General features: G+C 61.1%; 99 protein-coding genes (1 of these 99 only partly in view). 62 read left to right on the forward strand and 37 right to left on the reverse strand.

Annotation, left to right across the window (positions count from 1 at the left end):
• The 3 genes from LMG28727_RS27370 to LMG28727_RS27380 form a co-directional block, all read right to left on the reverse strand.
• Positions 1-84, reverse strand: partial view of a HAMP domain-containing sensor histidine kinase gene (locus LMG28727_RS27370; RefSeq protein WP_201645452.1) — the start only. Its footprint begins 990 nt before the window's first position; the window shows 84 of its 1074 coding nt (coding positions 1-84); the start codon lies at positions 82-84; its stop codon lies beyond the left edge, outside the window.
• A gap of 513 nt (positions 85-597) precedes the next feature.
• Positions 598-1137: a flavin reductase gene (locus tag LMG28727_RS27375; RefSeq protein ID WP_201645453.1), complete on the reverse strand. Its 540-nt coding sequence runs from the start codon at positions 1135-1137 to the stop codon at positions 598-600.
• 35 nt (positions 1138-1172) lie between these two features.
• On the reverse strand, positions 1173-2552 hold the full coding sequence (locus LMG28727_RS27380; RefSeq protein ID WP_201645454.1) for an LLM class flavin-dependent oxidoreductase: 1380 nt from the start codon (positions 2550-2552) through the stop codon (positions 1173-1175).
• A gap of 224 nt (positions 2553-2776) precedes the next feature.
• Here LMG28727_RS27380 and LMG28727_RS27385 point away from each other — a divergent pair, with 224 nt between their 5' ends.
• Entirely contained in the window at positions 2777-3346 is a 570-nt protein-coding gene (locus tag LMG28727_RS27385) for a helix-turn-helix domain-containing protein (protein WP_201645455.1), read from the forward strand.
• A 132-nt stretch (positions 3347-3478) separates the two neighbouring features.
• Here the strand turns inward: LMG28727_RS27385 and LMG28727_RS27390 are convergent, their stop codons facing one another.
• Positions 3479-3847 carry a BON domain-containing protein gene (locus LMG28727_RS27390; RefSeq protein WP_201645456.1) on the reverse strand — a complete coding sequence of 123 codons (369 nt, stop codon included), beginning with the start codon at positions 3845-3847 and terminating at the stop codon, positions 3479-3481.
• Between the two features lie 495 nt (positions 3848-4342).
• On the opposite strand from LMG28727_RS27390, the gene LMG28727_RS27395 reads away from it, so the two are divergent.
• Entirely contained in the window at positions 4343-5077 is a 735-nt protein-coding gene (locus LMG28727_RS27395) for an IclR family transcriptional regulator (RefSeq protein WP_236592433.1), read from the forward strand.
• Between the two features lie 15 nt (positions 5078-5092).
• On the opposite strand, the gene LMG28727_RS27400 is transcribed toward LMG28727_RS27395, so the two are convergent.
• Entirely contained in the window at positions 5093-6898 is a 1806-nt protein-coding gene (locus tag LMG28727_RS27400) for an acyl-CoA dehydrogenase (RefSeq protein ID WP_201645457.1), read from the reverse strand.
• Between the two features lie 265 nt (positions 6899-7163).
• On the opposite strand from LMG28727_RS27400, the gene LMG28727_RS27405 reads away from it, so the two are divergent.
• The 5 genes from LMG28727_RS27405 to LMG28727_RS27425 all read left to right on the forward strand — a co-directional run bounded on the left by LMG28727_RS27405 (position 7164) and on the right by LMG28727_RS27425 (position 13526).
• Positions 7164-7937 (forward strand): SDR family oxidoreductase, encoded by a 774-nt coding sequence (locus tag LMG28727_RS27405; protein WP_201645458.1) that lies wholly within the window; start codon positions 7164-7166, stop codon positions 7935-7937.
• A 78-nt stretch (positions 7938-8015) separates the two neighbouring features.
• On the forward strand, positions 8016-9239 hold the full coding sequence (locus tag LMG28727_RS27410) for an acyl-CoA dehydrogenase family protein (protein ID WP_201645459.1): 1224 nt from the start codon (positions 8016-8018) through the stop codon (positions 9237-9239).
• Positions 9240-9317: 78 nt separating this feature from the next.
• The gene (locus LMG28727_RS27415; RefSeq protein WP_201645460.1) at positions 9318-11027 is read left to right on the forward strand and encodes a long-chain fatty acid--CoA ligase; all 1710 of its coding nucleotides are present in this window, start codon (positions 9318-9320) and stop codon (positions 11025-11027) included.
• Positions 11024-12580, forward strand: a complete 1557-nt coding sequence (locus LMG28727_RS27420; RefSeq protein ID WP_201645461.1) for a class I adenylate-forming enzyme family protein — start codon at positions 11024-11026, stop codon at positions 12578-12580. The genes LMG28727_RS27415 and LMG28727_RS27420 overlap by 4 nt, the downstream gene beginning before the upstream one ends.
• A gap of 40 nt (positions 12581-12620) precedes the next feature.
• Positions 12621-13526, forward strand: a complete 906-nt coding sequence (locus LMG28727_RS27425; RefSeq protein WP_201645462.1) for an SDR family oxidoreductase — start codon at positions 12621-12623, stop codon at positions 13524-13526.
• Positions 13527-13678: 152 nt separating this feature from the next.
• Here LMG28727_RS27425 and LMG28727_RS27430 read toward each other — a convergent pair whose 3' ends face one another.
• The 5 genes from LMG28727_RS27430 to LMG28727_RS27450 all read right to left on the reverse strand — a co-directional run bounded on the left by LMG28727_RS27430 (position 13679) and on the right by LMG28727_RS27450 (position 18281).
• Positions 13679-14863, reverse strand: coding sequence for an ABC transporter substrate-binding protein (locus LMG28727_RS27430; RefSeq protein WP_201645463.1), 1185 nt, complete (start codon positions 14861-14863; stop codon positions 13679-13681).
• Positions 14864-14950: 87 nt separating this feature from the next.
• Positions 14951-15658 carry an ABC transporter ATP-binding protein gene (locus LMG28727_RS27435; protein WP_201645464.1) on the reverse strand — a complete coding sequence of 236 codons (708 nt, stop codon included), beginning with the start codon at positions 15656-15658 and terminating at the stop codon, positions 14951-14953.
• Positions 15645-16409, reverse strand: coding sequence for an ABC transporter ATP-binding protein (locus LMG28727_RS27440; protein WP_201645465.1), 765 nt, complete (start codon positions 16407-16409; stop codon positions 15645-15647). Before LMG28727_RS27440 ends, LMG28727_RS27435 begins: the two co-directional genes overlap by 14 nt.
• The gene (locus tag LMG28727_RS27445) at positions 16402-17412 is read right to left on the reverse strand and encodes a branched-chain amino acid ABC transporter permease (protein ID WP_236592435.1); all 1011 of its coding nucleotides are present in this window, start codon (positions 17410-17412) and stop codon (positions 16402-16404) included. The genes LMG28727_RS27440 and LMG28727_RS27445 overlap by 8 nt, the downstream gene beginning before the upstream one ends.
• A 5-nt stretch (positions 17413-17417) precedes the next feature.
• Entirely contained in the window at positions 17418-18281 is an 864-nt protein-coding gene (locus LMG28727_RS27450) for a branched-chain amino acid ABC transporter permease (protein ID WP_407945876.1), read from the reverse strand.
• A 583-nt stretch (positions 18282-18864) separates the two neighbouring features.
• Between LMG28727_RS27450 and LMG28727_RS27455 the strand changes: the two genes are divergently transcribed.
• Positions 18865-19632 carry a class II aldolase/adducin family protein gene (locus LMG28727_RS27455; RefSeq protein ID WP_201645467.1) on the forward strand — a complete coding sequence of 256 codons (768 nt, stop codon included), beginning with the start codon at positions 18865-18867 and terminating at the stop codon, positions 19630-19632.
• Between the two features lie 116 nt (positions 19633-19748).
• Here the strand turns inward: LMG28727_RS27455 and LMG28727_RS27460 are convergent, their stop codons facing one another.
• Positions 19749-20840, reverse strand: a complete 1092-nt coding sequence (locus LMG28727_RS27460) for a porin (RefSeq protein ID WP_407945875.1) — start codon at positions 20838-20840, stop codon at positions 19749-19751.
• A gap of 713 nt (positions 20841-21553) precedes the next feature.
• On the opposite strand from LMG28727_RS27460, the gene LMG28727_RS27465 reads away from it, so the two are divergent.
• The 5 genes from LMG28727_RS27465 to LMG28727_RS27485 all read left to right on the forward strand — a co-directional run bounded on the left by LMG28727_RS27465 (position 21554) and on the right by LMG28727_RS27485 (position 26713).
• Positions 21554-21868, forward strand: a complete 315-nt coding sequence (locus LMG28727_RS27465; protein ID WP_201645468.1) for a hypothetical protein — start codon at positions 21554-21556, stop codon at positions 21866-21868.
• Between the two features lie 745 nt (positions 21869-22613).
• Positions 22614-23792, forward strand: a complete 1179-nt coding sequence (locus LMG28727_RS27470; RefSeq protein WP_201645469.1) for a quaternary amine ABC transporter ATP-binding protein — start codon at positions 22614-22616, stop codon at positions 23790-23792.
• Positions 23785-24687: a choline ABC transporter permease subunit gene (choW, locus tag LMG28727_RS27475; protein WP_201645470.1), complete on the forward strand. Its 903-nt coding sequence runs from the start codon at positions 23785-23787 to the stop codon at positions 24685-24687. Before LMG28727_RS27470 ends, choW begins: the two co-directional genes overlap by 8 nt.
• 7 nt (positions 24688-24694) lie before the next feature.
• Positions 24695-25693 carry a GlxA family transcriptional regulator gene (locus LMG28727_RS27480; protein ID WP_201645471.1) on the forward strand — a complete coding sequence of 333 codons (999 nt, stop codon included), beginning with the start codon at positions 24695-24697 and terminating at the stop codon, positions 25691-25693.
• 66 nt (positions 25694-25759) lie between these two features.
• Positions 25760-26713, forward strand: a complete 954-nt coding sequence (locus tag LMG28727_RS27485) for a choline ABC transporter substrate-binding protein (protein WP_201645472.1) — start codon at positions 25760-25762, stop codon at positions 26711-26713.
• Positions 26714-26812: 99 nt separating this feature from the next.
• On the opposite strand, the gene LMG28727_RS27490 is transcribed toward LMG28727_RS27485, so the two are convergent.
• The gene (locus LMG28727_RS27490; RefSeq protein ID WP_201645473.1) at positions 26813-27895 is read right to left on the reverse strand and encodes a GlxA family transcriptional regulator; all 1083 of its coding nucleotides are present in this window, start codon (positions 27893-27895) and stop codon (positions 26813-26815) included.
• A gap of 240 nt (positions 27896-28135) precedes the next feature.
• Here LMG28727_RS27490 and LMG28727_RS27495 point away from each other — a divergent pair, with 240 nt between their 5' ends.
• The 7 genes from LMG28727_RS27495 to LMG28727_RS27525 all read left to right on the forward strand — a co-directional run bounded on the left by LMG28727_RS27495 (position 28136) and on the right by LMG28727_RS27525 (position 36714).
• A complete protein-coding gene (locus LMG28727_RS27495; protein ID WP_201645474.1) occupies positions 28136-29530 on the forward strand; it encodes an L-serine ammonia-lyase in 1395 nt (464 codons plus the stop codon).
• Between the two features lie 54 nt (positions 29531-29584).
• Positions 29585-30829 (forward strand): sarcosine oxidase subunit beta family protein, encoded by a 1245-nt coding sequence (locus LMG28727_RS27500; protein WP_201645475.1) that lies wholly within the window; start codon positions 29585-29587, stop codon positions 30827-30829.
• A gap of 13 nt (positions 30830-30842) precedes the next feature.
• The gene (locus tag LMG28727_RS27505; RefSeq protein ID WP_201645476.1) at positions 30843-31157 is read left to right on the forward strand and encodes a sarcosine oxidase subunit delta; all 315 of its coding nucleotides are present in this window, start codon (positions 30843-30845) and stop codon (positions 31155-31157) included.
• Positions 31154-34156, forward strand: a complete 3003-nt coding sequence (locus tag LMG28727_RS27510) for a sarcosine oxidase subunit alpha family protein (protein ID WP_201645477.1) — start codon at positions 31154-31156, stop codon at positions 34154-34156. The genes LMG28727_RS27505 and LMG28727_RS27510 overlap by 4 nt, the downstream gene beginning before the upstream one ends.
• Positions 34146-34802, forward strand: a complete 657-nt coding sequence (locus tag LMG28727_RS27515) for a sarcosine oxidase subunit gamma (RefSeq protein ID WP_201645478.1) — start codon at positions 34146-34148, stop codon at positions 34800-34802. The genes LMG28727_RS27510 and LMG28727_RS27515 overlap by 11 nt, the downstream gene beginning before the upstream one ends.
• 69 nt (positions 34803-34871) lie before the next feature.
• Positions 34872-35135: a hypothetical protein gene (locus LMG28727_RS27520; protein ID WP_201645479.1), complete on the forward strand. Its 264-nt coding sequence runs from the start codon at positions 34872-34874 to the stop codon at positions 35133-35135.
• Positions 35136-35295: 160 nt separating this feature from the next.
• Entirely contained in the window at positions 35296-36714 is a 1419-nt protein-coding gene (locus tag LMG28727_RS27525) for an MFS transporter (RefSeq protein ID WP_201645480.1), read from the forward strand.
• Positions 36715-36791: 77 nt separating this feature from the next.
• Here LMG28727_RS27525 and ampC read toward each other — a convergent pair whose 3' ends face one another.
• From ampC to betI, 4 genes are all read right to left on the reverse strand, one after another.
• Positions 36792-37964, reverse strand: a complete 1173-nt coding sequence (gene ampC, locus LMG28727_RS27530) for a class C beta-lactamase (protein WP_201645481.1) — start codon at positions 37962-37964, stop codon at positions 36792-36794.
• A 223-nt stretch (positions 37965-38187) separates the two neighbouring features.
• Entirely contained in the window at positions 38188-39873 is a 1686-nt protein-coding gene (gene betA / locus LMG28727_RS27535; protein WP_201645482.1) for a choline dehydrogenase, read from the reverse strand.
• Between the two features lie 12 nt (positions 39874-39885).
• The gene (betB, locus tag LMG28727_RS27540; protein ID WP_201645483.1) at positions 39886-41355 is read right to left on the reverse strand and encodes a betaine-aldehyde dehydrogenase; all 1470 of its coding nucleotides are present in this window, start codon (positions 41353-41355) and stop codon (positions 39886-39888) included.
• A 12-nt stretch (positions 41356-41367) separates the two neighbouring features.
• Positions 41368-41973: a transcriptional regulator BetI gene (gene betI / locus LMG28727_RS27545; protein WP_201645484.1), complete on the reverse strand. Its 606-nt coding sequence runs from the start codon at positions 41971-41973 to the stop codon at positions 41368-41370.
• A gap of 274 nt (positions 41974-42247) precedes the next feature.
• Between betI and fdhA the strand changes: the two genes are divergently transcribed.
• Complete coding sequence (gene fdhA / locus LMG28727_RS27550; protein WP_201645485.1) at positions 42248-43447, forward strand: formaldehyde dehydrogenase, glutathione-independent; 1200 nt, start codon at positions 42248-42250, stop codon at positions 43445-43447.
• A 156-nt stretch (positions 43448-43603) separates the two neighbouring features.
• Here fdhA and LMG28727_RS27555 read toward each other — a convergent pair whose 3' ends face one another.
• Positions 43604-44599 (reverse strand): GlxA family transcriptional regulator, encoded by a 996-nt coding sequence (locus tag LMG28727_RS27555; protein WP_201645486.1) that lies wholly within the window; start codon positions 44597-44599, stop codon positions 43604-43606.
• A gap of 470 nt (positions 44600-45069) precedes the next feature.
• Between LMG28727_RS27555 and LMG28727_RS27560 the strand changes: the two genes are divergently transcribed.
• The 10 genes from LMG28727_RS27560 to LMG28727_RS27605 all read left to right on the forward strand — a co-directional run bounded on the left by LMG28727_RS27560 (position 45070) and on the right by LMG28727_RS27605 (position 57664).
• Positions 45070-46344, forward strand: a complete 1275-nt coding sequence (locus LMG28727_RS27560; RefSeq protein ID WP_201645487.1) for a serine hydroxymethyltransferase — start codon at positions 45070-45072, stop codon at positions 46342-46344.
• Between the two features lie 41 nt (positions 46345-46385).
• Positions 46386-47357 (forward strand): dipeptidase, encoded by a 972-nt coding sequence (locus tag LMG28727_RS27565; protein WP_201645488.1) that lies wholly within the window; start codon positions 46386-46388, stop codon positions 47355-47357.
• 41 nt (positions 47358-47398) lie between these two features.
• Positions 47399-47935 carry a DUF5943 domain-containing protein gene (locus LMG28727_RS27570; protein WP_201645489.1) on the forward strand — a complete coding sequence of 179 codons (537 nt, stop codon included), beginning with the start codon at positions 47399-47401 and terminating at the stop codon, positions 47933-47935.
• Positions 47936-48004: 69 nt separating this feature from the next.
• Positions 48005-50068: an NADH:flavin oxidoreductase gene (locus LMG28727_RS27575; protein ID WP_201645490.1), complete on the forward strand. Its 2064-nt coding sequence runs from the start codon at positions 48005-48007 to the stop codon at positions 50066-50068.
• Between the two features lie 2 nt (positions 50069-50070).
• Positions 50071-51984, forward strand: coding sequence for a (Fe-S)-binding protein (locus LMG28727_RS27580; protein ID WP_201645491.1), 1914 nt, complete (start codon positions 50071-50073; stop codon positions 51982-51984).
• A 4-nt stretch (positions 51985-51988) separates the two neighbouring features.
• Positions 51989-53164, forward strand: a complete 1176-nt coding sequence (locus LMG28727_RS27585) for an electron transfer flavoprotein subunit alpha/FixB family protein (RefSeq protein WP_201645492.1) — start codon at positions 51989-51991, stop codon at positions 53162-53164.
• A complete protein-coding gene (locus LMG28727_RS27590; RefSeq protein WP_201645493.1) occupies positions 53161-53979 on the forward strand; it encodes an electron transfer flavoprotein subunit beta/FixA family protein in 819 nt (272 codons plus the stop codon). The genes LMG28727_RS27585 and LMG28727_RS27590 overlap by 4 nt, the downstream gene beginning before the upstream one ends.
• Before the next feature lie 73 nt (positions 53980-54052).
• Complete coding sequence (locus LMG28727_RS27595; protein ID WP_201645494.1) at positions 54053-55366, forward strand: aromatic ring-hydroxylating oxygenase subunit alpha; 1314 nt, start codon at positions 54053-54055, stop codon at positions 55364-55366.
• Positions 55367-55399: 33 nt separating this feature from the next.
• The gene (locus LMG28727_RS27600) at positions 55400-56659 is read left to right on the forward strand and encodes a hybrid-cluster NAD(P)-dependent oxidoreductase (protein ID WP_201645495.1); all 1260 of its coding nucleotides are present in this window, start codon (positions 55400-55402) and stop codon (positions 56657-56659) included.
• A gap of 147 nt (positions 56660-56806) precedes the next feature.
• Positions 56807-57664: a glycine betaine ABC transporter substrate-binding protein gene (locus tag LMG28727_RS27605; RefSeq protein ID WP_201645496.1), complete on the forward strand. Its 858-nt coding sequence runs from the start codon at positions 56807-56809 to the stop codon at positions 57662-57664.
• Between the two features lie 88 nt (positions 57665-57752).
• On the opposite strand, the gene purU is transcribed toward LMG28727_RS27605, so the two are convergent.
• The gene (gene purU / locus LMG28727_RS27610) at positions 57753-58628 is read right to left on the reverse strand and encodes a formyltetrahydrofolate deformylase (RefSeq protein ID WP_201645497.1); all 876 of its coding nucleotides are present in this window, start codon (positions 58626-58628) and stop codon (positions 57753-57755) included.
• A 138-nt stretch (positions 58629-58766) separates the two neighbouring features.
• Positions 58767-59681 carry a choline sulfate utilization transcriptional regulator gene (locus tag LMG28727_RS27615; protein WP_201645498.1) on the reverse strand — a complete coding sequence of 305 codons (915 nt, stop codon included), beginning with the start codon at positions 59679-59681 and terminating at the stop codon, positions 58767-58769.
• Between the two features lie 150 nt (positions 59682-59831).
• Between LMG28727_RS27615 and betC the strand changes: the two genes are divergently transcribed.
• The 3 genes from betC (at position 59832) to LMG28727_RS27630 (ending at position 63749) form a co-directional block, all read left to right on the forward strand.
• A complete protein-coding gene (gene betC / locus LMG28727_RS27620) occupies positions 59832-61370 on the forward strand; it encodes a choline-sulfatase (protein WP_201645499.1) in 1539 nt (512 codons plus the stop codon).
• 40 nt (positions 61371-61410) lie between these two features.
• A complete protein-coding gene (locus tag LMG28727_RS27625; protein WP_201645500.1) occupies positions 61411-62364 on the forward strand; it encodes a choline ABC transporter substrate-binding protein in 954 nt (317 codons plus the stop codon).
• Between the two features lie 236 nt (positions 62365-62600).
• Positions 62601-63749, forward strand: coding sequence for a porin (locus LMG28727_RS27630; protein WP_201645501.1), 1149 nt, complete (start codon positions 62601-62603; stop codon positions 63747-63749).
• Positions 63750-63761: 12 nt separating this feature from the next.
• On the opposite strand, the gene LMG28727_RS27635 is transcribed toward LMG28727_RS27630, so the two are convergent.
• On the reverse strand, positions 63762-64679 hold the full coding sequence (locus LMG28727_RS27635) for a LysR family transcriptional regulator (RefSeq protein ID WP_201645502.1): 918 nt from the start codon (positions 64677-64679) through the stop codon (positions 63762-63764).
• A 109-nt stretch (positions 64680-64788) separates the two neighbouring features.
• Here LMG28727_RS27635 and LMG28727_RS27640 point away from each other — a divergent pair, with 109 nt between their 5' ends.
• From LMG28727_RS27640 to LMG28727_RS27650, 3 genes are all read left to right on the forward strand, one after another.
• The gene (locus LMG28727_RS27640) at positions 64789-65430 is read left to right on the forward strand and encodes a glutathione S-transferase family protein (RefSeq protein WP_201645503.1); all 642 of its coding nucleotides are present in this window, start codon (positions 64789-64791) and stop codon (positions 65428-65430) included.
• Between the two features lie 32 nt (positions 65431-65462).
• Positions 65463-67538 (forward strand): 2Fe-2S iron-sulfur cluster-binding protein, encoded by a 2076-nt coding sequence (locus LMG28727_RS27645; protein WP_201645504.1) that lies wholly within the window; start codon positions 65463-65465, stop codon positions 67536-67538.
• A gap of 119 nt (positions 67539-67657) precedes the next feature.
• On the forward strand, positions 67658-68524 hold the full coding sequence (locus LMG28727_RS27650) for an SDR family NAD(P)-dependent oxidoreductase (protein ID WP_201645505.1): 867 nt from the start codon (positions 67658-67660) through the stop codon (positions 68522-68524).
• Between the two features lie 22 nt (positions 68525-68546).
• Here LMG28727_RS27650 and LMG28727_RS27655 read toward each other — a convergent pair whose 3' ends face one another.
• The 7 genes from LMG28727_RS27655 to LMG28727_RS27685 all read right to left on the reverse strand — a co-directional run bounded on the left by LMG28727_RS27655 (position 68547) and on the right by LMG28727_RS27685 (position 77398).
• Positions 68547-69608, reverse strand: coding sequence for an SDR family oxidoreductase (locus LMG28727_RS27655; RefSeq protein ID WP_201645506.1), 1062 nt, complete (start codon positions 69606-69608; stop codon positions 68547-68549).
• Entirely contained in the window at positions 69605-72274 is a 2670-nt protein-coding gene (locus tag LMG28727_RS27660) for an excinuclease ABC subunit UvrA (RefSeq protein ID WP_201645507.1), read from the reverse strand. The genes LMG28727_RS27655 and LMG28727_RS27660 overlap by 4 nt, the downstream gene beginning before the upstream one ends.
• Positions 72275-72374: 100 nt before the next feature.
• The gene (locus LMG28727_RS27665; protein WP_201645508.1) at positions 72375-73091 is read right to left on the reverse strand and encodes an O-methyltransferase; all 717 of its coding nucleotides are present in this window, start codon (positions 73089-73091) and stop codon (positions 72375-72377) included.
• Positions 73092-73154: 63 nt separating this feature from the next.
• A complete protein-coding gene (locus tag LMG28727_RS27670; RefSeq protein WP_201645509.1) occupies positions 73155-73463 on the reverse strand; it encodes a hypothetical protein in 309 nt (102 codons plus the stop codon).
• A 12-nt stretch (positions 73464-73475) separates the two neighbouring features.
• Positions 73476-74060 carry an RNA polymerase sigma factor gene (locus LMG28727_RS27675; protein WP_201645510.1) on the reverse strand — a complete coding sequence of 195 codons (585 nt, stop codon included), beginning with the start codon at positions 74058-74060 and terminating at the stop codon, positions 73476-73478.
• Between the two features lie 179 nt (positions 74061-74239).
• Positions 74240-76384 carry a TonB-dependent siderophore receptor gene (locus LMG28727_RS27680; protein WP_201645511.1) on the reverse strand — a complete coding sequence of 715 codons (2145 nt, stop codon included), beginning with the start codon at positions 76382-76384 and terminating at the stop codon, positions 74240-74242.
• 420 nt (positions 76385-76804) lie between these two features.
• Positions 76805-77398 (reverse strand): ParB-like protein, encoded by a 594-nt coding sequence (locus LMG28727_RS27685; RefSeq protein ID WP_201645512.1) that lies wholly within the window; start codon positions 77396-77398, stop codon positions 76805-76807.
• A gap of 171 nt (positions 77399-77569) precedes the next feature.
• Between LMG28727_RS27685 and LMG28727_RS27690 the strand changes: the two genes are divergently transcribed.
• The 3 genes from LMG28727_RS27690 (at position 77570) to LMG28727_RS27700 (ending at position 79978) form a co-directional block, all read left to right on the forward strand.
• On the forward strand, positions 77570-77722 hold the full coding sequence (locus LMG28727_RS27690) for a DUF6496 domain-containing protein (RefSeq protein ID WP_201645513.1): 153 nt from the start codon (positions 77570-77572) through the stop codon (positions 77720-77722).
• Positions 77723-77852: 130 nt separating this feature from the next.
• Positions 77853-78260, forward strand: coding sequence for a GFA family protein (locus LMG28727_RS27695; protein ID WP_201645514.1), 408 nt, complete (start codon positions 77853-77855; stop codon positions 78258-78260).
• Positions 78261-78577: 317 nt separating this feature from the next.
• Positions 78578-79978, forward strand: a complete 1401-nt coding sequence (locus LMG28727_RS27700; protein WP_236592413.1) for a dihydrolipoyl dehydrogenase — start codon at positions 78578-78580, stop codon at positions 79976-79978.
• An 85-nt stretch (positions 79979-80063) separates the two neighbouring features.
• Here the strand turns inward: LMG28727_RS27700 and LMG28727_RS27705 are convergent, their stop codons facing one another.
• On the reverse strand, positions 80064-82193 hold the full coding sequence (locus tag LMG28727_RS27705) for a PAS domain-containing hybrid sensor histidine kinase/response regulator (protein ID WP_201645516.1): 2130 nt from the start codon (positions 82191-82193) through the stop codon (positions 80064-80066).
• A gap of 466 nt (positions 82194-82659) precedes the next feature.
• Between LMG28727_RS27705 and LMG28727_RS27710 the strand changes: the two genes are divergently transcribed.
• The 17 genes from LMG28727_RS27710 to LMG28727_RS27790 all read left to right on the forward strand — a co-directional run bounded on the left by LMG28727_RS27710 (position 82660) and on the right by LMG28727_RS27790 (position 98844).
• Entirely contained in the window at positions 82660-83322 is a 663-nt protein-coding gene (locus LMG28727_RS27710) for a MarC family protein (protein WP_236592415.1), read from the forward strand.
• Between the two features lie 244 nt (positions 83323-83566).
• Positions 83567-84385, forward strand: a complete 819-nt coding sequence (locus LMG28727_RS27715) for an ABC transporter substrate-binding protein (protein ID WP_201645517.1) — start codon at positions 83567-83569, stop codon at positions 84383-84385.
• 106 nt (positions 84386-84491) lie between these two features.
• The gene (locus LMG28727_RS27720; RefSeq protein ID WP_201645518.1) at positions 84492-85238 is read left to right on the forward strand and encodes an amino acid ABC transporter permease; all 747 of its coding nucleotides are present in this window, start codon (positions 84492-84494) and stop codon (positions 85236-85238) included.
• The gene (locus LMG28727_RS27725) at positions 85238-85933 is read left to right on the forward strand and encodes an amino acid ABC transporter permease (RefSeq protein ID WP_201645519.1); all 696 of its coding nucleotides are present in this window, start codon (positions 85238-85240) and stop codon (positions 85931-85933) included. Before LMG28727_RS27720 ends, LMG28727_RS27725 begins: the two co-directional genes overlap by 1 nt.
• 138 nt (positions 85934-86071) lie before the next feature.
• Positions 86072-86320 (forward strand): hypothetical protein, encoded by a 249-nt coding sequence (locus LMG28727_RS27730; RefSeq protein ID WP_201645612.1) that lies wholly within the window; start codon positions 86072-86074, stop codon positions 86318-86320.
• Positions 86321-86536: 216 nt separating this feature from the next.
• Entirely contained in the window at positions 86537-87013 is a 477-nt protein-coding gene (locus tag LMG28727_RS27735) for a rhodanese-like domain-containing protein (protein WP_201645520.1), read from the forward strand.
• A gap of 41 nt (positions 87014-87054) precedes the next feature.
• On the forward strand, positions 87055-88056 hold the full coding sequence (gene epsC / locus LMG28727_RS27740; protein WP_236592417.1) for a serine O-acetyltransferase EpsC: 1002 nt from the start codon (positions 87055-87057) through the stop codon (positions 88054-88056).
• The gene (locus tag LMG28727_RS27745; RefSeq protein ID WP_201645521.1) at positions 88053-88331 is read left to right on the forward strand and encodes a helix-turn-helix domain-containing protein; all 279 of its coding nucleotides are present in this window, start codon (positions 88053-88055) and stop codon (positions 88329-88331) included. The genes epsC and LMG28727_RS27745 overlap by 4 nt, the downstream gene beginning before the upstream one ends.
• A 112-nt stretch (positions 88332-88443) precedes the next feature.
• The gene (locus tag LMG28727_RS27750) at positions 88444-89376 is read left to right on the forward strand and encodes a family 2A encapsulin nanocompartment shell protein (protein ID WP_201645522.1); all 933 of its coding nucleotides are present in this window, start codon (positions 88444-88446) and stop codon (positions 89374-89376) included.
• The gene (locus tag LMG28727_RS27755) at positions 89351-91459 is read left to right on the forward strand and encodes a family 2A encapsulin nanocompartment cargo protein cysteine desulfurase (RefSeq protein WP_201645523.1); all 2109 of its coding nucleotides are present in this window, start codon (positions 89351-89353) and stop codon (positions 91457-91459) included. The genes LMG28727_RS27750 and LMG28727_RS27755 overlap by 26 nt, the downstream gene beginning before the upstream one ends.
• A 314-nt stretch (positions 91460-91773) precedes the next feature.
• Positions 91774-92613 carry a CmcJ/NvfI family oxidoreductase gene (locus LMG28727_RS27760; RefSeq protein WP_201645524.1) on the forward strand — a complete coding sequence of 280 codons (840 nt, stop codon included), beginning with the start codon at positions 91774-91776 and terminating at the stop codon, positions 92611-92613.
• Positions 92614-93152: 539 nt separating this feature from the next.
• The gene (locus tag LMG28727_RS27765) at positions 93153-94082 is read left to right on the forward strand and encodes a TauD/TfdA dioxygenase family protein (protein WP_201645525.1); all 930 of its coding nucleotides are present in this window, start codon (positions 93153-93155) and stop codon (positions 94080-94082) included.
• A 43-nt stretch (positions 94083-94125) separates the two neighbouring features.
• Positions 94126-95163 (forward strand): ABC transporter substrate-binding protein, encoded by a 1038-nt coding sequence (locus LMG28727_RS27770; RefSeq protein ID WP_201645526.1) that lies wholly within the window; start codon positions 94126-94128, stop codon positions 95161-95163.
• 34 nt (positions 95164-95197) lie between these two features.
• Positions 95198-95998, forward strand: coding sequence for an ABC transporter ATP-binding protein (locus LMG28727_RS27775; RefSeq protein WP_201645527.1), 801 nt, complete (start codon positions 95198-95200; stop codon positions 95996-95998).
• Positions 95999-96013: 15 nt separating this feature from the next.
• Positions 96014-96826, forward strand: coding sequence for an ABC transporter permease (locus tag LMG28727_RS27780; RefSeq protein ID WP_201645528.1), 813 nt, complete (start codon positions 96014-96016; stop codon positions 96824-96826).
• Between the two features lie 105 nt (positions 96827-96931).
• Positions 96932-98530 (forward strand): FAD-dependent oxidoreductase, encoded by a 1599-nt coding sequence (locus LMG28727_RS27785; RefSeq protein WP_201645604.1) that lies wholly within the window; start codon positions 96932-96934, stop codon positions 98528-98530.
• Entirely contained in the window at positions 98527-98844 is a 318-nt protein-coding gene (locus tag LMG28727_RS27790; protein WP_201645529.1) for a 4Fe-4S binding protein, read from the forward strand. Before LMG28727_RS27785 ends, LMG28727_RS27790 begins: the two co-directional genes overlap by 4 nt.
• Positions 98845-98889: 45 nt before the next feature.
• Here LMG28727_RS27790 and LMG28727_RS27795 read toward each other — a convergent pair whose 3' ends face one another.
• The 7 genes from LMG28727_RS27795 to LMG28727_RS27825 form a co-directional block, all read right to left on the reverse strand.
• Complete coding sequence (locus tag LMG28727_RS27795; protein WP_201645530.1) at positions 98890-100251, reverse strand: LLM class flavin-dependent oxidoreductase; 1362 nt, start codon at positions 100249-100251, stop codon at positions 98890-98892.
• Positions 100252-100307: 56 nt separating this feature from the next.
• Positions 100308-101192: an ABC transporter ATP-binding protein gene (locus tag LMG28727_RS27800; protein ID WP_201645531.1), complete on the reverse strand. Its 885-nt coding sequence runs from the start codon at positions 101190-101192 to the stop codon at positions 100308-100310.
• 51 nt (positions 101193-101243) lie between these two features.
• Positions 101244-102152 carry an ABC transporter permease gene (locus LMG28727_RS27805; RefSeq protein WP_201645532.1) on the reverse strand — a complete coding sequence of 303 codons (909 nt, stop codon included), beginning with the start codon at positions 102150-102152 and terminating at the stop codon, positions 101244-101246.
• Positions 102153-102178: 26 nt separating this feature from the next.
• Positions 102179-103030: an ABC transporter permease gene (locus LMG28727_RS27810; protein WP_201645533.1), complete on the reverse strand. Its 852-nt coding sequence runs from the start codon at positions 103028-103030 to the stop codon at positions 102179-102181.
• 33 nt (positions 103031-103063) lie between these two features.
• Positions 103064-104131, reverse strand: a complete 1068-nt coding sequence (locus tag LMG28727_RS27815; protein WP_201645534.1) for an ABC transporter substrate-binding protein — start codon at positions 104129-104131, stop codon at positions 103064-103066.
• A 78-nt stretch (positions 104132-104209) separates the two neighbouring features.
• Positions 104210-105850, reverse strand: a complete 1641-nt coding sequence (gene groL / locus LMG28727_RS27820; protein WP_201645535.1) for a chaperonin GroEL — start codon at positions 105848-105850, stop codon at positions 104210-104212.
• Positions 105851-105863: 13 nt separating this feature from the next.
• Positions 105864-106154 (reverse strand): co-chaperone GroES, encoded by a 291-nt coding sequence (locus LMG28727_RS27825; RefSeq protein WP_201645536.1) that lies wholly within the window; start codon positions 106152-106154, stop codon positions 105864-105866.
• A gap of 353 nt (positions 106155-106507) precedes the next feature.
• Between LMG28727_RS27825 and LMG28727_RS27830 the strand changes: the two genes are divergently transcribed.
• From LMG28727_RS27830 to LMG28727_RS27840, 3 genes are all read left to right on the forward strand, one after another.
• The gene (locus tag LMG28727_RS27830) at positions 106508-107725 is read left to right on the forward strand and encodes an acyl-CoA dehydrogenase family protein (RefSeq protein WP_201645537.1); all 1218 of its coding nucleotides are present in this window, start codon (positions 106508-106510) and stop codon (positions 107723-107725) included.
• Positions 107726-107949: 224 nt separating this feature from the next.
• Positions 107950-108963, forward strand: coding sequence for a sulfonate ABC transporter substrate-binding protein (locus LMG28727_RS27835; protein WP_201645538.1), 1014 nt, complete (start codon positions 107950-107952; stop codon positions 108961-108963).
• A gap of 114 nt (positions 108964-109077) precedes the next feature.
• Positions 109078-110427, forward strand: coding sequence for an LLM class flavin-dependent oxidoreductase (locus tag LMG28727_RS27840; protein WP_201645539.1), 1350 nt, complete (start codon positions 109078-109080; stop codon positions 110425-110427).
• A 110-nt stretch (positions 110428-110537) separates the two neighbouring features.
• Here the strand turns inward: LMG28727_RS27840 and LMG28727_RS27845 are convergent, their stop codons facing one another.
• Entirely contained in the window at positions 110538-111485 is a 948-nt protein-coding gene (locus LMG28727_RS27845) for a TauD/TfdA dioxygenase family protein (protein ID WP_201645540.1), read from the reverse strand.
• A gap of 219 nt (positions 111486-111704) precedes the next feature.
• Positions 111705-113060, reverse strand: a complete 1356-nt coding sequence (locus LMG28727_RS27850) for an LLM class flavin-dependent oxidoreductase (RefSeq protein WP_201645541.1) — start codon at positions 113058-113060, stop codon at positions 111705-111707.
• Between the two features lie 349 nt (positions 113061-113409).
• Between LMG28727_RS27850 and LMG28727_RS27855 the strand changes: the two genes are divergently transcribed.
• Positions 113410-114504 carry an ABC transporter substrate-binding protein gene (locus LMG28727_RS27855; protein WP_201645542.1) on the forward strand — a complete coding sequence of 365 codons (1095 nt, stop codon included), beginning with the start codon at positions 113410-113412 and terminating at the stop codon, positions 114502-114504.
• Positions 114501-115340 carry an ABC transporter ATP-binding protein gene (locus LMG28727_RS27860; protein ID WP_201645543.1) on the forward strand — a complete coding sequence of 280 codons (840 nt, stop codon included), beginning with the start codon at positions 114501-114503 and terminating at the stop codon, positions 115338-115340. Before LMG28727_RS27855 ends, LMG28727_RS27860 begins: the two co-directional genes overlap by 4 nt.
• Positions 115341-115343 lie beyond the last annotated feature (3 nt).

Below are 115343 nucleotides of genomic sequence, written 5' to 3' on the forward strand. Positions count from 1 at the left end.
GATATCGTCGCGCAGGCTGACCAGTCGCGCCCGGTCGACCAGCATGACGGCGGGCGGCGCGATCGAGAACGCAGAGGTTCGCATGGAAGGCGCGCGCTGCACCGCGTGGTCTCGTTGGAATGGCGACGGTCCGGGCGGGCGTGGCGAAGCCTGGCTCCGCGAGAAGCCCGCGAGGTTCGCGTGTTGCACAGACCCGGCCATGGCGTGCGAGTCGATGCTCAATATCAGCATCGCGGTCAATACGAAGGCTCGTTGAAGCACTCTGATCAATCGTTCCTCTTCGGCGCTAGTCGACAATGGGTGGGTCTGGCGCAATGCATGCACATGGCAAAGCGACGCCGGACCACGCGTTATCGGGTACGTAGGGTTCCGCTATTTTCCGTGAGACGGCAGACGGCAGGCGGCCGCCGGACAGACTTCATGCAACGATCCGTAAGCAACGGAAATGATCGTCGATTCTGATGGCGCAGGAATGTGCGAATACCGGGGGACATCGGCCAACTGCTTACCAGATGTTACGTATTCTATCGGCTCGATGCAGAGTGCATGAAGAAAGCGATGGGCGGCAGCGAACGCAAGCATCGCATGCCGCAGCTATCACCGTTGCGGTGCGGCGATCGCTGCGGCTTCGATCGCGTGCGTCGCATGCAACGAATCATCGCCGACGCGATGATAACGGCGACCGTAGTAAATCAGCGCGTCGCCAGCGACGTGCGTGTGCGCGGCCTTCACCGCGCAGAAGAACACCGTGTGCGTGCCAACTTCGGTGATCGATTCGATCTCGCAGTCAAGCGACGCAAGCGCATCGCGCAAGACGGGCGCGCCCGTCACGAGTTGTTCCCAGTGCGCGGCGGCGAAGCGTTCGGCCACGGGCAGCGCGCTATTGGCGAAATGCGCGGCCAGCGTTTGCTGTTCGGCATTGAGCACGTTCACGCAAAGCTTGCCGTTCGTGCGAAACGCCGCGTTGTTACGGCTGCTGCGGTTGATGCAGACCAGCAGGGTAGGCGGCTCGTCGGTGACGCCGCAGACCGCCGACGCGGTGCATCCCGCGAGACCCGCTGTGCCGTCGCTGGTGATGATGTTGACGGCCGTGCCGAGTCCGGCCATGGCGTCGCGGAACGTATTTTTCTCGAGCATGGGCATCTCCGCTGAATGACCTCAATCCGCCGCACTCATTGCGCACCCATTGCGCACTCAGGCGAACGAAACCGCGCAGCCGTATGCGTATCGGGCAGACGTGCGTGACCAAAGAGCTTTTCACGCAAGGTGCCGTCGCGATAGGCACGCTTATACGCGCCGCGTTCCTGAAGAATCGGCACGACCAGTTCGATGAAATCTTCAAAGCACTCGGGCGCGACGGTACGCGATAGATTGAAACCGTCCACGCCGGTTTCTTCGGTCCACGCGATCAGTTCATCGGCGATCCGTTCGGCCGAGCCGACCAGCGGCGCCTGACGGCTGCCCAATACCATCTGTTCGAGCAGCTTGCGCCGGGTCCATTGCGGACCGGCGGCGCGCGTCATCGCTTCGACGTTCGACACAATCGCCTGGCTCTTGCCGGTCTCGATCGGTTCGTCGAGGTCGTAGCGCGCAAAGTCGATACCGAGCGACGCCGCCGCATGCACGAGCGCGGCCTCGGAACTGACATAGCGGCGGTACTCGTCGTACTTCTCCTGCGCGTCGCGATCCGTGCGCGCTGTGATGACGGTCTGTCCGAGCAGCACCTTGATATCGTCCGCACGGCGCCCCCCGGCAACGGCATGAGCGCGAATGTCGTCGACGATGGTTTTTACCGCGGGCTTCGCCTGGCCATTGACGAACACGCACTCCGCATGCGCCGCCGCGAACTGCTTGCCGCGCGCCGACGAGCCAGCCTGATACAGCACCGGCGTACGCTGCGGCGACGGCTCGCTCAGATGCATCGCATCGACACGGTATTGCTTGCCGTGATGATGAATCACATGCACTTTCGACGCGTCCGCATAGATGCCGTGGGTTTTATCGCGTAGCACCGCATCGTCTTCCCAACTGCATTCCCACAGTTTGTAGACCAGTTCCATGTATTCGTCGGCGAGGTCGTAGCGGTCGTCGTGCGCCATCTGACCGGTCAGTCCGATCGCACGCGATGCGCTGTCGAGATAGCCGGTGACGATGTTCCAGCCGACCCGGCCGCGCGTCAGATGATCGAGCGTCGACATGCGCCGCGCGAACAGATACGGTTGCTCGACCGAAAGATTGGACGTGACGCCGAATGACAGATGGCGAGTGACCGCGGCCATGGCGGGAATCAGCAGCGTGGGATCGTTGACGGGCACCTGCACGGCGCCGCGAATCGCGGCGTCGGGATTGCCGCCGTAGACGTCGTAGACGCCCACGACATCGGCGAAGAAGATGCCGTCGAACAGGCCCGCTTCGAGCGTGCGGGCGTAGTCGGTCCAGTAATGCAGGTCGGTGTAGCGGGACGACTGGTCGCGTGGATGAGTCCACATACCTTGCTGGATGTGGCCGACGCAATTCATGTCAAATGCGTTGAGAACGATTTCCTTCGGCATGGTGTCTTCCGGCTGAGAGGGACGAATGCTTACGGTTTCCATTCAATGAGTGAACGCATGACGCATGCGCGCACCTGAACTCGTGCGTTTAATATAGTGGACGAAAAATGACTATGCAAGACATCGATTCTGACTTTTAATGCGAGCGAGGGCGCGCACGGCAGCGCAAGCCATGCGGTCCCGGTCGATATAATTTTGCGGTACTCACCATTCCGATCATGAACATGTCCGAATCCGCTGCCGTCGATCTGACCCACGCCATTTCGTCGCGCGTGAAGACCGAGCGCGAAGCACGTAACTGGTCGTTGAGTGAACTGGCGGAGCGTTCGGGTGTGTCGAAGGCCATGATCAGCAAGATCGAGCGCGGCGAGGCGAGCCCTACCGCGACGGTGCTGGGCCGTTTGTCCGGCGCCTTCGGGCTGACCTTGTCGACGTTGCTGGCACTGGCCGAACAGACCGGCGAGAGGCTCGCGCGCCGGTCCAGCCAGGCAATCTGGCAAGACCCCGAAACGGGCTATATCCGGCGGCGCATCTCGCCACCTACCGGCGGGGTGCTCGAATTACTCGAAATCGAATTGCCGGTGGGCGTGAGAGTGCCTTATCCGTCGGATGCCTTTGTGTTCCAGCATCAGCAGATCTGGGTTACGCACGGGGTGCTGAACTTTCGGGAGGGCCGGCAGGAATACCGGCTCGAAACAGGAGATTGCCTGCAACTCGGCGCGCCGGTCGAGTGCGAGTTTTTCAATGCGGGCGCTGAGGTTTGCCGTTACGTGATTGGCCTGGTGAGACGTTGATCGATGTTCATCGACGTTCATCTCGCCGCGGAGATTCCAAATACCAGGACATCCCGAACCATCAATCACCGGGTGACGCCACCTGCTCGTGATTCGCAGCAGGCGGCGCCATCCTGACAATTAGCCGGCTGATCAACCTCCGCCGCCTTGCACGCCAAGGGTGATCCGGTTATTCACCGATTTCACACCGGCCACACCCTTCGCCACATCCGCCGCCTGCTGGATCTGACCGCCTTCAGGCACTGAACCGGTCAACGTGACCGCGCCGGCACGAGCCCGCACGAACACGTTAGACACATTGAAGCCCTGTGCCCGCGACAACGCACGACGGACGTCCCGGCTCAGTTTCCGGTCGCCCGTGCGCATCGCTTTGCTGGGGTTGGTCGCCGGCGCGGCCGTGGTGTCCGCTGGCGCTGCATCGCTGGCCTGGGCATAGGCGCTGGAGGCGGTGGCCACGCACAATGCAAGTCCAAGCGCCTTCAAAAGATTCGATGTTTTCACGTTTTCTCCATCCTCGATAAGTTGGTGTCGCTTCGTTGCATGCAAAAACTGCGCGCTTGCGAGCGTGTCTCCGCCCACGAGGAACGCCCTGTCTTATAGAAGAGCGTTGCTACGGCGCTCCCGGCGCGCTTAAACAATACTCCAGCAAACGCGCTAATGCTGGAAAAACTGGTGCAGGTGTTGCATTGCGTGACAGCTTGCTGCTGTGGCTTGTACGGTTAAATGCCCGCATGATTTGCATTGCACATTTCAGACTATAATTTCGCAGCCCGGATTACCCCCCATCCAGATCGCGGTTTGTCCTTCAGATGCAGCCGTTTCGCGGGAGCGCGTTTCGTTTTGAGTAAAACTTATCACAGCCCGGTGGATCACCCCGTCGATCCGACGACCGGCGCTCCGGCGCAGACCCCTTCTTCCTCCGCGAAGGCGCCCGCCGTTCTCGCCACGCGAACCGCGCACGAGGCGCATAAAGACGACCGCCATTTTGTTACCGCCCTGGCGCGGGGGCTCGAAGTGCTGGCCTGTTTTCGTTCCGGCGACAAATCGCTGAGTAACCAGGAGCTGGCGGCGCGCTGCCGCTTGCCGAAGTCAACGGTATCGCGGCTAACGCATACGCTGACTTTGCTCGGCTATCTGATCCATTTGAAAGAGAGCGGTAAGTACCGGCTCGGCACGGCCTCGCTTGCGCTGGGCAGCGCGATGCTGGCGCGGCTCGACGTGCGCAAGATCGCGCGGCCCGTCATGCAGGAGCTTGCCGATATTTCCGGCGCAACGGTTTCATTGGGCACACGCGACCGGCTTTCGATGATCTACGTAGAGAACTGCCGGGGCTCGGTGGCGCTCACGTTGACGCTCGAAGTCGGCTCGCGCATTCCGGTCGCGACATCCGCGATTGGCCGTGCGTGGCTCGCAGCCATTCCCGAACATGACCGCCTCAGTTTCATGGAGCAGGTGAGAGAGCTGGACCATGTTGCATGGCCCAAAACGCGTCGTGGGATCGAGAAAGCACTCGATGAATACCAGACGCTCGGCGTGACGACGTCATTCGGCGACTGGCAAAAAGATGTGAACGGCATTGCGCGCGCGTTTCAGCCGGGCGGCGAATTGCCCATTATGGCGATCAACGTTGGCGGTCCGTCGTTCAAGCTTTCAAAAGAATTCCTGCTTGAAGAAGTCAGGCCACGGCTGATCGACGTCGTGACCCAACTCGAAACCGCTTTGTCGCATTGAGCGGCGTGGTTCTGGCTAGAACCACTGCGGCGCCATGGTGAGCGTGGTGTCGTCGAGACTGCGCAGCGTCGCGAGCATCAACGCGACGCGCGGCAATTCCCAGCGGAAGAACCACTGGCACGCGTGCAGCTTGCCGTGATAGAAGTCCCGGTCCGCGTCGCTTGTCGCGCCGGGTAGCGCTGCGCTCGCCACCACCGCCTGTTTCAACCACGTCCACGCGAGCACGACATGACCGAATGCTTCGAGAAACGCATTGGCGTTGGCGAGCGCGCGTTCGGTGTCGCCGCCGATTGTGGGCAGTAACGCTTCGACGGTGGCGGTCGCGTCGCGCCACGCGGCGCCCAGTGCGTCCGCGTACGCTTGCAATGCCGGGTGAGGGCGCGCGGCTTCAATGGTGTTTCGTACTTCACGCCCGAGCAATTCAAGCGCGGCCCCCTGTTTCATCACGACCTTGCGGCCCAGCAGATCGATTGCCTGAATGCCGTGGGTGCCTTCGTGAATCATGTTCAGGCGATTGTCGCGATAGAACTGTTCGACCGGGTATTCACGCGTATAGCCATAGCCGCCGTGAATCTGGATCGCGAGGCTATTCGCTTCGAGACACCATTGCGACGGCCACGATTTCACCACCGGCGTCAACAGGTCCAGCAGCAGGCCCGCTTCCGCGCGGGCGGTGTCGTTTTCGGCCGTCTTCTGCTCGTCGACGAGCCGCGCCGCATACAGACACAACGCATAAGCCCCTTCAACATAGGCCTTTTGTGCGAGCAGCATGCGGCGCACGTCAGCGTGTTCGATCAGCGGCAATTGCGGATCGAGTGGATTCTTGTTGGTGGGATGACGTCCTTGCGGCCGCTCGCGCGCGTAATCGAGCGAGGCCAGATAGCCGCGATAGCCGAGCATCACCGCGCCGAGGCCCACGCCGATACGCGCCTCGTTCATCATATGGAACATGTAGGCGAGACCCTGATGCGGTTCTCCGATCAACTCGCCAATGCATTCGCCATGTTCTCCAAACGACAGCATCGTCGAGGTCGTGCCGCGCCAACCCATCTTGTGAATCAGCCCCGCGAGCGCGACGTCGTTACGCGCGCCGCGGCTGCCGTCGTCGTTGACGTGATACTTCGGCACGGTGAACAGCGAGATGCCTTTGACTCCCGGCGGCCCGCCCGGAATACGCGCGAGTACCAGGTGAACGATGTTCTCGCTCAACTCGTGATCGCCCGCTGAAATGAATATCTTGTTGCCGCGAATCGAATAGGTGCCGTCGGCGTTCGGTGTCGCGCTCGTCACGAGATCGGACAGGCTCGAACCCGCCTGCGGTTCGGTCAGCGCCATCGTACCGAACGAGCGGCCTTCAAAAAGCGCCTGCAAATACTTGCGCTTTTGCGATGCGCTGCCAAAGCGTTCGATCACGTTCGCGTTGGCCGTGGTCAGCATCGCATAAGAAGAAGTCGCGATGTTCGCGCTCTTGAACAGCGACAGGCACGCAAACGAAATGACCGATGGCAACTGCATGCCGCCGTAGTCGTAATCCTTGCCGGCGGCGAGAAAGCCGGTCGCGCGCAACGCGTCGAGTGCCTGTTTCACTTCGGGCGGCAACGTGACCCGCTGGCCGTCGAACTGCGGTTCATGCTCGTCCAGCAAACGGTTGTGCGTCGCGAATTTTTCGACGGCTACCGCGTGCGCGGTGTCGAGCGCCGCGCTGAAGGTCTCCCGGCTGTGGTCGGCATGACGCGCGCGCTGCGTGAGCGCCTCGGCGTCGAGTACTTCGAACAGCTGGAAATCCAGATCACGCGGGTTGATGATCAGCGCATCTTGCATGGAAAAAATCCGTCCAAAAGTAAGCCGCTATGCAGAACAGTTGAGCCATCCGCAGCGGGAAAGCCCGTTGAAATTCTGTCACAGCCCGTTTGAAAAGCGCGGTATCCGGGTAAGTCCCGATGACCATTCCGCCCAATGATGCGTGCCAGTTTATAACGAAAACGAATGAGCGTGCTTTTATTTACACGCCGAATTCCGGCACGTATGATGGTTGAAAAATATGGAATCCAAAACTGCATTGCAGAACACACTGGAGGAGCGTCGCATGTCTGTGAAAGATCTGTTTCAACTGGATGGCAAGGTTGCGTTGATCACCGGAGGCTCGCGTGGACTCGGCCTGCAAATGGCCGAAGCGCTCGGCGAAATGGGCTGCCGGGTGGCCATCACCGCGCGCAAGGCCGGTGAGTTAGCCGAAGCAAAGGCGCATCTGCAAGGTCGTGGCATCGAAGTGCAGACGGTGGTCAACGATCTGCAACGCTTCGAGGGTATTCCCGGTCTCGTCGATGAAGTATTGGGCGTGCATGGCCGCATCGACATTCTGGTGAATAACGCCGGCGCGACCTGGGGTTCACCAGCCGAAGAGTATCCCGATGAAGCGTGGCACAAGGTGATGAACCTGAATGTCAACGCGCCGTTTTTCCTCGCGCGCGAAGTGGGTAAGCGCAGCATGATTCCGCGGCGCGCGGGCAAGATCATCAACGTCGCTTCTGTCGCCGGATTGAAAGGCTCGCCGCCCGGTATGAATACGATTGCGTATAACACGTCGAAGGCGGCTGCGATCAATTTCACGCGCGCACTGGCCGCGGAATGGGGCAAGTACAACATCAACGTCAATGCAATTTGCCCGGGCTTTTTCCCGTCGAAAATGTCGGAAGGCCTGCTCGACAAACTCGGCGATACGATTATTCAGCGCACGCCATTGCAGCGTCTTGGCGGCGATGAAGATCTGAAAGGGCCGGTCGTATTTCTCGCCAGCGAAGCGTCGCGTCACGTCACGGGCCAGTACGTCGCGGTCGATGGAGGCGCGATCATCGTCTGAGTGAGTGCGTGAGTGCGATACCGAAGCGCAGCGCGGCCCACGCGCTGCGTTCATCGATAAAAAACAAGGAGACGCCGCGTGAATTTCGAGCACTCGGACAAGGTCAAGAGTTTGCAGAAGCGCCTGAACGCTTTCATGGACGAAGACGTCTATCCGGCTGAGGCGGTTTTCGAAGCACAGATGGATGCGGCGCGAGAATCCGGCAACCGTTGGCAGCCCGCGCCGATCATCGAGGAATTGAAACAGAAGGCGAAAGCCGCCGAATTGTGGAACCTGTTCCTGCCCGAATCGAAATACGGCGCGGGTCTGACGAACCTCGAATACGCGCCGTTGTGCGAAATCATGGGGCGCTCGCATATCGGCGCGGAGCCGTTCAACTGCTCCGCGCCGGACACCGGCAACATGGAAACGCTGGTGCGTTACGCGACGCCTGAGCAACAGCAGCAATGGCTATTGCCGCTTCTCGACGGCACGATTCGTTCCGCGTTCGCGATGACGGAGCCTGAGGTGGCTTCTTCCGATGCGACCAATATCGAAGCACGCATCGAGCGCGACGGTGACGACTACGTGCTGAACGGCCGCAAATGGTGGACCTCGGGTGCGAACGATCCGCGCTGCCAGATTCTGATCTTCATGGGCAAGTCCAATCCGGATCATCCGAACCGGCATCAGCAGCAGTCGATGATTCTGGTGCCGAGGGACACGCCCGGCGTCAAGGTACTGCGTCATCTGCCGGTATTCGGTTACGACGACGCGCCGCATGGTCACGCCGAAATCCTGTTTGAAAACGTGCGTGTGCCCGCGAGCAACATGTTGCTCGGTGAGGGACGTGGCTTCGAAATCGCACAGGGACGTCTTGGACCCGGGCGTATTCATCACTGCATGCGCTTGATCGGACGCGCCGAGCGTGCGCTGGAAGCGATGTGCCGCCGCTCGCTGGATCGGGTGGCGTTCGGCAAGCCGATTGCGGATCAGGGTGTGACGCGTGAGCGGATCGCCAATGCGCGGATCATGATCGACCAGACCCGTTTTCTGGTGCTCAACGCCGCGTACAAGATGGATACGGTAGGCAATAAGGATGCGCGGCAGGAGATTGCGATGATCAAGGTGGCTGCGCCGACCATGGCTTGCCAGGTGATCGACTGGGCGATGCAGGCACATGGCGGCGGCGCGGTCAGCGACGATTTCGGCCTCGCTCGCGCGTATGCGAGTTCGCGCACGCTGCGGTTTGCCGACGGTCCTGATGAAGTGCATCGCAATGCGATTGCGAGCATGGAACTTGGGCGGTATCTCGGGCGTTGACGTGACGCCGGAAGTATTAGGGACGAGAGTAAGTGCTAAACGCCAACTCCGACCGACAGCTTTGCATGGGAGACACTGATGAATGAACGCCATCATCCGCATTGGCCGCCGCAAGTGCCGCTGCATCTGACTCTGCCTGAAACCAATATTTTCTATAACGCCGAAGTCTCGGCGGCACGCTTCCCCAATAAGCCGTTTATCGTTTTCTACGACACCCCGATCACGTTCGCAGAATTCAAGGACGAAGCCGAACGGGTCGCAGGCTTCCTGCAGCAGGAATGCCACGTCAAGGCAGGCGACCGCGTGCTGCTGTATATGCAGAACAGTCCGCAATGGATCATCGCTTACTACGGCATTCTGCGAGCCAATGCCGTCGTGGTGCCGGTCAACCCGATGAACATGAAGGACGAACTCGCGCACTATGTCGAGGATAGCGGCGCAACGACGATCATCGCGCCGCAATGCCTGTTCCACAACGTCGAACCGCTGATCGGCAACGGGCCAGGCCAAGGGCTCGAACATGCGATCGTCGCCACGTATAGCGATTATCTGAAGCGGCCATCGACCATTCCGGTCTCCGAACTCGTGTCGGCCCGGCGTAAAAACTTCGACCTGCCCGGCGTCACGTCGTGGCAAGCCGTACTCGACCGGCGTATCGCACCAGGCCCGCTGACTGCCGGTCCCGACGATCTGTGCGTGATGCCCTATACGTCCGGCACGACCGGTAAGCCGAAGGGCTGCATGCATACGCACCGTAGCGTGATGAGCACCGCGCTCGGCGGATGCGTGTGGTTCTCGGTGTCGTCCGACGGCGTGCATCTGTCGATACTGCCGTTTTTTCACGTCACTGGCATGCAGGGCGGCATGAATAGCGCGGTCTATTGTGGCTCGACCATCGTCGTGTTGCCGCGCTGGGATCGCGACGCCGCAGCGCTATGCATGCAGAAATATCGCGTGAGCGCATGGCAATCGATCTCGACGATGATGGTCGATTTTCTATCGAACCCGAAACTCGCCGAATACGATCTGTCGAGTCTGACCGGTGCACGCGGCGGCGGCGCGGCTATGCCGGATGCGATTGCGAAAAAACTCAAGTCGCTGACCGGGCTCGACTATGTCGAGGGCTACGGAATGTCCGAGACGATCGCGGGCACGCACATCAATCCGCCGCATCGTCCGAAGCCGCAGTGCCTGGGTATTCCGGTGTTCGACGTGGACTCGCGCGTGATCGACCCGGTCACGCTGCAGGAACTTCCGCAAGGTGAGACGGGTGAGATCGTCGTCAACGCGCCGCAGGTGATGCAAGGCTATTGGCGTAATCCCAAGGCGACTGCAGAGGCTTTTATCGAACTCGACGGCAAACGGTTTCTACGTACCGGCGATCTCGGACATATCGACGAAGACGGCTATTTCTTCATGACGGACCGCCTCAAACGCATGATCAATGCGTCTGGGTACAAGGTATGGCCCGCCGAAGTCGAAGCGCTGATGTACCGGCATCCGGCGATTCATGAAGTGTGTGTGATCGGCGTGAAAGACGACAAACGCGGTGAGACAGTCAAGGCGCTGGTGGTGCCGAACGCGGCGCATGCTGCGGAGCTCACCGAACAGCAGATTATCGACTGGGCACATGAACAGATGGCGTCGTACAAGGCACCGCGCATCGTCGAATTCGTCACGTCGCTGCCGAAGTCCGGCAGCGGCAAGATTCTATGGCGCAAGTTGCAGGAAGAGGATGCGGCACGCACGGCGTCGGCTGAACATGGCAACGGAGGCGCGTCGCGATGAGTTGGATCGAAGCGTTACTGGATGAACCATTCGTTTGTATCACCGACATGCTGCGCCGTTTTGCCAGCGAGCGCGGCGACCATGCAGCACTGATCTGCGATGGCGAAGTCGTGACTTACGCCGAACTGGACGCACGGGTCGATCGCTTCGCCGCCGCGTTGCAGCGCGACGGCATTCAAGCTTGCGATGCTATCGCGCTGTGTGCAACCGCGTCGGTCGATTACACCGTCGCCTTTCTCGGCGGCTTGAGAGCGGGCGCGGCAGTGGCGCCGCTTGCGCCTTCATCGAGTGCGGCGAGTCTCGTTAGCATGATCGGCAACTCGGGCGCGCGATTGCTGTTTCTCGACGCCGACGTCAGGCGTCTGCTCGACCCCGTCGCCGCTGACATCCGCGCCGTGCCGATCGCACTCGACGCACACGCGGGGAGCACCGCGCTGAACACATGGCTCGCGCCAGGCGGCGCTGTGCCGCAAGCGGTCAAAATCGATCCCGCGTGGCCTTTCAACATCATCTATTCGTCCGGCACCACCGGTACGCCAAAGGGCATCGTGCAATCGCACGGCATGCGTTGGGCGTATGCGGTGCGCAGCATTCAGCGCGGCTATGGACCCGATGCGACCACGCTGATTTCGACGCCGCTCTATTCGAATACGACGCTGGTCAGTTTCATGCCGACGCTCACTTTCGGCGGAACGGTTGTGTTGATGCCGAAATTCGACGCCACGCGTTATCTGGAACTCGCGCAACAGTACCGCGTCACGCACACGATGCTGGTGCCTGTGCAATATCAACGTCTGATGGCGCATCCGGAATTCGACCGTTACGACCTCTCCAGTTTTCAGGCGAAGTTCTGTACCAGCGCGCCGTTCGCGGCGAGCATCAAGGCCGACGTGGTACGCCGCTGGCCCGGTCGTCTCACCGAGTACTACGGGATGACCGAAGGCGGCGGCTCGTGCCAGCTCGAAGCCAACGACTGGCCGACCAAGCTGCATTCAGTCGGCAAGCCAATGGAAGGTCATGACATCCGTTTGATTGACGAGCTCGGCAATGAAGTGGCGGCGGGCGAGGTCGGTGAAGTCGTCGGCCATTCGCCGGCAATGATGACCGGCTACTACCGGCAGCCCGACAAGACCGCGGAAGCGCAATGGTACGACCCGAGCGGCAAGCGTTTCATTCGTACCGGCGATATGGGACGTTTCGATGAAGACGGTTTTCTGACGCTGCTCGACCGCAAGAAAGACATGATCATTTCCGGCGGCTTCAACGTGTATCCGAGCGATCTCGAAGCGGAAGTCCGTCAACATCCGGACGTCGCGGAGGTGGCCGTGGTCGGCGCGCAATCCGAGCAATGGGGCGAGACGCCGGTGGCCTTCGTGGTGCTTCGTCCGCGTGTGCAAATCGGCGAGGCGACGTTGCTCGCGTGGGTCAACGCAAGAGTTGGCAAGATGCAACGGCTGTCGGCGCTGACCTTTGTCGACAGTTTGCCGCGCAGTCCGATTGGCAAGGTGCTCAAGCGCGAGTTGCGCGAACAGTTCTATCCCGTTGCGCGCTGATCGACGCGTGCAAAAACACAGACAGGTGACAGGACAACACATGAACAATTTCGCAGACAAGGTGGCGGTGATCACCGGCGCGGGCTCCGGCTTCGGCCGTGAGTTCGCAAGGCTCGGCGCGAAGCTCGGCATGCGGCTCGTGCTGGCCGACGTGCAGCAGGACGCACTCGAGGAAACCTTCGCCGAAGTGAGCGCGGCGGGCGCGCGGGCCGTCGCGCGTCGCGTGGATGTGGCGAAGGGCGACGAGATCGATGCGCTGGCGCGCACCACGCTCGATACATTCGGCAGCGTGCATCTGGTGTTTAACAACGCGGGCGTGGGCGGCAGCGGCGGACTCGTGTGGGAAAACACAGAGCGCGACTGGCAATGGCTGCTCGGCGTCAATCTGTGGGGCGTGATTCATGGCGTGCGCGCTTTCACGCCGTTGATGCTCGAGGCGGCGAAACGCGATGCGAATTATCGCGGGCATATCGTCAATACGGCGTCGATGGCGGGCTTGTTGAATCCGCCGCTGATGGGTCCGTACAACGTGTCCAAGCACGCCGTGGTGTCGCTGACGGAGTCGCTCTATCAGGATCTCTCGCTGGTGACGCAGCAGGTGGCGTGTTCGGTGTTGTGTCCGTATTTCGTGCCCACGGGGATTGCCAAAGCGCATCGCAATCGTCCCGCCGATCTTGCTAACGAAGCGCCGCCCACGTTGTCGCAAGGTGTGGCACGTGCGCTGAGCGAGAAGGCGGTGAGTTCAGGCAAAGTCAGTGCGGAAGAAGTCGCGGGCATGGTATTCGACGCCATCCGCGATGAGCAGTTTTATATCTTCTCGCATTCGCACGCATTGAGTGCGGTGAAAACGCGCGCAGAGGATATCGTGACGCCGCGTAATCCGACGGATCCGTTTGCTGAGCGGCCGCATGTGCGCGAGCGGATTGTGGAGGCGTTGAAGGGGTGAGGGCGAGGAGCCTGCGGGCTTCTCTCCAGCACTGACGAGTTACGACTCACGCTTCATGCTTCAGTTAAAAAGGCGCCGTGAACCTCACGGCGCCTTTCCATTGACCTCTTCATCAAACTCTATTCAGCACCTTTATCCGGCGCTGAAAACCGTCACTTCGCCGCCGTCAACGTACTCAAAGCCGCCGGCTTCAATTGTCCGTTCTGAACCACGGCCGCCAGCGGATTGCCAATCACAAAGCCACCGTGATCATCAACGGCCGTCACGCCGTGCGGATTGTTCTGCGGCGGCAGCATCTTCACGGCCTTATCGAAATTATTGCGGATCGCCGTCGCATCGCTGACACTGCCCGCGAGTTTCATCGCAATCGCCGTTGCGTAGACGGCGGTGTAGTTCAGCGACACTTCCTGGCTAGGATCGCGTCCGTCATGCGTCTTGCGGAATCGGTCGACGAAAGCCTTCGCGCTCGGCGTGGTGTCGTCGGCGAGAGGCAGTACGCCGATTGCACCGTTCAGCGCGGCATAACCGTTGGTGACCTTAGCCACTTCGTCGAGCTTGGCCTGATCCATCACGATGAAGCCGCCCTTGAAGCCCAGTTCGCGCGCCTGCTGCGCGACGAGGCCGGTCGGCTCCGACGGGCCGCCGATAAACATCACGTCCGGTTTCGCCGCGAGCACGCGGCTCACGCCGCTGTAGAAGTCGGTCGCGCGGTTATACGACATCGGGTTATCGGCGACGATCGTGCCGCCAGCCGCTTGCCACGCCGGTTTGAATGCGGCGACCCAGACCTTGCCGTAGTCGGTATCGGTAGCGGCGAGGGCGACCTTCTTGCCGTACGTCGCCATTTCATACTTGATAAACGAATCCAGATATGACGTGAACGCAGGCGGAATACGCACGGTCAGCTTGTTGCCCCGGTCGCTGATCTGCGGAACGCTGGTGTACGACAGCAACAGCAGCTTCTGCTGTTCGTTGCTGGTCTGCACCGCAAAGCCGCCGCCCGAATGCGGCACCAGCACGACAGCGGCCTGCTGTTCCTGCGCGAGACGCCGCGCGTTGATGGCGGTTTCGGCGGGGTTGTACTTGTCGTCGAGCGGGACGATTTCGAGCTTGATCTTCTTGCCCGCGACTTCAATGCCGGCCTGATTGACATCGACGGCGGCCATCTGCATACCGTCGAGTACTTCCTGGCCGTATTTCGCCGCGCCGCCGCTCAGCGGACCCGAGTAGCCGATGTGCACCACCTGCTGCGCCATCGCGGCCCCTGCGCTCATCAGCGCGGTCGTGGCGACGGCGGCTACCAGGCCGGTGCGCCTGCACAAGCGTTTGATCGTCATACATGTCTCCTTGGTATGAATGGAATGCCGCGCTCAGAGGGCGCGTGTTTGTGCATCGAATGCGTCAGCCATCGATCAGTTTTCGGATCAACCGCCCACGTACGCGCGCCGGATCGCTTCGTTGTTCATCAGGCTCGCCTGATCGCCTTCGAGTACGATGCGGCCGCTCTCGATCACGTACGCGCGGTGCGCGATCTTCAACGCAGCGAACGCGTTCTGTTCGGCGAGCAGCACGGTGGTTCCCGCGCGGTTGATCTGCTGGATCACGTCGAATACCTGCTTGACCACCAGCGGCGCGAGTCCGAGTGATGGTTCGTCGAGCAGCAACACCTTGGGCCGCGCCATCATCGCGCGGCCGATCGCGACCATCTGCTGCTGGCCGCCCGATAGCGAACCCGCCGCGTGATCCTTGCGTTCCGCCAGCAGCGGAAAAAGCGAAAACACCTGGTCGAGATTGCGCTGATTGCCCGCCTTGTCGCCGCGATGGACATAGGCGCCAAGCGTGAGGTTCTTCAGCACCGACATGCCGGGAAACAGCTTGCGTCCTTCGGGACACTGGATCACACCGCTGCGTACGATCTGCGCGGGCGTCATGCCGAGCAACTGGCGATCGTTGAAAAGCAGGCTGCCGCCCGATGTGCGGCGCAGGCCGCTCATGGCCAGGAAGATCGAGCTTTTGCCGGCACCATTGGCCCCGAGCAGCACGACCAGTTCGCCGTCGTCCGCGTGCAGGTTGATGCCGTCGAGTGCGCGAAAACTGCCGTAGTCGAGCGCGACGTTGTCAAACTTCAGCATGCTCGCTCCCCAGGTAAGCGTCGATCACGGCGGGGTTCGCGCGAATCTCGGCCGGCGTGCCTTCGGCGATTTTCTTGCCGTAGTTCAGCACCATGATGCGGTCCGCGAGTTTCATGATCATGTTCATCTTGTGTTCGACCAGGCATACCGTCACGCCATGTTTGACCAGCTTGCGGATCAGTTCGGCGAGGCCTTCGGTCTCTTCCGGGTTGACGCCGCCGGCCGGTTCGTCCAGCAGCATCAGACTCGGTTCGGTGGCAAGAGCGAGCGCGATCGCGGCGCGTTTGCGTTCTTCCTGTGAGATGTCGCCCGCCATGCGCGAATCCACCGCCGACAGACCCACGAAGTCGAGCGCTTCACGCGCCTTGTTGCGGCACAGGCGTTCCTCGTGCTTGAGGCGCTTCGAATGCGTGAGTACGTCCCATAGATTGGCTTGCGTGCGCAGACGGTGGCCGACAATCAGATTGTCGAGCACGCTGGCCCGATCGAACAGCGCAGTGGACTGGAACGTGCGCGCGGCACCGAGACGCGCCATCTGATCGGCGCCGAGCCTCGTGACGTCCTGGCCTTTGAAGAGGATGCGCCCCGAGCTCGGCAGATGCGTGCCGCTGATCAGATTGAAGAACGTGGTCTTGCCCGCGCCGTTCGGTCCGATGATCGCGTTGACCTGACCGGCGACGATGGTCGTGCTGACGTCGTCGACCGCAACGAGTCCGCCGAACCGTTTGCTGAGCGAAGCGATTTCAAGCATGACGGTCTCCTCGCGTAGAGGCTGACTGTCGCGCAGCGATGCCGCTCTTCGGCACCAGGCGCTGCACGCGGCGCATTTTTCTCGACTGATACAAACCGACAATCCCGTTGGGCAGGAAGATCACCAGCGCGATCAGAATCGGGCCGAACACGACGAAGCGATATTCCTGCAGGAATTGCAGATACTGCGTGAGCCACGGAATGATCAATGCGCCGAGCAAAGGACCCGCGAGCGTGCCGATACCGCCCACCAGCATGTACATGGTCATGTCGAACGTATGGTCGACGGCGGCGAGATCCGGTCCGAGAAAGCGCACGGAACCCGCGTACAGGCCACCGGCAAGCCCCGCATAAACGACCGACAGCACGAACGCCAGCACCTTGTTGCGCATCAGGTTGATGCCGAGCGATTGCGCGAGTCCGTCGCTATTCCTGATCGCCATGAAGGTGCGGCCGAGCAGCGAGTCGACGATGCGATGCATCAACCACACGCCCAGCACCAGAAACGCGAAGACGAGGTAGTACAGCGCACGGGGATTCTCGAACGACACGAGACCGAAACCCGAAGGCGCCGGAATGCCGATGATGTCCGCGACACCATGGGTCACACCGTCCCATTTCTCGATGACGAGAAACATGATGTAGCCCACGCATAGCGTGAAAATCGAAAAGTAGTGGCCGCGCAAGCGCAGCGACACGAGACCGACCAGCGCGCCGAGCACCGCGACCACCACGCCGGATGCGATGAACGCGAGCCAGAACGGCACCTGATGGTCGACCGTCAGAATGCCGACCGTGTACGCACCGACCGCCATGAAACTGCCGTGCGCGAGATTGAACTGCCCGGTGTAGCCGGTGATCAGATTCAACCCGACTGTGGCCAGCGCGAAGATGTACGCGGTGGACATGACGGTCAGCATGTAGTCGTTGGTGGCGGCGAACGGGAATACGAGGCCGAACACGAACAGCAGCGTCCACCCGGGCTTGCCTTCGAATAGTGTCAATGATTTCACGATGCGCGCAGTTCCCTGGTGAAGAGCCCTTGAGGACGAACCGACAGAATCACCACCAGCAGCACGAACGCGATGATGTCTTTGTAATCGGTCGAGATATAGAACGCGCCGAAGCTCTCCGCCATCCCGATGATCAACCCGCCGGCAATCGCACCCGGCACGCTGCCCATGCCGCCGAGAATGATGATCACGAAGGCCTTCAGGATCACCAGTTGACCCATCGCCGGATAGACGAGGTTGATCGGCGCATAGAGCGTGGCGGCGATGGCTGCCAGCAGGCCGGAGATGCCGAAGGTAAGCATCGTGACCCGGTTCGCGTCGATGCCCATCAGCGACGCGCCTTCGCGGTCCTGCGCCATCGCGATGATGCTCGAACCGATCACGGTGAATTTGAGGAACAGTTGCAGCAAAACGACCAGCGCGAATGCGGCGACGATGATCAGCAGACGCTGCAACGGCGCACTGACGCCGCCCAGATCGACGATGCCCGAATAGGGCGTGGGCATCCGGTGAAAGTCCGCGCCCCAGATGGCCTGCGCACCGGCTTCGAGAAACAGCATCAGGCCGATCGCGGCGATCATCGGATGCAATTCGGAGGACTTGCGCAGCGGCTGGAACACGAGCCGTTCCGCGAGAATGGCCAGCAACGCGACAGCGATACTGGAGCCGATCATCGCGAGCCAGTAGTTCAGGCCGAGCCGCGTCATCAGAAAGAACGACACGAATGCACCGACCATGTACAGCGCGCCGTGCGCAAAATTCGGCACGGCGAGAATGCCGTAGACCAGCGTCAGACCGAGTGCGACGAGGCTGTAGATTCCGCCCAGCGTCAGCCCGTTGAGAACCTGCTGCAAAAACATATCCACGCTTTTACACCCTCCAACCAGGCACCCGGCAACAGCAAACCCTGGTTCAGGGAAGGCGGCGGCGGACACCGGACTTGCGGACGGGACAAACGCCGCTGATCGGATCAGACGACGGTTGCCGATGGTTGATACGTCATTCGGACGCATCTTGCAGCACGCGCTGAGGCGCGGATTTCGAACACGCAACGCGCCGTGTCGCGAGAGGAATTTGGCACGGGCGTTCGCTTTTCGTCAATAGGGTTTTGCGTGCTTACGTTCTGCATTGCAGATTATTAGGGAAGTCACTTAGATGCATCTTCGATGCCTGCCGGCAGCCTCGCCGGGAATGATGCAAACGCGATAAAAGTCCTACCGTTATGCGGCTTTGTTGGCTTTCAACCAGTTGGTGATCGTCGGGCGGCGTGACCTTTCGCATCGACAGGAAAGTAGTCTTGACATCGCTTTCATCACGCCATTATTCTGCTGTGCAGAAATAGCAGGCAGTCACTGCGGGCCGCTTTGGTGCCCATTGGCACGAACGGCTCTCAAACGGATCGGCGCTCACCCCACGGCGTCTCCGCACCCATCAAGGTCCCTCATGAATTCAGCACTCGAGATTCCCAGTGTTCGTCAAATGGTGTCGCCAGAAGAATGGCAAGTCCGTGTCGATCTCGCGGCCGCTTATCGGCTGGTCGCGTTGTTCGGGTGGGACGATCTGGTGTTCACGCATATTTCGGCGCGCGTGCCGGGAAAAGAACACGAGTTTCTGATCAACCCGTACGGGCTCTTTTTCGAAGAGATCACCGCATCGAGTCTGGTAAAGGTGGATCACGAAGGACGCCCCGTGATGCCGACGCCGTTCGACGTGAATCCCGCGGGTTTCGTCATTCATAGCGCCGTGCATGAAGCGCGGCCGAACGTCAATTGCGTGCTGCATACGCATACGGCGCATGGCGTGGCGGTCGCCGCGCAACAGGGCGGTTTGTTGCCGTTGTCGCAGCAGTCGGGTTTCGTGTTGACGAATCTCGCGTATCACGATTACGAAGGCGTTGCGTTGCGCGATGCCGAGAAAGCCACCCTCGTCGCCGATCTTGGCAGCGCCAACTTCATGATGCTGCGCAATCACGGCTTGCTGACCTGCGGCCGCTCGATTGCCGAGGCGTTTCAGGCGATGTATCTGTTCGAGACGTCATGCCGGATCCAGATCCTTGCGCAAGCGGGTGGCAAGCTGATCGAAGTGCCGCAATCGATCATCGCGACGATGGGCGAACAGGCGGGTGAAGTGAGCAAAGGCAAGGGCGCCGATCTGGTGTGGCCGGGTTTGCTGCGTCGTTTGACACGGCGCAATCCCGGATACGACCAGTAAGGGCAGCGGGCGTTATTGCGGGCGTTAAAGCGGACGACTCGCACGCTGTAGCCAATGCGCCGCTTGTGCGGCGCATTGGCATCTTCTTCGGCTTGTCTTCGTCTCGCGAAAAGCAGTTAGAACGTATGGCGGATGCCGATGTTCGCACCGGCCGTCGTCCCCGTCGCCAGATTGAGCGCGTTGTTGACCGAGAGCCCCGTATGCATGCCGCCATGATTGGTCACGAAGCCGACTTGCGCGTACGTCATCGTGGCTTTTGACAGCGAATACTGAACGCCGGTCGAGGCCAGCACCGAATTGTTCGACGAGTCGTTGGCGTCCCGCGTGACATACACGCCCGCGTCGACATTCAATGCCGGTGTGATCCGGTAGCTTGCACCGCCCGAGTAGACGCGATTGTTGAACGACCCCGCGACCTTGTACTGCACGTACGATGCCTTCACCGTCAGGTTGCTGAACGTGTAGCTCGCGCCAAGTGCGCGGCCGTTGAATTCGACCGCACTGGGCACGGCAATCGACGCCGCGCTGCCGCCCGCATTGCCGCTGTACAGCGCCGCATCGACGACAAACGTACCGAGGTGGTAGCGCAGGCTTGCCGAGTACTGCCGGCCCGCCTGGAAGTCGCCGGCGGTGCCGCCTAGCGCCATCAACGCGCTCGCCTGCAAGCCCGCGATTTCCGGCGACGTGTACGAAATACCGTTGGGATTGAACATCCCCGTCACGTAGACGTTGTTCAGATAGGTGACGAGACCGCTGCCGAAGTACGACATGTTGCGCGGGTCGAAGTCGTACGTCGCGAGGAAGAACGGCGAGAACTGCAAGCCGGCCTTCATCGTGCCGTACTTGCTGTCGATGCCGACCCACGCCTGGCGGCCGAACAGATTGCCGTTCGAATTGCTGAGCGCCCCGTTGGCGATGCTGATACCGCTTTCGAGCTGGAAGATGGCCCGCATGCCGCCGCCGAGGTCCTCGACGCCGCGCAGGCCGAAGTGCGAACCGGACACCCCGCTATCGTTGAACACGTATTGATGGGGTCCGCTCTGGCCGTTGGTCGTGTTGAGGGTTTTGTTGGTGTAGAGCAGCGACGCGTCGAGCACGCCGTACAGCGTGACGCTGCTTTGCGCATGAGCGCTTTGCGACGCACCCAGTGCGCACGCGCCCATCAATCCGAGAATGACTCCAACCCGATTGCGATAACTTGCCGGCATGCTGCGTGTCTCCTTGTTTTATGTAATCGACTGAACTGACGAGATAAAACGGTGATGCACGGTTCTGGCGATCTGCTGCGCGCTACGTTTTCTACGGACGACAGGGCGCCTTCGCGACCTGATCAGGGATGCGAAATAGTGCGTCTGCCGGTGTGTCTCTGGCTTGAGCGCGCGTGGCCGGAGGGTCTCCTTGTGGCGAGAGCAACGGCGCTTTAGCGCGATCTTCGATTGCGAGCCTGCGCATAAGATGCAGGCGGAATTTCGCACGACCGTTCGCACAGTGTCAACGGGGGAAATCGCGGGTTGGACTGCAATGCAGGCCAGAATAGGGAAAACACCTGGCGAGAGAAACGCGTTTTATCCCAACGCCAAGGCTTTGTAACAAAGGGGAATGTGCCGTAATCGGGTTTTGAAGCACTGGATTACCGATTTGCCGATGGTTCTGCATTGCAGAACATGCTAACGGGACGAATCTGAGCGGAACAGATCTCCAGGCGCCTGTGCCATTGCAATGATGCGCAGCACGATGTCATCCAGCGCGATAAGCCAATCAGGGAAAGCGAGCCGACGCATTCGGTCCCGCCAGCGTCATTTGCCTGTAAGCTCTAAACGGCGAATCAGTCAGCGAATATCGCGCGCTTTTTCGCTTGGGTGAACGAAGATCCGCAAACAGGCTTCAATGTCATTGCCAACTTTCCAGAGGGATATCAGTGATGAAGAGTTTTGCTATTCAACGAATCATGCTCGGGGCTTCGGTCATGGCGATGGTGGCCGGCAGCATTCCGTCTGCTGTCGCGCAAGATGCGAGCGGCGTCGTGTCGGCGCAGCAGCCCAGTGCGACGCCCGGGGCGAAGCCGACCAAAGCGCAGCGCAAGGAAGCCCATAAGGAGGCTCGCGCGAAAAAGAATGCCGAATTGAAGAAGCTCGAGGATGCGGGTTATAAGCCTGCCGCGAACGATCCGAATTATCCGACCGATCTGCAGAACGCCCAGAAGAAAGCGGGTATCGGCGCGGCCGCGAGCCAGTAATCGAACAGTCGACGCCCGGCGTGGTGCGAATGGTTTTAATGCGCGTCGGGTGTCGCGAATAGCATTGTGTTGCGGGGTTGTTCCGCGTGGTCATGTCGTTCGGCATCGACGCGCGAGCGACAGGTAATCCGCAGATAAATGCCGGTGCAGGATATCGGCGCTTGCGTTCTCACTGGTGCGCCGCCGCATTCCGCGGAAACCGGTCTCTCCGCGATAGTTTTTTGCACTGAAACCGTCTCTATCTGCCTTGGCGCGACATGCGCCGTGCGTCAGTTCAATCTCGCCAAACCCTTGCCAGGCAAGGCTTCTGGCCGCTGCTAGCGCGTCTTATGCGACCCAGGTGTCGCATTTCCTCATGTGGTTGTCGCAAATAGTCGGCAACGCGTACTTTTTTCTGGCAACTATGTATGCACAGCGCGGACGGATGTTCGCGACGCAGCTTTGCATGGGACGAGAGTAAGAGCTTTGCACCAACTCTCGTCGACAGCTTTGCATGGGACCGTAGTAAGAGCTTTGCATGGGGTGGGAGTAAGTGCTAAAGCACTAACTCCCACCGACAGCTAAAGCGCTAACTCCGGTCGACAGCTTTGCATGGGACCGGAGTAAGAGCTTTGCATGGGGTGGGAGTAAGTGCTAAAGCACTAACTCCCACCGACAGCTAAAGCGCCAACTCTCGTCGACAGCTTTGCATGGGACCGGAGTAAGCGCTAAAGCGCTAACTCCGGTCGACACAGGAGAGCATTGAATGAATTCCCCCAAGGTCGTGGTCGAAGGGCTGTGCAAGGTGTTCGGCACCAACCCGAAAGAAGCGCTTGCCATGCTGGCGGCCGGCGCAACGAAGGAAGAAGTGTTCTCGCGTACCGGCCAGATCGTCGGCGTTCATAACGTCTCGTTCGATGTGAAAGAAGGCGAAATCTTCGTGCTGATGGGGTTGTCCGGCTCGGGCAAGTCGACGCTGATTCGCCTGATCAACCGGCTGGTCGAACCGACGGCCGGCAAGGTGCTGATCGACGGCCGCGATGTGGCCAGTGTGCCGCGCTCTGAATTGACCGCGCTGCGCCGCAAGGACATGAGCATGGTGTTCCAGTCGTTCGCGTTGATGCCGCAGCGTACCGTGCTGTCGAACGCGGCATTCGGGCTCGAAGTGGCGGGCGTGGGTCGCAAGGAACGCGAGCGGCGTGCGATGACCGTGCTTGAACAGGTTGGCCTTGCGCCGTTCTCGGGGAAACTGCCCGCGCAGTTGTCGGGCGGCATGCAGCAGCGCGTGGGGCTGGCGCGGGCGCTGGCGGTCAACCCGTCGCTGATGATCATGGACGAGGCGTTCTCCGCGCTCGATCCGCTCAAGCGCAAGGAAATGCAGAACGTGTTGCTCGATCTGCAACGCGAACAGCAGCGCACCATTCTGTTCGTGTCGCACGATCTGGAAGAGGCGATGCGTATCGGTACACGTATCGCGATCATGGAAGGCGGCCGCGTGGTGCAGGTCGGCACGCCACAGGAAATCATCACGAACCCTGCCGACGATTACGTGCGCGCGTTCTTCGACGGTATCGATACGAGCCGCTATCTGACTGCTGGCGATCTGATGCAGACCGACGCCGTGCCGGTGATGCAGCACTCGCCGCAGATCGACGCATCGAGTGTCGCCGCCACGCTGAACGGCAGCGCCGACTACGCGTTCGTGCTCGACAGCGACCGCAAGATTCGCGGCTTCGTATGCCGCGATGCGACGGGCAGCGCGTCGCCCCAACTCAATCAGATCGAATGTATTCGCCGCACGACGCCGCTCGACGATGTGGTCGAACGCGTCGTGGCGAGCCGCGCGCCACTGCCGGTTGTCGAAGCGGATGGCTCCTATTGTGGTTCGGTCAACAAGACGAACGTCCTCAACGTTCTTACGCGCCATCGGAGTTCCCATGTCTGAAGTCATTCCACTTGGTGCCTGGGTCGATCACGGCGTTCATTATTTGCTGGACCACGACGCAAAAACTTTTGATTCGATCGGCAAGGTGATCGAGAGTTTTGCCGCGATGGTCGAGCACGGTTTGCAGGCGGTGCCGATGTGGGCACTGATGGCGATTTTCGTCGGCATCGGGTTGTGGCGCGTGGGCTGGCGTTTCGCGCTATTCACGTTGCTGGCAATGTTGCTGATCTACGGCACCGGGTTCTGGGATCAGATGGTGATCACGCTGGGCCTCACGTTGTCGTCGACGTTGATCAGTCTGCTGCTCGGCGTGCCGCTCGGCATCTGGACCGCGAAAAGCCGCACCGTCGAAATGATCGTGCGTCCCGTGCTCGATCTGATGCAGACCATGCCCGCGTTCGTCTATCTGATTCCGGCCGCGATGCTGTTCGGTCTTGGCCGCGTGCCGGGCATCCTGTCGACGGTGATCTTCGCGATGCCCCCCGCCGTGCGTCTCACGTCGCTCGGTATCAAGCACGTGAACCGCGAGATTGTCGAAGCGGGGCAGGCGTTCGGCTGCACGCCGTGGCAGCTGCTCTACAAGGTGCAGTTTCCGAATGCGTTGCCGTCGATCATGACCGGCGTGAACCAGACCATCATGATGGCGCTGTCCATGGTGATCATTGCGTCGATGGTCGGCGCGGGCGGTTTGGGCAACGACGTGCTCGCCAGTATCCAGCGGCTCGATATCGGGCTGGGCTTCGAAAGCGGTCTATCGGTCGTGATGCTCGCGATCATTCTTGACCGCATCACGGAGAGCTTCGGCCGCGCACCGGGGATGGCAAGAGCGCCGCTGCTGTCGGGCTTGCGCAGCGTGATGAAGGTTCGCCGCGAGCCAGCGGCGCAACACGGCTGAGCCGCCTATGAAGCGCGACGCGATCACACCGGTTGAACCTGAAGCGGATTCGCCGCTTGCCAACCTCGCGCATGTCGGCTTTCTGACGCTGCCGAATTTTTCGATGATCGCGTTCACCAGCGCGGTCGAGGTGCTGCGCATGGCCAACTACGTAGGCCGCGCGCAGCACTACAGGTGGTCGGTCATCACGCCGGATGGCGAGCCGGCGCGAGCCAGCAACGGCATTACAGTGAAGCCCACCACGACCCTCGAAGAAGCGGGCATGCCCGACGTGCTGTTCGTCTGCGCAGGCTGGCATGTGCGGGACTACGTGAATGACGCGGTGATCGCGTTGCTACGGGACGTGGCGTCGAAAGACATTCCTCTCGGCGGGATTTGCACGGGACCGTATGCGTTGCTCGCCGCAGGTCTGCTCGACGGCTATCGTGCGACCGTGCATTGGGAGGACATGTCGCCGTTGCACAAAAGCTATCCGCACGTGCGTTTCGCCGACGAACTGTTCGTAATCGACCGGGACCGGATGACCTGCACGGGCGGCACCGCGCCGCTCGATCTGATGCTGAAGCTGGTCGCCATGCGCCTCGGTCATGCGGTGGCGGCGCAGGTGTCCGAACAGTTCATTGTCGAGCGGATTCGTGGTTCGACCGACTATCAGCACATTCCCGTGGACGCACGGGTCGGCTTCTCACGCGCGGAGTTGATCGAAGTCGTGCGGCTGATGGAAGCAAATATCGAAGAGCCTTTATCGCTCGATGAACTCGCGCGGCTCGTGCGGTTATCGCAACGTCATTTGCAGCGCATGTTCAAGATGTTCCTCAGCGTGTCCCCCACGCATTACTACCTGACTTTGCGCTTGCGACGTGCGCGCGAGTTGTTGCGCAATACCGATGCGTCGATTGCGCGCGTCACTACCGTATGTGGTTTTCATTCGCCGTGTCATTTCAGCAAAGCTTATCGCGCGCAATTCGGGCATGCGCCGAGTGTCGAGCGACGCCTGTCGGCGTGAAAGCGTGAAGGCGTGAAAGCGCGAAGCAGCAGTGACTTTAAATAATATCCATTCTGAGGGAATGCCATGAAACGTTTGTGGGCTGCGTCGTTGTGTGTGCTGTCGGTGTCGTCGACGTTGCCGGTCTCGCCGGCTTTGGCTGCGGAGTCGGCGACCTGTCGCGATGTGCGCTTCGCCGATGTAGGCTGGACCGATATCGCCGCGACGACCGGACTTGCTTCGACGATCCTTGAAGGTCTTGGCTACAAGCCGACCAAAACGATTGCATCGGTGCCCATTACGTTTGCCGGGGTGAAGAGCAAACAGATCGACGTCTTTCTCGGTTACTGGTCGCCCACCATGGACCCGATGATCGATCCGTTCAAAAAGGGCAATCAGCTTACCGTGTTGCCCGCGCCGAATCTGACCGGTGCGAAATACACGCTCGCTGTGCCGGAATACACCTATCAGGCCGGTATCAAGACATTCGCCGACATCGCGAAGAATTACGACAAGCTCGACGGCAAGATCTACGGGATCGAACCGGGCAATGACGGCAATGCTGAAATCAAAAAGATGATCGACACCAATCAGTTCGGACTTGGCAAGTTCAAGCTGGTCGAGTCGAGCGAGGCGGGCATGCTCGTCGAAGTGAATCGCGCGATTCGCGACAAAAAACCGATTGTGTTTCTCGGCTGGGAACCGCATCCGATGAATGTGCAGATGAAGATCGATTATCTGGCGGGCGGCGATGCGGTGTTTGGTCCGAATTACGGTGAAGCGAAAGTACTGACCGTCGTGCCCAACGATTATTCGACCCGTTGTCCGAACGTGGCGAAGCTGGTGTCGAATCTGCAATTCACGACGGATATCGAGAACCATGTGATGCTTCCGATCATGAACAAGACCGACCCGAACAAGGCCGCGCGTGATTGGCTGAAGGAGAATCCGGCGGTGCTGGATAAGTGGCTGGCAGGGGTTAAGACGTTTGATGGCAAGGATGGGTTGCCTGCGGTGAAGGCTTATGTAGCAGGGAAATGATGAGCGGGCCCTCGCACAGTAAAGGCGGCGCGAAGGGCCGCCGCTATCAGCTTCATATCCGTCGAGCTCAACTGAAAGTTTCCTTTTGAACGAGCCCCCTCAAATCGCCTGCGCCCGCCCCGGAAACGTCTCGTTATACCCCGAGCCATCTTCCACTTCCGCCGCCGTACCGCGTTGCTCGCGGTACATCACGGGCGGCAGGCCGAACTGTTTGCGAAACTCGCGTCCAAGATGCGATGCATCGGAAAAACCGCAACTCGACGCAATGTCCGCCACGGTTTTATCTGAACTTGTCAGTAGCCACGCGGCGGTGCGCAAACGCACCTGCTTCGCGTATGCCTGCGGCGCCTTGCCGGTTTGTGCCTTGAAAAGCCGTTCAAGCTGACGCGGCGACAGATCGAGCTTGCGCGCCAGTTCGTCGAGCGATAACGAGCGGCCCACGTGCTGCTCCATCAGCAGGATCGCGCGCTTCACCTTCGGATGCGCGGCGGGCGCCAGTCCCGGTGGATGCGGCTGCGGCGCGTTGCCTTTCTGCATGTCGTCGACCAGCAGGATGCGCAATGCCTTCTGCACGGTCGCGGTTTCGAAGTGACGCAGCAGGATTGCCGCAGCGACATCGATCGACGCGCGTCCGCCGGAACACGTAATGCGCCGGCGATCGATCACGAACAGCCGGTCGGCAACCAGCGACTCTTCATTGACGGACGGAAAGCGCTCGATGAAATCCCAGTAGTGAAACCAGCTCACGCAGATGCGATGCCCGTCGAGCACGCCCGCGCGCATCAGCGAGAACACGCCGGTGCACATGCCGACCAGCGTCGCATCGGTCGCAGCCGCGCGGCGGATAAAGGCCAGGGTTGCGTCGTTCGCGGCAGGGCCCGAATGCAGCAGGCCGCCGACCACCACCACGTAATCGAACGGCTCGGCGTTGTCGAAGGTCTCCCACGGCGTGATCTGGATGCCGCAACTCGCGCGTACCGGAGCGAGGGTTTCCCCTATGACGCTCCACGAGCACCGCACCGGTTTGCTGAAATCACCTTCGTCCGCGGACAGGCGCAACAGGTCGACGAAACCCGAAAACGCTGTCAGCGTGAAGTTCGGCAACAGAATGATGCCGAAGCGGATGCGCTGCTTCGAGGTGCCGTCGATCGATTGAGAAGGAAGCGGGTCAGCGGAAATCATGCGTGCAGCCAGAGCCAATGGAATCAGGGGTGAATCAAAGAATAGCAGCATCGCGACTGGCCGCCTGACGGCCTGTCGCAAATGCGTCAGAACTCATCGCAAATGCGCCGCAGCGCTTGGCCGACGGTGCTGTTGACGCCACTATCCCACTGTCATGCCGTTTTTATTCTATCGATTCAAATTGACGTGCGGTGCAATAGCGGCATATCCAACCAGGCACCGTCACGTATAAGGCACGTCATGAACGTCAGCGTCTTCGATCTGTTCAAGATCGGTATCGGTCCTTCGAGCTCGCACACGGTCGGGCCAATGATCGCCGCGTGCCGGTTCGCGTCGCATATCGAAGATGCCAACCTGCTCGCCTTCGTGCGTCGCGTGAAAGTCGAACTGTTCGGCTCGCTCGGCGCGACCGGTAAGGGCCATGGTACAGATAAGGCGGTGCTGCTCGGGTTGGAAGGCAATCTGCCCGATCTGATCGACCCGGACCTGATCGAGCCGCGTTTGCGGGCGATTCGCGAGACGAAGCAATTGAATCTGCTGGGCAAGCATACGGTGGTATTTGAAGAGCGCGAACAACTCGGCTTTTTTCGCAAGCTGATGCCGGGTGCGCCGGGTTCGAGCATCGTGCATCCGAACGGCATGCGGTTTCAGGCCTTCGACGAAAACGGGCAACTGCTGGTCGAGAAAGAGTATTACTCGATCGGTGGCGGCTTCGTGGTCAATCGCGAAGGCGATCGCGTGAATGGTGTGCGGGCGGGTGCGGACGTGCCCTATCCGTTTCGTACCGGTGACGACCTGATGCGTGTGTGCCGCGAAACTGGTCTTTCTATCGCACAGGTGACGCTGCGCAACGAATGCGCGTCGCGTCCCGAACAGGAGGTGCGTGAAGGGCTGCTAGCCATATGGCGCGCGATGTCGTCCTGTGTCGAGCGCGGCTGCAAGGTGCGGGGCGAATTGCCCGGTCCGATGCACGTAAAGCGTCGCGCGGCCGATCTCTGCGCGCAATTGCGCTCGCGCTCGGAAGAGTCGCTGCGCGATCCGCTGTCGATGCTCGATTGGGTCAACCTGTACGCGATGGCCGTCAACGAAGAAAACGCGGCGGGTGGCCGCGTCGTCACCGCACCGACCAACGGCGCGGCTGGCGTGATTCCCGCTGTGCTGCATTACTACGTGAAGTTCATGCATGCATCGAGCGACGCGGGCATTGTCGACTTTCTGCTGACCGCCGCGGCCATTGGGATCATCTACAAGGAAACGGCGTCGATTTCCGGCGCCGAAGTGGGCTGCCAGGGGGAAGTGGGCGTTGCATGTTCGATGGCCGCCGCAGCACTCGCCGCCGTGATGGGCGGCACGCCGGCCCAGGTCGAAAACGCCGCTGAAATCGGCATGGAACACAACCTCGGCATGACTTGCGATCCGGTCGGCGGACTGGTGCAGATTCCATGTATCGAACGCAATGCGATGGGCGCGATCAAGGCGCTGAACGCCGCGCGTATGGCGATGAAGGGCGACGGCCAGCATTACGTGTCGCTCGACAACGTGATCAAGACGATGCGCGAAACCGGCGCGGATATGAAGACGAAATACAAGGAGACGTCGCGCGGCGGGTTGGCCGTGAACGTCATCGAGTGTTAGGCAACACACCAGCCTCGACGAAGCATTCAGCACGAGTATTCACAAGGACCAACGATGAGCCGCTATTCGATATTCAGCCTCTTGCGCAACGGGATGTCGTATCACGAGAACTGGGAGCGACAGTGGAAGAGCCCCGAGCCTAAACGCGAATACGACGTGGTGATCGTCGGCGGCGGCGGGCATGGTCTCGCCACCGCGTATTACCTCGCGAAAGAGCACGGCGTGCGCAATATCGCCGTGCTGGAGAAGGGATGGATCGGCGGCGGCAATACCGCGCGTAATACGACGATCGTGCGCTCGAATTACCTGTGGGATGAATCGGCCGCGCTGTATGAGAAGGCGATGAAGTTGTGGGAAGGGCTCTCGCAGGATCTGAACTACAACGTAATGTTCAGCCAGCGCGGCGTGATGAATCTCGCCCACACATTGCAGGATGTGCGCGATACAGAACGTCGCGTGAATGCGAACCGGTTAAATGGTGTCGATGCCGAGTTTCTGACGCCCGCACAGATCAAGGAAATCGAGCCGACTATCAATCTGAATAGCCGCTATCCGGTTCTGGGTGCGTCGATTCAGCGGCGCGGCGGTGTCGCGCGTCATGATGCGGTGGCTTGGGGTTTTGCGCGCGGCGCGGATCAGGCGGGTGTCGATATCGTGCAGAACTGTCAGGTCACGGGAATTCGCCGTGACGGCAGCCAGGTGACGGGCGTCGATACGACGAAAGGTTTTATCAAGGCGAAGAAAGTGGCGGTGGTCGCCGCAGGTAATACGTCGACGCTGGCCGATATGGCCGGTGTGCGTTTGCCGCTGGAAAGTCATCCATTGCAGGCGCTGGTGTCCGAGCCGATCAAGCCGGTAGTGAATACCGTGGTGATGTCGAACGCGGTGCACGCGTATATCAGCCAGTCCGACAAGGGCGATCTGGTGATCGGCGCGGGTGTCGATCAGTACACGGGCTTTGGGCAGCGCGGCAGTTTCCAGATTATCGAAGGCACGCTTGAAGCGATTGTCGAAATGTTCCCGGTGTTCTCGCGCGTGCGGATGAACCGGCAATGGGGCGGCATTGTGGATGTATCGCCGGATGCGTGCCCGATCATCAGCAAGACCGATGTGAAAGGGCTTTACTTCAATTGCGGTTGGGGTACGGGCGGCTTTAAAGCGACGCCGGGGTCGGGGTGGGCGTATGCGCACACCATTGCGCGGGACGAGCCGCATCCATTGAATGCGCCGTTCTCGCTGGATCGTTTCTATACCGGCCATCTGATCGACGAACACGGCGCTGCTGCCGTCGCCCACTAAACGGAGAGCTCCCATGCTGTTGATTGAATGCCCATGGTGCGGCCCCCGCGCCGAAACCGAATTTTCCTGCGGTGGCGAAGCGGACATCGCGCGCCCGCTCGACACCGAAAAGCTCACCGACAAGGAATGGGGCGACTACCTGTTCATGCGCAAGAACCCGCGCGGTGTGCAGCGCGAACAATGGCTGCATACGCAAGGCTGCCGCCGCTGGTTCAAGGCGCAGCGCGATACGGTGAGCTATGAGATCCAGGGCTACGAGACGTTCGAGCGTCCGCTGCTTGCAATGGATAACAACGAAGTTCAGGCAAAAGAGGGCAAAGCATCATGAGCCAGAAAGACCGACTCGCGAGCGGTGGACGCATCAACCGCGCTATTGCGCTGAGCTTCACGTTCAACGGCGTCAAATATCAGGGCTATCAGGGCGACACGCTGGCGTCGGCATTGCTCGCGAATGGCGTGCATTTTGTCGCGCGTAGCTGGAAATATCACCGCCCGCGCGGCATCGTCACGGCGGGTGTCGAAGAGCCGAATGCGGTCGTGCAACTCGAAACGGGCGCGTACACGGTACCGAACGCACGCGCAACCGAAGTCGAGTTGTATCAGGGGCTCGTCGCGACCAGCGTGAATGCGAAGCCGAGCATCGAGAAGGACCGCATGGCGGTCAACCAGAAAATTGCGCGTTTCATCCCTGCGGGCTTTTACTACAAGACCTTCATGTGGCCGCGCAAATTCTGGCCGAAGTATGAAGAAGTGATCCGCGATGCAGCCGGTCTCGGCAAGGCGCCTGAGCACACCGATGCGGACCGCTATGACAAATGCTTTGCTCACTGCGACGTGCTGGTGGTCGGCGGGGGCCCGACCGGTCTCGCGGCTGCGCATGCTGCCGCACTGTCGGGCGCGCGTGTGACGCTGGTCGACGATCAGCCGGAACTCGGCGGCTCATTGCTGTCGTGCCGCGCGGAGATCGACGGCAGGCCCGCACTGCAATGGGTGCAGAAGATCGAAGACGAATTGCGGCAGATGCCCGACGTAAAGATCCTGTGCCGCAGCACCGCGTTCGGCTATCAGGACCACAATCTCGTGACCGTGACGCAGCGGCTGACCGAACACCTGCCGGTATCGCAGCGCAAGGGCACGCGCGAACTGATGTGGAAAATCCGCGCCAAACGGGTGATTCTCGCGACGGGTGCGCACGAACGGCCCATCGTGTTCGGTAATAACGATCTGCCTGGTGTGATGCTGGCGTCGGCGGTATCGACCTATCTGCATCGCTATGCGGTGCTGCCGGGTCGCAATGCAGTGGTGTTCACGAACAATGACGACGGCTATCAGTGCGCGCTAGATCTGAAAGCAGCCGGTGCACAGGTGACGGTGATCGATCCGCGTGCGACTGAATCGAAGGGCACTTTGCCGGCACTCGCGCGCCGTCACGGTGTGAAAGTGATCTACGGTGTGGTGATTACCGCGGCGCACGGCAAATTGCGCGTCGCTTCAGTCGAGCTAGCGCCGTATTCGAACGGACAGATCGGTGCAAAGCAGGGGGAGGTGTCCTGCGATCTGCTCGCCATGTCGGGCGGCTGGAGTCCCGTGCTGCATCTGTTCGCGCAGTCGGGCGGCAAGGCGCATTGGCATGACGAAAAGGCGTGCTTTGTGCCTGGCAAGGCGATGCAGCCGGAAACGAGCGTCGGCGCATGTTCGGGCGACTTCACGCTGGGACAGGGCATCCGCTTCGCAGTCGATGCAGGCGTCGAAGCTGCCCGCGCGGCGGGTTACATCGTCGCCCGGCCGAATCCGGTCCAGGTGGCAGAGATGACTGAAGCGAAGATGCAACCGCTATGGCTGGTCGGCGGACGGGAACTGGCCGCGCGCGGGCCGAAGCAATTCGTCGATTTCCAGAACGACGTGTCGGCGGCGGATATCTTTCTCGCGGCGCGCGAAGGTTTCGAGTCGGTCGAACACGTGAAGCGCTACACGGCGATGGGCTTCGGCACCGACCAGGGCAAGCTCGGCAATATCAACGGGATGGCGATTCTCGCGCAGGCGCTCGGCAAAACAATTCCCGAAACCGGCACGACGACTTTCCGGCCCAACTACACACCGGTCACGTTCGGTACTTTTGCGGGCCGCGAACTGGGCGAGTTTCTCGATCCGGTGCGCAAGACGGCAGTCCACGAATGGCACGTCGAAAACGGCGCAGCGTTCGAAGATGTCGGCAACTGGAAGCGTCCGTGGTATTACCCGAGAGCGGGCGAGGACATGCACGCAGCGGTGGCGCGCGAATCGCTGGCGGTGCGTGAAAGCGTCGGCATTCTCGACGCATCGACGCTTGGCAAGATCGACATTCAGGGCCCCGATTCCGCAAAGTTGCTGAACTGGGTCTATACGAATCCGTGGAGCAAGCTGGAGATCGGCAAGTGCCGCTACGGTCTGATGCTCGACGAAAACGGCATGATCTTCGACGACGGCGTGACGGTGCGTCTCGCCGACCAGCACTACATGATGACCACCACCACCGGCGGCGCCGCACGCGTGCTCACGTGGCTCGAACGCTGGTTGCAGACGGAATGGCCGGATATGCGCGTGCGTCTCGCGTCGGTCACCGATCATTGGGCGACGTTCGCCGTGGTCGGGCCGAACAGCCGCAAGGTATTGCAGAAGCTCTGCCACGATATCGACTTCGCAAACGCCGCGTTTCCGTTCATGAGCTATCGCGAAGGCACGGTAGCGGGCGCCGCGTCGCGCGTGATGCGCATCAGTTTCTCGGGCGAACTCGCGTATGAAGTGAACGTGCCGGCGAACGTCGGTCGCGCGGTATGGGAAGCGCTGATGGCCGCAGGCGCGGAATACGACATCACGCCGTACGGCACCGAAACCATGCACGTGCTGCGCGCGGAAAAGGGCTACATCATTGTCGGCCAGGATACCGATGGCTCGATGACGCCGTACGACCTCGGCATGGGCGGCCTTGTCGCGAAGTCGAAAGACTTTCTCGGCAAGCGCTCGTTGACCCGTTCCGACACGGCGAAGGCAGGGCGCAAGCAACTGGTCGGGTTACTGTCCGATGACCCGTCGTTGGTGATACCCGAAGGCTCGCAGATCGTCGCCGGTCCATTCCAGGGCGAGACGGCGGCGATGCTCGGGCACGTCACGTCGAGCTACTACAGCCCGATCCTGAAGCGCTCGATTGCGATGGCAGTCGTCAAAGGCGGTCTCGACAAGATCGGTGAAACGGTCACGATTCCGCTTTCCAGCGGCAAACAGATTGCCGCCAAGGTTACCAGCTCGGTGTTCTATGACAGCGAAGGAGCACGTCAACATGTGGAATGAAACAGGGGGCACGGTGTCGATGGTGGATCGCGCTGTCGGCAAGCCAACGGGCGTGTGGCAGGAGTCGCCTCTGGTGGGTGCGCACGCGCTGCTGAAGAAGCATCAGGCGACCACGTCGGCGGTATTCCGATTGAGCGAGCGGCCATTTCTGGAACTGGTGAATCTGCGTGGCGATACCCGCGACGCGGCATTCATGCAGGCAGTGGAAAGTGTGATCGGGTGCCGGCCGCCCGAGAAGGCGAACACATTCACTCGTGGCAATGGGTATGACATGCTGTGGCTCGGTCCCGACGAATGGCTGGTTCGCTCGGCGTTAGCGCATGACGCCACGCAGAGTGCGCCATTGCAGGCGAAACTGGGTACTGCGTTTGCAGGGGTATTTGCGTCGGCGGCGGATGTCGGCAGCGGTTATACGGTGCTTGAAATCAGCGGCTCGCGCGTGCGAGAGGTCCTGGCGCGCGGGTGTCCGCTGGACCTGCATCCCAAACTGTTCGGCGACGGACAATGCGCGCAGAGCCATTATTTCAAGGCATCGATGACTTTGTTGCCCACCGGCGCGAATAGCTTCGAGATCGTCATACGCCGCAGTTTCGCGGATTATTTCGTGAAGATCATGCTCGACGCAGCTGAACCATTAATGCCGTAATGCAATGCGAGCGGTATTCATCGATATCGCTCGCACTATCTTCTTCTCCTTCGACGCTCTCCGCCCGACATGACGTCAACTCGCGTGGCCACCGCGCGTCTCACCGAGCGCGCATGCCACGAAGGCGATGCCGATGCGGCACTCGCGTTGCTCGATCAGAGCATCGTGCTGCGGCATCGCCGGATTGCTCTCATCCGCTATTTGCTTGCGCAACAACTCGGTGCGCCGCTTCAGGTGCGACATCACGAATACGTTGAAAAGATCGCTGCTCATTTGAGTGCGGAGACGCTCGCGCGCATTGCCGGCGCCGCGCGTGCGCGACTGCATCCATAGTGCCGGGTAGCCGATAGCGGGAGGTAGGAAACGACGCCCCCGTTCCATCCCGATGACGTATTTCTTCTATGTGGCCGATTTATGTCGGCGTCTACTGAAAACACTGGAAACACCGATCGGAATATCTACGCGGCCGACGCCGCATTGACGAGGGGATTCTATGTCTACCGCTTTTCAGCCTCGCGCGAGCGCTGCCGCCCGACTCGAACGACTACCGTTCTCCGGTTATCACCGGACCCTCTTCGTGATCATCGCGATTGCGTTCTTCTTCGATTCCGTCGACCTCGGTACGATGACTTTCGTGCTCGGTTCGATCAGGACCGAGTTTCATCTGTCCACGGCGACGGCGGGACTTGTCGCCAGTGCGAGTTTTTTCGGCATGGTGATCGGCGCGGCAATCGCGGGCTTACTCGCTGATCGCTTTGGACGTCGGCCGGTTTTCCAGTGGAGCATGGTGTTATGGGGGCTCGCGTCGTATCTGTGCTCGACCGCGCACAGCGTTGAAGCGCTGATTTTCTATCGCGTGCTGCTGGGCTTCGGCATGGGGATGGAGTTTCCGATTGCACAGACGTTGTTGTCCGAATTCGTGCCGGCCGCATCACGCGGACGGGTGATCGCATTGATGGACGGCTTCTGGCCACTCGGGTTTATCGCGTCAGGTGTGGTGTCGTATTTCGTATTGCCGGCTTTCGGCTGGCGCACCGAATTCGCGCTGCTCGCGATTCCCGCTGTATTCGTGCTGATCGTTCGCCGGGTGGTGCCGGAATCGCCGCGTTGGCTCGAACATCGCGGGCGTCACGACGAAGCCGACAGAATTCTCGCCGACATCGAAGTCAAGGTCATGCGCTCAGCCGGCCTGAGCCAGTTGCGCGCGCCGGCGATGCTCGTCGAGCCGGCCGCGGCGAAGGGCGCTGGCGCGTTCGGCGAAATCTGGAGCATCGCGTACCGGCGTCGCACGATCATGGTGTGGACGCTGTGGTTCTTCGCGCTGCTCGGCTTTTACGGACTGACTTCCTGGCTCGGCGCATTGATGCAGCAAGCGGGCTTTGCGGTAACGAAATCCGTGCTGTACACCGTGCTGATTTCGCTTGGCGGAATTCCAGGCTTTGTCTGCGCAGCCTGGCTGGTTGAACGCTGGGGACGCAAGCCAACGTGTATCGCGTCGCTCGCGGGGAGCGCGGTGATGGCGTACGTCTATGGTCAGACTGCGCTGCACGCACAAACGCCGACGCTGCTGATCTGCGCGGGGCTGGCCATGCAGTTCTTCCTGTTCGCGATGTGGGCGGTGCTGTACACGTATACGCCGGAGCTGTATGGAACCGGCGCACGGGCAACGGGATCGGGATTTGCATCGGCGATAGGTCGCGTGGGGTCGCTGATCGGACCGTATGTGGTCGGTGTCGTTTTACCGATATTCGGTCAGGGCGGCGTATTCTCGCTCGGCGCAATGTGCTTTGTGATTGCGGCGGCGGCTGTGTGGATACTCGGCATCGAGACCCGGGGGCTGGCGCTTGAGACGCTGGTGTCCGAGGCAGTCGAAACGGACGCGCATGGGCTGTTGAGTCCCGCGCGGGAATAGAGGGCGTTACGTTTTCAATCTGAGCGAGGTGCAATCGACCGATTGCACCTCGTATTAGCGGCCTGAACCTGAAGGCCTCAATGTCCGCGCTGAGCCAGCTCCGTCAGGATCTGATAAGCGACCTTCACGCGATCCTCATTCGGCAGGTTCTTGTTCGCCAGCATCACAATGCCGATCCGTTTCTCCGGAACGAACGCAACGTAAGCACCGAATCCGTTGGTTGAGCCTGTCTTATTGATCCATACGTCTTGCGCCGGCGCCTGCGGCGGCTTGATTTCGACAGCGGGGGTCGCGTTGAGAACCATTGCCGGGCCATTGCCTTCCAGCAATGTATTCAGCGCGACCGGATACGGGTACTGCTCCCAGATCAGATCCTGAGTCAGCACGCCCGCGTTGAAGTAGCCCGTATGGGTGGCGGTGATCGCCCGCTGGAATTTACCGTCGACCCTGATCAGATTCATGTTCGCGGCGACGAAGCGCAGCATGTCGGCGGCGGTCGTCTTGATGCCATACGCTTCAGCGGATAACACGCCCGGCGCCACACGGATTGGCGAATCGTCCTTTTTATAGCCTTGCGCGTAATCCGCCATTCTCGCGGCGGGAACATCGATAAAGGTGTTTTTCATGCCAAGCGCGGGAAACACGCGCTGCTCCATCAGCGGAGTAAATTCCTGCTTCATGCTTTTTGCGGCGATCAGGCCGAGTGTGCCAATGCCGGGATTCGCATAGGTACGGTAAGTGCCCGGCGCATAGGTGGGTTTCCAGGCGCTGAAGTACTGCATCAACTGATCGTTATCGTGGATGTCGTCTGGAACCTGAAGCGGAAGCCCGCCGGGCGTGTGCGTGCCCAGATTGAGAAGGCTGACGTTGCCAAACGGCGTTCCGCGCAGCGACGGCAGGTATTTGGCCGTTGGGTCCGACAGCGACAGATCGCCGTTGATCTCTGCATACGAAGCCAGTGTCGCCGTCAACGTCTTGCTGACCGAGCCGACTTCGAACAGCGTATTTTGCGCGACCGGCTTGCCGGTTTCTCTCGACGCGACGCCATAGTTGAACACGTGCGGTTGGCCTTCGGAGATCACGCCGATGGCCATGCCGGCAATGTGATATTTCGCCATCACAGGCTGGATGGCGGCGTCCACGACGGGTTTGAGCCGGTCTTCCGTGTGGTCGGCCGCGTGGCCGATGAGCGGCGTCGCGCATAGCGAAAAGATAGCAGTCGCCATGAGGCTGAGCGCTTTTAACTTCATTTGCGGCGGTTCCTTGAATGTCGGTCGCAGGGTGATGAGGGTGCACTATCGGGCTTTTGCGGCGAGCCGACAATCGAGGATAACTTGAGAGAGGGAAAAGAAAAACTTATGGGACGACGGAGCGAGTCCGTCGTCGTGTCGGGTGAGTGACAAAGATGGCGCGGCTAGAACCGCAGTAGCTGCCGTGCACAACGCATGGCGCAGCCAACCAATCCAGGCTCGCTCAAATCGTCACCGCGTCACGTTTTCTCGACGCGATGCCATCTGCGACGAAGTACGGCGTATCGACCCGCGCCAACGCTTCACGCCCGCGAATCCGGTCGGCGATCTTTTCGGCGAGCATGATGGTCGGCGCATTCAGATTGCCCGTCGTAATCGTCGGCATGATCGACGCATCGACCACGCGCAGCCCTTCCATGCCATGCACGCGGCCTTCGTTATCGACCACGGCCATGTCGTCATAACCCATCTTGCACGAACACGACGGATGAAACGCGGTTTCCGCACGCATCCGCACGAACGTGTCGAGTTGTTCGTCGGAGGTCAACTCCGCGCCGGGATTCAACTCACGGCCGCGATAACGGTCCAGTGCCGGCTGACGCATGATCTCGCGTGTGATGCGAATGCCGTCGCGGAACTCGCGCCAGTCGAGTGGATCGGCCATGTAGTTGAACAGGATGCTCGGGTGCGCATCCGGATCGCGCGACGTGAGCTTCACACGGCCACGGCTCGGCGAGCGCATCGAGCCGACATGCGCCTGGAAGCCATGCATTCTGATCGCATTCGAGCCGTTGTAATTGATCGCGACCGGCAGAAAGTGATACTGGAGGTTCGGCCACAGATCGTCGTCGCGGGTGCGGATAAAGCCGCCCGCTTCGAACTGGTTGCTGGCGCCGATACCGGTGCCGTTGAGCATCCATTCGAGTCCGATGGAGGGTTGATTCCACCATTGCAAAGCCGGGTAGAGCGACACCGGCTCCTTGCATTCGTACTGGATATACATCTCCAGATGATCCTGAAGATTTTCACCGACACCCGGCAGATCGTGAACGAGCGGCACGCCCAGTTCGCGCAGCCAGCTCGAACGTCCCACACCGGAGCGCTGCAATAGTTGCGGCGAAGCAATCGCGCCGCTGCACACCAGCACTTCGCGGCGCGCGTGCGCATTCACGGTCTGCCCATGATGCGAATACGCGACGCCAGTCGCACGTTTTCCGGAGCACACGACGCGCTCGCTCAACGCATGCGTGACGATGGTCAGATTAGGCCGTGCTTTCGCGCGATCCAGATAACCACGCGCAGTACTCGAGCGCCGGCCATTGGCCGTCACCGTGCGATCCATCGGACCGAATCCTTCCTGCTGGTAACCGTTCAGATCGTCGGTGCGCGGAAAGCCCGCTTGCACACCCGCTTCGACCATCGCGGCAAACAACGGGTTATTGCCGGGCTTGCTGGTGGTGACATGCACCGGGCCATCGCCACCGTGATAGGGGTTCGCACCCACGTCGCGGGTTTCGGCCTTGCGGAAATACGGCAGACAATCCAGATAGCTCCAGTTCTCCAGACCTGGATTGTTGGCCCAGCCATCGTAGTCGAGCGCATTGCCGCGGATGTAGCACATGCCGTTGATCAGCGACGATCCGCCGAGCCCCTTGCCGCGCCCGCATTCCATGCGGCGATGGTTCATATGCGGCTCGGGGTCTGTTTCATACGCCCAGTTATAGCGGCGTCCCTGCAGCGGATACGCGAGCGCGGCGGGCATCTGCGTGCGGAAGTCGAAACGGTAATCGGGGCCGCCCGCTTCGAGCAGCAGCACGGTCACATCCGCCTCTTCGGTCAGACGCGACGCGAGCACGTTGCCCGCCGAACCCGCGCCCACGATGATGTAGTCGTATTCGTTCGAAGCCATCGTCACCGCTCCTTAAAACACCGGTTGATACGGACCGAGTTCGACCTGCACGGACTTGATGCGGGTGTAATGCTCCAGCGTGGTGATGCCGTTTTCGCGGCCCACACCCGATTGCTTATAGCCGCCCACCGGCATTTCCGCTGGCGATTCGCCCCAGGTATTGATCCAGCAAATGCCGGCTTCCAGTCGATGAATCACGCGATGCGCTCGCGCCAGGTTTTCAGTGACAACGCCCGCCGCGAGGCCGAAAGCAGTGCGGTTCGCGCGTGCGATTGCCTCGTCTTCATCGTCGAAAACAAGGATGCTCATCACGGGACCGAAGATTTCTTCGCGCACGATGCGCATGTCGTCGTGGCACCCGGTGAAGATAGTGGGTTCGACGTATTGGCCTCGCGCGAAATGGCCGTCAGTGAGGCGCTTGCCGCCCGCGATCAAACGCGCGCCGTCCTGCAAACCGCTTTCTATATAGCCGAGCACCTTCTGCAATTGCGCGGCGCTGACGAGTGGGCCGAAGTTGGTGTTCGCGTCAGTGGGCGAGCCTGCGCGGATGCGCTTCACCCGTGCGAGCACTAGTGCTTCGAAGCGCTCCAGCACGCTGCGCTGCACGAATACTCGGGTACCGTTGGTGCAGACCTGGCCGGAGCTGAAGAAGTTGGCGCTCATCGCGATGTCGGCGGCGCGTTCCAGGTTGGCGTCGTCGAACACGAGCAACGGGGATTTGCCGCCGAGTTCCATCGTCACTTCTTTCAGCGACGATGCACCCGCGAGCGACATCACCTTCTTGCCCGTTTCGACGCCACCCGTGAAAGAGATTTTCTCGATGTCGGGATGCGATGCGAGCAGGGCGCCCACCCGGCCATCACCTTGCACGACGTTGAACACGCCTGCCGGAACGCCGGCTTCGGTATAAATCTCAGCGAGTTTCAACGCGGACAGCGGGGTGATTTCGCTCGGCTTGAAGATCATCGCATTGCCCGCTGCGAGCGCGGGCGCGGACTTCCAGCATGCGATCTGGATCGGGTAATTCCATGCGCCGATGCCCGCGCACACACCGAGCGGCTCGCGCCGCGTATAGACAAACGAAGAAGGACGCAGCGGGATCTGCTGACCTTCAATCGCGGTAGCCAGTCCCGCGTAATACTCGATGACGTCGGCACCGGTGACGATATCCACCGCCTGGGTTTCGGCAATGGGCTTGCCGGTATCGCGCGTTTCCAGCGCGGCGAGTTCGTCGTTGCGCTCACGCAGCAGATCGACCGCGCGCCGCAGAATGCGCGAGCGTTGCATCGCGCTCAGCGCGGCCCATGCGCGCTGACCGGTTTGCGCCGCTTGCACCGCGCGATCCACGTCGGCTGCCGACGCCTGTTGCACGCTCGCAAGCGTCTCGCCGGTAGCGGGGTCGAGCGTGTCGAACGTTTCTCCGCTGGTCGCGTTGACGTAAGCGCCGCCGATGTACAACCGTTGCGTTGCGAATACCGCCATGACCTGCTCCTTTTAGAAAATGCCGTCTGCCTGGTTGCGTGCGGCCAGCATCAGATCGATATATTCGTTGGCGACGCGTAGCGCCGCTTTGGTGTCGAACGGTTCGCCCGATAACGCGCCGCGCAACCATAAGCCGTCGATCAGCGCCGCCAGTCCGCTCGCTGCGCGGCGAGCCGCCGCACGCGGCAATGCCTTTGAAAAATCCGCGCACAGGTTCGAATTCAGCCGACGCGTGTTTACGTTTTGCAAGCGCCGAAGCGGTGGCTTGTGCATGCTCTCGGTCCAGAACGCGAGCCAGGTTTTCATCACCGGCGCACTGGTTTGTCCCGCATCGAAATTCGCGGCGACGACCGCGCGCAGTTTCGAGCGCGGGTCTGCTCTCGCGGCGCGACGGCGGCTCGACGTGGCTTGCCACAAGTCGCGCAGGATGTGACGCATGGTGGCTTCGAGCAAGCCGTCCTTGTCGCCGAAATAGTGGCTGACGATGCCCGTCGAAATGCTCGCGCGCTGGGCGACCGAGGCCAGCGTGGCACCGGCGAGACCGGTCTGGTCGATCGTGAGCAACGTGGCATCGATCAGTTGCGCGCGGCGGATTTCGCGCATTCCTAGTTTGGGCATGGTGCGGACGATGGCAGATGAACACGGGGTGAAACTGGCAGTGAAGCCGGCAGTGAAAGCCGATGGTAGTTTTTTTATATTGAACGGTCAATCAATAAAAAAATGTCGCGATGACGATCAACACGCGTTTGTCGGTTCCAGCCAAACCCATGTCGCGTTCGCTACACGTGCTTTGTTTCAGCGGGCGCTACGCTCGTTGGACGGCGTGCCGCGCAGGGTTTCGATGACGCAAACGCGTTCGGTGACGCCGCTCACAAGACATGGAGACAGACAAATGAGCAGCAATCGCGGCGTCGTGTATCTCGGGCAAGGCAAGGTGGAAGTGCAGTCAATCGATTATCCGAAGATGGTCGATCCACGCGGCCGCTCGATCGGTCACGGCGTGATCCTGAAAGTGGTCAGCACGAATATTTGCGGCTCCGACCAGCACATGGTGCGCGGCCGCACGACCGCTGAGGTCGGGCTCGTGCTCGGGCATGAAATTACCGGTGAAGTCATCGAGGTAGGCCGCGATGTCGAAACGCTGAAAGTCGGCGATCTCGTGTCGGTGCCGTTCAATGTGGCGTGCGGACGCTGTCCGACCTGTAAGGCGCAGCATACCGGCGTCTGCCTGAACGTGAATCCGTCGCGAGCGGGCGGCGCGTACGGTTATGTGGATATGGGCGGCTGGATCGGCGGCCAGGCCGAATACGTGCTGGTTCCGTATGCGGATTTCAATCTGCTGAAATTCCCCGACCGTGCGCAAGCGATGGCGAAAATCCGCGACCTGACGTGCTTGTCCGACATTCTGCCGACCGGTTATCACGGCGCGGTGATGGCCGGCGTCAAGCCGGGTGCGACGGTTTATATCGCCGGCGCGGGCCCGGTGGGGATGGCCGCGGCGGCGTCCGCACGCCTGCTCGGCGCGGCCTGCACGATTGTCGGCGACATGAATGAGGAACGGCTTGCGCATGCGCGCAAGATGGGCTTCCAGACCATCGATCTGTCGAAAGACGCGACGCTCGGTGAGCAGATCGAACAGATTCTTGGCAAGCCGGAGGTAGATTGCGCGGTGGACTGCGTCGGCTTCGAAGCACACGGCCACGGTAGCAGCGGTTCGCACGAAGAAGCGCCGGCCACGGTCCTGAATTCGCTGATGGAAATCACGCGGGCCGCAGGCGCGATCGGCATTCCGGGGCTTTATGTCACCGACGACCCAGGCGCGGCCGATGCGGCCGCCCGCAAAGGCAGCTTGAGCATCCGCTTCGGGCTTGGCTGGGCCAAGTCGCACTCATTCCATACCGGACAGACGCCGGTGATGAAGTACAACCACAATCTGATGCAGGCGATCTTGTGGGACCGTTTGCCGATTGCCGACATCGTCAACGTCACGGTGGTGTCGCTCGATGAAGCGCCGGAAGGTTATCGTCAGTTCGACGGCGGCGCACCGCGCAAGTTTGTGATTGATCCGCATGGCTTGCTGAAGGCGGCTTGATGGTTGCTCAGTGAATGTGCGAGGCCGCGCACGCGGGATGGCGTGCGCGGCCTCTTACTGAAGGTCAGGAAAGTGGGTCGACGAAAAAACCGCGTTGAACGTCAAGCCGTTCGACGCGTTTTTGTCGTGCGTGCAGCAAGCAGCCTTAACCGGTCGTCAAGCCGCCATCACGGGCACAGCCGCCAGCGACGGCGCCTGCTTGCGCCGTTCGCGCGTCGGCGCCGTACCGAACGCGTCGCGATAGCTCTTCGAGAAGTGGCAAGCCGACTGAAAGCCGCAAGCCATCGTGATATGCATGATCGACATATCGGTTTGCAGCAGTAATTCACGCGCCCGTCGCAGACGCAGCGTCAGATAGTAATGCGTGGGCGTCATTCCCAGATGTTCGCGGAACAGCCGCTGCAACTGCCGTTGCGACATACCCGCCAGGCGCGCGAGTTCTTCGCGCGACAACGGCTCTTCGATGTTGTTCTCCATCAGCGAGATCACTTCGAACAGCGACTTGTTGGCCGACCCAAGCCGCGCGACCAGCGGCATTTTTTGTTGCGCGCTGGTGTCGCGCACATGTTCGACGATGAACTGCTCGGCGATCTGCGTGACACGTGCGGTGCCGACGCGCGGCGCGATCAGGTTCAGCATCATGTCGAGGGGTGCGACGCCGCCGGTGCAGGTCACGCGATCGCGATCCACGACGAAGAGTTCTTTCAGGAAGCGCGTTTCAGGAAACTCCTCTTTCAGCGCCGACATGTTCTCCCAGTGAATCGCGCACGCATAACCGGCCAGCAGGCCCGCGCGCGCCAATGCGTACGTGCCGGTGCACAGACTGCCCAGTACGCTGCCAAGACGCGCAAAGCGGCGCAATGCAGTGAGATGAGCCGGGGTGGTGGCACGCTGCACGTCGATGCCGCCCACCACGAAAACGATGTCCGGCTGACCGATGCTTTCGACCGGTCCGGTGTCGACCGCAAGCCCGTTGCTCGCTGTTACCGGGCCGCCGTCGGGACTCACAATCGACCAGCGATAAAGCGTTTGTCCTGTCAGGTAATTCGCCATACGCAGGACTTCGATGGCGTTGGTAAACGCGATCATCGTGAAGTTCGGTAACGGCATGAATGCGAAATGCGACAACGACGCCGTGCGATCGGTGGACATGGGGGAAATGATTCCTTCGAATCTGTTATGTCGCGTCGCCGTGGGGAGCAGCGACTCCTGCAATTCTGAGGACCAGCGCAACTACCGTGCCATCAGGCTAAACCCTCGGTTGTTCGCAGAACCCGTCGGATAGCTAAACAGACGGCACCAGAACGGAGCCGCAAAAGGCCCGCAGCGCACCCGAACAGCGCATCGACGGTCAGCCGCAGTGCAGCAAACGCTTCATGCTTTTGATCGGCTGACGGGGCGTGCGGACACGCCGCATTCACACCGACTTGTCGAAAAAGGACGCCTATGGCGGAAAAGGCAAAGAACGCGTCTGAATTCGTAAATTGACGCGCAGGGCGAACGTCAAGAATAGACGCAATGCAGACCGGTGGCGGCAGTGTGCAAGCAGCGTGCAAATGGTATGCACGCGGCACACAGACAGCGGCTTCCGGCCTTTCCGTCAATGACCCCACGGACCTTCCATGTCGAACCCGAATCCTTTTTTCGAAGAATCGCTGGCTACGCGTGATACGGCAGTGCGCGGCGCAATTTTAAAAGAACTCGAGCGCCAGCAGTCGCAAGTCGAGTTGATCGCGTCGGAAAACATCGTGTCGCGTGCGGTGCTCGAAGCGCAAGGCTCGGTGCTGACCAACAAGTATGCGGAAGGCTACCCGGGCAAGCGTTACTACGGCGGTTGCGAATATGCGGATGTAATCGAAACGCTGGCGATCGATCGTATCAAGCAGTTGTTTAACGCGAAGTTCGCCAACGTGCAGCCGCATTCCGGCGCGCAGGCAAACGGTGCGGTGATGCTGGCGCTGGTCAAGCCCGGCGACACGGTGCTCGGCATGTCGCTCGATGCGGGCGGCCATCTGACCCACGGCGCGAAGCCTGCGATGTCGGGCAAGTGGTTCAACGCGGTCCAATACGGCGTGCGTCGCGACACGATGCTGATCGACTATGCACAGATTGAAGAGCTTGCGCAGCAGCACAAACCGGCATTGTTGATCGCGGGCTTCTCGGCTTATCCGCGTGAACTGGATTTTGCCCGGCTGCGCGCGATTGCCGACAGCGTTGGCGCCAAACTGATGGTCGATATGGCGCATATCGCCGGGATCATCGCGGCCGGGCGTCATACGAATCCGCTCGAGCATGCGCATGTGGTGACATCGACCACGCATAAAACCTTGCGCGGTCCGCGCGGCGGCTTTGTGCTGACGAATGACGAGGACATTGCAAAGAAGATCAATTCAGCGGTATTCCCGGGACTGCAGGGCGGTCCGTTGATGCACGTCATAGCGGGTAAGGCGGTCGCGTTCGGCGAGGCGCTGCAACCGGGTTTCAAAACCTATATCGACAATGTGCTCGCCAATGCAAAGGCACTCGGCGAAGTACTGAAAGCGGGCGGTGTCGATCTGGTGACGGGCGGCACCGACAATCATCTGCTGCTGGTCGATCTGCGGCCCAAGGGCCTGAAGGGCAATCAGGTCGAGCAGGCGCTGGAACGCGCGGGCATCACCTGCAATAAGAACGGCATTCCGTTCGATACAGAAAAACCCACGGTCACCTCCGGCATTCGTCTGGGCACGCCGGCGGGCACCACGCGCGGTTTCGGTGTGAGCGAATTCCGCGAAATCGGCCGGCTGATCGTCGACGTGTTCGACGCGCTGCGCGATCACCCGGACGGCCATGCTGCCACCGAACAACGCGTGCGCCGCGAGATTTTCGCGCTGTGCGAACGCTTTCCGATTTACTGATCACGCGACTATTCACTTACCAAGCACGCCTGGAGCAAACGATGAGTACTTTGCACGACAACAGCATCATCATCGACGGTCTGAACATTTCGAAGTTCGAGCGCTCGGTGTTCGAAGATATGCGCAAGGGCGGCGTGACCGCGGTGAACTGCACGGTGTCGGTGTGGGAAAGCTTTCAGAAGACCGTCGACAACATCGCCGAGATGAAGCAGCAGATTCGCGAATATGGCGAAATCCTCACGCTCGTGCGCACGACCGACGACATTCTGCGCGCGAAGAAAGAGAACAAGACCGGCATAATTTTTGGCTTCCAGAACGCCCATGCGTTCGAGGACAACCTGGGCTATATCGAGGCCTTCAAAGACCTCGGCGTGAACGTCGTGCAACTTTGCTACAACACGCAGAACCTGGTAGGCACCGGTTGCTACGAGCGCGACGGCGGCCTGTCCGGATACGGCCGCGAGGTGATTCAGGAAATGAACCGCGTCGGCATCATGGTGGATCTCTCGCATGTTGGCGGCAAGACTTCTTCTGAAGCCATTGCGGCATCGAACAAGCCGGTTTGCTACTCGCATTGCTGTCCGTCCGGTTTGAAAGAACATCCGCGCAACAAGAGCGATGAGCAATTGAAAGAGATTGCCGATGCCGGCGGTTTTGTCGGCGTGACGATGTTCGCGCCGTTCCTGAAGCGCGGGCCGGATGCGACGGTCGACGACTACATCGAAGCAATCGAATACGTCGTGAACCTGATCGGCGACGACCAGGTGGGTATCGGCACCGACTTCACGCAAGGCTATAGCACTGAATTCTTCGACTGGATCACGCACGACAAAGGCCGTTATCGTCAGTTGACGAATTTCGGCAAGGTCGTGAATCCCGAAGGCATCCGCACGATTGGCGAGTTTCCGAACCTGACGGCCGCGATGGAGCGCGCTGGCTGGAGCGAATCGCGCATCAAAAAGATCATGGGTGAGAACTGGGTTCGGGTGTTCGGTGAAGTCTGGAAAGTCTGATCTTTCGTCACTCACCCCCTAAATAAAAAGCGAGCCTCCCCATGCAACCTCAATTGCCTATCGACGTCGATCCGGACACCGGCGTCTGGACCACCGACGCGCTGCCGATGCTCTACGTGCCGCGTCACTTCTTCACCAACAACCATACCGCGGTCGAAGAAGCGCTCGGCCTCGATGCGTATGCTGAGATTCTTTACAAAGCAGGGTACAAGTCCGCGTATTTCTGGTGCGACAAGGAAGCGAAACAGCACGGCATTGCGGGCATGGCGGTATTCGAGCATTACCTGAACCGTCTGTCGCAACGCGGCTGGGGCATCTTCAGGATCACCGAGTCCGATCCGTCCACTTCGCATGCACGCATCGAACTGCATCACTCGTCATTCGTACTCGCGCAGCCGGGTAAGGAAGGCAAGCTTTGCTACATGTTCGCCGGATGGTTCGCGGGTGCGATGGACTGGGTCAACGACACCGCGCCGGACGGCACACGCAAAGGCCCGCCGTCGCATTCGAAAGAAGCGCAATGCGCGGCCGAATGCCATCACCACTGCGTGTTCGAAGTGTCGCCGCTGGCTTCGTAGCGGCATCCAGCATCACGCAAACCAGTACGGCAGGGCGCAGTAAGCCTATCCATTCCGAGGTCGATCGCAATGCGTTACCCGAACCTTTTCAAGCCTCTTACGCTGAACAAGCTGACCTTGCGTAATCGCATTGTCAGCACCGCGCACGCGGAAGTCTATGCGGAACCGGGCGGCCTGCCGGGCGACCGCTATATCCGTTACTACGAAGAGAAGGCCAAGGGTGGCGTCGGGCTCGCCGTGTGCGGCGGTTCGAGCCCAGTGTCGATCGACAGTCCGCAGGGCTGGTGGAAGTCGGTGAATCTGTCGACCGACAAGATCATCGACCCACTCGCGCGGCTGGCCGAAGCGATGCACACGCACGGCGCAAAAATCATGATCCAGGCAACCCATATGGGACGTCGTTCGGCGTTTCACGGCGAGCACTGGCCGCATCTGATGTCGCCGTCCGGTGTGCGTGAGCCGGTGCATCGCGGTAATGCGAAGATTATCGAAGTGGAAGAGATTCGCCGCATCATCGACGACTTCGCGGCCGCCGCGAAGCGCGTGAAAGATGCGGGTATGGACGGCGTCGAAATCTCGGCGGCGCACCAGCATCTGATCGATCAGTTCTGGAGTCCGCGCACGAATTTCCGTACCGACGAATGGGGCGGCTCGCTCGAAAACCGCTTACGTTTCGGCACCGAAGTATTGAAGGCAGTACGCGAAGCGGTCGGCGCGGATTTCTGCGTGGGCTTGCGGATGTGCGGCGACGAGTTCCATGAAGACGGCCTCGATCACGAACAGCTGAAGGAAATCGCGCAGGCGATGAGCGAAACCGGTCTGATCGATTACCTCGGCGTGATCGGCTCCGGCGCGGACACGCACAACACGCTCGCCAACTGCATGCCGCCAATGGCATTGCCGCCCGAACCCTTCGTGCATCTCGCGGCGGGTATCAAGTCGGTGGTGAAGCTGCCGGTGATGCACGCGCAAAGCATTCGCGACGCGGGTCAGGCCGAGCGTCTGCTCGCGAGCGGCATGGTCGATCTGGTTGGTATGACGCGCGCCCAGATTGCCGATCCGCATATGGTCATCAAGATTCGCGATGGCCGTGAGGACGAAATCAAGCAATGCGTCGGTGCGAATTACTGCATCGACCGTCAGTACAACGGGCACGACGTGCTGTGCGTGCAGAACGCCGCGACCTCGCGTGAAGCCACGATGCCGCATGTGATCACGAAAACGCGCGGACCGAAGCGCAAGGTCGTCGTGGTCGGCGCGGGTCCGGCGGGACTCGAAGCGGCGCGTGTCGCGAAGTCGCGCGGTCACGAGGTGGTGTTGTTCGAGAAGAACGACTACGTGGGCGGCCAGATCATGCTGGCCGCGAAAGCGCCGCAGCGTGAACAGATGGCAGGCATCGTGCGCTGGTTCGACATGGAGACGAAGCGGCTCGGCGTCGATCGTCGACTTGGCGTCGCCGCCGACGAGCACGCCATCATGGCCGAGAAGCCCGACATCGTCGTGCTGGCGACAGGCGGTTCGTCTTTCACGTCGCAAGTCGCGGCGTGGGGCGTCGAAGAAGGCCTTGCGGTGAGTTCGTGGGACGTGCTGTCGGGCCGCGTGGAACCTGGCAAGAACGTGCTCGTGTACGACGGTGTCAGCACGCATGCCGGCGCCGGTGTTGCCGATTTCATGTCGAGCCGTGGCGCGAACGTCGAGATCGTCACGCCCGACGTGAAAGTTGCCGACGACGTTGGTGGCACCACCTTCCCGATTTTCTATCGGCGCCTCTATGCGCAAGGCGTGATCCACACGCCGAATTACTGGCTCGATAAGGTCTATGAGGAAGACGGCAAGAAGATCGCCGTGATCCGCAACGAGTACACCGAAGAGCAGGAAGAGCGCGCGGTCGATCAGGTCGTAATTGAAAACGGCAGCACGCCGAACGACTCGCTGTACTGGAAGCTCAAGCCGGAGTCGCTGAATCGCGGCCAGGTCGATGTCCACAAGCTGTTCGCGTCCGAGCCGCAACCGTCGCTCAGCGAAGAACTGGGTAACGGCCGCTTCCTGCTGTTCCGGGTCGGCGATTGCATTTCCATGCACAACATTCACGGCGCGATTTACGACGCGCTGCGCCTTTGCAAGGATTTCTGACGATGAGCCCCGTGTTTGTCATCACCGTCCTGCTGTGGCTGTCGGTTGCCGGTCTCGCGTTCGCGGTTGCCAAACGCGCAGCCTATTGGCGCGAAGGCCGTGCGACCACGGCGGGCGCCTACAGCTGGACTAATCTGCTGGCGATTCCAAAACGCTATTTCGTCGATCTGCATCATGTCGTGGCGCGCGATCCGTACATTGCAAAGACACACGTTGCGACAGCGGGTGGGGCGATTCTCGCGATGGCGCTGGTGTTCGTCAACTACGGTCTGGCGATTTACTCGCCGTGGCTCGACAAGCTGATTTTTCTGGCCGCGCTCGTGATGCTGGTGGGTGCCGTATTCGTTTGGCGTCGCCGGCACGGGGCGAAGGCTGCCCCGGCGCGGCTCTCCCGTGGACCCTGGGACCATCTGCCGATATTGCTGGGTTCCTTCGCACTGGGACTGGCGCTGTTCATCGTGCTGCCTGCTGCAGCGATGTCCGGTGCGCTCGCGATCATCGTTGCGCTGCTGATCGCCGTCGGTGCGTTCACGATGACGTTCGGCGCGGCGCGTGGTGGTCCGATGAAGCATGCGCTCGCCGGGCTGCTGCATCTTGCCTTTCATCCGCGTCAGGAGCGCTTCGCGGCGCGCAACGACAATGATGTGGTGCCGCCCACGGCACTCAAGATGCCGTTGCTCGATGCCAAAGACTATGGCGTGGGCAAACCGGTGGAGTTCCGCTGGAACCAGTTGCTCAGTTTCGATGCGTGCGTGCAATGCGGTAAGTGCGAAGCAGCGTGCCCCGCCTTTGCCGCGGGTCAGCCGCTTAATCCGAAGAAGCTGATTCAGGATCTGGTGACGGGCATGGTGGGCGGCACGGATGCCGACTATGCCGGCAGCCCGACACCTGGCATTCCGCTCGGCAAGCATGCCGGTGCGCCCGGCAAGCCGCTGATTTCCAGCCTGATTGAAGCGGACACGCTGTGGTCCTGCACGACTTGCCGTGCTTGCGTGCAGGAATGTCCGATGCTGATCGAGCACGTCGATGCGATCGTCGATATGCGCCGCAACCAGACCCTGGTGGAAGGCAGCGTGCCGGGTAAAGGGCCGCTCACGCTGGCGAATCTGCGCGAAACGGGCAGCTCGAATGGTTACGACATTGGCGCGCGTTATGACTGGGCGGTCGATCTGCAAGTGCAGGTTGCGCAGCCGGGGCGTCATGTGGAGGTGCTGCTGATCGCCGGCGAAGGTGCTTTCGACATGCGCTATCAGCGCACGCTGCGCGCTCTGGTCAAAGTGCTGAATCGCGCAGGCCTCGACTATGCGGTACTGGGCGGTGTCGAAACCGATACCGGCGATACGGCCCGGCGTCTCGGTGACGAAGCCACTTTCCAGCAACTCGCGTACAAGCTGATCGGCACGTTATCGCAGTACTCGTTCAGCAAGATCGTGACCGCGGACCCGCATGTGCTGCATAGCCTGCGTAACGAATACCGCGCGTTGGGCGGATTCTACGAAGTACAGCATCACACGGCACTGATCGAACAACTGCTCACGAGCGGCAAGCTGTCGCCGCGTGCGGTCGCTGCTCTCGCGGATCGCAAGATCACGTATCACGACCCGTGCTATCTGGGCCGCTATAACGGCGAGACAGAAGCACCGCGCAAGGTGCTGAAAAGCATCGGCATCAAGGTGGTCGAAATGGAGCGCAACGGCATGCGCGGACGCTGCTGCGGCGGTGGCGGCGGCGCACCGTTGACCGACATTCCGGGCAAGCGGCGCATTCCGGATATCCGTATCGACGATGCTCGCGCAACCGGCGCCGATATCGTCGCGGTGGGTTGCCCGAATTGCACGGCGATGCTCGAAGGCGTGGTGGGGCCGCGTCCGGAAGTGCTCGACGTTGCCGAACTGGTTGCTGCGGCGCTGGAGTAATGCGATGAATACGCTCAAACGAATCGATCCGCGCCGGCCGTTCACGGTGACGGCACAGGGGCTCAAACGCATCACGCCCGGTGCAACGGGCGTAGCGCTCGCGCTGGAGTTCAACGCGCCGGGCGGCACCGCCGCGCATCATGAAGCGGTCAAACCGCGCCGCACGACCGCCAGGCCGCAGCGCGTGATCCTGGTCGCGGCGCACGCCGACCGGGGTGCATTGGATGATCATTCACGCCAGACGCTGGCTGCGGCTGCGTTTATCGCCGACACGGCGACCGAGGTCGTGCTGCTCGTCTTCGGCGAATTCACCGGCGACGCTGCCGCTTCAGGCGCCGACAAGCTGATCGAGTTGCCGATGTTCGAGCGCCGAAGGTTTGCGCCTGTCGACGAATTGAACGCACTGGCAGCATGCATCGCGACCTACGCGCCGGTCCATATTTTCCTGCCCGACAACGCAACCGGGGACGGTGACCTCGGCCGCCGTTATGCAGCCGCTGCGAATGCCAGCGTCGCGACTCACGTGGTAGAGATCGACGCGAAGCATGTCGCCGCTTATATCCATGCGAATACGGCGCTCGCGTCACGCGATCTGCCGGACGTGGTACTGCTCGCCCCCAACGCCGTCGATCCAAAGTTGCCGTTCGTCGGCGCTGGCGAACGGGTTGCATGGCGCTTCGACAGCGCGGCCACTTCATCGAAAAGCGCGGTGCGCGATCTTGGCATCGAGGAAATCGACGCCGCCCAACTCGCGCTCGAAGAAGCGGATTTCATTGTTTCCGCAGGCAATGGCGTAAGCGACGTACCCGCGTTCCAGAAACTGGCCGGCACATTGGGGGCGGCAATTGGCGCAAGCCGTGTTGCCGTCGACGACGGCAAGTTCACGCGTGACAAACAGATTGGCGCAACCGGAAAAACGGTGGAAGCAAGCGTGTATATCGCGTTCGGCATTTCGGGCGCGGTACAGCATCTGCAGGGGATCAAGGACTGCCGTCATGTGATTGCGGTGAATCTTGACGCGAGCGCACCGATTGCGAAGCGCGCGAATCTGACTGTCATCGCGGATGCGCAGGAAACGATCGCAGCGCTCAACGAAGCGGCGGCCGCAGCGCGCCAGGCTCGCGGAACCGGTGCGGCATTGCTGAATACGACGGTGGTGGCTGAAGGAGTCCTCGCATGAAGATCGCCGTTCTGGTGTCGGTGGGACGTCATCCGGTTAGCGGCGTCGCGAGATATAGCCGTAACGATGCGGCTGCACTCACTATCGCGCTGTCGGTCGCCAAAGCGCACGGCGCCACGCTCGACGTGCTGCATGCGGGGGATCCGTCGAATCCGGCGCTGAAGGACTATCTGGCGCTGGGCGCCGGTTCGGTCGAAGTACTGGACGTGCGTGATGGAGCCGATTCGCAGGCCGACTCGCAGGCCGACTCGCAGGCCGATGCGGCGGCGTTGCTGATTGAACGTCTGCGAGATTACGACCTCATTCTGACTGGCACCCGTGCGGAAGGCGCATTCGACAGCGGCATGCTGCCGTATCGCGTCGCGCAAGGACTGGACCTTGCGCTGATAGGCGCAGCAGTCGACCTGAACGTGCAGGACGGTCTCGCGCAAGTTCGGCAGTTCATGCCGAAAGGCCTGCGCCGTCGGGTCGAAGTCGAACTGCCCGCGCTGATTGCCGTGCATCCGATGGCCAATGCTGCGCCGACTTACGCTTATGCGAGGTTGCGCGAAGGCACGATTCGACCCGTTGCCATCGCGCAAACCACCGCAACTCCGCGTTTAAATCACTCCGGCAACCCAGCCTGGACCATCCGTCCAGCGACCGCGAAACCGGTGCGCCTCGTCGCGGCCGAGAAGCGCTCCGGCCACGCCCGCATGCTGTCGGCGACGACAACCGAAAGCCGCGGTGGCAGCGTCGTAATTGAAGGGAGTTCCGTCGAAAAAGCACAAGTGATTCTCGCGTATTTGCGCGAGCATCAACTCGTGGATTATTGAATTCCGGTTCGGGCCAGCACGCGACCAGGAGGGCCTGGTGCGGCGCCAGACGTGACATGCAACGGAGCACACAATGAAAGTTTCGGCAGACGTTCGCGCAATGATCGAACGCCGCAAAAAGAATTACACGCTGGAAGCGCCGTTCTACACGAGCGAAGCTATTTTCGCGCTCGACATGGAAGCGATCTTCCGCCAGCACTGGATTCAGGTCGCGATCGAACCGGATGTGCCGGAGCCGGGCGACTACGTTACCGTGGAAATCGGCCGCGATTCGATCCTGATTGTTCGCGACGACGATATGCAGGTGAGGGCGTTTCATAACGTCTGCCGTCATCGCGGCGCGCGTTTGTGCAATACCGACAAAGGCTCGCTCGGCAATATCGTGTGCCCGTATCACAGCTGGACGTATAACCTGAACGGCGACCTGATGTTCGCCGAACATATGGGCGATCAGTTCGACCGCTGCAAACATAGTCTGAAGTCGGTGCATGTCGAGAACCTCGCCGGGCTGATTTTTATTTGCCTCGCTGACACACCGCCCGCCGACTTTGCGGTGATGCGCGCTTCAATGGAGCCTTATCTTTTGCCTCACGATCTGGCGAACTGCAAGATTGCCGCATCGATCGACATTGTCGAAGAAGGTAACTGGAAGCTCACGATGGAAAATAATCGCGAGTGCTATCACTGCGTCGCGAACCATCCCGAGCTGACCATTTCGCTGTATGAATACGGCTTCGGCTATCAACGTACGCCCGCCAATGAAGAGGGAATGGCCGCCTTTGAAGAGACTGTCGCACGACGTACCGCGCAGTGGGAAGCGCTGAAGTTGCCGTCGGCGGAAATTGAACGGCTCGCCGATCTCGTCACCGGCTTTCGCACACAGCGTCTGCCGCTCGACCGCGACGGCGAATCGCAAACGCTCGATGCGAAAGTGGCGTCGAAAAAACTGCTCGGCGGTTTCGAGCAGGCCGATCTCGGTGGGCTGTCGTTCTGGACCCAGCCGAATTCGTGGCATCACTTCATGAGCGATCACATTGTTACGTTCTCGGTAATTCCTTTATCGGAGGATAAAACGCTGGTGCGCACCAAATGGCTGGTACACAAGGATGCGCGTGAAGGAATCGACTACGACGTCAACAATCTGACCGCCGTCTGGCGCGCGACCAACGATCAGGACCGCACGCTAGTCGAATATTCGCAGCGCGGCGCGAACAGCAGCGCTTATGAGCCGGGCCCGTATTCGCCATTCACTGAAGGCCTCGTCGAGAAGTTCTGCGAGTGGTACATCGGCCGCATGGCGGATTACAGCAATGCGCCCCAAACTCATGACGTCGGCATTAACACGCCGGGTTCACACGGCGAAAAAGTCGTGTCCTTCAAGCGCTGAGCGCGACACCGCAACCAGGAGCGGGAGAAAACAATGATGCGCGATCAGGCGGCGTTTCAGCCCGGCGCCGAGCCGGCCGTACAGGGCGCGGCGGGCCTTGTCACCAGTCGGGTGACCCAACCGCTGTTCTGGGACGCGCTGCCCGCGCGCTGGGACAGCGATGCCGACGAGACGCTGGAGTGCTGCCAGGTCCGCGACGAAACGCACGACGTGAAGAGCTTCTTCTTCCGCGCGCCGTCCGAACGGGCGTTTGTGTTCGAGCCGGGGCAGTTCATTACGCTGGAACTGGACATTGACGGCGAGTCGATCAACCGCTGCTATACGATTTCTTCGCCGCCCACCCGCCCGCATACGATTTCGATTACCGTCAAACGGGTGCCGGGTGGCAAGGTGTCGAACTGGTTGCACGACAATCTGCGCGCTGGCACAAAGATTCGCGTGCTTGGGCCTTCCGGTGAATTCACCTGCGCGCGGCATCCGGCCCGCAAGTTCCTGTTTCTATCGGCGGGTTCAGGCATCACGCCGTTGATGTCGATGAGCCGCGCGCATCACGAGCTCGGCGAAGATAGCGACATCGTATTCGTGCACAGCGCCCGCACACCGGACGACATTATCTTCGCGCGCGAGCTCGATCTGATCGCATCGAATCAGGCGCATTTTCGGACCGCATTTGTGTGCGAGCGAGTGGGCGCGCGCACAAACTGGCCAGGCGTAACGGGCTTTCTCACGTTGCCATTGCTGAAGCTGATTGCGCCGGACTTCATGGAACGCGAGATTTTTACCTGCGGTCCCGCGCCCTACATGCAGGCCGTGCGCCATCTGCTGGATGAGGGCGGTTTCGATCGCCGTCATTATCACGAAGAAAGCTTCTCGTTCGAGACGGTCAGTGAAGTGGCCGCGCAACTGACTACCGCGCATGTGGCAGACGCGTTGCAATACGCAAGCGTGCCGGTTACGGCGGAGAGCTTTGCCGAGACACGCGCCGAGGCATCAGGCTTCAAACCCGCACCTGTTCCCGTTGAAACGGAAACGCGCTTCAAGGTGAGTTTCGCGAAAAGTCATCGTGAGATCGAATGCGGCAGCGGTCAGCATGTACTCGATGCCGCGAAGAAAGCCGGCGTGCGTTTGCCGGCATCGTGTACGCAAGGTATGTGCGGCACCTGCAAGGTCAAGCTGGTCTCTGGCGAAGTGTCGATGAAACACGCGGGCGGAATCCGTCAGCGCGAGATCGATCAGGGCATGGTGCTGCTGTGCTGCAGCAAGCCGCTCACCGACCTCGTAGTCGATAAGTAAGACGAGACGCAGCACTGAAAACGCACCAGACTCACGCTCGAAGTCGCGTGCGGACAACTGGATGTCGCAAAACAACGCTACCCGGCAATTCTGGTTGGCGATTCTAAATGCTCAATGGGTTGCTTGACGGCGAACGGGAGAACGGCGATGAGACTGATGAAAAAGATAGCCATGGTGGGCGCATTGAGCGCGGCGCTGACGGCGATGAGCGTGGGTGTGTCGGCGGATACCAAGCCGACCATCAAGATTGGTTACGTTGAAGGCTGGGACGATAGCGTCGCGACCTCTAACGTCGCCGCACGCGTGATCGAAAAGCGTCTCGGTTACGAAGTGCAACTCGTGCCGGTCGCGGCGGGTGTGATGTGGCAGGGCGTGGCGCGCGGCGACCTCGACGCGACGCTGTCCGCGTGGTTGCCGGTCACGCATGGCGCGTACTGGAATAACTTCAAGGAGAAGGTCGTCGACCTTGGCCCGAACTTCAACGATGCGAAGATCGGACTGATCGTGCCGGATAATGCCGACGTGAAGACGGTCGGCGATCTTGAAGCGAAGAAAGCAGAGTTCGGCTCGCGCATTGTCGGTATCGACGCCGGCGCAGGCGTGATGCAGAAAACCAGTGAAGCGATCAAGGCTTACGGCCTCGACTATCAGTTAATGCCCAGTTCGGGCAGCGCGATGACCGCGGAACTTGCACGCTCGGAAGCGGCGAGCAAGCCGATCATCGTGACGGGCTGGAAGCCGCACTGGATGTTCGCGAAGTACAAACTCAAATTCCTCGACGATCCGAAGAAGGTGTTTGGTGAGTCGGAACACGTGGATAGCGTGGTGAATCCGGAGTTGGAAAAGAAAGCGCCGCCGGTCGTCGCGTTTCTCAAGAAGTTTCAGTGGAAGCCGGGCGAGATCGACAGTGTGATGCTGGCAACCCAAAATGGTGAGAAGCCGACCGCCGCCGCTGATGCATGGATCAGCGCGCATGCTGACCGGGTGGATAGCTGGGTGAAGTGAGGTTCTACTTAGGTGATTGATCTTCCGCTGCATTGAACGTCTGAAGCGGAAGATCGTAAGCAAAGCGCCGCTTTTCAGCGGCGTTTTTTCATTGCAACACGACAGTCCGATCGCCATTGATAAACACGCGGCGCTCGACAAAAGCCTTCACCGCCCGCGCGAGCGTAATGCATTCGACGTCGCGCCCGGTGGCAAGCAGGCGTTCCGGACTATACGAATGATCGACCCGCTCGACGACCTGTTCGATGATCGGGCCTTCGTCGAGATCGTCGGTCACGAAATGCGCGGTTGCGCCAATCAGTTTGACGCCGCGTGCATGCGCCTGGTGATACGGTTTTGCGCCCTTGAACCCCGGTAGAAACGAATGATGAATATTGATTGCCCGCGCCGCCAGTGCACGGCTCGTTGCGCCGGACAGTATCTGCATGTAGCGCGCGAGAATCATCAACTCCGCACCTGATGTCTCGAACAGATCGAGCAAACGCGCTTCCTGCTGCGGCTTGGTGTCGGCGGTAATCGGCAGATGATGGAACGGCAAACCGTGCTGCTGCGCGAGCGGTTCGAGATCGCGATGATTCGAGCCAATGCCGACAATATCCATTTTGAGTTCGCCCATACGCCAGCGGAACAACAGGTCGGCAAGACAGTGTTCGAGCTTTGACACCATGATCAGCACCTTCGGCCGTGCGCTGACGTCGTGCATCGCCCATGTCATCCGGAAGCGTTCGGCGATCGCTTCGAATTCGCGTTTGAGCGCGGCAATATGCAGAGTTTCATCGTTCTCGACGCCATGAAAGACGCATCGTACGAAGAAGCGTTCGCTGAGATCGTCGTCGAAAACGGTCAGTTCGTCGATATAGCAATGATGCCGGTCGAGAAAGCCGACAACGGCGGCAACCTGGCCCGCCGCGCTCGGACACGCGACGGTGAGGACCAGTTGGGCAGGACGGGAATCGGCGGACATGCGTTCTCCACATAGACAATGAGTTCACGCTGCGGGACGCAGCATGGATCATTGCAGTAGAGCAAATGACCGGGCTGAGCGGATAGAAGCTAACCGCCGTCGCGCTGGAATAGGAGCGTCAGGCACCTGAGGTCGGGCTTAGTCGGCGTCGAGACCGCATTCGCCGAGCAGCCACTGGCGGAATGCGTTGACTGCCGGTGTCGCCGCGCGCTGTGTAACGAGCAGGTAGCCGCGCTGCGTGACGACCGGCGTGTCGAACAGTTCGACCAGTTGCCCGGTTGCAAGAAGTTCGTCAGTGAGCGGCGCCCAACCAAGTGCAACGCCCTGGCCCATGATCGCCGCATGCGCAACGAGCGCAAAGCTGTTGAACGTGATGCCGCGCTGAGCGGCGGGGGCTTCCAGGTGATGCGCTGCGAACCAGTCGGTCCATGACAGCCAGCGTGCGGGCTGGGTCGGTTCGAGATGCAGCAATGGCACGCTCGCCAGATCGGACGGCGTGCTGACGCTCGCATGAGCGGCCAGAAAGGCAGGGCTGCACACGGGCGTGACGCGCTCCGGAAAAAGCTTCACCGCACCTCGCGCGGTCCAGTCCGCATGTTCATCGCCGAATGCAATCGCAATGTCCGCCTGATCGTGCGAAGGATCGAACACACTCTGTGACGTGACGATCTTCACGTCGACATCCGGCATCAGCGCCTTGAATTGCGACAGTCGCGGCATCAGCCAATAAGTGGCGAAACCGAAGTCGGTGGAGAGCGTGAGGGTGTGGGGTGTACGTCGTGCACGAATCTCGGCGGTGGCGAGACGAATGGTGTCGATTGCATGGCGTACCGCTTCGAATAACCGCTGACCGTCTTCCGTCAACGTGACGCCGCGATGGCCTCGATCAAACAGTGGCGCGCCCAGCGCTTCTTCGAGTTGCACGACGCGCTGACTCACCGCGGGTTGCGTCGAACCGAGTTCTCGCGCCGCCGCCGTGAAACTGGCCAGACGTGCCGCGGATTCGAACATCGTCAACGCCTGCATGGGCGGCAAGCGATCCTGTTTCGACATAAGCCCCTCTTATACACACATAACGAATTACCGTCTTCACAGTGGCGAATTGGACGGCAATAGTGACGTTCATCGTACTGCCGCTCCGTTGACTCCTGTTGGCATCCATACCCGCACCGATACCTGCGATTCTATGCGAGGCACGTTCTCATGCTTGAAACCAGAAAGAATATTCTGATCCTGATGGCCGACCAGATGACACCGTTCGCGCTTGCCGCATACGGGCATCCTCTGACGAAGACACCTCATCTCGATCGTCTCGCGAAACAGGGTGTGGTATTCGATTCGGCGTATTGCGCGAGTCCGCTGTGTGCGCCTTCGCGCTTTTCGTTGTTGTCGGGCAAGCTGCCGTCTGCGATTGGTGCTTATGACAATGCAGCGGAATTTCCGTCGCAAACGCTGACGTTCGCGCATTACCTTCGCGCAGAAGGTTATCGCACGATCTTGTCCGGCAAGATGCATTTTTGCGGCGCAGATCAGTTGCATGGTTTCGAAGAGCGGCTCACCACCGACATCTATCCTGCCGATTTCGGCTGGACGCCCAATTGGGACAATGTTGAAGCACGCCCCACGTGGTATCACAACATGAGTTCCGTGATCGACGCGGGCCCGTGCGTGCGCACCAATCAACTCGATTTCGACGATGAAGTCACGTTTACCACTCGCCAGAAGCTCTTCGATATCGCACGCGAGCGTCATGCCGGCAAAGATGCGCGACCGTTCTGCATGGTGGCGTCGTTGACGCATCCACACGACCCGTACGCGATTCCGCAAAAGTACTGGGACATGTATCGCGACGAAGACATCGACATGCCCGCTCATTGCGATTCGTTCGGGGAGGCCGACCCGCACTCGCAGCGTTTGCGGCACGTCTGCGAAACCGACCGGACGCCGCCCACCGCTCAGCAGATTCGCAACGCTCGCCGTGCTTACTATGGCGCAATCAGCTATGTCGACGACCAGTTCGGGGCGATTCTCAACGCGCTCGACGAGGCCGGACTTGCGCGGGACACGCTGATCATCGTCACGTCGGACCACGGCGACATGCTGGGCGAGCGCGGCCTCTGGTACAAGATGACGTTCTTCGAAGGCGGTTGCCGCGTACCGCTGATCGTCCATGCGCCACAGCAATTCGACGCGTGTCGCGTGCAGGAGTCGGTATCGCATCTCGACCTGTTGCCGACCCTGGTCGAACTGGCGCGAGGCAGTCAGCCGGACGGATGGCCCGACTCCCTCGATGGCCTGAGCCTTGTGCCGCATCTGCAGCGCAAGCAGGGCGCGCATGATCGGGCGGTAGGCGAGTACCTTGCCGAAGGGGCGATTGCACCGATCGTGATGCTGCGGCGCGGCCGTTTCAAGTTTATCCATACACCCGCCGATCCCGACCAGCTCTACGACATTACTGCCGATCCACTGGAGCGCGAGAACCTCGCAGGGCGACGCGAATATGCATCACAGGTTGCCGCATTACGTGACGAAGTGGCACAACGCTGGAACCTGGTTGAGTTACACAATGAGGTCCTGCAAAGCCAGCGCCGCCGCCGCTTTCATTTCGCCGCAACGACGCAGGGCGCGGTCGCTTCATGGGACTGGCAACCCATGGTTGATGCCAGTCAGCGTTACATGCGCAATCACATCGATCTCGATACGCTCGAAGCGATGGCGCGCTTTCCCGCTGTCGCTCGCTGACCCGTGTGCCGGATTTCTACCCCACTGACAGGAAGCCGAGATGATAAAAAAATTCTTCGAACGGACGCTATCGGGCGTGGTTGTGCTGTGCGCCGCCACCACTTTCGCTGCAGCGGCCGAGCCGCAATCCTGCACGCAGGTCAATATGGCGGGGCCGGGGTGGACCGATATCGACGCGACCAATGCAATGGCCGGCGTCCTGTTGAAGGCGCTCGGCTACAAGCAGAGCGTCGCGAATCTGTCGGTGCCGATCACCTACCAGGGTCTCAAGAAAGGTCAGGTCGACGTCTTTCTCGGCAACTGGATGCCGGCACAGGCACCGGTTGTCAAACCCTTTGAAGAAGAGAAGTCGATCGAGGTCGTTCATCCCAATCTGACCAATGCGAAGTTCACGCTGGCGGTGCCCGACTACGTGGCCGCCGCAGGCATCCATTCGTTCGCAGATCTCGCGAAAAATGCTGACAGGTTCGACAGCAAGATCTACGGTATCGAGCCAGGCGCGCCCGCCAATCAGAACATCAAAAAGATGGTGGACGACAAGGCTTTTGGCCTTGGTAACTGGACTCTGGTTGAATCAAGTGAAACCGGCATGCTGACGCAGGTCGATCGTGCCGTGCGCGAGAAGAAGTGGATTGTGTTTCTCGCGTGGGAGCCGCATCTGATGAACACGAAGTTCAAGCTGACCTATCTGAACGGTGGTGACAAGTACTTCGGGCCCAATTACGGCGGCGCTACGGTCAATACCGTGGTTCGCAGCGGCTATGAAGCGCAGTGTCCGAATATCGGGCGTCTGTTCAGGCAGCTCACATTCAATGTCGATCTGGAGAACGGCGTCATTACCGAAGTACTCGAAAAGAAAGCAGGCATTGACGTTGCGGCAACCGACGCGCTCAAGCGTCATCCCGAGTTACTGAAGTCGTGGCTTGACGGTGTGAATACCACCAACGGGTCGAATGGCTTGCAAGCCGTACAGACTGCACTCGGCATGAAGTGACGGTGACCATCCAGACAATGACGTCGCGACACGACAGAATCGTGTCGCTTGCGGTTTAATCGTTATCAATCCGGACCCGTATTCTCCACTCCACACGCTTTCTATCTGTTCTTTCGTTTTAACCAGTCTGATTCGAACTGCCCGTCATGCGAGAAGTGCTGCGCGTCGATTTACGCCCCGCAGCAGGGATCGTTTTATCTAACGAAATATGCAGGCAAAGAGCAGGGGAGAAGTCGATGAAAAAGAAACGTGCCGCCAAACTGTCGGGAGTGGCCATTGCAGTCAGCACGATGTGCGCATCAACGGCTGTTCACGCGCAAAGCAGCGTGACGCTGTATGGCATTGTGGACGCCGGTATTACCTATGTGAGCAACGCGGGTGGCTCCCATCAGTTCAAATTCGATGACGGTATTTCATACGGCAACCGGATCGGCTTCAAAGGTGTGGAAGATCTCGGCGGCGGCCTGCAGGCCCTATTCGTGCTCGAATCGGGTTTCCACCTCGGTAACGGGCAACTGGCATTCGGCGGTGCGGAATTCGGACGACAAGCGTATGTCGGCCTGAAAAACGATTGGGGCACGGTGTCACTCGGTAATCAGCTCGATATGACCGAAGAGTTTGTCTACCTGTACAACATCTCGGCGTGGGCAAGTGGTTATGCGATTCATCAAGGCGACTTCGACCGGATGAATGGCGACCGTCTGCCCAATTCAATCAAGTTTTTGTCGAATGAGTTTGCGGGTATTTCTTTTGGTGGGATGTACTCGTTCGGCAATGTCGCTGGAGACTTTCACGAGAAGAGCGCGTGGAGTGTCGGCGCGCACTACGAACACAACGCGTTCAACATGGGTGCGGCCTACACGCAGCTAAACGATCCGTACGGTATCTATGCATTCGATCCCTACGCGATGCTCGGCGTGCACACTTTCCTCGGTCAGCCGACCGTGTCCGTCGATCCCGCAACAGGTGCAGTAACGAGCCTCTACAGTACGTCGTCATTCCCGGTGGACCGGCAAGGCGCCTTTGCAATCGGCGCGGCCTATACGATCGGCAAGCTGATGTTGAGCGGAGACTTTACGTACACGACGATCAAGGGTCTCGGCGAAACCTCGCATATGCAGGTATATGAAGGGGGCGCGTCGTATAACTTCACGCCTTCGCTGCTGCTATATGGCGGCTATCAACACACACGTTTCGAAGGCAACCACTGGAATCAGGGTTCGCTGGGATTGCACTACCTGTTATCCAAACGCACAGATGTGTATATCTCCGGCGACTACCTGCGTGCTTCGAATGGCGTGGATGCCGTGATCGGCTACAGCTTCACGCCGTCGAGTTCGAATACGCAAGCCGACGTGCGCGTCGGCATGCGGCACTCGTTCTGACGACGCATCCCATCACGCAGTTTGCGCAAGCTGTCTTTTGAAAGTTTCGATCAGTGCGCGCACTTTCGCGGGCGGATGACTGGTGGGTGGAAAAATAGCCTGGATGCTCGCGGGTTCTGTCGACCATTGCGGCAGCATACGCACCAGCCGTCCGCTAGCAATGTCGTCGCCACTCGAGAAGTCGGTCAACAGGCCGAACCCTCCGCCCGCAATCGTGGCGGCCCGGCAAGCGTCGGCGGTATTGACCTGGAATGCGCTTTCGCAGCGCACGTTTTCTTTCTCGCTGCTATCGCCGTGGTTGCGATGCAGTTCCAGTGTGAGCGGGTGCGGCAGCACCGTCATCGCGTTAAAGGGCATGCGTGACAGCTCAGCAGGCGTGCGCGGCATTCCCCACGTCTCGACGAACGCGGGGCTCGCCACGATCCATTTGACGAAACTACCGAGCTTCACCGCGCGGTAGTTCGAGTCCGCCAGGCGGCCGAGGCGGATCGCGACGTCGATACCGTCCGCGATCAGATCCACGTAATGATCGCTGCAGATCAATTCGACATCGAGTTGCGGATGCTCGCGACGCAGTTCGACCAGCGCGGGCGCAACCGCCAGCGCACCGTAATCGATTGGCGAACTCACCCGTAATGTGCCGCGCACCGGCGCGGTTTCGCCACTCACCGCGCTCAGCGCCTCTTCGGTCGCGCGCAGGATCTTCACGCTGGCTTCGTAGAACGCGCGGCCGGCTTCGGTGACACTCAAACGCCGCGTGGTGCGCACCAGCAGGCTCGCGCCAATTTCCGCTTCGAGCCGTTGTATGTGCGTGCTGACCATCGTTTTGGCGAGCCCCAGCCGCGCCGCCGCCGCCGTCAGCGAGCCGGCGTCGACGACCGCGACAAAGATCGCCAGACGGTTCAGATTGACATCGCGTACGTCCGCCATAGTGGATTGTCCATCTTCGATTGATTGTGTTTCCCGGATTATCAGGCTACCGCGGAGTCGCGCGAGCGCTTATTCTCGCCGCATACCTTACCAAAAACCGGAGCCTGTCATGCCTGTTGCCCGCCCAGCCCAGCCTATCCGACTGTTCACGACCCTGCTTTCAGGGCACGGACACCGGGTCAAGCTGTTTCTCACCTTGCTCGATCTTCCATTCGAAGTGGTTGAATTGGACATGAAGGCGGGCGACAACCGCAAGCCAGACTATCTGGCGCTGAACCCGTTCGGTCAGGTGCCGACGATCCAGGACGGCAACCTTACGCTGTTCGATTCGAACGCGATTCTCGTGTATCTGGCCAGGCGTTACGGCGACGCGTCGTGGCTGCCGGACGACGCGGTCGGTGCGGCGGCGGTACAGCGGTGGTTGTCGCTGGCGGCCGGGCCGATCGCTTACGGTCCGTGCACGGCACGGCTCGTCACGGTGTTCGGCGCGCCGCACGATCACGAGACAGCGAAGAAACTTGCGGTCAAACTGTTCGACGTGATCGACCAGGAACTTGCTGATAAGCCCTTTGCAGCCGGCGAGCAGGTGACGATTGCCGATATCGCCGCGCATACGTACATCGCCCATGCACCGGAAGGCGGCGTGTCGCTGGAGCCGTATCCGAACATTCGAGCGTGGTTGCGTCGCGTCGAGGCGTTGCCGCGTTTCATTGCGATGCCTTCGACGAACGCTGGTTTGCTGGCTGCATAAGCGACACTCTTTTGTAAGGCGGGACCCCGGTCATGGCTACTTTTATCCCTCTGAATGGATGGGGCGTCGACGCTTCGCCGTTTCACGCTGCCGAGCTGCTGGCGCAGCAGCGCGCGAGGGTGAGCAGTGTGGCGGATTCGTCCGGGCGTCGCGGGATCCGGCGGTATATGCCGGATCAGCACCGGCAGTTTTTCTCGGAACAGCCGTTCATGGTGTTCGGCGGGGTCGATGCAAACGGTCAGCCGTGGGCCACGTTGCGCGCGGGTACGCCGGGTTTCGTGTCGTCTCCGGATGCGAATACGCTTCGTATCGAAGGCGGCGCGTTGCCCGGCGATCCGCTTGCCGGCACGTGGCAGACCGGCGCAATGATCGGCGGATTGGGATTGCAGCCGCAAACGCGTCGACGTAACCGGATCAACGGTAAGGTGAGGTCCGCGGAAGGGGGCGCACTGTTAGTCGACGTGACGCAGAGTTTCGGCAATTGCGCGAAGTACATTCAGAGCCGTACGCCGACTTTCGTGGAGCGCGACGCCGGCGCAGGTTCGATTCAGACAGAAGTCGCGGCACAACTCAGCGATGCGGACCGCGCACTATTGGCGAGAGCGGACACGTTCTTTATTGCCAGCGCGAATCTCGGCGAAGACGCGCAGCTTGCGCGCGGTGTCGATGTTTCGCATCGCGGCGGTGCGCCGGGCTTCGTTCGCGTGGATGATGCAAACACCCTGACCACGCCGGACTACAGCGGCAATAACTTCTTCAATACGATCGGCAATCTGATCCATGATCCGCGCGCCGGTTTATTGTTTATCGATTTCGCAACGGGGGACCTGCTCTATCTCGCGGTACGCGCGGAAGTGATCTGGGAAGGGAAAGAACTGGCGGCATTCGACGGCGCGCAGCGAGTGGTGCGTTTTCATATCGACGAAGTGCGGCGCAGTGCGGGCGCATTGCCGTTCCGCTGGTCCGAGGTCGAATTGGCACCGCAGTTCGCAGCGATGGTGCGTGACGCGGCTGACGCGCAGAAACCAACGCCTGTCGCGGCTCCGGCACCGTTGTGGCAGAACTTGAAAGTCGCAGCGATTGTCGATGAAACCTCGTCCATTCGCTCGTTTTATTTCGAATCGGTCGACGGTACGCCTTTGCCGTCATTCAAGCCCGGCCAATTCCTGCCAATCCGGGTGCCCGCGTCGGACTCAGGCGAACCGCTGTTACGGACTTACACGCTTTCCGATTCGCACGACGCGCGGCGTTACCGGATCAGCGTGAAGCGCGAAGGTGTCGCGTCGAACTGGCTGCACGACCGGCTCGCAGCGGGCGCGTTGATCGAAGCGAAGCGGCCGGCCGGGGCCTTTACTTACGATGAGGAAAGTCAGCGCCCTGCGGTATTCATTTCAGCGGGCATTGGCATTACACCGATGATGGCGATGCTGCATCATTCGTTGAAATCAGTCGCGCAGGGCGGCTCGCAGACGGGTAAGCGGGTGTTTTTCTTTCATGGCGCACGTAGCGACCGGGAGCGGCCATTCAGCGCTCATCTGAAAGAACTCGCGAGGCGTCATCCCGCGGTGTCGCTGCATCTGTTCGATAGTGCTGGCGATGCAACGACCGAAGGGGTGTCGGTTGGCCGCGTCGATATTGCTGCATTAAAGCGGGTGCTGCCGTTCGACGATTACGACTTTTACCTGTGCGGTCCCGAGACGTTCATGCGTGATCTTTACGAGGGATTGCGCGGCTTGAATGTCGCCGATGAGCGGATCCGCTTCGAGGCATTCGGGCCTGCCAGCGTGAAGCGCACGGGCAAGCGTGTCGAGATGGCAGAGCCGGTGACGTCTGACGTCAACGCGATCCCCGTGACTTTCGCCAGGTCGGTGCGCACGCTTCAATGGTCGCCGCGCGATGGCAGCCTGCTCGAACTCGCCGAGGCGCATGGTATCGACGCGCCGTCGAGTTGCCGGTCGGGCATGTGTGGCACGTGTTCGACCCATCTGCTGTCGGGTCAGGTGCGATATGACGGTGAAGTCGAAGCGGAGATCGAAGCCGGATCGGCGCTCGTTTGCATGGCGCGGCCGGTGGTGGGCAGCGAAACGGATCTGGTGCTGGACCTGTGAGCGATCAGACCCGGCAGGTTCTGCAGGCCATCACGATCTGCTGTTGCTATCATTGACCGCCCCCGGCTCGATGAGATGAGACCGGTCTGCGCAGTCAGTCATCTGCAACAAGGAATCGTATGGATCGCCCGATGCGTCAGGTCTGTGTGGTGACGGGCGCGACCAGCGGGATTGGCCGCTGGATCGCGCTCGGACTGGCTCGTGCCGGCTATCACGTGGTGCTGGTGTGCCGGGATCGACAGCGCTCGATTGCGGTTGCCGACTGGATCGCGCGTGAGGTGCCGGGCTGCAGCACGGAAACGAAACTCGCCGACCTCAGTTCCCTTCGCGCGACACACGATCTCGGCCAGCAGATTGCAGCGGCGCACCCCCGCTTGTCTTTGCTGGTGAATAACGCCGGCATCCTGACCGCACAGCGGCAACTGAGCGCAGAAGGCCGTGAATTGGTATTGACGGTGAATCATCTCGCGCCATTTGTATTGACCGATGCGCTGGAGGGCGCGCTGCGGGCTGGCAGCCCGGCGCGGATCGTCAATGTGGGTTCATCGACATCGGATCGGGCATGGATCGATCCAGACAATCTGGAGCTGGCCCATCACTGGAGAATGGTGCGCGCGTACCGGCGCTCCAAGCTCGCCATGATGATGTCGACGTTCGCGCGCGCAGAGCGTCTGCGTGGCAGCGGTGTGGTGGCCAACGTGGTCCATCCCGGCATGGTGGCGACCGATCTGGTCCGCGAGCGTGGCGCAACAGGCCTCGTGTGGCGACTGCTTGCGCCGTTGCTGCGCACGGCGGAGCAAGGTGCCGACACCCCTCTGCATGTTGCGTTGGCGCCGGACTGGGCTGAGGTCACGGGCGCGTATGTGAAGGACCGCGCCGCCGTCCGCCCCAACCGCCGCGCATTGGATGCTGCGCTGGTGCGTAAGGTGGACGCCAGCACGCACGCACTGGCGGCGCAGACACTCTCGGCTCGTGTACCGGCCTGACGGAGATACCCAACGTTTCACATCAAGGTTCGAGCGGCGACGTCGGCGGGGCGACGGTGTCTTGGGTCGGGTGCAACGGTGGCTCGGCTGCTTGAACACGCGGCTCGCGCACCCGTTCCCTACTGAAGCGGCCGAGTAGCCGCAGCAGATACACATGCAGACTCCATGAGCGTGCCTGCGCGTCGAACGCGCCCCGCACAGGCGACGCCTGATCGGACGGCTCGAAAAGTGTCGGCACGTGCCGGTCGAACGACGCTGTCTGGCCGGTGAGTTGCCGGTCCGGATGCATCAGGTGAAGGGCCCGCCGTACCATGCGCGGAAAAAAACGCGCGCCGAGCGAGAACAGAATGGCGGTGGACGTCACCGGGAATTCGCGGCTTTTGCCCAGCGCGGCAAGATGAATTGTTTCGGCGATCACTTCTGGCTGGTACACCGGTGACATCGGCCGGCCCAGTAGGCCAACGTGAGAGATCGCGTGATCGAAGAAGGGCGTGTTGACCGAAGGCGGGAACAGAGTCGTCAGGCTGACGTGGCTTCCGTCGCGCGACAGTTCGGCTCGAATCGCCTGTCCGAAGCCGCGCACCGCGTGCTTGGCGCCGGAGTACGACGACAGCAGCGGGATGCCGTGATACGCGACGGCAGAGCACACGTTCACGATCGAACCATGATCCCTCGGCAGCATGCGCCGCAACGCGACGCGTGTGCCATTCACCGTGCCGAGATACGTCACGTCGGTCACGCGCCGGAACTCGTCAGCCGGGATGTCGAGGAAGCGCCCGAAGGTCGCGTTGCCTGCACAGTTCACCCAGACATCGATGGGTCCCAGAGTCTTTTCGATGTGCGCGGCGGCGGCCTCCAATGCATCGGGGTCCGTGACATCCGCTATCGCGGTTGCGGCGGTCGCGCCGTAGTGTTCGACCTCGTCACGGGTCGCTTCGAGTCCTGCGCAGCCGCGGGCAATCAGACCGACCCGCCAGCCATGCCGCGCAAATAATCCCGCGGCACAACGCCCGATGCCCGACGACGCGCCGGTGATGACCACCACGGCGTGTCTATTGTCGTCTGCCGAAGTCCGCCCGTTCATGTCGCAAGTTGTTGCCGCAAATATCCGGCTGTGCGGCTCTCTTTCACACGCGCGACTTCAACCGGGGTGCCGCTCGCCACGATGGTCCCGCCCGCGTCACCGGCTCCCGGGCCGACGTCGATGACCCAATCGCTTTGCGCGGCCACCCGCATATCGTGCTCGACGACCACCACGGTATTGCCCGCGTCGACGAGTCCCTGCAATTGCACCAGTAGCCGGTCGACATCCGCGGGATGCAGGCCGGTGGTCGGTTCGTCGAGGATGTACAGCGTGTCGCCGCGTTGCGTGCGTTGCAGTTCGGTGGCGAGTTTGATGCGCTGCGCCTCGCCGCCAGATAGTTCGGTGGCCGGCTGGCCAAGCCGCAGATAGCCGAGCCCGATGTCACGCAGCACGCTCAACGCGCGCATCACGCTCGCTTCATCGGCGAAGAAATGGCAGGCGTCGTCAACGGTCAGGTCGAGCACCTCGGCGATGTTTTTATCGCGCCATGTGACTTCCAGTGTCGGCGGGTTGTAGCGGGTGCCGTGGCAGGTCGAGCAGGGCGCATACACGCTCGGCAGAAACAGCAGCTCGACGCTGACGAATCCCTCGCCTTCGCAAGTCGGGCAGCGCCCCTGCGCGACGTTGAACGAAAAGCGCCCCGCGCCGTAGCGTCGCTTGCGGGCGAGCGGTGTGTCGGCGAACAGTTTGCGCACGTGATCGAAGAGGCCGGTATAGGTCGCCAGATTGGAGCGCGGCGTGCGCCCGATCGGCTTCTGATCGACGCGCACGAGCCGGCGCAGCGCGTCCATGCCGTCGGCAATATGGCCGCCCGTTGGCATCGCTGTGTTGGCGAGCAACGGGTCCTGGTCGTCATCGTCGGGGTTCTCGATGACGCGTCCGAGCCGGCTCGCGACCAGTTCGGGCAGCGCCTGGCTCACGAGGCTCGATTTTCCCGATCCCGACACCCCCGTGACGGTGGTCAGGCAGCCGAGCGGGAACGCGACGTTCAGCCCGTGCAGATTGTTGCGCGTGATCCTCGCAAGCCGCAGCCAGCCCGCGGCATCGCGTGGCTGACGAGCGACGGGCGCGGGCGGCGCGAACAGATGCACGCGGGTCTGCGACGCTTCGACGTGCGCGAGTCCTTCAGGCGGTCCGCTATACACCACATGACCGCCCGCTTGCCCGGCGGCCGGTCCGACGTCGACCAGCCAGTCGGCGCGCCGCATCATCTGCAGATCGTGCTCGACAACGAACAACGAGTTGCCTGCCGCTTTCAGCCCTCGCAACGCGCTGAAGAGCGCTTCGCCATCGGCCGGATGCAGCCCGGCTGAGGGTTCGTCGAGGACATACACGACGCCGAATAGTTGCGATGACAATTGCGTGGCGAGTCGCAAGCGCTGCAATTCACCGGACGACAGCGTGGGCGTACTGCGATCCAGCGCAAGATAGCCGAGGCCGAGGTCGATCAGTGTCGTCAGGCGTTCGAGCAGTTCGGCTGCGATGCGTTGCGCAGCGATGCGCTTTTCGTCGGAGAGATTCGGCGTGCGCCGCACGTCAGGCGACGCTTTATGGGCGGAGCCGCCGGAGGCGACGCGTTTGTCGACGGCTTCGCGCATCGCGTTTTTACTGAGGATGCTGCCTTTACCTGGTTTCGACAGCGATGACTCTGGCCATTCGCCACGTGCGATGGGTTCCAGAATCGCCGCGAGCCCGCCGAGCGGCAATTGCGAAAACTCGCCGATGTCGAGCCCGGCGAAGCTCACCGACAGCGCTTCCTGCTTGAGCCGCTTACCGTGGCAAGCCGGACAGACGCTGCCGACCATGTATCGCGACACGCGCTTTTTCATCAGCGCGCTTTGCGTGTTCGCGAACGTGTGCAGCACGTAGCGGCGCGCACCGCTGAACGTGCCCTGATAGCTCGGTTCGTCCTTGCGCCTGAGCGCGGCGCGCGTCTCTTTCGGCGTGAGACCCGCGTACACGGGCACGGTGGGTTGCTCATCGGTGAAGAGAATCCAGTCGCGGTCCTTTTTCGGCAGGTCGCGCCACGGTGTATCGACGTCGTAGCCGAGCGTCACCAGAATGTCGCGCAGATTCTGACCATGCCACGCCGGCGGCCACGCGGCGACCGCGCGCTCGCGGATGGTCAGCGAGTCGTCGGGCACCAGCGATTTTTCGGTGACCTCGTACACGCGTCCCAGACCATGACAGGTGGGACACGCCCCTTGCACCGTATTCGGGGAGAAGTCTTCGGCGAACAGCATCGGCTGTTTCGGCGGATAGTCGCCGGTGCGCGAATACAGCATGCGCACGAGGCTCGACAGTGTGGTCACGCTGCCCACCGATGAGCGCGCGCTGGGTGTGCCGCGTTGCTGTTGCAACGCGACGGCGGGCGGCAGTCCTTCGATTGCATCGACTTCAGGCACGCCGACCTGCTCGATCAGACGCCTCGCATAAGGCGCGACCGATTCGAAGTAGCGCCGCTGTGCTTCCGCATACAGCGTTCCGAATGCCAGCGACGATTTGCCGGAACCCGATACACCGGTAAACACCACGAGCGCATCGCGCGGAATCTGCACGTCGACATTTTTCAGGTTGTGCTCGCGCGCGCCGCGCACGCGGACAAATCCCGTGAACGCGTCAGAAGACTCAGAAGTGGAGCGGGGCTTGCGGCGGATGGCGTCCATGTCGATCGATGGGGGATGAGCGTGGGGCACGGATGGCGTACGAACGCTCATCAGCGCGCACGGAACATGCCAGCCCTCCGGCGCGCCGTTTTTCCGCCAATCAGCCCACGACGACGGTAAATTCGACTCCCGATTCAAAGTCCAGCGTGGTGGTCGAAAAGCGCGGATTTCCGTCCAGGTACTGTTTATAGGGGCGCACGGCGTCTTCGGCGGTGTACATGTTGTCGGCGAGAACGATCGATCCCGGGCGTAAAAGATGCTCGGTCTGCGTGAATAGATCCAGATACGTGTTCGCCCATACGTCGATGAAGACCATGTCAAACGTGCCACGCAGCCCGGCAACGGTCTCGAACACATCGCCTTCACGCAGATCGACATAAGCGTCGACGCCTGCCGTGCTGACGTGAGCCCGAAGCTGCGCGCACTTGGCCGCGTCGAGTTCGGTCGCGACGACGATGCCATTGCCCAACGTGCGAAGCGCCTCGGCGAAGTACAGCGTAGACACGCCGCAGGAACTGCCGAGCTCCAGAATCCGCGCGGGCCGGTGCGAGAGCACCATATTCCGCAAGAACCGTCCCGTTTCCGCCGACACCGCCAACGACAGCGCCGTGCCTTGCGACGATTCGAAATCTTCACTGGAGAGCCCGAGCGTTTCGAGGAAGCGTCCGCGCAATCGGGGGGCTAGCGTGTCATATTCGTCCGCGAGCGTCAGAAACTCTTCGCTCGACCCATGGAACTGCGCCCGTGCGCGGGCCATTACCTCAGTCTGACTCTGCTGATGAAGCCGCCGCAGAAGCGCTGTCGCTGTTGATGTCATATGTTCTCCCGGAAGCTGTTGAATTGTGACTGGCCGTGCGGTTGTTGATTCAGGCGCGGTGGGTCAATCTTCCGCGCGCCGGCTCGAATGGGCTGCCCAGGCGGCTTGCACGCGCTCCCGTTCCTCGGGCGTCATCGCATTCCATTTGCGCCAATGCCGCCGTCCACCCCAACCACCCCGTCCGCGAAAACCGCCGAACAGAATGCGGCTCAACACCAGCAGGCCCAACGCACGGAGGAAGTCGATCGGCCGGGCGCCGACGAATAGCGCCGGGATCACCCAGTTCCATAAGAGCATCACTGCCACGCCGAGCACGCCTATGCCGACCACGACAAGCAGTGCTTTGCCCACACATCGGGTTCGAAAATTCATCCGTCGACTCCTCTAGAGATCCAGTTCGTCATAAATGCTTTGTAGCCGGGCGCGTAGATGCAGGACCGCGTAGCGTTTGCGCGCGAGCAGCGTATTGAGCGCGATGCCGCTGTCCATCGCCATGTCCTTGAACGTGCGTCCCTCCAGTTCGTGCGCGATAAACACCTCGCGCTGATCCGGCGGCAACTCGTCGAGCGCATCCTGCAATGCCTTCAGCAGCATCGTGCGGGCGTAGAGCGCTTCGGGACCTGCATCGTGCGCAGGCAGCGCGAGGTCGAGGCGATATTCATGGCTGGCATCGTCGTCGTCCGCGCTGGACAGGTCCGTCAGCGGCTCCTCCTTCTTCTTGCGAAACCGGTCGATGATGCGGTTGCGCGCGGCACGAAAAAGCCATGCGCTTGCCTGTTCGATCGGCGCAGGAAGCCGGTAGGCCTGCACGAATTCGTGGAACACGTCCTGCAGGATGTCCTCGGCATCGTTGGGATCGCGGATTCGACGCCGGATGAAATTGACGAGCCTGGTGCGCTCACGCATCACCGTTGCGGTGATGTCGTTATCGCGTTGGTTCGTTGTGTCCGGCGTGAGTGGCGGTTCCATGCGTCTGAAGACGTTTCAGAAGAGCGGATATTGTGGGCGGCGATAAAAATCTTGAGCTGCAGTTGGGGCCGACGTTGTCGCGCAACTAACCGTCCGCGACACCGGCACAATGAAGTCGCGCATCGGACCCGGCCACGCGTGATCGAAGCCGCGTCCGATGCGCCAGATGACGACTGCGCTCAATACCTCCACGTCAGATTAACACTGCCGTTCAGAGGGGCCGCGTAGATGCCGGTGGAGTACTCCAGCGTGGCGAAGTGCTTCTTGTTGAGCGCGTTATTCAGATTCCCCGTAATGCTGAAGTGACGGTTGACGTCGTAGCGCATCATGAAGTCCAGATCGGAATAGGCGCCCTGACGCACGGTGCCTACCCCTTCGGCTTCGAAGCGGGTTGCGCTCTGCCAGCGGACACTGCTGCCCACCGTCAGCTTGTGATCGAAGTAGGGGACGCGATAGGTCGTGGACAGATGCAAGGTCTTGCGCGGCACGAAGGTTTGCGTCGACAGACCGTCGTCGCCGACCACGCGCAGAATCGTTGCACCCGCACTGACGTTCCAGTCACGCGTGATCTGCCCGGCAACTTCCGCTTCCACCCCCTGCGACGTGGCATTACCTGCTGTGTACGCTTCGTTTCCGGTCTCCAGGTTCAGGCCCGCGTCGGTCGCAATGTTGGTCTGACGGATATGAAAGACGGCGAGCGACGTATTCAACCGGTTGTTGAAGAAGGCCCCCTTCAGGCCTGCTTCGGCGCTGCGCCCACGCGCGGGTCCGAGCAACTGGCTATCCCTATTCAGCTGGTACTGCGGATTGAAAATCTTCGTGAAGCTGGCGTACGCGGTGATCTGCTTCGTCAGATCGACGGTCAGGCCGACATACGGCGCCGAGCCGACCGACTGTTGCGAATAGGGCGTGCCGCTCGCGTCGCCGCTGCTGCCCGCCTGCGTGTAGTTGATGCCGAGCAGCAGATTGACACGATCGCTGAGATTCCAGCGCGACGACGCATAGACCGAGCGGCGCACATCGAGGTAGTGCGTGTAATCGGTTGCGGCGCCAAAGGCCGGTTCCGGGAAGGTGCCGGCCAGCAACTCGGAGAGGCTCAGCGCTGTGCCGTCGGTATCGCCTTGGCCGGAAGGATTGCTCAATTCCGAACGGGAGAAGCTGGCGCCGAATACGAGATCGTGGGTTCGTCCGAACAGATCGATTTTGCCGGACACGTTCGAGTCCAGCACGATCTGACGGTTCGACTCCTTCCACCACGATGTATAGGATTCGATCCCGCTGCCGTCGGGATTCAGCGCGCCGTTCGGATAGAAGATTTTCGCGTTGCTCGAAATGTCGTTGAAGGCCGCTGTCGTTTTCCATTTCCAGCGTTGGCCGAGTTGCTGGGTCAACTCTGCGAAAGCCCGCTCCTCCTGGGTATTGAAGTACGCCCAACTGGGCGCCATGCTCGCGCCCACGCCATAGCTGAGCTGGTTGCCATTGGCGTCGAGCAGCGGCAGGCCGCCCCATTGGGCGCCGTCGGAGCGGTTGTTTTCGTAGCTGAAGCCGAGTGTCGCGAGCGTGGTGGGGGTGAGATTCGCGTCGACCACGCCATAGACGATGTCCTTGCTCGGCTTGTAGCGGTCAATATAGGAATTGCCGTCTTCATGCACGGCGACGAGACGTCCGGCGACCGTGCCCGCCTTGTTCAATGGGCCCGAGACATCGACGTCGATGCGCTTCGTATCCCACGATCCGTAGGAGATATCGCCTGACGCCTGGAAATCATAGGTCGGACGCTTACGGATGAAATTGACCGTCGCGGACGGATTGCCGGTGGCCGCATTCAGTCCGTCGGCGCCGCGCAGCACTTCGACACGGTCATACAACGCCATGTCGATGTCACCATATTGCGACGTATAGATCAGCGGCGTGCCGATCCCGTCGAACTGGAAGTTGGTGATCTGGAAGCCGCGTGACGTGAAATCGGTCCGATCGGTTTCGTATTGATCGACCGTGACGCCGGTCACGTGTTTCAGCGCGTCGTTCACGCTATTGAGCTGGAAATCGTCCATTTGCTGGCGCGTCAGCACGGAAACCGACTGCGGTGTTTCCTTCGGCGACAACGGGATCTTGCTGCCCGCGGTCGTCGAGTGGAACGTGTAAGCATGGGTTTTTTCCGTTGGCGGCTGCACATCGTCGCTGCTGGCGTTGACGCTGACCGTCGGCAACTGGGCTTCCTGCGCGGCGGGAGCGGTTTCCGCGTTCGCGCTCTCGCTGCTGCTGGCGGTCTCGTTGGCCTGGGCCCGTGACACCGTCGGCACGATGCCGGCAAACGCCAGCATCACGACAATCGGGCGGAGGTGGCAACGCACGTTCCGGCTGAGAGTGGCCGCTGGAGTGGCGGAATGGACAGATCTGCAGGAACGACGACGGCTCATGAAAGGTATCCGCAAACAATGAAATCGCGAATAGTAATCATTCCCATTTAGGTTTTCAATAGAATTATGCAAATGCTTCAATCGATGTGGGGTTTTTTGACTCCGGAATTGGCTGTCAACCGTCGGGTTGTCGGCCTGAAGTCAGTTCAGCAAAGGTTTGCGGAAGGCTGGGGATGAATTGCGAGGCGACATGTCCGGCGATGCTTCCGGATTCTTACCTCCCGATGCATGCGACGAACGAAGCTTCAGCGAGTCATGGGTGACCCAGATGAGCGCGTGCCGGATTCAACGTCCGCTCGTTCCGCGCGCTCATCACGCTCATCATTAAGCCGCTTTCCCGACGTAGCCGGGTAACCCGGCGGCCAGCTTGCTCTTTGCCAGCTTGAGTGCCTGCCGTTCAACGGCGGCATATTCTTCGTCCGTGCGCGGATAGGGCAGGCGGGTTCGAAACAGATCTGCCCATCTGAATTCCTCGAGCGGGACGGACGTTTTCTCGTATCCGCCTGCATCACGAACCGACGCGGCGAGACTGCGGAATTCGTCGTCGGCCAGATCCCAGATGTGCGCGGGCATGTCCGAGAAGCTTTTACGTTGGCTCTGAGCGTCGTAGGGGTAGGTCCAGCGCCGATTTTCCATCGAGAGCCAGAAGTCGGAATGCGACAGCGCTGAAAAGTCGGCCACCAGCACGGCGGGCATCGCTTTGACTCCGGTGTGCCATAACGCGGTGGCGACGTGATGATGGTCGATTGCGTAACGCGAACCCGCAGGCCCGAGTACGACCGGCACGGGCTTTTCGGCGATGGCCATGTCAAGGTCATGACCTGAAAGCGACTGGTAGAACCGGATCTTCCTGTGTATTTCGCGCAGACCGTGGGTGAACTGGGTCGGCCGAAGTTGGTCGATTTTTACGGTGTTCATGCTTCTCTCTCCGGACAGACGCGGCGCTCGCCACTGAACAAACGCCGCCGGTTGTCCAGTTGTGTGCGCACGGTACGCAGGCGGCACGCGGGATGCTGCAATGGTGACAGGTACCCCACGTACCCGGTTGCCCTCATTCTCGACAGATCAAATCGACTGAAGGAGAAAATCATGCCGCTGAAAAAAGGAACCTCGAAGGCGACGGTGTCGCACAACGTCAAGACCGAGTCAAAGCATGGTAAGCCTCACAAACAGGCGGTAGCCATTGCACTGAATCAGGCTCGCAAGTCGGGCGCAAAAATTCCGCGGAAGGAGGAGAAATGATCGGACTTGTCCGGGGCGCCGCCGCAGAGGCGATCCCGGAATGGCACCGGTCGCCGGTGGGCCGGTTTCAATTGGCCGAAGTGCAGGCCAATGTGCAGCGCCACGTCGTACCGTACCGAGGAGTTTCACGATGACTGACGAAGCGCAGTTCGAAGAGCATGGCGGTTGCGCATGTGGCGCGGTCCGGTTCGTCGTCACGGCGCCGCCCAGACGCGTGTCGTTATGCCATTGCATGACCTGCCGACGGGTCCATGGCAGCGTGTTCGGCAGTTATGCAATGTTCGAACGCGGCGCTGTGCATTTTTCGGGGCCTGCGCAAGGCTGGCAGAGTTCGTCTGCGGCGCGGCGATATTTTTGCCCGGTGTGCGGGTCGGTTGCCTTCATGGACTATGCGGACAAAGATGAAATAGATGTTCCACTTGGCGCCTTTGATCATACCGGCGTGTTTGAGCCGACTTATGAACTGTGGTGCTGCCACAAGGAACCGTGGTTGCCGAAGGGCGCGCGAACTGAATACGACGAAGAACGCACGGCGTAACGCGTTCGCTTCGTTGACCGGGCTCTCGTGCGCTGGCGGCCCAGCAGTCGTGTTCGCGTTCGCGCGCCATCATCGCCGCTAATAGCGGGCAATCCGTGTCTCTTCATCGGCTCAGAAAGAAAAGCTGTGCGCTGGCCCATCAGTTGCTGGTCACATTCGATAGCTCTCTCAGCCGGTCAGCCTTTTGGCCTCCGCGTCCGCCCATTTGATCAACGAAATTGCGATCAGTGATGCCGACGCACGCAGTCACGCCAGAAACGACTGACGCAATAACACTTGAATCCACACAACAAGAGTCGCCACGAATGCCACACATCATGGAAGTCGACGTTGCGATCATCGGCGCCGGGACTGCGGGTCTGAACGCGCTTCGGCAAATCAAGGCGGCGGGACAATCGTTCGTGCTGATCGAGCGCGGCGAACTCGGGACCATGTGCGCGCGCACTGGCTGCATCCCGTCAAAAGCGGTGCTGCATGCCAGCGAAATCATGCGCAGCTGGGCCGAGGCTGAAGGCGCCGGGCCAGTCGGACGGGTGACGGAGAATGCCAACCGGCTTTGGCGTGCCGCCCGTGCAACGCGGGACGAGTCGGCCCGTGGCATGGCAAAAGAAACGCTTGAGCTGGCCGGCGAACGACTGATTCGCGGCGATGCACGGGTGGTGGGCCCAACTGACATTCAGGTCGACGGCCGGCTGATCCGCGCGCGGGCCATCGTCATTGCGACCGGCTCGGCGGCGGTCGTTCCAGACAAATGGAAAGCATTGGGCAATGGCATATTGACGACCGATTCGCTGTTCGATCTGGACACCCTGCCCGCCACCATGGGATTGGTGGGGTTGGGGGCGATCGGCCTCGAAATGGGTCTGGCGTTGAGTCGGCTGGGCGTGCGCGTGACCGGCGCCGATCAAAGCAACGTGGTTGGAGGAATCAGTGATCCGACGATTGCCGACGTCGCGCGACAGCACTTCGAACACGACATGACGATGTGGCTGGGCGAATCCGTCGATATCGAACGCAACAGTGCCGGACGTTTCGAACTGGTGTCCGGTGGACCGTCGCCAGGACGCACGGAAGTCGAGTGCGTTCTGGTCGCGTTGGGGCGTCATTCATCACTGCCGGAACTTGAGTTGCACAACGCGGGCATCGAAGTCGATCAGCATGGCAACGTGCCATTCGACCCGCAGACCATGCGGATTGGCGACTCGAACTTCTATCTCGCGGGCGACGTCAGCAGCGCGCGGCCGTTACAGCACGAAGCGGCCGACGAAGGAAGCATCGCCGGATGGAACGCGGTAGCGCACGAGTCAAACGTTGGCTTCAGGCGGCGCGTACCGCTGTCGATTGCGTTCACCGACCCGGATTTCGCCGCGGTGGGTTGTGCATTCGACAAGCTTGCCGCGGGAACGCTGGTCGCCGAAGGAAGCGCGGACACCAATGCACGCTCCAGCATCGCAGGCCAGAACGACAATGTGGTTCGTCTGTATGTCGAGCCGGGTAGCGGCAGGTTGCTCGGCGCGGCGTTATTCGCGGGCGCGGGCGAGCATCTGGCCCATCTGCTCGCGTGGGCCGTACAGCGCGGCGATACGGTGGCAGAGTTGCTGCGCGTGCCGTTTTACCATCCCACCGTCGAAGAGATCATCCAGACCGCGCTTCACGACGCGGCGTCGAAACTGAATTTCCCTCGCCGACTCGATCTGGCGTCCAGCGGGCACCAGTGATTGTCCGGCGAGACCATCGCAGCGCCGCCGCCTTCACGCGCGATCCGCCGAGCAGCGTGGATCGGGCGGCGCAAGCACCCGCCGTCTACTCCACCCTGGACGAGTCCGCCAGCACCTGGCGCAGCATCTTTGCCAGCGTGTCGGGCCGGTAGGGCTTGTGCAACAGCGTCACGCCAGGCGCAAGGATGTTGTTTCGGGAGAGGATGTCGCGCGTATGTCCCGACGTAAACAGCACCGGAATCGCTGGCGTGCGGCTTCTCGCCCACGCGGCGAGATCCGCGCTTTTCTCGATGCCTGGCATGACGACGTCGGTGAAAACCAGATCGATCTTGACGCCGCTTTTCAGAATGACCATTGCCGCATCGCCATTGGACGCCTGGAGCACCCGGTAGCCCAGTTCCTGCAGCAGTTCGACCGAGGTCGAGCGGACCTGCGCGTCGTCTTCCACTACCAGCACGGTTTCATGGCCACCCTCCTGTGACATCACCCGGACTTCGTCGGACGCGATTTCCGACTCGTCACTGCGCGGAAAATGCATCTGGATGGTCGTGCCGACGCCGACTTTACTGTGAATCGCCAGGTGCCCGCCACTTTGACGGACAAACCCGAACACCATGCTCAGCCCCAGTCCCGTGCCGCGTCCGTCTTCCTTGGTCGTGAAAAACGGCTCGCAGGCGCGCTGCACCACTTCAGGCGGCATGCCCGGGCCGTCATCCTGAACCGTGATTCGCAGATACTCGCCGGCTGCAATACCGGCGCCGGCGACCTCATGCGCGGCGAGGCTGACGTTCTCGGCGAACACGTTCAGCCGTCCGTCCCCGTTCATCGCGTCGCGCGAATTGATGGCCAGGTTGAGCACGGCGTTTTCCAGCTGGTTTCTGTCGACCTTGATCGACCATGAACTCTCTGGAAGCGTCAACTGGACCACGACTGTTTCACCCAGCGCACGCTGCAGCAGATCCGACAGGCCGTCGAAAATCCGCCGCGGGTTCATGACCGTGGGCGAGAGCGGCTGCCGTCGCGCGAACGCAAGCAGCTGCGACGACAGCTTGGCGCCTCGCTCCACCGCAGACGCCGCCGCATTGACGCGCTGCTGGACATTCTGATTGCCGCGTTCCTGAAGTGCCAGAAGTTGCAGGTTGCCTGAAATGATCTGCAGCACGTTGTTGAAGTCGTGCGCGACGCCGCCGGTCAGCGCGCCAATCGCCTCCATCTTCTGCGACTGGCGTAGCTGTTCCTCGACGGCAATGCGTGCCGCGACTGCATCGTCGACGCGCTGTTCCAGCGTGCGCGTCAATTGAAGCAGCGCATGTTCCGCGACCTTTCTTTCGTGGATATCCACCAGCACGCCGGGAAAACGGCTCGGCTGACCATCGTCGCCATAGTCGCAACGTCCGCTTGCCAGAATCCACATGTACTCGCCGTCGTCCGCGCGGCGTATCCGGTATTCCGTGTTGTAGGGGACACCGCGCTCGATGGTCCGCGTGATCTGCTCGTGCACCCGGCCCAGATCGTCGGGATGAATCTTGCGCAGGGCGGATTCCAGCGGTAGTCCGCATTGCGCCTGATCGACGGTGAACGAGAACGTTCGTGCGAAGCGCTCGTCGCCCGTGACCTGGTTGGCCTTGATGTCCCACACGAACGAGCCCAGCACGGCGCCCGAATTGAGCGCCAGCTGGATGCGCTCGTTGGCGGCGCGAAAGGCCGCTTCGGCTTCCCGCCGCCGCCGTTCTGCGCTGACCCGCGCGGTGGTCTCGATGACGATGGAAATGACGCCGGCCGGAGCGCCGTCGTCCTCGACGACCGGGCTGTAATACAGGTCCATCCAGACGTCTTCGGCTGCGCCGCTCCTGAACAGCACGAGTTCCTTGTCGCGGTACGACAGCGTTCCACCAGCGAGGCACGTATCGACCACATTGCGGTTGAAGTCGGCCACCTCCGGCCAGCCTTGTTCGACGGGGGAGCCCAACAGAAAGGGATGCCGGCCGCCCGCAAACACCGCGTAGGCGTCGTTATAGACCATGTAGCCGGGCTGCCCCCAGAGCATGACCAGAGGGACGGGGGACGCGAGCAGCATCTGGACGGCGGCCCGAAGGCTGCCCGACCATTGGTCGATGGGGCCCAGCGCGGTGGTCGACCAGTCGAATTCGCGAATCCGCCCGGCCATTTCGCCGCGCCAGCCGGCGCATCCGTGGTCGTCGCTCAGCACCTGCATGAAAGCCACCTTCTGTTCTGTTGAACCGGCAGTCTCGTATCCGCTCCCGCCGATGTCAATTCACGCGGCCCGCTCTGTCCAGTCGGGCGGACCCGGGCGCCCACAAGGACTTCATGCGGGCTCGCGTGAGTGTGACGGCGGGCGACTGCGGCAGGAGCCTGCTGAAATGTTATGCCACGCGAATCGCAGAGGTAATTGCCAGCAAGGCGCGAGCCCGGCTTGCGGTTCTTGAGCGTAAGTCGCTGATTTTCGGGTAATTTGATCGCCGTGCGCGGTATTTCACGACGCCCCGCAACCGCATCGCGCATTCATGCGGGCGCGACGGACGATAGTCGCGAACCTGCGGCAACTGATCGTATGCTGTCGCAGAGCGTGGGCGCGACGTTCGCCCAATCGCGCCGCGTCAGGTTGGCGGGTGCATCCGCCACGGCGGCCTTCTTCATCGAAATACAACTGGTCAAACGCCATGTTCCTGTTGAGCGAATTCTTCAAGTCGGTACTGTTGATCGTCACCACGCTGTTTCCGATCATCAATCCGCCTGCGGTTGCGCTGATCATCTTGAGCATGGTGCGCGGCGCCAGCGAAGAAGATCTCACCGAACTCGCGCGCCGTATCGCGATCAACGGCTTCGTGATTCTTCTCGCTTCGCTGTCGATCGGCGCGTACGTGCTGAAATTCTTCGGCATATCGGAAGACGTGTTGCGGGTCGCTGGCGGCATCGTGATTGCGACAGCGGGCTGGGGCCTGCTGCAATCGCCGACCGATGAAACCGTCGAGCCGACCCCCGATCCCAGGCGGACCGCGTCGTTACGCAGCAAGGCGTTCTATCCACTGACATTGCCGATTACAGTCGGTCCGGGATCGATCGCGGTCGCGATTGCATTGGGTACCGGCTCTCCGCACGAAGGCGTGCTGCCCGTGCATGTGGTCGGCGTTGCGGTGGCTCTGGTGCTGCTTTGCCTGAGCATCTTCTTCTGCGTGCGCTACGCGAAGCGGATGGAAAGGCTGCTGGGAACCGTCGGCACACAGATCGCCATGCGGCTCTTTGCGTTCGTGCTGTTCTGCATTGGCATTCAGTTGATGTGGATCGGTGTGGCGGGGTTGATCGACAGCCTGCATCTGCATTGAGCGCCGTCGGGCCCAACAGGAAGCTGGGAAGCTACGGCAAACGGTAAGGCAATGGAAAGGAGGCGGAGGTCGCCGCAGCCAGCAAACCTGCTACTGCAGCGACACGGTCGTTATAACGCCATCGACTAAGCACCTGACAAATCGTTGGTTCTGTGTGGTCACCCGCGCTGCTAAAGTCGCCGCGATGGACGAAAAGCGTCCAACACCACATGCAAACATCGAACTGGAAATACGGGGCTTGGATATGAAACGTTTGACTCGCAGTGCCGCTGTACTCGGACTATTGATTACATTGTCGGGCGTCGCACATGCCGATCGACTCGACGATATAAAGAAGGCTGGCGTCCTGCGCGTCGCGACGTTCGACAGCAACCCGCCGTTCGGTTTCGTCGATCCGAAGACCAATCAGATTGTCGGCCTCGATGTCGATTACGCGCGCGCGGTTGCCGCGAAGCTCGGCGTCAAGCTCGAGATTCAGCCGACCAATCCCGCCAACCGGATTGCGTTTCTGAAGTCGAATAAGGTCGATCTGGTCTTCGCCAACTTCACGATCACCGACGAGCGCAAAAAGGAAATCGATTTCAGCACGCCGTACTTCGCGTCGGGCACGCAATTCATCGCGAAGAAGGGAGTATTGAAGTCGCCGCAGCAGCTGGCCAGTTTGCGGATCGGCGCGGACAAGGGCACGACCAACGAGCAACAGGTTCGCGCGCAATTCCCGAATGCCACCATCGTCGCTTATGACGACACGCCGTTCGCGTTCGCCGCACTGCGCACGGGGAACGTGCAGGCCATCACGCAGGACGGCCCCAAGCTGGTCGCGTTGCTTGCCAATGTGCCGGACAAGGAGAAGTACGAGATTCCGCCGTTCACGATTTCGAACGACTATGAAGGGGTCGGCGTACCGAAGAACGAAGCGCGTTTGCTGAACGTCGTCAATGAAACGCTGGAAGGTCTCGAAGCGAACGGCAACGCCGCGAAAATTTACGACCAGTGGTTTGGTCCGGGCAGCAAGGCGCCGTTGCCGCGCCTGTTCAAGATTGGCGATCCGCAAAAGAGCTAAGCGGTTCTCTCGCTTGCTAACCGGCCTGCCGTTTTCATGACGGCGGGCCGGTTTGTTTTGTTTGCACCTCTGCAATCGCTTCTGGCTTTCTGGATGGATGGTAACGATGAACGCGTGGCTCGAACCCCGCTACGTCGCGTGGATATGGCATGGCTTCGCGATGACACTGGGGCTGTCGGTCTCGGTGATGGTGTGCGCGACGCTGCTTGGCTTCGCCTTGGCACTGGCACGCAGCGGTCCTTATGCCGGGCTGCGTCGCGCTGCGGCCGGCTATGTGATGGTGTTCCGCAACTCGCCGCTACTGGTTCAACTGCTGTTCTGGTATTTCGGCGCGGCGACGTTGCTGCCCGATAGCGTGATGGCGTGGCTCAATACACCGCATACGATTGCGCTCGGTCCGCTGTCGCTCACATGGCCGACCTTCGAATTCGTCGCGGGATGGCTCGGACTCACCTGCTATACGACGACGTTTATCGGCGAAGAATTTCGTGCGGGCATGCAGGGTGTGCGCGACGGCCAGCATCAGGCTGCGGCCGCGCTGGGTCTCACGCGATTCGCGGCATTCCGTTATGTGGTCCTGCCGCAGGCAGTGCGTATCGCGACGCCGCCGCTCGCCGGACAATACATGAATGTGATCAAGAACTCGTCGCTGACCATGGCAATCGGTCTTGCCGAGTTGTCGTATTCGTCGCGCCAGGTCGAGACCGAAACGCTTAAGACGTTCCAGTCGTTCGGCATGGCGACGGTGCTCTATATCGTCGCGATTGCCGCAATCGAAGTCGCGTTGCTGTTATGGCAGCGGCGTCGTGCATCGGCTGCGCGCGGCTGGCGGCTTTCGCGAGGAGATCGCTGATGAGCGCGCTCGACTGGTTGCCTATCGCACGTTACCTGCTGCTCGGCGCGTTTCCCGCTGGTCCGCTTGGCGGCGTGGCGCTGACATTGGTACTGACGGTGCTCTCTGCCGTGTTATCCGCGTTGCTGGGACTCGCAGGGGGCGTTGCGCTGGTCATGACGCGAGGCGCAGTGCATGTGCTGCTACTTGCCGTTGTCGGCTTTTTCCGCGCGATTCCGGTGCTGATGCTGATCTTCTGGACCTTCTTCCTGATGCCGGTGCTGCTGCATATCGACGTCCCCGGACTGGCGACCGTGGTGTGCGCGCTTGCATTGATTGGCGGCGCGTATTTGTCGCATTCGGTGCGGGCCGGGATCGTCGCGGTCGGCGATGGACAGTGGCAGGCCGCGATGTCGCTCGGGATGACCCGTGGCCAGGCGCTGAGGTACGTGTTGTTACCTCAGGCAATCCGGATGATGGCGCCATCGTTCATCAATCAATGGGTGTCGTTGATCAAGGACACGTCGCTCGCGTATATCGTCGGCGTGCAGGAGTTCACGTTTCTGGCGAACCAGGTCAATAGCCGGCTGATGGTTTATCCGGCGCAGATTTTTCTGTTCGTCGGTCTGGTGTATCTCGTGTTGTGCAGCGCCTTTCAATGGGGTGCGACGAAGCTGCTGGCGGCGAGCTCCGGAGGGCCCAGCACATCGCGTTAGCTGTCCCGGCTGCGGCGCCGGCTGCAGCGCCACCAGGATTCTCGATTCTCCGAAAACCATTCCACAAAAGCTTGTTTGCGATTACCGAGTTGCATCGCTAACTTGATAGGCATGGTTTGAATCGACGGAGGTCGGATCATGGCAAGTTCGGCGATAGCGATATGGGACGGCGTTCGACACCCACGCGTGTTGCTGCGGCACTGGGTCAACCGTGCGCCTCGCAGCAAACCCCACGCGGATTCCGACGATGCCATGGCCGCGCCGGCGCACGAAGCCAGTTCACCGGAGCGGCTCGAGCGCATCGCCGCCTATGCGCGAAGCGGCTATTTCCATGTGGAATACACCGCCGGCATGTTCGTGGTGCCGCTCGACGTTCCACCCGAATGACGCTGAAGCAGTGGCAGCGTGCCGCATGACATCACGCGGCACGCTGGTGCTAGCAGGCTCAAGCGACCAAACCGATGCTTCTTTAGAAATGACAATTAATTGGTTCGGGTTCGGTTCCTTCTCTTTCATAGTGTCTTCTGATGGCTATAGACGGTTGCCAACTGTCTATAGCCCGAACCTGCGTGCATTGAGCCGCGCGATTTCGAAGGAGACGACATGACGATTGAGCTTGCAGAACGACCGGCCCAAACCCTGGATACGCTGCTGGAAAACGCCCGGAGCAAGGCTGTGGAAGCCGGGCTTGCCTATGCGGGAGGCCTGGCTCCCAAGGATGCGTGGGCGCTCGTGCAGGCCGGCGGTGCGGTGCTGGTCGACGTGCGTACCGCCGAGGAACGCAAATTCGTCGGTTTTATTCCGGACAGCCTGCATGTTGCGTGGGCGACGGGCACGAGCCTGACGCGTAATCCGCGTTTCGTGCGCGAACTGGAAGCCAAAACCGGCAAGGACACTGTGGTGCTGCTGCTATGCCGCAGTGGCAACCGCTCCGCCCAGGCCGCTGATGCTGCGGCCAAAGCGGGCTTCACCCAGGTATTCAATGTTCTCGAAGGTTTCGAAGGCGACCTGAACGATGCGCAGCGGCGTGGTACCAGCAACGGCTGGCGTTTTCACGATCTGCCGTGGATTCAGGACTGACGTTTTTAAATCGCGCAGCATTTTTACGGGGAGTAATCGCTGTGGCAGTTTTCGATGTCGATGATATTGTCCAGGCGCTTCAGGTTGTCCGCCAGCAATGGCGTGAAGTGCAGAAGCGCTCGCTCGAACCGGGCGGGCGCGAATTACCTGGGCGCGAAGCGTTATCCGAAATCATCGACGCGCTCAAAGGCGTGCTGTTTCCGATGCGGCTCGGGCCGCCCGATCTGCGCCAGGAAAGCGAAAACTTCTATGTCGGCCATGCGCTCGACGCCGCGTTGCATGCGCTGCTCGGCCAGGCGCGTCTCGAGTTGCACTACCGCACGCGGCATCAGCCGCCGCCCGCGGACGTCATCGAAGCCCAGGCGGGCATCGCGGTGCGCGCATTCGCGGCGCGCTTGCCGGCGATTCGCACTCTGCTCGACAGCGACGTGCTCGCCGCGTTCCATGGCGATCCGGCGGCAGGCAGCGTGGACGAAGTGCTGCTGTGCTACCCCGGCATTCTCGCGATGATCCACCACCGGCTCGCGCATGAACTGTACGGCCTGGGCTTGCCGCTGCTGGCGCGGATCGTCGCCGAACTTGCGCATGCGCAAACCGGTATCGACATTCATCCGGGCGCGCGGATCGGCGCGGGCTTTTTCATCGACCACGGCACGGGCGTCGTGATCGGCGAAACGTCGGTCATCGGCGAACGGGTGCGCGTGTATCAGGCCGTGACGCTCGGCGCGAAGCGTTTTCCGCGCGATGCGCAGGGGCATCTGGAGAAGGGCCACGCACGTCATCCGATTGTCGAGGACGACGTGGTGATCTATGCAGGCGCCACGATCCTCGGACGGGTGACGCTGGGACGGGGTTCGGTGATCGGCGGCAACGTGTGGCTCACCAACGACGTGGCACCCGGCTCGCACGTGACGCAGGCCGTGTCGCGTAACGAGGCGACGGGTGCGGCCGTGTCCGCCGCGCTGCCAAAGCCGCCGGCCAACCAGCAGGCCACGCAGGCCACGCAGGCCGCCGAAGCCGTGATCGCCGGAGTCGCGCGATGACGCTCGTCAGAAACTTTGGCACGGCGGTGCGGCATTTGCGTGAGTTACAAGGGTGGTCACAGGAGCAACTGGCCGAACACGCCGAACTGAACCGCTCTTATGTCGGCGAGATCGAGCGAGGCTCCGCGATTGCGTCGATCGTCACCGTCGACAAACTCGCCCGCGCGTTCGGCGTGCCGATCGAACGCCTGTTGCGGCCAGTCGCCGACAAAGACAAAGCGGCGACCGTCGCGAAAGAAGCTTCTGCCAGCTTCGATCCTGCTTCTATCCGCTAGATAGAACCCCGATTGCTGTCTATAGCATGTTGAGCGGCCCCGGCACGCTCCCGATAATCACGTTCGTTCATAAGTATTCCCGTTTTTCTTCTATAGAACCTGGAGCCACAAGATGACAGCAACAGTGGGCGGCCTGACGGCGCTCGGCGATACCGCAGCACGGCAACTCGCGAATGCCACCAAAACCGTTCCTCAACTCGCGACGATCACTCCGCGCTGGTTGACGCATCTGCTGCAATGGATTCCGGTTGAAGCGGGTATCTATCGTCTGAACCAGGTGAAGAATCCGGAAGCCGTGAAGGCAGCCTGTACCGCGCGCGAAGATGAAAGCATCTTGCCGCGTACCTTCGTGCCTTATGAAGAGCAACCGCGCGAGTACTTCCTGAATGCGGTCAGCACGGTGCTCGACGTTCACACGCGCGTCTCCGATCTGTACAGCAGCCCGCATGACCAGATCAAGGAACAACTGCGTCTGACGATCGAAACGATCAAGGAATTGCAGGAAAGCCAGCTGATCAACAATCCCGATTACGGTCTGCTTGCGAACGTCGCGGAAGAGCAGCGCGTGTTTCCGCTGACCGGCGCGCCGACCCCCGACGACCTCGACGAACTGCTGACTAAAGTGTGGAAAGAGCCGGCGTTCTTCCTGACCCATCCGCTCGCGATTGCTGCGTTCGGCCGGGAATGCACGCGCCGTGGCGTGCCGCCGCCGACGGTCAGCCTGTTCGGTTCGCAGTTCCTCACGTGGCGCGGCATTCCGCTGATTCCGTCGGACAAGGTGCCGGTTGCCGATGGCAAGACCAAGATCCTGCTGCTGCGCGTCGGCGATAAGCGCCAGGGCGTGGTCGGTCTGTTCCAGCCGGGCGTCGCGGGCGAACAGGGTCCGGGCCTGTCGGTGCGCTTCATGGGCATCAACAATCATGCGATCGCTTCGTACCTGATTTCGCTGTACTGCTCGCTTGCTGTGCATTCGCCGGATGCGCTGGCGGTCCTCGATGACGTCGAAATCGGCAAGTACCATGACTACCCAGACACCTACAAGTAAGCCCATGGAGAGCGTCCTGCCGCACGACGTGCCATCGGGGCCGCCCGCGGGTCTGCCTGATCCGTCTGTGCTGGCTTCGCTTGCCAACGCGTTTTTCTCGGCGTTGCCGGGTAGCGCGCCGCAGTTGAGCGGCGGCCGTGCGCCGGCGGTGCTTCCTGGCGTCGCCGGGACGTTGCCGTTGAGCGCACCGGTGCTCAACGAAGTCAGCAATCCCGCGCCGGCCGGTTCGCCGCTCTCAGGTCCTGGCGGGACAGGCACGGGTGTGCCGGGCGCGGCGTTGCCGCAAGGGCATCTGCCAGGCGGCAATCTGGCGCCGTCGGCGCCTACCCACGTGCTGTCGCTCGGCAACCGCGCGCCTGCGCTGGCGCCGCACGCAGCGGCGCAGAACGGTTTGCCGGATAACGTCGTCACCGTGGCACCGGCGCTCGATCCGCGGCTTGGCGGCGCGGCGCTGGGTGTGCCCGAGGGACTCGGAGCGCAGCGTCCGTCGGCTGGCGGCGCACCGCTGCCTTCTGGCCCGTCGGCCGCTTCGCCATCTGCGTCGCCGTATTATTTTCTCGGCGACGCGGGGCAGCCGCGCCAGCTTTCGCCTGCGTCGCAAGATATCGTCGTGCCGGGCTGGACCGAAGTCAGCGCGCAGTCGTTCGGCTTGCCGGGTGTCGATGAGCGGTTGTCCGAACCGCGCTTTCCGTATGACCGGCCTGCTTCGCCGGCGCCGGCATCCGCTGCGAGCCTGCCCGCCGTCGCAGTCGCGCAACCGGCCGCCAGCTCGCACTACTTTCTGGGCGATGCGCAAAGCTCGCGCTACACGGCATTGCAATCGGGCAAGCCCCACGGCATCCCGCAAGCCGGGGCATCCGCGCATCCTCCGTTCGATGTGAACGCCATTCGCCGCGATTTTCCGATTCTTCAGGAACGCGTGAATGGCCGGCAACTGGTGTGGTTCGACAACGCGGCGACCACGCATAAGCCGCAGGCGGTGATCGATCGACTGGCGTATTTCTACGCGCACGAGAACTCGAATATCCACCGCGCGGCGCACGCGCTGGCCGGACGCGCCACCGACGCTTACGAAGCCGCACGCAGCAAGGTGCAGCGTTTCATCGGCGCGTCGTCGCCGGAAGAAATCATCTTCGTGCGCGGCACGACCGAAGCGATCAACCTGATCGCGAAAACGTGGGGCGTGAAGCACGTGGGCGACGGCGACGAGATCATCGTGTCGCATCTGGAGCATCACGCGAACATCGTGCCGTGGCAGCAGCTTGCCGCGCAAACGGGCGCGAAGCTGCGCGTGATTCCCGTCGACGATAGCGGCCAGGTTCTGCTCGACGAGTACAAACGCCTTCTGAATGACCGCACGAAGATCGTGTCGGTAACGCAGGTGTCGAATGCGCTCGGCACGGTGGTGCCGGTGAAGGAGATTGTCGAGTTGGCGCATCGTGCCGGTGCGAAGGCGCTGGTCGACGGGGCGCAGTCGGTTTCGCATATGCGGGTCGACGTGCAGGCGCTGGACGCGGATTTCTTCGTGTTCTCCGGCCACAAGGTGTTCGGTCCGACGGGTATAGGCGTGGTGTACGGCAAGCGTGCGATTCTCGATGACATGCCGCCGTGGCAGGGTGGCGGCAACATGATCGCCGACGTCACGTTCGAGCGCACGGTGTTCCAGCCGCCGCCTAACCGTTTCGAAGCGGGCACGGGCAATATCGCCGATGCGGTGGGTCTCGGCGCGGCAATCGACTACGTGCAGCGGGTCGGTATCGAAAACATCGCGCGTTATGAGCACGATCTGCTCGCGTATGCGACGAGCGTGCTGCAACCGGTGCCCGGCGTACGGCTGATCGGCACCGCGCGCGACAAAGCCAGCGTGCTGTCGTTCGTGTTGAAGGGTTACGAGACCGAAGAGGTGGGGCAGGCGCTGAACGAAGAGGGCATTGCGGTGCGCTCGGGCCATCACTGCGCTCAACCGATCTTGCGGCGCTTCGGCGTCGAAGCGACTGTCAGACCGTCGCTGGCGTTTTACAACACGTGCGATGAGGTGGATCAGTTGGTGTCGGTGGTCAAACGGCTCTCGTCGCGTCGGTAGACGCCTGCCGGTGTTGAGCGGCCACTGACAGTGACCGTTGCAGGCCGCACGCTGTATGGCAACAGGCATTGCGTGGGTGGACGGCACGTCCACCTCGCAATGCCTGTTTTGCTTTGGCATTCATTTCGACGCATAACTTTCCACGATTCGTTATTTCCATCCCGTGTGGCGAGCGCCTACGCTCAATTATCGGGTGATGCATGCCCATTGCCGCCGCTCGCCGGCATCTGCACCCGCAACGCCGAAGCGCGTGGTCGCAGCCAATCGATTTGCGACCGTTCAATCAATCGTTTTAACGTGATGAGGACGTGAACATGAGCGATATCGTCATCGATAAGCCCGCGTCGGCCACGACGATCGAAGCGGAGTTGAACTACCTCGAATTCACCGGCGAAAGACCGGTGTCGTATCAGTACGATCCGCCGCCGGGCGTGCCGAAGCGCAGCGGCGTGTATCGCACGCATCGCGTGCCGATTTCGAATGCACGGGTCGCGCCACCGCCTGGCGCGTTATCGCTCGATAGAAACGGTTTCGAACTGCATCGGCATCCGGGCGCGTTGCGCGATTTCTCGGACCCGCAGCAGATCAGATCGGTCTATTACGCCGAAGCGGAAACGCTGCTCAAACGTGCCACCGGTGCCAGGCGGGTCGTCGTGTTCGATCACACGCTGCGTGACGGCAACGCGGAGCGCGCCGACGGCGTGAGGGAACCCGTCAAATACATTCATAACGATCAGACTTTCGTGTCGGGGCCGCGCCGCGTGCGCGATCATTTGCCGCCGGGGGACGCGGAGCAGTTGTTGCAGGGCCGCGTGGCGATCGTCAACCTGTGGCGGCCGATAGGCGACACCGTGCAGTCGTCACCGCTGGCGTTGTGCGACTCGCGCAGCATTGCGCTGAACGATCTGGTGGCGTCCGACCTCGTCTATCCGGACAAGGTCGGCGAGACCTATGCGCTGGTGTTCAATCCGCGGCATCGCTGGTACTACTTTCCCCACATGACGCCCGACGAATACCTGCTGCTGAAAATCTACGATTCGGCGGGTGATCCGATTGCACGGCTGAGCGCGCACACGGCGTTCGACGATCCCACGTCGGCACCCAACGCGCCTGCGCGCCGCAGTATCGAGCTGCGCTCGCTGCTGTTTTTCTAAACGAAACTATCTACGTCTACAGTCCGGCAGGGTTCGTAAGTTCTGTCCTGCCGGCAGACGAGATTGCCGCTTACTCTGGTTGGCAATCCACATCAGTCACGGTGTCAGATCGCGCGTCTTGCCGCGCAGGTCTTCTGCTGTCATTAGTCGGTCCAGCAACACGCTGCAATCGCACGATGAAGGGTGCGGAACCGACTGCCCGGTCCTACATGGTCCCGGCAAAGATAGCCACATAATCCGTCAACCTGGCAACGCTAGCGATACCGCCGCGTCGTATTGGCACGAACTCGCCGGGCTCTTTTGAGTAGCGTTCAACCTTTGACTTTAGGCAAGCTGCACGGTGAATCCAAATAAGCTTTCGTCCGAACCAAAGTACTTCATCGGTGGACTCTTTGTTCTCTGAGCATGACTAAAGGAATCGTCTGCGGCGGCATATTCATGCGCCTAATGCTTATTTGATGCGGCAGCGTCATCCTGCTTTCATAGTCCTCGCTATCGACGTGTAGACGCATTGACCTATCGATCCCCAGGAGAACGCCATGAGTACCGTGCTCGACAAGCAGCCGCAAGCCACCGCTCACCAGAATCTTCGCGTACGCCAATACAAACCGTTGATCGGCGCAGTGATCGACGACGTCGATCTGTCGCAACCACTCAGTGAAGAAAATCAGAAAACACTCCGGCAGGCGCTTGTCGATCACGGCGTGATCTTTTTTCGCGAGCAGGCGCTTACGCCTGAACAGCATGTGGCGCTCGCTCGCATCTTCGGCACTCCCGTTCGCAAGAACATCTACCTGCCGGCCGTCGCCGGCTTTCCGGAGATCGAGGTCATTGCCCATAGCGACAAGACGCAATCAGGCGGCACGGACAACTGGCATGTCGACGTTTCATGGCAGCCGCGGCCGCCCAAAGCCACCGTCCTTCACGCCCAGGAGATTCCCGAAGGTGGCGGCGGCGACACGATCTGGACCTCGGCGGCGGCAGTCTACGACTTGCTGGATGCCGATCTGGCCCGCTACTTCGAAAAGTTGAAAGCGGTGAATACGTTCATTGCATCGCCGAAGAAGAGCGCGCTGTCGGATCTGTTGAGCGGCTATGAAATACCTGAAGGCGCGGTCGAACAAAGCGTCGAGGCGGGCATCGAGCGAGTGCGCGATGCCTCGCAGAAGTATCCGCCAATCGAAGTGCCGGTGATCAAGCGGCACCCTGAAAACGGCCGCAAACTGGTGTTCGTCAACGAAGGACATACGAGCCATCTGCTCGGCGTGTCGAAGACAGCGAGCCAGAGCCTGCTCAACTATCTGTACGACCTGATCAAGACGCCCGAAGTGCAGGCGCGCTTCGAATGGCGTGCCGGCGACGTGGCGATATGGGACAACCGTCAGGTGCAGCATTATGCGGCGCGTGATTACGGCTCGGCCCGCAGGCGCATTCACCGCATCACGCTCGAACACGACGGCGTGTTCTGAGCGGCACGCGCAGGCTTTCACAATCGACCACGGAGAACGGAGCATGAGGTATACCGCACGTCGTCTGCGGCAAGGTGTTGCGCATTGGAGTTACTTCTGGGGGATGGTCGGAAGTCTCGTGCTATTCGGAACACCTGCGTTCGCGCAGGCGCCCGAGAAGCTCGAACTACGCTATCAGGGATGGGCGAGCAAGGTGCTGTATCCGGAGCTCGCCGAAGATCTCGGTTACCTCGCGCCGATCAAACTCAAGTGGGTGGGCAATACGATCAGCGGACCTCAGGATATCCAGGCCGCGGTGACCGGCGACGTCGACTTCGGCGGCGCGTTCAATGGGTCGATTGTGAAGCTGGTGGCGGCGCATGCGCCGGTAAAAGCAGTGATTTCGTACGTCGGCACCGACAAGCAAACCAACGGCGGCCTGTTCGTGCTGCAGGGCAGTCCGATTCACGGCGCGCGCGATCTGCTCGGCAAGAAGGTTGGCGTCAATACACCCGGCGCTTATGAGCAGTATCTGGTGACCGCGTATCTGGAGAAGGCCGGTTTATCAAAAGACGATCTGCAGAAAATCACGTTCGTCGCCGCGCCGCCGGTCAACCTCGCGCAATTGCTCAAACAGAAGCAGCTCGACGCAATCTTTCTTGAAGACATCATCAAGGACAAACTGGTCGCCGACGGCGGCGCGACTCTGCTGACCACGGACTATCAGCTATTCGGGTCCTTCGGCTATGCGAGCTATCTGTTCACCGACCGCTTCATCGCGCAAAACCCGAACACGGTGCGAAAATTCGTCGACGGCACGGCTCGCGCGATCGAGTGGGCGAGAAATACGCCGCACGATGAAGTGGTCGCGAGACTGAAAAAGATCGTCGCGCAGCGGCATCGCAACGAGGACGCGTCGATCGTCAACTACTGGAAGTCGGCTGGGGTAGGCGGCAAGGGTGGCCTGATCAATGCGGACGATTTCACGACGTATATCGACTGGTACGTCAGCAACGGCGTGCTGAAGGCGGGGCAGGTAAAGCCCGAAGATATCTATTCGAATCAGTTCAATCCGTTCAACCAGTCGGTGGCCGCTCATTGAGCGACCACTGTATCGAATCGCGAGGCCCGCGAACATGGGTGCTTCAATTAGCGTGCGCAATGTCGGCAAGGGTTTTGATCTCAAACGGCGCGGCCATTTCAGTGTGCTCGACGATGTCTCGTTCCACGTCGGCGCAGGAGAATTCGTCGCGCTGGTCGGTCCGAGCGGATGCGGCAAGACGACCTTGCTCGATCTGATCGCAGGGCTTGCGAAGCCGGACCGTGGACAGATACTGATCGATAACAGGCTGATCGAAGGACCCGGTCTGGATCGCGGCGTGGTGTTCCAGCAATACGCGCTGTTTCCGTGGAAAACAGCGCTCGGCAATGTCGAATTCGGTCTTGAGGCGAAAGGCGCGGCGAAGGCGGAGCGCAAGACGCATGCGCGGGAGTATCTCGATCTGGTCGGCCTGGCTGCATTTGGAGACCGTTACCCGCACGAATTGTCAGGCGGCATGAAGCAGCGCGTCGCGATTGCGCGCGCGCTCTCTTTCAATCCCGATGTGCTGCTGATGGACGAGCCTTTTGCCGCGCTCGACGCGCAGACGCGCGAAACATTGCAGGACGAGCTGCTGCGTATCTGGCAACGCACGGGGACAACGGTTGTGTTCATCACCCATTCGATCGACGAAGCGATTTATCTCGGTCAGCGCGTGCTGGTGATGGCGGCTACGCCCGGCCGCATCACGCATTCGCTCGACGTGCGGATCGAACGCGGCGATCTCTCCGACGACCTGCGTTCCACCCCGGAATTCGTGCGGCTTAGGCACGATATCTGGCAATTGACTCATCAACGCCGCGCAGGCCCGCGTCTTGAAGTGGCGCATGCGGCTTAATCAGGAGTCTCCGTAATGAGCACGTTGTCAACGCGAATCGCCGCCGCGAACTCGCCCGCTTCTGGTGTCGTGGCAAAACTATCGCGTATCGTACGGGGCAGTATCGCGATTGTCGTGTTCTGTGCGTTGTGGGAGATCCTGCCTCGCGCAGGATGGGTCGATGCGACTTTCCTGCCACCTTTTTCCACAGTACTCGTCGCGTTATTCGACATGACGCGCTCCGGAGAACTCGCGGAACATCTGTTCGCGAGCGGGCTGCGCGCCGTCAGTGGCTTTGCGATTGCGGTGGCAATTGGCGTTCCGCTGGGGCTGCTGATCGGCTGGTACCGGACGTTAGCGGAGATTCTCAATCCGCTACTCGAACTGTTTCGCAATACCGCGCCGCTTGCGTTGCTGCCGGTATTCGTGCTCGTGCTGGGCATGGGCGAAACCTCGAAAGTGTCGATGGTCGTTTACTCCTGCGTATGGCCGGTCGTGCTCAACACAGTCAGTGGCGTGCGCAATGTAGATCCGTTGCTGATCCGCTCCGCGCTTTCAATGGGTCTTACGCCGTTTCAGCTATTTCGCAAGGTCGTGCTGCCCGCATCGATACCGACCGTGTTCACCGGTATTCGGGTCGCGGGTGCCTACTCGATCCTCGTGCTGATCGCCGCGGAAATGGTCGGCGCCAAAGCGGGCCTCGGCTATCTCGTCAATTACTCGCAATTCACTTTTGAAATTCCGAAGATGTACGCGGGCATTGTCACGCTCGCGCTACTCGGTCTCGCGTTCAATCAGGCGGTATTGCTGGCGGAACGGCGGCTGACCGCGTGGCAGGGTGAACGCTGAGCGTTTTATCTCGCCACGCAAAGGTATGTTCTCTGGAGATAATCTGTGACGACCAACAACGTAGAAAAACATCGCCGGCCTCCAGTCACCGCCGCCGACCGCGCCGTGCTGCACGACGCCGACGTGCTGGTGATCGGCGGCGGACCGGCCGGTGCATGGGCGGCTATCAGTGCCGCCGCCAACGGCGCTCAGGTCGTGCTGGCGGATAAGGGTTTTTGCGGCACGTCGGGTGCGACGGCGCCTGCTGGAACTGGCGTCTGGTACGTGTCGCCGGACGACGATGCGCGAGAGCGCGCGAAAGCGAGCCGCTTCAGATTAGGCGGCGAACTCGCGGAGCAGACGTGGATGGATCGTGTGCTCGAACAGACGTGGATCAACGCGCATCAACTCGCCGAATGGGGCTATCCGTTTCCTGTCGACGATGCCGGTGAGCAACGGCGCACGTCGTTGCAAGGCCCCGAATACATGCGGCTGATGCGCAAACGCGTCAAGCAAGCGCAAGTGCGCATACTCGATCACAGCCCGGCATTGGAACTACTGGTCGACCAGCACGGCACGGTGGCCGGCGCGGCAGGTGTCGATCGTCAGGCGGGCGATCCGTGGACCGTGCGCGCGGGGGCAGTCGTGATCGCCACGGGCGGCTGCGCGTTTCTCAGCAATGCGCTCGGCTGCAACGTGCTGACCGGCGATGGTCAGTTGATGGCCGCCGAAGTGGGCGCGGCGCTGTCCGGCATGGAGTTTTCGAATGCGTATGGGTTGGGGCCCGCGTTTTCATCGGTGACGAAATCGCTGTTTTATAACTGGGCGACGTTCTATTACCGCGATGGTTCGGCGATTCCCGGTGCGGGGTCGTCACATGGGCGAGGCGTGATCGCGCAGACCCTGGAGATAGAGCCGGTGTTCGCGTGCCTCGATCGCGCGGACGAACAGATTCGCGGATGGATGCGTCAGGCGCAGCCGAATTTCTTTTTGCCCTTCGACCGCCTCGGCATCGATCCGTTTACGCAGCGCTTCCCGGTCACGTTGCGTCTGGAAGGGACCGTGCGGGGAACCGGCGGTTTGCATCTGGTCGACCAGACCTGCGCCACCTCGGTGGAAGGGCTCTATGCGGCCGGCGATGCGGCCACGCGCGAATTGATCTGTGGCGGCTTTACTGGGGGCGGTAGTCACAATGCCGCGTGGGCAATGTCGTCGGGCTTCTGGGCTGGCGCGGGCGCAGCCGATTACGCGCGTTCGCAACGGCGCATCGGCCCAGGCGGCAAACGCAGGCTGTTGCGAGCTGGCGGCGCCGGACTGCGCGACGGCGGCGGGCACGCGTCTTATGACAGCAACGAAGTGATCCGCAGCGTGCAGCAGGAAGTTTTTCCGACTCAGCGCAACTGGACCCGCGATGGCGATCTGCTCGGCGATTCGCTGGTGCGGCTCGACGCGCTATGGCATCGCGTGCGAGGCGCCGCTGCGGCACGCAATGCGCTGGATGCGGTGCGCGCCAGAGAAGCCGCAGCACTGGTTGCCACGTCGCGCTGGATGTATCGCAGCGCGCAGCAACGCACGGAGACCCGCGGGATGCATCGGCGGCGAGAGCATGGAGCGCTCGATCCATCGCAGGGACATCGCCTGTTGAGCGGCGGCCTGGACGAGGTCTGGATCGACAGACTGGCCGTGCCGCGATCCGCCCATCACGTTCAAGGAGTTACGGCATGATCGAAATTGTCGACGCCGCGCGCTGCACGGGCTGCAACATCTGCGTGCGGGCCTGCCCGACCAACGTGTTCGACATCGTGCCTGATAGCGCGCCACGCATCGCGCGTCAGCATGATTGCCAGACCTGCTTCATGTGCGAGCTGTATTGTCCTGAAGACGCGCTGTTCGTTGCACCGAACGTCGAACCGGCGCAAGCCGGCGCGCTGGACGATGCAGCATTTGGACAGTACCGGCAGACCGTCGGCTGGGGCCGCGCAAGACAACCGACCGCCAGTCTGGATGCGAGCTACGAATTACTGGCTCGCGCGCACTGAGGCGCCGGGGTTGGCGGCGAAGCCGTTTCGCCCCGGCAGCACTTGTTAGCGAGCCAACACCGCGTTATTTTCCGCCAACACATGGCGGTTCACCGGCCGTGGCAGTCCGAGATTGTCACGCAGCGTGGTGCCCTCGTATTCGGTACGGAACAGACCGCGCCGCTGCAATTCCGGCACGACCTGATCGGCGAATTCGGTCAGTCCGCCAGGCAGCCACGGCGACATGATGTTGAAGCCGTCGGCGCCGTCTTCTTCGAACCATTGCTGCAACTGGTCCGCAATGCTCTGCGGCGTGCCGACCACCTGAAGATGGCCGCGCGCACCCGCAATGCGTAGATACAGGTCACGTATGGTCAGATTCTCGCGGCGTGCCAGATCGAGCAACAGGCGTTGCCGGCTTTTGCCGCCGTTGGTTTCGGGGAGTTCGGGAAACGGTCCGTCGACAGGGTAGTCCGACAGGTCGACGCCGCCCGACATGTTGGACAGCAGAGACAAGCCGACTGTCGGGTGAATCAGGTTCTGCAATACGTCGAATTTCTCGCGTGCTTCTTCGTCGGTCCGGCCGATCACCGGGAAGATACCCGGCATGATTTTCAGGTGGTCCGGCTTGCGTCCATATCGTGCGAGCCTGCCCTTGATGTCGCGATAGAAGATCTGCGCTTCTTCGAGCGTTTGATGCGCGACGAAAATGACTTCGGCGGTTTGCGCGGCGAGTTCCTTGCCGGCTTCTGATGCGCCGGCCTGCACGACAACCGGCCATCCTTGCGGCGACCGCGCCACGTTCAGCGGACCGCGCACGTTGAAATGCGTGCCGCGATGGTTGAGCACATGCAGCTTGTCCTGATCGAAATACACGCCACTTTCCTTGTCGCGAATGAAAGCGTCGTCTTCCCAACTGTCCCACAGACCCGCGACCACGTCATAGAATTCGCGCGCGCGTTCATAGCGTACCGCGTGGTCCGGGTGTTGTTCGAAATTGAAGTTCAGGGCTTCGGATTCGGTGCTCGACGTGACCAGGTTCCAGCCCGAACGACCGCCGCTCAAATGATCGAGCGACGCAAACTTGCGCGCCAGGTTATACGGCTCGTTGAACGTGGTCGAGACCGTGGCAATCAGGCCGATATTGCGCGTGACCACGGAAAGCGCGGACAACAGCGTCAGCGGTTCGAAGTGATCGGCGCGTGCGGTGCGTGACAAGGAGGCGAGGTTGGTATCGCGAACGCTGACGCTGTCAGCGAAAAAGATGGCGTCGAATTTCGCGCGCTCCGCAATCTGCGCCAGTTCGGCATAGTGCTGGAAATCGAGTCCGCCGCCCGCATGCGCGCCGGGATGCCGCCATGCGGCGATGTGGTGGCCGGTTTCCATCAGGAACGCGCCCAGTCTGATCTGCCGTTTGCTCTCGCTCATCGTTTGCTCCGTCAAATACCGCTGTTTTTAGCTGTTTTTTTGCTGTGTGCCGCGCGTCACCACGCGAGGCGCCATTCCGTGATCGGTGGATTCACGGCGGTAGATGGCGATCTCAGGCCGTCGTTGCGGTCGTATGGTTTGCCACCGCGGCTACCGGGGCTACCGGCGTCGCCGCCCGTATCGCCAAAATCGGCGACGATTTCGTCACGCAAGCGGATGAAGCGCGGATCACTACGCTCGCGCGGCCTGGGCAGCGCGATATCGACAATCCGCTTGATGCGGCCTGGGCGCGGCGCCATCGTCACGACCCGGTCGCCGAGATACACGGCTTCGTCCACGTCGTGCGTGACGAGGATCATCGTGATGCGTTCCTGCTGCCAGATACGTTGCAATTCGTTTTGCAGACGCCCGCGCGTGAGCGCGTCGAGTGCGCCGAACGGCTCGTCGAGCAGCAGCACGCGCGGCCGGTTGACGAGTCCGCGTGCAATCGCCACGCGTTGCGCCATGCCACCCGACAATTGATTCGGATACGCGTTTTCAAAGCCCTTCAGACCGACGAGCGCGATGTGTTCAGCCACCGCATCGCGCTTCTGCCGCGCCGATAGCGGCGCATTGCGCAGTGCGGCCTGAATGTTTTGCGACGCGGTCAGCCACGGGAACAGCCGGTGGTCCTGAAACACGATTCCCCGTTCCAGCGAGGTATCGCGCACCCGTTCGCCGCCGACCAGAATCTCGCCGCTGTAATCGGTATCGAGTCCGGCAATCAGACGCAGCAGCGTCGACTTGCCACAGCCGCTCGACCCGAGCACGCTGATGAACTCGCCGGGGCGTACGTGCAGGCTGACGTCGTCGAGCACATCCAGCGTGGTGCCATGCTGCACGTAGCGCTTTCGCACGTGACGAACGTCGAGTCCTTCCAGTCCTGAGGCGACAGTGGTCATGGGAACGGTCCTGTATGAATTAGCGCGCACGTGAGATAGCCTGCACGTGCATCACGATGCGCCCAATGTGGTGGCAGCCTGCGACGGACGCACGGTGCGCCGTGCAAAAATCGCCCGTTCGACGGCGCGGGCCAGCGCGTTCAGTGCCCAGCCGGTCAAGCCGACGACGATGATGCCGAGCAGCACCAGATCCATCCTGAACTGCTCGCTGCCGTCAATCAGCAGATTGCCGATGCCGCTGCCGGAGACCAGCAGGTACTCGGCGCCGAGCGTCGCGAGCCACGAATAGATCAACGCGAGATAGATGCCGGTGAAAATCGACGGCAGCGCTGCGGGAAGAATCACGTGAGCGATCAGTTGCAGACGCGAATAGCGGAATGCGCGGGCCACTTCGATATAGCTGCGCGGCACCGCGTGAATGCCGTCGCAGGTGTGCGCGGTGACGGGCAGCAACGCGGCCAGCGACAGGAAGACGACTTTGGCTACGTCGCCCAGACCGAACCACACCGAAATCAACGGAATCCACGCGAATAGCGAGATCTGTTTGAACGTGTCGAAACTCGGGCCGACCATCCGGCGTGCGATCCGCGAAAAGCCCAGCAGGCTGCCGAGCAGCAGTCCGCCCACGGTGCCGATCACGAACCCGCAACCCTCGCGTGCCAGCGATGCGGACAGTGCGCGCAGCAACGCACCGCTCCCGAGTTGTTGCAAGCCCGCATGCAGAACCGCCAGCGGGCTCACCAGCAGGCCGCTTTTAACAAGGTGAAGCGCAGATATCGCCGACCACAACGCGACCGCGATAGCGGGTAATACGAGGCCGCGCCATGCGGCGCCGCGTCGATTGACGGAGGCGGGTTTCTTTTCGCGCTTGGCAGGCAACGCACAATCGCAGGGTGGAGGCCCTTTTCGCTGGGTCGCGCGAGCGCTGGCCCCGGCGTTGAAGATCGATCGAAAGCGCATGTGAGTTCCTTTGCAGTGGGTCGGTTTCAGTCGCGAAACGCCGACGGCTGGCCGCGCCGCAGACGCGCTTCGAGCGCTTCGAGCAGACGGTTCACGACAAACCCGATCGCGCCGACCACGACGACCGATGCCATCACCAGATCGAGCTGGAACAGTTGCCGCCCATAAACGATCAGATAGCCGAGACCTTCGGACGAAGCGACCAGTTCGACCACCACCAGCGCGAGCCACGCCTTCGTAAAGGCCAGCCTTACGCCTGTTGCCAGCGTCGGCACGGCAGCGGGCAGCACGACATGGACGATTCGCTGCCAACGGCTATAGCCATAACCGCGCGCCACTTCGTCGAGGCTCGGCGGCGACTGGCGGAAGCCCTGCAACGTGCTGAGCGTGACCGGCACCAGCGCGGCGTGCGCGATCAGGATGTATTTGAGCGGCTCGCCCACGCCGACCAGCAGCAATAGAAACGGCAGCCAGCCCAGCACGGGAATCTGCACGAGCGCGTTAAAGCCAGGCAGCACATACGCTTCGAACGTACGGGACAGGCCGAGCGCCGCGCCGATCACGAAGCCGAGTAGCGTGCCGATGGCGAAGCCGAGCATCACGCGCTGCAGGCTGATCAGCGTGTGACTCGCCAGGTCGCCGCTGCGCGCGAGGTCCACGAACGTTTCATAAACGCGCGATGGCGGCGGCAGAATCTGCGGCGCGATCCAGCCTCGGTCGCAGCCGATCGTCCACAGCGCAAACAGCGTCGCAGGCAGCAGCCACGGTGCGAGTTGCCATGAGATTCTGCGCAGCCACTTGCGGGCGCGTGGCTCGTGACGCTGAGCGCCGCGCGCATCGCCATTCGCGGTGGGAAGTGGGATCGCCGTTTCGCTCATCGTCTCGGTCCGTGTTCCGTGTTCCGTGTTCCGTTAGCTCGCCGGCTTACCGGCCGCGTCATAGCGAGTCCAGTAGTGGTCGAGATTTTGCGCATGCAGCGCGTTGTCGAGATAGCGCGGTTCGAACCAGCTGTCGACGTCGACCGGCTGGCGGATCAGTTTCAGCTTCAGCGCATCTTGCGCGACCGACTTGTAGCGCGCGACGATAAACGGGTCGATCAGCGGCGAATTGCGGCCTTTCAGCGGCTGGTTCGCGAACTCTGCCTGCCATTCGGCGACACTCACGCCGCTTTGCGCCCACAGCTTGAAGAGCGCATCGCGATTCGCCTCGTCGGACGACCACTGCGAGCCTTTGACGAACGCGTTGACCACACGCTGCACGATGTCGGGATGAGCGTGATCGAAGTCGTCCGTGACGAGCAGATGCGATTGACGCGTGAATTGCGGGCCATCGTTCTGCGACTCGTAGATGATCTTCGCGAGACCCTGATCGCGCAGCCTGTACAGGTGATAGTCGTTAGTGGACGCGTCGATTCCTTTCGACGCCAGCGCCGCCAGCGAACTCGCCGCGTCGAGATTGATCACATGCAGATCGCGCTCGTCGAGCTGGTTCGCCGCGAGTGCGTTGTCGACCACCAGTTGCAGGTTGGTGCCGCGAAAGATCCCGACGCGACGACCTTTCAGATCTTTGACCGTATGAATGTCGGAGTCGGGCGGCACCGCGATCTTGATGCCCGCGCGAACGCCGGATTCCAGCAGGATGTGCGTCTTCAGACCATTGGCGCGTGCGAGTACCGAAGGCAAATCGCCCTGAAACGCGAAGTCGAGCGACTTGTCCGCAATCGCTTCGTTCACGGCGGGACCCGCGCCTTTAAAGAAAAGCCATTGGACCTTGATGCCGTCGGCAGCGAATTCCTTTTCGAGCCGTTGCTGCAATTGCACTGTCGCGGCGGGTGAGCCGCCAAACGTCGGGGGATCCCCCGTGCCCTGTTGAGCGACACCAATACGAATCACAGTCGGTTTGTCGGCGTGCGCGTCAAGCGCTGCGGTCGCCAACGCGGCGATCACCGCCAGAGATTTCAGTAGCTTGAAATAGCGCATGGTTCCGTTGAGGACGAGGTCGATCGGCGCATTCAGGCACGCGTTGCGATGCCGAATGCGCCGGTGAGGACGTGAAGATCAGAAGTCGAAACCAGCACCCGGCGCACCCGGTCCGCCCGCAGGCGATGCCGGAGCCGCATCTTTCGGTGCTTCGTGCACGGTGGCGTCGGTCGTGAGGAGCAGCGACGCAACGGAGGCCGCGTTCTGCAACGCCGTGCGCGTGACCTTGGTCGGATCGAGCACGCCCGATTCGACCAGATCGCCGTATTCGCCGGTCTGCGCGTTGTAGCCGAAGTTGCCGCTGCCTTGCGCGACCTTCGCGACCACCACGCTCGCTTCTTCGCCTGCATTCGTCACGATCTGACGCAACGGCTCTTCAAGCGCGCGCAGCACGATCCGGATACCGGCGTCCTGATCCGCATTCGCACCCTTGAGTCCGCTAATTGCCTGTCGCACGCGGATCAGAGCTACGCCGCCGCCCGGCACGATGCCTTCTTCAACGGCCGCGCGCGTGGCGTGCAGTGCGTCGTCGACGCGATCTTTCTTTTCCTTGACTTCGATTTCGGTCGCGCCGCCGACCTTGATCACGGCTACGCCGCCAGCCAGTTTTGCGACGCGTTCCTGCAATTTTTCGCGATCGTAGTCCGAGCTGGCTTCTTCGATCTGCGCGCGAATCTGCTTCACGCGTGCTTCGATGTTCACGCGCTCGCCTGCGCCGTCGATCACGGTCGTGTTTTCCTTGCCGACCTCAATGCGCTTGGCCTGGCCCAACTCGGCGAGCGTCGCTTTTTCCAGCGACAAGCCGGTTTCTTCCGCGATCACCTGGCCGCCGGTGAGGATCGCGATATCTTCGAGCAGTGCCTTGCGGCGGTCGCCGAAACCCGGTGCCTTGACCGCAACCGTCTTGAGAATGCCGCGAATGTTGTTGACCACCAGCGTCGCGAGCGCTTCGCCTTCGACATCTTCCGCGATGATCAGCAGCGGGCGGCCCGCTTTGGCGACCTGTTCGAGAACCGGCAGAAGATCGCGGATGTTCGAGACTTTCTTGTCGTGCAACAGCACGTAGGGATTGTCCAGAATCGCAACCTGCTTGTCCTGATCGTTGATGAAATACGGCGACAGGTAGCCACGATCGAATTGCAGTCCTTCGACCACATCGAGTTCGTCGTCGAGCGACTTGCCATCTTCAACGGTGATCACCCCTTCCTTGCCGACGCGGTCGATCGCCTCGGCAATTCGCTGGCCGATCGATTCTTCGCCGTTCGCGGAAATGGTCGCAACCTGCGCAATTTCCTTACTGGTCGTGGTCGGCTTGCTGATTTTCTTGAGTTCGCCGATGGCTGCGACGACGGCCTTGTCGATGCCGCGTTTCAGGTCGAGCGGATTCAGACCGGCGGCGACGTACTTTTGTCCCTCGCGCACGATGGCCTGCGCCAGCACCGTCGCGGTCGTCGTGCCGTCACCCGCTGCGTCGCTGGTGCGCGATGCGACTTCCTTCACCAGTTGCGCGCCGATGTTCTGCACGCGGTCCTGCAATTCGATTTCCTTTGCAACCGACACACCGTCCTTGGTCACGACGGGGGAGCCGAACGAGCGTTCCAGCACCACATTGCGACCCTTCGGACCGAGCGTCACCTTGACGGCGTTCGCGAGAATATTCACGCCTTCGACAAGTTTCGAGCGCGCGACATCGCTAAAAATGATTTCTTTTGCGGCCATGTCTGGAATTCCTTTATTGAGTGACGACAGCGACGACGTCTTCTTCGCGCAGTACCAGCAGTTCGGTGCCATCCACCTTGACGGACTGGCCCGCGTATTTGCCGAACAGCACGCGCTCGCCGACCTTCAGGTCCGGTTCGATGCGCTTGCCGTCGCTATCGCGCTTGCCCGGGCCAATCGCGATGACCTCGCCCTGGTCCGGCTTTTCAGCGGCGCTTTCGGGAATCACGATCCCCGATGAAGTTCTGGTTTCCTGATCAACGCGTTTGACGATCAGACGGTCATGCAGTGGACGTAGGCTCATAAGTCGAATTCGTTCGTTAAGGATTTGGCACTCGTCGACGGTGAGTGCTGACCGGAATCGAGTATAGAAATGCGCCGTCGCCCGTTCCAATAACGAATCCTCGGATCGTTATCTGCGATTCTTATTAACGTCGCGGACTGCCACACGAACATCGCGGTCGATGTTTCGCGCGCGCCAGCCAATCCAGAGGCGCGAATATTGATAGTTCAATTCACTGGTTTTGCGGGTGTGGGTGCATCCCTATACTGATTTGCTCGGCGGGGCCATGCGGTTGCAGTGGCTGCCCCATGATTGATCATCTGCAGATAGCCGGATTGCTTGCGGTCCGGATGCACTCAAAAAGGAATGAACGCATGCAGGACTCCCTCGATACCGAAGCGCCGCTGACGCTCGACTCGGCGTTGACTGCGCTGCCGGCGCTGGCCAGAGCGATTGGCGAAGACGCTGCGCAACGCGAGGCACGGCGCGAGCTACCGTTTGATCGATTTGCGCTGTTCCGCCAGTCGGGACTTGGCAGGCTGCGCTTTCCGGTGGAGTGGGGCGGCCTTGGCGGCTCGCTGGAGGATGTGATTCATGTCATTACGTCACTCGCGGCCGAGGAGTCCAATGTCGCGCACGCATTGCGGATTCACTACGATCTGACCGAACAATTGCTGCTATCGCCGCGCACGGCATTCAACGATACGCAAATCCAGCGCGTGCGCGAAGGTGCGATCTTCGGCGGGGCGTCGACCGAACGCGGCACGTCGCGTCCAGGTGAAATCGTCACGGCGCTGGTACGTGACGGCGATCATTTCCGCGTGACCGGCAAAAAGTATTACTCGACCGGCACTGCATTCTCCGACTATGCACGGATCAACGTGCAGGATGAAAACGACGAGAAGGTATCGATCGTGATTCCGGTGTCGCGCGAAGGTCTGAGCGTACTCGACGATTGGGACGGCATGGGGCAGCGCATGACAGCGAGCGGCAGTCTCGTTCTGGATAACGTGCAGGTCTTCGCGCATGAGGTTGCGACGCGCGGCTATACCAGTCTTGCTGGCCGTCATGGCAGCGCGTTGCGTCAACTGCATCTGGTCGCCGTGGCTGCCGGCATAGTGCGCAATATTCTCGCGGACGCGCGGCGCTATGTGACTGAACATGGCCGCCCGGTATTGCACAGTCCCGCACCGTCGGCGCGCGAAGATGGTTTCGTGCAGCAAGTGGTGGGCGATCTTGCGGCGCACAGCCTCTCGATCGACGCGCTGGTCCAGCAGAATGCGCGGGTTCTGGACCGCTCGGCGGGAGCGATCCGCAGCGGCGCAGCCGATGCCGGCGAGCTCGTGCTGGAAGGGGCGCTGGCGACCGCCAAGACGCAACTGGTGGTGAGCAAGCTGGCGCTCCATGCGGGCGAGCGGCTGTTCGAGGTTGGCGGTGCGTCGGCCACGGCGCGTGCGCATAACTTCGACCGCCACTGGCGCAATCTGCGCACCATTTTCAGTCATAACCCGCTGCTGCATAAGGCGCGAGTGATCGGCGATTACGAGCTGAACGGTGTAACCACGCATCTGACGGAAGGGCGGGTGTTTTAGGTTTTCGCCATTCGGCACGTTCAACAGCGCGGGGGCTTTCAGCGGGGGCGCCGCTTTATCAAGCTGCTTTCCAATCGGCTTGGAAAGCAGCCATTGGCGCTGTCATATTGCCCTTGCGTTCATAACGTTATGAGCTTTGCTTGGTTGCGGCCCGCTACACGCGCCGGTATTGTCGCCGGGATAAGCGTTATTCCCATCCCGATTCACATTGACCCGGCAATCTTATGGCTTCCCGCATTACGTCGATCACATCAACCGCTCCCGGCTCGATGGATTTGCGCCGTCGCACGCTGCTCAAAACAGCCGCTGCGGGCGCAGCAGCATTCGCCGCCAGTACGCTGTTACCGTCGCAGCGGGCGCACGCGCAGACCAACGGGACTGTGCTGCGAATCGGCTTTCAGAAATACGGCAATTTTGTGGTGCTGAAAGCGCAGGGCACGCTCGAAAAGCGCCTGGCGGCGCAGGGCGCGACCGTACAGTGGCTCGAATTTCCGGCCGGTCCGCAGTTGCTCGAAGGCCTGAATGCCGGTGCGGTAGATGTCGGCACAGTGGGTGAAACGCCGCCGATTTTCGCGCAGGCAGCAGGTGTCGACTTCGCGTATATCGGCAATGAGCCGCCGGCGCCGAAAGGCGAAGCCATCGTCGTGCAGCACGATTCGCCGATTCGCTCGGTGGCGGATTTGCGCGGCAAGAAGGTCGGGCTGAATCGCGGGTCGAATGTTCACTACCTGCTGGTCAAGGCATTGCAGCACGCGGGGCTCTCATACAGCGATATTCAGCCGGTCTTTCTGACGCCCGCCGACGCGCGTGCGGCATTCGTGCAGAACAGCATCGACGCATGGGTAATCTGGGATCCTTATCTGGCCGCAGCCGAACGGCAGGCCAATGCGCGCGTACTGACCACCGGTGAAGGCCTCGTGCGCAACACGCAGTATTACGTTGCGGCAAAAAAATTTGCCGACAGGCAACCACAGTTGCTCCATACGCTGCTGGCCGAACTCGATCAGGTCGATCAATGGAGTCGCACTCATATTCCGGACGTGGCGAGCCAGTTGTCGCCGCTCGTGGGTCTCGATGCGCCGACACTCGAACTCGCGTTGAACCGTGCGAGTTACGGCGTGCAGCCCATCGATGCCGCGACGCTCGCGTATCAGCAGCAGATTGCCGACACGTTTGCCGAATTGAAGCTGATTCCGAAAAAGCTCGTCGTGGCCGATGCGAAGTGGCACACGGCTTAGTGCTTTCCAGACCCGCGCTTTCTCAGGCGCGCCCGCGCCGCATTCCGGGCGCTGACCCGGCAACGCCGCACACGACGCGCCGCTGAACCGTCAACCTCTCTTCGCCGATACTCCATGAGCAAACGTAGCGGGCAGTTGCGCCTCGGCGCCTTTCTTTATCCGACCGGGCATCACATTGCAGCATGGCGGCATCCGGACGCCCAGGCCGATGCCGGACTCAATTTTCGCCACTATGTCGAGCTTGCAAAAGCGGCCGAGGCGGCGAAGTTCGATCTGGTCTTTCTCGCCGATGGGGTGGGCACGCGCGGCGACAGCGTCGACTTTCTGAGCCGCACCGCCCACAGCTATGTCGCCCAGTTCGAGCCCATTACATTGCTGTCCGCACTGGCTGCCGTGACCGAGCGCATCGGTCTGGTCGGTACCGCATCGACGAGCTTCAACGAGCCGTATCACATTGCCCGCAAGTTTGCGTCGCTGGATCATATTAGCGGCGGACGGGCGGGGTGGAATCTGGTCACGTCTTCAAACGAACATGAGGCGAAGAACTTCAATCGTGACAAGCACTTCGACCATGCCGAACGTTATGAGCGTGCCGCCGAATTTGCGGAAGTCACCGCCGGCCTCTGGGATAGCTGGGACGACGATGCGTTTGTGCGTGACAAGGCGCAAGGCCGTTTCTTCGACCCGGACCGGCGCCACGTGCTCGATCACAAAGGGCGCTTCTTCCAGGTCAAGGGACCTTTGAATGTCGCGCGTTCTCCGCAGGGGCATCCGGTGGTGGTGCAGGCGGGATCGTCGGAAGCGGGGCGTGAGTTGGCTGCGCGAACGGCGGAAGTGATTTTCACCGCCCAGCAGACGTTGGAGGATGCGGTGAATTTCTACGCCGACGTCAAGGGTCGTCTGGAAAAATACGGCCGTCATCCCGATGATCTGAAGATCATGCCCGGCGTGTTTCCAATCGTTGGCCGCAGCGAGTCCGAGGCGACAGAGAAGTTCGAAGAATTGCAGTCGCTGATCGATCCGAAGGTCGGCCTCGCGCTGGTATCCGGGCTGACCGGCGGCTTCGATCTGTCGGGCTATCCGCTCGACGGCCCGATTCCCGATTTGCCTGAAACCAATGCGAGCAAGAGTCGCCAGTTGCTGACAATCGAGCTGGCGCGGCGTGAAAATCTGACGATTCGCCAGCTTTATTTGCGGATCGCGGGCGCGCGTGGGCACTGGCAACTTGTCGGTACGGCTGAGCAGATTGTCGACGAGCTTGAAGAGCGCTTCGTGAATTACGGTGCTGATGGCTTCAATGTAATGCCGCCTGTGCTGCCGAACGGCCTGAAGGATTTCGCCGAGCTGGTGTTGCCCGAACTTCGGCGGCGAGGACTGTTTCGCGATGAATACACGGGACGCACATTGCGCGAGAACCTCGGCTTGCGGCGTCCGCAGAACCGGTATGTTGCGGATGGGAAGTAGCGGCAAGTTGCGGGCGCGCCGTTAGCGCGTCCGTGAGCGACACTCAAATGCGCGGACTTACACGCATGGACGTGTGCTTCGTCCATGCATTTGAGCGTGATCCGACCACGTCAGTTCAGCGCGATGGCAGCGGCAGCGCCCACCGGCGCGCCTTCAATCGCGACCGATTGCCGGCCATCGGGACCGACCGGCACGTCACCGACGAGCGTCGTGCGGTATAGCTGCCTGTCGAAGTCGAGATCGAAAATATCGGTCGGCGCGAGATGGGCGGTGGCGCGATTGTCCCAGAACGCGACACTGCCGGCTTCCCACTTGAAACGCACGGTGAATTCGGTCCGCGTCACATGTTCCCAGAGTAATTCGAGGAGCGCCTGGCTCTCACGGGGCGTGACATCGACGATCGATTTCAGGAAGCTCGGGCTGACGTAAAGCGCACGCTCGCCGGTTTCCGGATGGACTCTGACGAGCGGATGTTCAGTGATGAGTGCGCGTTGCTCGACCGCTTTGACGAAGGCATCCGTCCCGCTTGCGCCAGCCGGTGGCGTGAAACGGTGAATGCCGCGCAGGCCGTCGACAAACGCGCGCAGAGGCGCGGAAAGTTTCTGGTAGGCAATCACCAGATTGGTCCATTGCGTATCGCCGCCATAGGGTGGAATCGTCACACCACGCAGGATCGAAGCCCAAGGCGGATTGATCGCAGCGGTCACGTCGGTGTGCCAGCCGGTCCATGGGCGTTGCAAAGCCTGACCTTCGAAGCGCGTCGCTTTACGGTACTTCGAGATCGAATAGATCTCAGGATGTCCGTCGACGTGGCCGAAAACAGGATGTCCCAATGTCAGTTCGCCAAATTGTGCGGCGAATGCCACGTGCTGTTCGTGCGTCAAAAACTGCTCGCGGAAGAACACGACTCGCCATTTCAGCAGCGCGTCGCGAATCTGCGCGACCTGTTTCGAGTCGAGCTTCTGCGTTAGATCGACACCGTGAATCTCCGCGCCGATATGCGCCGAGAGCGGGTTGATTTCAATCTGTCTGACTGGCTGCAATGCGGCTGCGCTCATGCAAGTCTCCTGGAGAATCCGGACAATAAGGGAACGTTGTTTAGCTAACGACTCGTAGGACGTTGAATGCCCACGTTAAATTCGCCAGCGCCTGTCGCCAACCAATCATTGAAGATATGAAAATCAGCAGGAGGCGCGTGCTTTCTTGAGGGCTATTCTGGTCGTGGGCGATCGTGTTCGACCCGCTGCATTGCACATCTCATCTGTCCGGCTCCAAGTTCAGGCAGCGACAACCGGCGTCTCCATGCGCGCGTGCGGATTGACCGGCCGCTGCAAGCCGAAATGCTCACGCAGCGTGCTGCCATCATAGTCACTGCGAAACAGGCCGCGTCGACGCAGAATCGGCACCACGCCGTCGACGAAATCCTGCAGGCCGTCAGGCAGCGCGTCTGGCATCAGATTGAAGCCGTCCGCTGCGCCGCCGTTGAACCAGTGTTCGATATCGTCGGCAATCTGTTCGGGCGTGCCGACTATCACGCGATGTCCGCCGCCGCCAGCAAGAGCGCGAATCAGTTGACGCGCGGTGTACCCATGCGTACGCGCTTGCGCGAGAGTCGCGTGGAAGAACGTGTGATTACCGTTGCCGCCGCCGGGCAAAGGCAGATTGTCGGGCAGGCGTTCATCGAGTTTCAATGTATCGGCGGGTACGCCCAGCGTGCCTGCCAGCCGGGTGAGGCTGTAGCTCCACGGAATCAGGTCGATCAGTTCGTCGCGGCGGCGCAACGCGTCGGCCTCGGTTGCGCCGATGATCGTCGTGAGTCCTGGCAATACCCGAATGGCATTCGGGCCACGCCCATAAGCTGCCGCGCGTGACTTCAGATCGCGCGCATACGATGCCGACTCGTCGAATGATTGGGAAGCTGAAAACACGGCTTCTGCGTGACGCGCAGCGAGGTCCCGCCCGTCCGCCGACCCGCCGGCCTGGATCAGCACTGGATGCCCTTGCGGCGAGCGCGGCAGATTCAACGCGCCAGCAACACTGAACCATTCGCCACGATGTTCGATGGGGTGGACTTTCGACGTATCGATGAAACGTCCCGCTGTTTTGTCGCCGACAAACGCATCGTCTTCCCAGCTATTCCACAATGCCTTGACCACCGACGTGAATTCGTCCGCGCACGCATAGCGTTCGGCGTGCACCGGCACGGCGTCGCGTCCGAAGTTGCGCGCGGAACCAAGATCGGCGGTCGTCACGACATTCCAGCCGGCGCGGCCGCCGCTGACATGGTCGAGTGTCGCGAAACGGCGTGCGATGTTATACGGCTCGTTATAACTGGTCGATGCCGTGCCTATGACGCCGATATGCGAGGTGGCCGCCGCAATCGACGCGAGCAGCACGGTTGGCTCCAGCGCGGTAATCGGGCGAAAGTCGATCTGATCCGCGATCGACGCGTTGTCGGCGAGAAACACGGCGTCGAATTTCGCGGCCTCTGCGATCTGCGCGACCCGCACGTAGTGAGCGACGTCGACGAACGCGCGTGGATCGGCGTGCGCCAGTCGCCACGCCGAGGGTACGAAACCCGAGTGCAGGATGTTGACGTTCAGATGCAGGCGGCGTGGAGAAGTAGTACTCAAAATGACTCGCGAGAAGAATGAGCTGTCCGGCTTGCGCTCCGAAGGGGATCGTTCGATGTTAAGGGGCTGTTACGGGTGGTCGAAGGAAGAAATCGTGCTAACCATCCATGCAGATATGCATTGACCAGGGGCGCGCAGACGGACGCCCCAACGGCAGCATGTGTGTTGAACCGCTGCTGCTGTTATTGCGTCGAATCGCTCGTTAAAGTGGCGATGTAATCTGATCCCGTAGATAACCTAAGCTTGTTTTGTTGGTTTGCGGTCGGCTGGGAAGCGCTGAAAATCAGGCACACGGAAATGGCTCGCGCCGTTTTCCCCTACCCCTCGTGCTCCCCTAAAGGCTGATTCCATGAAGGCGCTTCTACCATCCAGCCGTCCGCTCTTCGCGAAGCGAACCCTGGCCGCTGTTGTCGCTGCCGCTGCGCTGATTCTGCAAAGCGGCTGCAAGCCGCACGACGACCAGGTCCAGACTTCTTCGGCGGCGGCCGGTCAGCCTGTGAAGCAGGAAATCACGTATTTCAAGTACCCGGACAATCCCGCTTTCGATCTGGTCTACCTCGCCGACAAGCTGGGTTATTTCGAGAACACCAGCACACGACCCCAATACGTGGGCAAGATCTCGGCGCCGCAGATCATTCCGTTGGTGGGAACCGGCGAGATCGATTTCGGCACCCGCATGGTGCCGCTCGTTATCTCAGCTATCGCGAGCGGTGCGGACATCAAGGTGATCTCTGCCGGTGGCGAGACGCTCCAGGACGCGCCGCATATGAAGTATTTCGTGCGTGCGGACTCAGGCATTCGTGGGCCGAAAGACTTCGAAGGCAAGACGGTGGCGTTCAACAGCTTCGGTGCGTGCGCGGAGTTCGTGACGAAGAAGTATCTGTCGCAACATGGCGTGGATGTGTCGAAGGTGAACTGGCTGGTCGTGCCCGATAACCAGTCGCAGCAGGCGCTCGTCACGAAGAACGTGGATGTCGCGATCATTCATCCGCCGTTTTCAGGCGCAGCCGAAGCGGATCCGCAGTTGCACAAGTTGTGGAGCGACTGGGACGAGGACCGCGGGCTCGGCGGCATGGCGCCGTATAGCGTGAATGGCGCGTTCGCGCGTGCGCATCCGCAGGCCGTCAAGGACTTTGTCAGTGCGATTGCGAAGGCGGGGAATTGGGTCAACGCGCATCCCGACGAAGCGCGCAAGCTGACCGCCGAACGTTTGGGCATCGATCCGAAACTGGTGGAACGCTATGCGTATGTGAAAGACCTGGTCGTGACCGAGCCGCCTATCCAGTACTACATCGATATTCTCGAACAGGCCGGCAAGATTCCGAAGGGCAAGGTTTCCGTCAAGGACGTCTATACGAACGAGTACAACCCGTTCGCGCCGAAACAGACGCAGGCCAGTGTCAACATCAACCCAGCGGCTGTCGCAGGTGGGAAGCATTCATGAGCGAACGCGCGCGCGTGCGGGACAAGATCGTCGCGCACGACATCTCGCTGACCTATGCGAACGAAGCGAACGGTTCTCGTCACACGGTGCTGGACCGCTTCGACCTGACAGTTCGCGACCGCGAGTTTGTCGCGGTGCTCGGTCCGAGCGGTTGCGGCAAGTCGACTTTTCTCAGCATTCTCGCGGGGCTGGTCCCGCAGACTTCAGGTAGCGTGAGCGTCGACGGCGAGCCGGTGGGCGCCGCGAGCCAGAAGCTCGGGCTGGTGTTCCAGGGCTACGCGCTGTTTCCGTGGCGGACCGTGCGCAAGAACGTCGAGACCGGCCTGGAGATTCGCGGCGTTGCCCGCGCGCAGCGGCGCAGCGAGGCGGAACGGTTCCTTCAGCTTGTCGGCCTGCTCGATTTCGCCGATCACTATCCGCATCAATTGTCGGGCGGCATGCGTCAACGCGTGGCGATTGCCCGGGTACTCGCCTACGGCCCCGAAATCCTGCTGATGGACGAGCCCTTTGGCGCGCTCGATGCGCAGACACGCGAGTCGTTGCAGCAGGAATTGCTCGGCATCTGGGAGCAGAGCGCAACCACGGTGGTGTTCGTTACCCATAGCATCGACGAGGCCATCTTTCTGGCCGATCGCGTGGCGATCATGGGACGCGGGCCGGGACGTGTCAAAGAGATTCTCGACGTCGATCTGCCGCGTCCGCGCGACGCGTCGATCCGGCATTCGCCTGCCTTCGTCGCTCTGCGGGAACGCGCGTGGGGACTGCTCAGCCGGGAATTGGGTGAGGTGCCCGCGCCATCGCGCGAACGCGGCATTGCCTATCAAACAGGAACATAGCGT

The sequence above is a fragment of the Paraburkholderia metrosideri genome (assembly GCF_904848625.1).
GTDB classification, from domain to species: Bacteria; Pseudomonadota; Gammaproteobacteria; order Burkholderiales; family Burkholderiaceae; genus Paraburkholderia; species Paraburkholderia metrosideri.

Coding starts and splice junctions, on each gene's coding strand:
- LMG28727_RS27375 (WP_201645453.1), bottom strand. CDS start 1,137: ATGCTCGAGAAAAATACGTTCCGCGACGCCATGGCCGGACTCGGCACG.
- LMG28727_RS27380 (WP_201645454.1), bottom strand. CDS start 2,552: ATGCCGAAGGAAATCGTTCTCAACGCATTTGACATGAATTGCGTCGGC.
- LMG28727_RS27385 (WP_201645455.1), top strand. CDS start 2,777: ATGTCCGAATCCGCTGCCGTCGATCTGACCCACGCCATTTCGTCGCGC.
- LMG28727_RS27400 (WP_201645457.1), bottom strand. CDS start 6,898: ATGCAAGATGCGCTGATCATCAACCCGCGTGATCTGGATTTCCAGCTG.
- LMG28727_RS27405 (WP_201645458.1), top strand. CDS start 7,164: ATGTCTGTGAAAGATCTGTTTCAACTGGATGGCAAGGTTGCGTTGATC.
- LMG28727_RS27415 (WP_201645460.1), top strand. CDS start 9,318: ATGAATGAACGCCATCATCCGCATTGGCCGCCGCAAGTGCCGCTGCAT.
- LMG28727_RS27420 (WP_201645461.1), top strand. CDS start 11,024: ATGAGTTGGATCGAAGCGTTACTGGATGAACCATTCGTTTGTATCACC.
- LMG28727_RS27425 (WP_201645462.1), top strand. CDS start 12,621: ATGAACAATTTCGCAGACAAGGTGGCGGTGATCACCGGCGCGGGCTCC.
- LMG28727_RS27430 (WP_201645463.1), bottom strand. CDS start 14,863: ATGACGATCAAACGCTTGTGCAGGCGCACCGGCCTGGTAGCCGCCGTC.
- LMG28727_RS27435 (WP_201645464.1), bottom strand. CDS start 15,658: ATGCTGAAGTTTGACAACGTCGCGCTCGACTACGGCAGTTTTCGCGCA.
- LMG28727_RS27440 (WP_201645465.1), bottom strand. CDS start 16,409: ATGCTTGAAATCGCTTCGCTCAGCAAACGGTTCGGCGGACTCGTTGCG.
- LMG28727_RS27450 (WP_407945876.1), bottom strand. CDS start 18,281: ATGTTTTTGCAGCAGGTTCTCAACGGGCTGACGCTGGGCGGAATCTAC.
- LMG28727_RS27455 (WP_201645467.1), top strand. CDS start 18,865: ATGAATTCAGCACTCGAGATTCCCAGTGTTCGTCAAATGGTGTCGCCA.
- LMG28727_RS27460 (WP_407945875.1), bottom strand. CDS start 20,840: ATGCCGGCAAGTTATCGCAATCGGGTTGGAGTCATTCTCGGATTGATG.
- LMG28727_RS27465 (WP_201645468.1), top strand. CDS start 21,554: ATGAAGAGTTTTGCTATTCAACGAATCATGCTCGGGGCTTCGGTCATG.
- LMG28727_RS27470 (WP_201645469.1), top strand. CDS start 22,614: ATGAATTCCCCCAAGGTCGTGGTCGAAGGGCTGTGCAAGGTGTTCGGC.
- choW (WP_201645470.1), top strand. CDS start 23,785: ATGTCTGAAGTCATTCCACTTGGTGCCTGGGTCGATCACGGCGTTCAT.
- LMG28727_RS27480 (WP_201645471.1), top strand. CDS start 24,695: ATGAAGCGCGACGCGATCACACCGGTTGAACCTGAAGCGGATTCGCCG.
- LMG28727_RS27485 (WP_201645472.1), top strand. CDS start 25,760: ATGAAACGTTTGTGGGCTGCGTCGTTGTGTGTGCTGTCGGTGTCGTCG.
- LMG28727_RS27490 (WP_201645473.1), bottom strand. CDS start 27,895: ATGATTTCCGCTGACCCGCTTCCTTCTCAATCGATCGACGGCACCTCG.
- LMG28727_RS27495 (WP_201645474.1), top strand. CDS start 28,136: ATGAACGTCAGCGTCTTCGATCTGTTCAAGATCGGTATCGGTCCTTCG.
- LMG28727_RS27500 (WP_201645475.1), top strand. CDS start 29,585: ATGAGCCGCTATTCGATATTCAGCCTCTTGCGCAACGGGATGTCGTAT.
- LMG28727_RS27505 (WP_201645476.1), top strand. CDS start 30,843: ATGCTGTTGATTGAATGCCCATGGTGCGGCCCCCGCGCCGAAACCGAA.
- LMG28727_RS27510 (WP_201645477.1), top strand. CDS start 31,154: ATGAGCCAGAAAGACCGACTCGCGAGCGGTGGACGCATCAACCGCGCT.
- LMG28727_RS27515 (WP_201645478.1), top strand. CDS start 34,146: ATGTGGAATGAAACAGGGGGCACGGTGTCGATGGTGGATCGCGCTGTC.
- LMG28727_RS27520 (WP_201645479.1), top strand. CDS start 34,872: ATGACGTCAACTCGCGTGGCCACCGCGCGTCTCACCGAGCGCGCATGC.
- LMG28727_RS27525 (WP_201645480.1), top strand. CDS start 35,296: ATGTCTACCGCTTTTCAGCCTCGCGCGAGCGCTGCCGCCCGACTCGAA.
- ampC (WP_201645481.1), bottom strand. CDS start 37,964: ATGAAGTTAAAAGCGCTCAGCCTCATGGCGACTGCTATCTTTTCGCTA.
- betA (WP_201645482.1), bottom strand. CDS start 39,873: ATGGCTTCGAACGAATACGACTACATCATCGTGGGCGCGGGTTCGGCG.
- betB (WP_201645483.1), bottom strand. CDS start 41,355: ATGGCGGTATTCGCAACGCAACGGTTGTACATCGGCGGCGCTTACGTC.
- betI (WP_201645484.1), bottom strand. CDS start 41,973: ATGCCCAAACTAGGAATGCGCGAAATCCGCCGCGCGCAACTGATCGAT.
- fdhA (WP_201645485.1), top strand. CDS start 42,248: ATGAGCAGCAATCGCGGCGTCGTGTATCTCGGGCAAGGCAAGGTGGAA.
- LMG28727_RS27555 (WP_201645486.1), bottom strand. CDS start 44,599: ATGTCCACCGATCGCACGGCGTCGTTGTCGCATTTCGCATTCATGCCG.
- LMG28727_RS27560 (WP_201645487.1), top strand. CDS start 45,070: ATGTCGAACCCGAATCCTTTTTTCGAAGAATCGCTGGCTACGCGTGAT.
- LMG28727_RS27565 (WP_201645488.1), top strand. CDS start 46,386: ATGAGTACTTTGCACGACAACAGCATCATCATCGACGGTCTGAACATT.
- LMG28727_RS27570 (WP_201645489.1), top strand. CDS start 47,399: ATGCAACCTCAATTGCCTATCGACGTCGATCCGGACACCGGCGTCTGG.
- LMG28727_RS27575 (WP_201645490.1), top strand. CDS start 48,005: ATGCGTTACCCGAACCTTTTCAAGCCTCTTACGCTGAACAAGCTGACC.
- LMG28727_RS27580 (WP_201645491.1), top strand. CDS start 50,071: ATGAGCCCCGTGTTTGTCATCACCGTCCTGCTGTGGCTGTCGGTTGCC.
- LMG28727_RS27585 (WP_201645492.1), top strand. CDS start 51,989: ATGAATACGCTCAAACGAATCGATCCGCGCCGGCCGTTCACGGTGACG.
- LMG28727_RS27590 (WP_201645493.1), top strand. CDS start 53,161: ATGAAGATCGCCGTTCTGGTGTCGGTGGGACGTCATCCGGTTAGCGGC.
- LMG28727_RS27595 (WP_201645494.1), top strand. CDS start 54,053: ATGAAAGTTTCGGCAGACGTTCGCGCAATGATCGAACGCCGCAAAAAG.
- LMG28727_RS27600 (WP_201645495.1), top strand. CDS start 55,400: ATGATGCGCGATCAGGCGGCGTTTCAGCCCGGCGCCGAGCCGGCCGTA.
- LMG28727_RS27605 (WP_201645496.1), top strand. CDS start 56,807: ATGAGACTGATGAAAAAGATAGCCATGGTGGGCGCATTGAGCGCGGCG.
- purU (WP_201645497.1), bottom strand. CDS start 58,628: ATGTCCGCCGATTCCCGTCCTGCCCAACTGGTCCTCACCGTCGCGTGT.
- LMG28727_RS27615 (WP_201645498.1), bottom strand. CDS start 59,681: ATGTCGAAACAGGATCGCTTGCCGCCCATGCAGGCGTTGACGATGTTC.
- betC (WP_201645499.1), top strand. CDS start 59,832: ATGCTTGAAACCAGAAAGAATATTCTGATCCTGATGGCCGACCAGATG.
- LMG28727_RS27625 (WP_201645500.1), top strand. CDS start 61,411: ATGATAAAAAAATTCTTCGAACGGACGCTATCGGGCGTGGTTGTGCTG.
- LMG28727_RS27630 (WP_201645501.1), top strand. CDS start 62,601: ATGAAAAAGAAACGTGCCGCCAAACTGTCGGGAGTGGCCATTGCAGTC.
- LMG28727_RS27635 (WP_201645502.1), bottom strand. CDS start 64,679: ATGGCGGACGTACGCGATGTCAATCTGAACCGTCTGGCGATCTTTGTC.
- LMG28727_RS27640 (WP_201645503.1), top strand. CDS start 64,789: ATGCCTGTTGCCCGCCCAGCCCAGCCTATCCGACTGTTCACGACCCTG.
- LMG28727_RS27645 (WP_201645504.1), top strand. CDS start 65,463: ATGGCTACTTTTATCCCTCTGAATGGATGGGGCGTCGACGCTTCGCCG.
- LMG28727_RS27650 (WP_201645505.1), top strand. CDS start 67,658: ATGGATCGCCCGATGCGTCAGGTCTGTGTGGTGACGGGCGCGACCAGC.
- LMG28727_RS27655 (WP_201645506.1), bottom strand. CDS start 69,608: ATGAACGGGCGGACTTCGGCAGACGACAATAGACACGCCGTGGTGGTC.
- LMG28727_RS27660 (WP_201645507.1), bottom strand. CDS start 72,274: ATGGACGCCATCCGCCGCAAGCCCCGCTCCACTTCTGAGTCTTCTGAC.
- LMG28727_RS27665 (WP_201645508.1), bottom strand. CDS start 73,091: ATGACATCAACAGCGACAGCGCTTCTGCGGCGGCTTCATCAGCAGAGT.
- LMG28727_RS27670 (WP_201645509.1), bottom strand. CDS start 73,463: ATGAATTTTCGAACCCGATGTGTGGGCAAAGCACTGCTTGTCGTGGTC.
- LMG28727_RS27675 (WP_201645510.1), bottom strand. CDS start 74,060: ATGGAACCGCCACTCACGCCGGACACAACGAACCAACGCGATAACGAC.
- LMG28727_RS27680 (WP_201645511.1), bottom strand. CDS start 76,384: ATGCTGGCGTTTGCCGGCATCGTGCCGACGGTGTCACGGGCCCAGGCC.
- LMG28727_RS27685 (WP_201645512.1), bottom strand. CDS start 77,398: ATGAACACCGTAAAAATCGACCAACTTCGGCCGACCCAGTTCACCCAC.
- LMG28727_RS27690 (WP_201645513.1), top strand. CDS start 77,570: ATGCCGCTGAAAAAAGGAACCTCGAAGGCGACGGTGTCGCACAACGTC.
- LMG28727_RS27695 (WP_201645514.1), top strand. CDS start 77,853: ATGACTGACGAAGCGCAGTTCGAAGAGCATGGCGGTTGCGCATGTGGC.
- LMG28727_RS27700 (WP_236592413.1), top strand. CDS start 78,578: ATGGAAGTCGACGTTGCGATCATCGGCGCCGGGACTGCGGGTCTGAAC.
- LMG28727_RS27705 (WP_201645516.1), bottom strand. CDS start 82,193: ATGCAGGTGCTGAGCGACGACCACGGATGCGCCGGCTGGCGCGGCGAA.
- LMG28727_RS27710 (WP_236592415.1), top strand. CDS start 82,660: ATGTTCCTGTTGAGCGAATTCTTCAAGTCGGTACTGTTGATCGTCACC.
- LMG28727_RS27715 (WP_201645517.1), top strand. CDS start 83,567: ATGAAACGTTTGACTCGCAGTGCCGCTGTACTCGGACTATTGATTACA.
- LMG28727_RS27720 (WP_201645518.1), top strand. CDS start 84,492: ATGAACGCGTGGCTCGAACCCCGCTACGTCGCGTGGATATGGCATGGC.
- LMG28727_RS27725 (WP_201645519.1), top strand. CDS start 85,238: ATGAGCGCGCTCGACTGGTTGCCTATCGCACGTTACCTGCTGCTCGGC.
- LMG28727_RS27730 (WP_201645612.1), top strand. CDS start 86,072: ATGGCAAGTTCGGCGATAGCGATATGGGACGGCGTTCGACACCCACGC.
- LMG28727_RS27735 (WP_201645520.1), top strand. CDS start 86,537: ATGACGATTGAGCTTGCAGAACGACCGGCCCAAACCCTGGATACGCTG.
- LMG28727_RS27745 (WP_201645521.1), top strand. CDS start 88,053: ATGACGCTCGTCAGAAACTTTGGCACGGCGGTGCGGCATTTGCGTGAG.
- LMG28727_RS27750 (WP_201645522.1), top strand. CDS start 88,444: ATGACAGCAACAGTGGGCGGCCTGACGGCGCTCGGCGATACCGCAGCA.
- LMG28727_RS27755 (WP_201645523.1), top strand. CDS start 89,351: ATGACTACCCAGACACCTACAAGTAAGCCCATGGAGAGCGTCCTGCCG.
- LMG28727_RS27760 (WP_201645524.1), top strand. CDS start 91,774: ATGAGCGATATCGTCATCGATAAGCCCGCGTCGGCCACGACGATCGAA.
- LMG28727_RS27765 (WP_201645525.1), top strand. CDS start 93,153: ATGAGTACCGTGCTCGACAAGCAGCCGCAAGCCACCGCTCACCAGAAT.
- LMG28727_RS27770 (WP_201645526.1), top strand. CDS start 94,126: ATGAGGTATACCGCACGTCGTCTGCGGCAAGGTGTTGCGCATTGGAGT.
- LMG28727_RS27775 (WP_201645527.1), top strand. CDS start 95,198: ATGGGTGCTTCAATTAGCGTGCGCAATGTCGGCAAGGGTTTTGATCTC.
- LMG28727_RS27780 (WP_201645528.1), top strand. CDS start 96,014: ATGAGCACGTTGTCAACGCGAATCGCCGCCGCGAACTCGCCCGCTTCT.
- LMG28727_RS27790 (WP_201645529.1), top strand. CDS start 98,527: ATGATCGAAATTGTCGACGCCGCGCGCTGCACGGGCTGCAACATCTGC.
- LMG28727_RS27795 (WP_201645530.1), bottom strand. CDS start 100,251: ATGAGCGAGAGCAAACGGCAGATCAGACTGGGCGCGTTCCTGATGGAA.
- LMG28727_RS27800 (WP_201645531.1), bottom strand. CDS start 101,192: ATGACCACTGTCGCCTCAGGACTGGAAGGACTCGACGTTCGTCACGTG.
- LMG28727_RS27805 (WP_201645532.1), bottom strand. CDS start 102,152: ATGCGCTTTCGATCGATCTTCAACGCCGGGGCCAGCGCTCGCGCGACC.
- LMG28727_RS27810 (WP_201645533.1), bottom strand. CDS start 103,030: ATGAGCGAAACGGCGATCCCACTTCCCACCGCGAATGGCGATGCGCGC.
- LMG28727_RS27815 (WP_201645534.1), bottom strand. CDS start 104,131: ATGCGCTATTTCAAGCTACTGAAATCTCTGGCGGTGATCGCCGCGTTG.
- groL (WP_201645535.1), bottom strand. CDS start 105,850: ATGGCCGCAAAAGAAATCATTTTTAGCGATGTCGCGCGCTCGAAACTT.
- LMG28727_RS27825 (WP_201645536.1), bottom strand. CDS start 106,154: ATGAGCCTACGTCCACTGCATGACCGTCTGATCGTCAAACGCGTTGAT.
- LMG28727_RS27830 (WP_201645537.1), top strand. CDS start 106,508: ATGCAGGACTCCCTCGATACCGAAGCGCCGCTGACGCTCGACTCGGCG.
- LMG28727_RS27835 (WP_201645538.1), top strand. CDS start 107,950: ATGGCTTCCCGCATTACGTCGATCACATCAACCGCTCCCGGCTCGATG.
- LMG28727_RS27840 (WP_201645539.1), top strand. CDS start 109,078: ATGAGCAAACGTAGCGGGCAGTTGCGCCTCGGCGCCTTTCTTTATCCG.
- LMG28727_RS27845 (WP_201645540.1), bottom strand. CDS start 111,485: ATGAGCGCAGCCGCATTGCAGCCAGTCAGACAGATTGAAATCAACCCG.
- LMG28727_RS27855 (WP_201645542.1), top strand. CDS start 113,410: ATGAAGGCGCTTCTACCATCCAGCCGTCCGCTCTTCGCGAAGCGAACC.
- LMG28727_RS27860 (WP_201645543.1), top strand. CDS start 114,501: ATGAGCGAACGCGCGCGCGTGCGGGACAAGATCGTCGCGCACGACATC.